The sequence below is a fragment of the Paenibacillus apis genome, from assembly GCF_018333295.1.
GTDB classification, from domain to species: domain Bacteria; phylum Bacillota; class Bacilli; order Paenibacillales; family Paenibacillaceae; genus Fontibacillus; species Fontibacillus antibioticophila.
Genome location: NZ_BORS01000012.1, coordinates 57,672 through 173,014, shown reverse-complemented (window position 1 = coordinate 173,014; position 115,343 = coordinate 57,672). Strand labels below are relative to the sequence as shown.

The 115,343-nt window shown below is 48.0% G+C and carries 108 protein-coding genes and 1 pseudogene (2 of these 109 cut by a window edge); 44 read left to right on the top strand and 65 right to left on the bottom strand.

Annotation, left to right across the window (positions count from 1 at the left end):
• The 7 genes from KI362_RS17750 to KI362_RS17720 form a co-directional block, all read left to right on the top strand.
• Window positions 1-1,457, top strand: the end of a protein-coding gene (locus KI362_RS17750; RefSeq protein WP_301629098.1) for a discoidin domain-containing protein. 2,128 nt of this gene lie to the left of the window's left edge; 1,457 of the gene's 3,585 nt are visible here — the last part of the coding sequence; its start codon lies off the left edge, out of view; its stop codon occupies window positions 1,455-1,457.
• A gap of 63 nt (window positions 1,458-1,520) precedes the next feature.
• Window positions 1,521-2,309: a carbohydrate-binding protein gene (locus KI362_RS17745; RefSeq protein WP_301629096.1), complete on the top strand. Its 789-nt coding sequence runs from the start codon at window positions 1,521-1,523 to the stop codon at window positions 2,307-2,309.
• A 171-nt stretch (window positions 2,310-2,480) separates the two neighbouring features.
• Window positions 2,481-4,427 carry an ATP-dependent DNA helicase gene (locus KI362_RS17740; protein ID WP_301629094.1) on the top strand — a complete coding sequence of 649 codons (1,947 nt, stop codon included), beginning with the start codon at window positions 2,481-2,483 and terminating at the stop codon, window positions 4,425-4,427.
• Window positions 4,428-4,489: 62 nt separating this feature from the next.
• Window positions 4,490-5,140, top strand: coding sequence for an alpha/beta hydrolase (locus KI362_RS17735; RefSeq protein ID WP_301629092.1), 651 nt, complete (start codon window positions 4,490-4,492; stop codon window positions 5,138-5,140).
• A gap of 254 nt (window positions 5,141-5,394) precedes the next feature.
• Complete coding sequence (locus tag KI362_RS17730; RefSeq protein ID WP_301629090.1) at window positions 5,395-5,979, top strand: hypothetical protein; 585 nt, start codon at window positions 5,395-5,397, stop codon at window positions 5,977-5,979.
• A 317-nt stretch (window positions 5,980-6,296) separates the two neighbouring features.
• Entirely contained in the window at window positions 6,297-6,659 is a 363-nt protein-coding gene (locus tag KI362_RS17725) for a type II toxin-antitoxin system RelE/ParE family toxin (RefSeq protein WP_212939675.1), read from the top strand.
• 26 nt (window positions 6,660-6,685) lie between these two features.
• Window positions 6,686-6,985 (top strand): helix-turn-helix domain-containing protein, encoded by a 300-nt coding sequence (locus KI362_RS17720; protein WP_249412984.1) that lies wholly within the window; start codon window positions 6,686-6,688, stop codon window positions 6,983-6,985.
• Between the two features lie 15 nt (window positions 6,986-7,000).
• On the opposite strand, the pseudogene KI362_RS17715 reads toward KI362_RS17720, so the two are convergent.
• A pseudogene (locus tag KI362_RS17715) lies at window positions 7,001-7,410 on the bottom strand (LysR substrate-binding domain-containing protein); the annotation flags it as partial.
• Window positions 7,411-7,546: 136 nt separating this feature from the next.
• Between KI362_RS17715 and KI362_RS17710 the strand changes: the two are divergent.
• Window positions 7,547-8,731 carry a winged helix-turn-helix domain-containing protein gene (locus tag KI362_RS17710; protein ID WP_301629088.1) on the top strand — a complete coding sequence of 395 codons (1,185 nt, stop codon included), beginning with the start codon at window positions 7,547-7,549 and terminating at the stop codon, window positions 8,729-8,731.
• Window positions 8,732-8,828: 97 nt separating this feature from the next.
• Here the strand turns inward: KI362_RS17710 and KI362_RS17705 are convergent, their stop codons facing one another.
• Entirely contained in the window at window positions 8,829-9,707 is an 879-nt protein-coding gene (locus KI362_RS17705) for an AraC family transcriptional regulator (RefSeq protein ID WP_212939673.1), read from the bottom strand.
• 175 nt (window positions 9,708-9,882) lie between these two features.
• Between KI362_RS17705 and KI362_RS17700 the strand changes: the two genes are divergently transcribed.
• On the top strand, window positions 9,883-10,893 hold the full coding sequence (locus KI362_RS17700) for a GNAT family N-acetyltransferase (protein ID WP_301629086.1): 1,011 nt from the start codon (window positions 9,883-9,885) through the stop codon (window positions 10,891-10,893).
• Between the two features lie 85 nt (window positions 10,894-10,978).
• On the opposite strand, the gene KI362_RS17695 is transcribed toward KI362_RS17700, so the two are convergent.
• Window positions 10,979-11,818 carry a YheC/YheD family protein gene (locus tag KI362_RS17695; RefSeq protein WP_301629084.1) on the bottom strand — a complete coding sequence of 280 codons (840 nt, stop codon included), beginning with the start codon at window positions 11,816-11,818 and terminating at the stop codon, window positions 10,979-10,981.
• A 98-nt stretch (window positions 11,819-11,916) separates the two neighbouring features.
• Here KI362_RS17695 and KI362_RS17690 point away from each other — a divergent pair, with 98 nt between their 5' ends.
• From KI362_RS17690 to KI362_RS17625, 14 genes are all read left to right on the top strand, one after another.
• Window positions 11,917-12,594: a response regulator transcription factor gene (locus KI362_RS17690; protein ID WP_212939670.1), complete on the top strand. Its 678-nt coding sequence runs from the start codon at window positions 11,917-11,919 to the stop codon at window positions 12,592-12,594.
• Window positions 12,591-13,601 carry a HAMP domain-containing sensor histidine kinase gene (locus KI362_RS17685; RefSeq protein WP_212939669.1) on the top strand — a complete coding sequence of 337 codons (1,011 nt, stop codon included), beginning with the start codon at window positions 12,591-12,593 and terminating at the stop codon, window positions 13,599-13,601. The genes KI362_RS17690 and KI362_RS17685 overlap by 4 nt, the downstream gene beginning before the upstream one ends.
• A 91-nt stretch (window positions 13,602-13,692) precedes the next feature.
• Window positions 13,693-14,406, top strand: coding sequence for an ABC transporter ATP-binding protein (locus KI362_RS17680; protein ID WP_212939668.1), 714 nt, complete (start codon window positions 13,693-13,695; stop codon window positions 14,404-14,406).
• Window positions 14,403-15,152 (top strand): ABC transporter permease, encoded by a 750-nt coding sequence (locus tag KI362_RS17675; RefSeq protein ID WP_212939667.1) that lies wholly within the window; start codon window positions 14,403-14,405, stop codon window positions 15,150-15,152. Before KI362_RS17680 ends, KI362_RS17675 begins: the two co-directional genes overlap by 4 nt.
• The gene (locus KI362_RS17670) at window positions 15,149-15,907 is read left to right on the top strand and encodes an ABC transporter permease (RefSeq protein WP_212939666.1); all 759 of its coding nucleotides are present in this window, start codon (window positions 15,149-15,151) and stop codon (window positions 15,905-15,907) included. Before KI362_RS17675 ends, KI362_RS17670 begins: the two co-directional genes overlap by 4 nt.
• 115 nt (window positions 15,908-16,022) lie before the next feature.
• Window positions 16,023-16,700 carry a response regulator transcription factor gene (locus KI362_RS17665; protein WP_212939665.1) on the top strand — a complete coding sequence of 226 codons (678 nt, stop codon included), beginning with the start codon at window positions 16,023-16,025 and terminating at the stop codon, window positions 16,698-16,700.
• Entirely contained in the window at window positions 16,697-18,517 is a 1,821-nt protein-coding gene (locus tag KI362_RS17660; protein ID WP_212939664.1) for a sensor histidine kinase, read from the top strand. Before KI362_RS17665 ends, KI362_RS17660 begins: the two co-directional genes overlap by 4 nt.
• 82 nt (window positions 18,518-18,599) lie before the next feature.
• The gene (locus KI362_RS17655) at window positions 18,600-18,953 is read left to right on the top strand and encodes a hypothetical protein (RefSeq protein ID WP_301629074.1); all 354 of its coding nucleotides are present in this window, start codon (window positions 18,600-18,602) and stop codon (window positions 18,951-18,953) included.
• On the top strand, window positions 18,950-19,633 hold the full coding sequence (locus KI362_RS17650; RefSeq protein ID WP_301629072.1) for a GDSL-type esterase/lipase family protein: 684 nt from the start codon (window positions 18,950-18,952) through the stop codon (window positions 19,631-19,633). The genes KI362_RS17655 and KI362_RS17650 overlap by 4 nt, the downstream gene beginning before the upstream one ends.
• A 35-nt stretch (window positions 19,634-19,668) precedes the next feature.
• Window positions 19,669-21,075: an MBOAT family O-acyltransferase gene (locus KI362_RS17645; RefSeq protein ID WP_301629070.1), complete on the top strand. Its 1,407-nt coding sequence runs from the start codon at window positions 19,669-19,671 to the stop codon at window positions 21,073-21,075.
• Window positions 21,076-21,086: 11 nt separating this feature from the next.
• Window positions 21,087-22,226 carry a DHHW family protein gene (locus KI362_RS17640; protein WP_301629068.1) on the top strand — a complete coding sequence of 380 codons (1,140 nt, stop codon included), beginning with the start codon at window positions 21,087-21,089 and terminating at the stop codon, window positions 22,224-22,226.
• A gap of 4 nt (window positions 22,227-22,230) precedes the next feature.
• A complete protein-coding gene (locus tag KI362_RS17635; protein ID WP_301629067.1) occupies window positions 22,231-22,725 on the top strand; it encodes a DUF4358 domain-containing protein in 495 nt (164 codons plus the stop codon).
• Window positions 22,726-22,848: 123 nt separating this feature from the next.
• Complete coding sequence (rarD, locus tag KI362_RS17630) at window positions 22,849-23,730, top strand: EamA family transporter RarD (RefSeq protein ID WP_301629065.1); 882 nt, start codon at window positions 22,849-22,851, stop codon at window positions 23,728-23,730.
• Window positions 23,731-23,853: 123 nt separating this feature from the next.
• A complete protein-coding gene (locus KI362_RS17625) occupies window positions 23,854-24,135 on the top strand; it encodes a MazG-like family protein (RefSeq protein WP_306432847.1) in 282 nt (93 codons plus the stop codon).
• 124 nt (window positions 24,136-24,259) lie between these two features.
• On the opposite strand, the gene arsC is transcribed toward KI362_RS17625, so the two are convergent.
• From arsC to KI362_RS17610, 3 genes are read right to left on the bottom strand one after another with little or no spacing between them, the layout of a single operon-like run.
• Window positions 24,260-24,685 (bottom strand): arsenate reductase (thioredoxin), encoded by a 426-nt coding sequence (gene arsC, locus KI362_RS17620; RefSeq protein WP_301629063.1) that lies wholly within the window; start codon window positions 24,683-24,685, stop codon window positions 24,260-24,262.
• A 29-nt stretch (window positions 24,686-24,714) separates the two neighbouring features.
• On the bottom strand, window positions 24,715-26,007 hold the full coding sequence (locus KI362_RS17615; protein ID WP_301629060.1) for an arsenic transporter: 1,293 nt from the start codon (window positions 26,005-26,007) through the stop codon (window positions 24,715-24,717).
• 12 nt (window positions 26,008-26,019) lie between these two features.
• The gene (locus KI362_RS17610; RefSeq protein ID WP_301629058.1) at window positions 26,020-26,346 is read right to left on the bottom strand and encodes an ArsR/SmtB family transcription factor; all 327 of its coding nucleotides are present in this window, start codon (window positions 26,344-26,346) and stop codon (window positions 26,020-26,022) included.
• 411 nt (window positions 26,347-26,757) lie between these two features.
• Between KI362_RS17610 and KI362_RS17605 the strand changes: the two genes are divergently transcribed.
• Together KI362_RS17605 and KI362_RS17600 are read left to right on the top strand one after the other, a co-directional pair.
• Window positions 26,758-27,108, top strand: coding sequence for an ArsR/SmtB family transcription factor (locus KI362_RS17605; protein ID WP_301629166.1), 351 nt, complete (start codon window positions 26,758-26,760; stop codon window positions 27,106-27,108).
• 68 nt (window positions 27,109-27,176) lie between these two features.
• Entirely contained in the window at window positions 27,177-27,977 is an 801-nt protein-coding gene (locus tag KI362_RS17600; protein ID WP_301629056.1) for an arsenite methyltransferase, read from the top strand.
• Window positions 27,978-28,248: 271 nt separating this feature from the next.
• Here KI362_RS17600 and KI362_RS17595 read toward each other — a convergent pair whose 3' ends face one another.
• Window positions 28,249-29,274 carry an aminoglycoside phosphotransferase family protein gene (locus KI362_RS17595; protein WP_301629054.1) on the bottom strand — a complete coding sequence of 342 codons (1,026 nt, stop codon included), beginning with the start codon at window positions 29,272-29,274 and terminating at the stop codon, window positions 28,249-28,251.
• Window positions 29,275-29,677: 403 nt separating this feature from the next.
• Here KI362_RS17595 and KI362_RS17590 point away from each other — a divergent pair, with 403 nt between their 5' ends.
• The gene (locus tag KI362_RS17590; protein ID WP_301629053.1) at window positions 29,678-32,251 is read left to right on the top strand and encodes a glycosyl hydrolase; all 2,574 of its coding nucleotides are present in this window, start codon (window positions 29,678-29,680) and stop codon (window positions 32,249-32,251) included.
• A 61-nt stretch (window positions 32,252-32,312) separates the two neighbouring features.
• Here KI362_RS17590 and KI362_RS17585 read toward each other — a convergent pair whose 3' ends face one another.
• Window positions 32,313-32,936 (bottom strand): nitroreductase family protein, encoded by a 624-nt coding sequence (locus KI362_RS17585; protein WP_301629051.1) that lies wholly within the window; start codon window positions 32,934-32,936, stop codon window positions 32,313-32,315.
• Between the two features lie 192 nt (window positions 32,937-33,128).
• On the opposite strand from KI362_RS17585, the gene KI362_RS17580 reads away from it, so the two are divergent.
• Window positions 33,129-34,526 (top strand): transcriptional regulator, encoded by a 1,398-nt coding sequence (locus tag KI362_RS17580; protein ID WP_306432846.1) that lies wholly within the window; start codon window positions 33,129-33,131, stop codon window positions 34,524-34,526.
• A gap of 359 nt (window positions 34,527-34,885) precedes the next feature.
• Here the strand turns inward: KI362_RS17580 and KI362_RS17575 are convergent, their stop codons facing one another.
• The 8 genes from KI362_RS17575 to KI362_RS17540 all read right to left on the bottom strand — a co-directional run bounded on the left by KI362_RS17575 (window position 34,886) and on the right by KI362_RS17540 (window position 45,413).
• Entirely contained in the window at window positions 34,886-35,452 is a 567-nt protein-coding gene (locus KI362_RS17575; protein ID WP_301629047.1) for a dihydrofolate reductase family protein, read from the bottom strand.
• A 137-nt stretch (window positions 35,453-35,589) separates the two neighbouring features.
• Entirely contained in the window at window positions 35,590-37,860 is a 2,271-nt protein-coding gene (locus KI362_RS17570; protein WP_301629045.1) for a glycoside hydrolase family 3 N-terminal domain-containing protein, read from the bottom strand.
• An 84-nt stretch (window positions 37,861-37,944) separates the two neighbouring features.
• The gene (locus tag KI362_RS17565) at window positions 37,945-39,045 is read right to left on the bottom strand and encodes an FAD-binding protein (protein WP_301629043.1); all 1,101 of its coding nucleotides are present in this window, start codon (window positions 39,043-39,045) and stop codon (window positions 37,945-37,947) included.
• Between the two features lie 223 nt (window positions 39,046-39,268).
• Complete coding sequence (locus KI362_RS17560; protein ID WP_301629042.1) at window positions 39,269-40,732, bottom strand: Msr family ABC-F type ribosomal protection protein; 1,464 nt, start codon at window positions 40,730-40,732, stop codon at window positions 39,269-39,271.
• A 529-nt stretch (window positions 40,733-41,261) separates the two neighbouring features.
• Window positions 41,262-42,470 (bottom strand): L-serine ammonia-lyase, iron-sulfur-dependent, subunit alpha, encoded by a 1,209-nt coding sequence (locus tag KI362_RS17555; protein WP_301629040.1) that lies wholly within the window; start codon window positions 42,468-42,470, stop codon window positions 41,262-41,264.
• Window positions 42,471-42,492: 22 nt separating this feature from the next.
• Window positions 42,493-43,329 (bottom strand): enoyl-CoA hydratase/isomerase family protein, encoded by an 837-nt coding sequence (locus tag KI362_RS17550; protein WP_301629038.1) that lies wholly within the window; start codon window positions 43,327-43,329, stop codon window positions 42,493-42,495.
• Window positions 43,319-44,158 (bottom strand): enoyl-CoA hydratase/isomerase family protein, encoded by an 840-nt coding sequence (locus KI362_RS17545; RefSeq protein ID WP_301629036.1) that lies wholly within the window; start codon window positions 44,156-44,158, stop codon window positions 43,319-43,321. Before KI362_RS17545 ends, KI362_RS17550 begins: the two co-directional genes overlap by 11 nt.
• Window positions 44,159-44,186: 28 nt before the next feature.
• The gene (locus tag KI362_RS17540; protein ID WP_301629165.1) at window positions 44,187-45,413 is read right to left on the bottom strand and encodes a M20 metallopeptidase family protein; all 1,227 of its coding nucleotides are present in this window, start codon (window positions 45,411-45,413) and stop codon (window positions 44,187-44,189) included.
• Between the two features lie 222 nt (window positions 45,414-45,635).
• On the opposite strand from KI362_RS17540, the gene KI362_RS17535 reads away from it, so the two are divergent.
• The gene (locus tag KI362_RS17535; protein WP_301629034.1) at window positions 45,636-46,949 is read left to right on the top strand and encodes a transcriptional regulator; all 1,314 of its coding nucleotides are present in this window, start codon (window positions 45,636-45,638) and stop codon (window positions 46,947-46,949) included.
• Between the two features lie 117 nt (window positions 46,950-47,066).
• Here KI362_RS17535 and KI362_RS17530 read toward each other — a convergent pair whose 3' ends face one another.
• The 3 genes from KI362_RS17530 to KI362_RS17520 are packed head-to-tail and all read right to left on the bottom strand — an operon-like array spanning window position 47,067 to window position 50,124.
• The gene (locus KI362_RS17530; RefSeq protein ID WP_044478671.1) at window positions 47,067-48,152 is read right to left on the bottom strand and encodes a Gfo/Idh/MocA family protein; all 1,086 of its coding nucleotides are present in this window, start codon (window positions 48,150-48,152) and stop codon (window positions 47,067-47,069) included.
• A 17-nt stretch (window positions 48,153-48,169) separates the two neighbouring features.
• The gene (locus KI362_RS17525; protein WP_044478673.1) at window positions 48,170-49,117 is read right to left on the bottom strand and encodes a helix-turn-helix domain-containing protein; all 948 of its coding nucleotides are present in this window, start codon (window positions 49,115-49,117) and stop codon (window positions 48,170-48,172) included.
• Window positions 49,114-50,124: a Gfo/Idh/MocA family protein gene (locus KI362_RS17520; protein WP_301629028.1), complete on the bottom strand. Its 1,011-nt coding sequence runs from the start codon at window positions 50,122-50,124 to the stop codon at window positions 49,114-49,116. Before KI362_RS17520 ends, KI362_RS17525 begins: the two co-directional genes overlap by 4 nt.
• A 240-nt stretch (window positions 50,125-50,364) precedes the next feature.
• On the opposite strand from KI362_RS17520, the gene KI362_RS17515 reads away from it, so the two are divergent.
• From KI362_RS17515 to KI362_RS17505, 3 genes are all read left to right on the top strand, one after another.
• On the top strand, window positions 50,365-51,006 hold the full coding sequence (locus KI362_RS17515; RefSeq protein WP_301629027.1) for a cell wall hydrolase: 642 nt from the start codon (window positions 50,365-50,367) through the stop codon (window positions 51,004-51,006).
• 104 nt (window positions 51,007-51,110) lie between these two features.
• Window positions 51,111-51,749 carry a copper resistance CopC family protein gene (locus KI362_RS17510; RefSeq protein ID WP_301629025.1) on the top strand — a complete coding sequence of 213 codons (639 nt, stop codon included), beginning with the start codon at window positions 51,111-51,113 and terminating at the stop codon, window positions 51,747-51,749.
• Window positions 51,746-52,780 carry a copper resistance D family protein gene (locus KI362_RS17505; protein ID WP_301629023.1) on the top strand — a complete coding sequence of 345 codons (1,035 nt, stop codon included), beginning with the start codon at window positions 51,746-51,748 and terminating at the stop codon, window positions 52,778-52,780. Before KI362_RS17510 ends, KI362_RS17505 begins: the two co-directional genes overlap by 4 nt.
• Before the next feature lie 82 nt (window positions 52,781-52,862).
• Here the strand turns inward: KI362_RS17505 and KI362_RS17500 are convergent, their stop codons facing one another.
• The 12 genes from KI362_RS17500 to KI362_RS17445 form a co-directional block, all read right to left on the bottom strand.
• Window positions 52,863-54,419 carry an ABC-F family ATP-binding cassette domain-containing protein gene (locus KI362_RS17500; protein ID WP_301629021.1) on the bottom strand — a complete coding sequence of 519 codons (1,557 nt, stop codon included), beginning with the start codon at window positions 54,417-54,419 and terminating at the stop codon, window positions 52,863-52,865.
• Between the two features lie 239 nt (window positions 54,420-54,658).
• Entirely contained in the window at window positions 54,659-55,219 is a 561-nt protein-coding gene (locus tag KI362_RS17495; protein ID WP_301629163.1) for a GNAT family N-acetyltransferase, read from the bottom strand.
• Between the two features lie 312 nt (window positions 55,220-55,531).
• Window positions 55,532-56,170 carry an NAD(P)-dependent oxidoreductase gene (locus KI362_RS17490; protein ID WP_301629019.1) on the bottom strand — a complete coding sequence of 213 codons (639 nt, stop codon included), beginning with the start codon at window positions 56,168-56,170 and terminating at the stop codon, window positions 55,532-55,534.
• Window positions 56,171-56,215: 45 nt separating this feature from the next.
• On the bottom strand, window positions 56,216-57,079 hold the full coding sequence (locus KI362_RS17485) for a VOC family protein (protein WP_301629017.1): 864 nt from the start codon (window positions 57,077-57,079) through the stop codon (window positions 56,216-56,218).
• Between the two features lie 138 nt (window positions 57,080-57,217).
• Window positions 57,218-57,679 (bottom strand): Rrf2 family transcriptional regulator, encoded by a 462-nt coding sequence (locus tag KI362_RS17480; RefSeq protein ID WP_301629015.1) that lies wholly within the window; start codon window positions 57,677-57,679, stop codon window positions 57,218-57,220.
• 88 nt (window positions 57,680-57,767) lie between these two features.
• Window positions 57,768-58,553 carry a TIGR00266 family protein gene (locus tag KI362_RS17475; protein ID WP_301629013.1) on the bottom strand — a complete coding sequence of 262 codons (786 nt, stop codon included), beginning with the start codon at window positions 58,551-58,553 and terminating at the stop codon, window positions 57,768-57,770.
• Window positions 58,554-58,609: 56 nt separating this feature from the next.
• Window positions 58,610-59,113: a hypothetical protein gene (locus tag KI362_RS17470; protein WP_212939631.1), complete on the bottom strand. Its 504-nt coding sequence runs from the start codon at window positions 59,111-59,113 to the stop codon at window positions 58,610-58,612.
• 10 nt (window positions 59,114-59,123) lie between these two features.
• Window positions 59,124-59,615, bottom strand: coding sequence for an isochorismatase family protein (locus KI362_RS17465; RefSeq protein WP_044478686.1), 492 nt, complete (start codon window positions 59,613-59,615; stop codon window positions 59,124-59,126).
• Window positions 59,616-59,745: 130 nt separating this feature from the next.
• Window positions 59,746-60,882: a zinc-dependent alcohol dehydrogenase gene (locus tag KI362_RS17460; protein ID WP_301629010.1), complete on the bottom strand. Its 1,137-nt coding sequence runs from the start codon at window positions 60,880-60,882 to the stop codon at window positions 59,746-59,748.
• A 216-nt stretch (window positions 60,883-61,098) separates the two neighbouring features.
• Window positions 61,099-61,566: a hypothetical protein gene (locus KI362_RS17455; RefSeq protein WP_044478688.1), complete on the bottom strand. Its 468-nt coding sequence runs from the start codon at window positions 61,564-61,566 to the stop codon at window positions 61,099-61,101.
• A 120-nt stretch (window positions 61,567-61,686) separates the two neighbouring features.
• Window positions 61,687-62,766: an AI-2E family transporter gene (locus KI362_RS17450; protein ID WP_301629007.1), complete on the bottom strand. Its 1,080-nt coding sequence runs from the start codon at window positions 62,764-62,766 to the stop codon at window positions 61,687-61,689.
• Window positions 62,767-62,809: 43 nt separating this feature from the next.
• Window positions 62,810-63,076 (bottom strand): hypothetical protein, encoded by a 267-nt coding sequence (locus KI362_RS17445; RefSeq protein ID WP_049894877.1) that lies wholly within the window; start codon window positions 63,074-63,076, stop codon window positions 62,810-62,812.
• Window positions 63,077-63,206: 130 nt separating this feature from the next.
• Between KI362_RS17445 and KI362_RS17440 the strand changes: the two genes are divergently transcribed.
• The 3 genes from KI362_RS17440 (at window position 63,207) to KI362_RS17430 (ending at window position 66,225) form a co-directional block, all read left to right on the top strand.
• Entirely contained in the window at window positions 63,207-64,562 is a 1,356-nt protein-coding gene (locus KI362_RS17440) for a TrkH family potassium uptake protein (RefSeq protein WP_301629003.1), read from the top strand.
• 70 nt (window positions 64,563-64,632) lie between these two features.
• Window positions 64,633-65,865: an aminopeptidase gene (locus KI362_RS17435; RefSeq protein WP_301629001.1), complete on the top strand. Its 1,233-nt coding sequence runs from the start codon at window positions 64,633-64,635 to the stop codon at window positions 65,863-65,865.
• A gap of 117 nt (window positions 65,866-65,982) precedes the next feature.
• A complete protein-coding gene (locus KI362_RS17430) occupies window positions 65,983-66,225 on the top strand; it encodes a hypothetical protein (protein ID WP_301628999.1) in 243 nt (80 codons plus the stop codon).
• A gap of 70 nt (window positions 66,226-66,295) precedes the next feature.
• Here the strand turns inward: KI362_RS17430 and KI362_RS17425 are convergent, their stop codons facing one another.
• From KI362_RS17425 to KI362_RS17415, 3 genes are all read right to left on the bottom strand, one after another.
• Entirely contained in the window at window positions 66,296-67,576 is a 1,281-nt protein-coding gene (locus KI362_RS17425; protein WP_301628997.1) for a hemolysin family protein, read from the bottom strand.
• A 1,140-nt stretch (window positions 67,577-68,716) separates the two neighbouring features.
• The gene (gene gerQ / locus KI362_RS17420; protein WP_301629161.1) at window positions 68,717-69,103 is read right to left on the bottom strand and encodes a spore coat protein GerQ; all 387 of its coding nucleotides are present in this window, start codon (window positions 69,101-69,103) and stop codon (window positions 68,717-68,719) included.
• 96 nt (window positions 69,104-69,199) lie between these two features.
• Window positions 69,200-69,622 carry a cell wall hydrolase gene (locus KI362_RS17415; RefSeq protein ID WP_301628995.1) on the bottom strand — a complete coding sequence of 141 codons (423 nt, stop codon included), beginning with the start codon at window positions 69,620-69,622 and terminating at the stop codon, window positions 69,200-69,202.
• Window positions 69,623-69,897: 275 nt separating this feature from the next.
• Between KI362_RS17415 and KI362_RS17410 the strand changes: the two genes are divergently transcribed.
• Entirely contained in the window at window positions 69,898-71,223 is a 1,326-nt protein-coding gene (locus tag KI362_RS17410) for a protoporphyrinogen/coproporphyrinogen oxidase (RefSeq protein WP_301628993.1), read from the top strand.
• A gap of 62 nt (window positions 71,224-71,285) precedes the next feature.
• On the opposite strand, the gene KI362_RS17405 is transcribed toward KI362_RS17410, so the two are convergent.
• The 4 genes from KI362_RS17405 to KI362_RS17390 form a co-directional block, all read right to left on the bottom strand.
• Window positions 71,286-71,696 carry a DUF2500 domain-containing protein gene (locus KI362_RS17405; RefSeq protein ID WP_301628991.1) on the bottom strand — a complete coding sequence of 137 codons (411 nt, stop codon included), beginning with the start codon at window positions 71,694-71,696 and terminating at the stop codon, window positions 71,286-71,288.
• Between the two features lie 283 nt (window positions 71,697-71,979).
• Complete coding sequence (locus KI362_RS17400) at window positions 71,980-72,165, bottom strand: hypothetical protein (RefSeq protein ID WP_212939812.1); 186 nt, start codon at window positions 72,163-72,165, stop codon at window positions 71,980-71,982.
• 153 nt (window positions 72,166-72,318) lie between these two features.
• On the bottom strand, window positions 72,319-73,608 hold the full coding sequence (locus KI362_RS17395) for a WD40/YVTN/BNR-like repeat-containing protein (RefSeq protein WP_301628988.1): 1,290 nt from the start codon (window positions 73,606-73,608) through the stop codon (window positions 72,319-72,321).
• 68 nt (window positions 73,609-73,676) lie between these two features.
• Entirely contained in the window at window positions 73,677-74,666 is a 990-nt protein-coding gene (locus tag KI362_RS17390; protein WP_301628986.1) for a polysaccharide deacetylase family protein, read from the bottom strand.
• A gap of 301 nt (window positions 74,667-74,967) precedes the next feature.
• On the opposite strand from KI362_RS17390, the gene KI362_RS17385 reads away from it, so the two are divergent.
• Window positions 74,968-75,894 carry an L-lactate dehydrogenase gene (locus tag KI362_RS17385; protein WP_044478701.1) on the top strand — a complete coding sequence of 309 codons (927 nt, stop codon included), beginning with the start codon at window positions 74,968-74,970 and terminating at the stop codon, window positions 75,892-75,894.
• A 374-nt stretch (window positions 75,895-76,268) separates the two neighbouring features.
• Window positions 76,269-77,345 carry a tyrosine recombinase XerS gene (xerS, locus tag KI362_RS17380; protein ID WP_301628983.1) on the top strand — a complete coding sequence of 359 codons (1,077 nt, stop codon included), beginning with the start codon at window positions 76,269-76,271 and terminating at the stop codon, window positions 77,343-77,345.
• A 664-nt stretch (window positions 77,346-78,009) separates the two neighbouring features.
• On the opposite strand, the gene KI362_RS17375 is transcribed toward xerS, so the two are convergent.
• From KI362_RS17375 to KI362_RS17355, 5 genes are all read right to left on the bottom strand, one after another.
• Window positions 78,010-78,228 carry a hypothetical protein gene (locus tag KI362_RS17375; RefSeq protein WP_301628981.1) on the bottom strand — a complete coding sequence of 73 codons (219 nt, stop codon included), beginning with the start codon at window positions 78,226-78,228 and terminating at the stop codon, window positions 78,010-78,012.
• 736 nt (window positions 78,229-78,964) lie between these two features.
• On the bottom strand, window positions 78,965-80,233 hold the full coding sequence (locus KI362_RS17370; protein ID WP_301628979.1) for a molybdopterin molybdotransferase MoeA: 1,269 nt from the start codon (window positions 80,231-80,233) through the stop codon (window positions 78,965-78,967).
• A complete protein-coding gene (lpdD, locus tag KI362_RS17365; RefSeq protein WP_044478706.1) occupies window positions 80,226-80,579 on the bottom strand; it encodes a prenylated flavin chaperone LpdD in 354 nt (117 codons plus the stop codon). The genes KI362_RS17370 and lpdD overlap by 8 nt, the downstream gene beginning before the upstream one ends.
• A gap of 39 nt (window positions 80,580-80,618) precedes the next feature.
• Entirely contained in the window at window positions 80,619-81,551 is a 933-nt protein-coding gene (locus tag KI362_RS17360; RefSeq protein WP_301628978.1) for a dihydroorotate dehydrogenase, read from the bottom strand.
• Window positions 81,548-82,243 (bottom strand): dihydroorotate dehydrogenase electron transfer subunit, encoded by a 696-nt coding sequence (locus KI362_RS17355; RefSeq protein WP_301628975.1) that lies wholly within the window; start codon window positions 82,241-82,243, stop codon window positions 81,548-81,550. Before KI362_RS17355 ends, KI362_RS17360 begins: the two co-directional genes overlap by 4 nt.
• Window positions 82,244-82,427: 184 nt before the next feature.
• On the opposite strand from KI362_RS17355, the gene KI362_RS17350 reads away from it, so the two are divergent.
• Window positions 82,428-83,273 (top strand): polysaccharide deacetylase family protein, encoded by an 846-nt coding sequence (locus KI362_RS17350; protein WP_301628973.1) that lies wholly within the window; start codon window positions 82,428-82,430, stop codon window positions 83,271-83,273.
• Window positions 83,274-83,321: 48 nt separating this feature from the next.
• On the opposite strand, the gene KI362_RS17345 is transcribed toward KI362_RS17350, so the two are convergent.
• From KI362_RS17345 to KI362_RS17330, 4 genes are all read right to left on the bottom strand, one after another.
• Window positions 83,322-84,008 carry a 3D domain-containing protein gene (locus tag KI362_RS17345; RefSeq protein ID WP_301628970.1) on the bottom strand — a complete coding sequence of 229 codons (687 nt, stop codon included), beginning with the start codon at window positions 84,006-84,008 and terminating at the stop codon, window positions 83,322-83,324.
• A 235-nt stretch (window positions 84,009-84,243) separates the two neighbouring features.
• Window positions 84,244-84,966 carry an amino acid ABC transporter ATP-binding protein gene (locus KI362_RS17340; RefSeq protein ID WP_301628968.1) on the bottom strand — a complete coding sequence of 241 codons (723 nt, stop codon included), beginning with the start codon at window positions 84,964-84,966 and terminating at the stop codon, window positions 84,244-84,246.
• Window positions 84,953-85,615, bottom strand: a complete 663-nt coding sequence (locus KI362_RS17335; protein WP_301628967.1) for an amino acid ABC transporter permease — start codon at window positions 85,613-85,615, stop codon at window positions 84,953-84,955. The genes KI362_RS17340 and KI362_RS17335 overlap by 14 nt, the downstream gene beginning before the upstream one ends.
• Window positions 85,616-85,713: 98 nt before the next feature.
• Window positions 85,714-86,481, bottom strand: coding sequence for a transporter substrate-binding domain-containing protein (locus tag KI362_RS17330; protein ID WP_301628966.1), 768 nt, complete (start codon window positions 86,479-86,481; stop codon window positions 85,714-85,716).
• Window positions 86,482-86,856: 375 nt separating this feature from the next.
• Here KI362_RS17330 and KI362_RS17325 point away from each other — a divergent pair, with 375 nt between their 5' ends.
• Window positions 86,857-88,602, top strand: a complete 1,746-nt coding sequence (locus KI362_RS17325) for an alpha-glycosidase (RefSeq protein ID WP_301628964.1) — start codon at window positions 86,857-86,859, stop codon at window positions 88,600-88,602.
• 69 nt (window positions 88,603-88,671) lie between these two features.
• On the opposite strand, the gene glgA is transcribed toward KI362_RS17325, so the two are convergent.
• Both glgA and glgB read right to left on the bottom strand, forming a co-directional pair.
• Window positions 88,672-90,108, bottom strand: a complete 1,437-nt coding sequence (glgA, locus tag KI362_RS17320; RefSeq protein ID WP_301628963.1) for a glycogen synthase GlgA — start codon at window positions 90,106-90,108, stop codon at window positions 88,672-88,674.
• Window positions 90,105-92,015, bottom strand: a complete 1,911-nt coding sequence (glgB, locus tag KI362_RS17315) for a 1,4-alpha-glucan branching protein GlgB (protein ID WP_301628962.1) — start codon at window positions 92,013-92,015, stop codon at window positions 90,105-90,107. The genes glgA and glgB overlap by 4 nt, the downstream gene beginning before the upstream one ends.
• A 190-nt stretch (window positions 92,016-92,205) precedes the next feature.
• On the opposite strand from glgB, the gene KI362_RS17310 reads away from it, so the two are divergent.
• Window positions 92,206-93,426, top strand: coding sequence for a glucose-1-phosphate adenylyltransferase (locus KI362_RS17310; RefSeq protein ID WP_301628960.1), 1,221 nt, complete (start codon window positions 92,206-92,208; stop codon window positions 93,424-93,426).
• 64 nt (window positions 93,427-93,490) lie between these two features.
• Here KI362_RS17310 and KI362_RS17305 read toward each other — a convergent pair whose 3' ends face one another.
• The 5 genes from KI362_RS17305 to KI362_RS17285 are packed head-to-tail and all read right to left on the bottom strand — an operon-like array spanning window position 93,491 to window position 98,222.
• Window positions 93,491-94,042, bottom strand: coding sequence for a GNAT family N-acetyltransferase (locus KI362_RS17305; protein WP_301628958.1), 552 nt, complete (start codon window positions 94,040-94,042; stop codon window positions 93,491-93,493).
• On the bottom strand, window positions 94,035-95,495 hold the full coding sequence (locus KI362_RS17300; protein ID WP_301628956.1) for a sensor histidine kinase: 1,461 nt from the start codon (window positions 95,493-95,495) through the stop codon (window positions 94,035-94,037). The genes KI362_RS17305 and KI362_RS17300 overlap by 8 nt, the downstream gene beginning before the upstream one ends.
• Entirely contained in the window at window positions 95,492-96,190 is a 699-nt protein-coding gene (locus KI362_RS17295; protein WP_044478726.1) for a response regulator transcription factor, read from the bottom strand. The genes KI362_RS17300 and KI362_RS17295 overlap by 4 nt, the downstream gene beginning before the upstream one ends.
• Before the next feature lie 14 nt (window positions 96,191-96,204).
• A complete protein-coding gene (locus KI362_RS17290; RefSeq protein WP_044478727.1) occupies window positions 96,205-97,491 on the bottom strand; it encodes a hypothetical protein in 1,287 nt (428 codons plus the stop codon).
• Complete coding sequence (locus tag KI362_RS17285) at window positions 97,488-98,222, bottom strand: phosphonate ABC transporter ATP-binding protein (RefSeq protein ID WP_044478729.1); 735 nt, start codon at window positions 98,220-98,222, stop codon at window positions 97,488-97,490. The genes KI362_RS17290 and KI362_RS17285 overlap by 4 nt, the downstream gene beginning before the upstream one ends.
• A gap of 184 nt (window positions 98,223-98,406) precedes the next feature.
• Here KI362_RS17285 and KI362_RS17280 point away from each other — a divergent pair, with 184 nt between their 5' ends.
• Window positions 98,407-99,321: an ArsR family transcriptional regulator gene (locus KI362_RS17280; RefSeq protein ID WP_301628951.1), complete on the top strand. Its 915-nt coding sequence runs from the start codon at window positions 98,407-98,409 to the stop codon at window positions 99,319-99,321.
• Between the two features lie 65 nt (window positions 99,322-99,386).
• On the top strand, window positions 99,387-100,172 hold the full coding sequence (locus KI362_RS17275) for an HAD family hydrolase (RefSeq protein ID WP_301628950.1): 786 nt from the start codon (window positions 99,387-99,389) through the stop codon (window positions 100,170-100,172).
• Between the two features lie 63 nt (window positions 100,173-100,235).
• Here KI362_RS17275 and KI362_RS17270 read toward each other — a convergent pair whose 3' ends face one another.
• From KI362_RS17270 to KI362_RS17245, 6 genes are all read right to left on the bottom strand, one after another.
• Window positions 100,236-102,491, bottom strand: coding sequence for a type IA DNA topoisomerase (locus KI362_RS17270; RefSeq protein ID WP_301628948.1), 2,256 nt, complete (start codon window positions 102,489-102,491; stop codon window positions 100,236-100,238).
• A 726-nt stretch (window positions 102,492-103,217) separates the two neighbouring features.
• Window positions 103,218-104,705: a glutamate synthase subunit beta gene (locus KI362_RS17265; RefSeq protein ID WP_301628946.1), complete on the bottom strand. Its 1,488-nt coding sequence runs from the start codon at window positions 104,703-104,705 to the stop codon at window positions 103,218-103,220.
• 127 nt (window positions 104,706-104,832) lie between these two features.
• Window positions 104,833-105,333, bottom strand: coding sequence for a dihydrofolate reductase (locus tag KI362_RS17260; protein ID WP_301628945.1), 501 nt, complete (start codon window positions 105,331-105,333; stop codon window positions 104,833-104,835).
• Between the two features lie 40 nt (window positions 105,334-105,373).
• Window positions 105,374-106,168: a thymidylate synthase gene (gene thyA, locus KI362_RS17255; RefSeq protein WP_301628943.1), complete on the bottom strand. Its 795-nt coding sequence runs from the start codon at window positions 106,166-106,168 to the stop codon at window positions 105,374-105,376.
• A gap of 106 nt (window positions 106,169-106,274) precedes the next feature.
• A complete protein-coding gene (locus tag KI362_RS17250; protein WP_301628941.1) occupies window positions 106,275-106,718 on the bottom strand; it encodes an NUDIX hydrolase in 444 nt (147 codons plus the stop codon).
• A gap of 108 nt (window positions 106,719-106,826) precedes the next feature.
• Complete coding sequence (locus KI362_RS17245) at window positions 106,827-107,681, bottom strand: undecaprenyl-diphosphate phosphatase (RefSeq protein ID WP_044478742.1); 855 nt, start codon at window positions 107,679-107,681, stop codon at window positions 106,827-106,829.
• 216 nt (window positions 107,682-107,897) lie between these two features.
• On the opposite strand from KI362_RS17245, the gene KI362_RS17240 reads away from it, so the two are divergent.
• Both KI362_RS17240 and KI362_RS17235 read left to right on the top strand, forming a co-directional pair.
• Complete coding sequence (locus KI362_RS17240; protein ID WP_044478743.1) at window positions 107,898-108,182, top strand: ArsR/SmtB family transcription factor; 285 nt, start codon at window positions 107,898-107,900, stop codon at window positions 108,180-108,182.
• A 3-nt stretch (window positions 108,183-108,185) separates the two neighbouring features.
• Window positions 108,186-110,690, top strand: a complete 2,505-nt coding sequence (locus tag KI362_RS17235) for a DsrE/DsrF/DrsH-like family protein (protein WP_301628937.1) — start codon at window positions 108,186-108,188, stop codon at window positions 110,688-110,690.
• 143 nt (window positions 110,691-110,833) lie between these two features.
• On the opposite strand, the gene KI362_RS17230 is transcribed toward KI362_RS17235, so the two are convergent.
• The 5 genes from KI362_RS17230 to KI362_RS17210 form a co-directional block, all read right to left on the bottom strand.
• On the bottom strand, window positions 110,834-111,565 hold the full coding sequence (locus tag KI362_RS17230) for a hypothetical protein (RefSeq protein ID WP_301628935.1): 732 nt from the start codon (window positions 111,563-111,565) through the stop codon (window positions 110,834-110,836).
• A 208-nt stretch (window positions 111,566-111,773) separates the two neighbouring features.
• A complete protein-coding gene (locus KI362_RS17225) occupies window positions 111,774-112,766 on the bottom strand; it encodes an SPFH domain-containing protein (RefSeq protein ID WP_301628933.1) in 993 nt (330 codons plus the stop codon).
• A 15-nt stretch (window positions 112,767-112,781) separates the two neighbouring features.
• A complete protein-coding gene (locus KI362_RS17220; protein WP_301628932.1) occupies window positions 112,782-113,654 on the bottom strand; it encodes a TPM domain-containing protein in 873 nt (290 codons plus the stop codon).
• Window positions 113,654-114,685 (bottom strand): TFIIB-type zinc ribbon-containing protein, encoded by a 1,032-nt coding sequence (locus tag KI362_RS17215; RefSeq protein ID WP_301628931.1) that lies wholly within the window; start codon window positions 114,683-114,685, stop codon window positions 113,654-113,656. The genes KI362_RS17220 and KI362_RS17215 overlap by 1 nt, the downstream gene beginning before the upstream one ends.
• Before the next feature lie 36 nt (window positions 114,686-114,721).
• Window positions 114,722-115,343, bottom strand: partial view of a PspA/IM30 family protein gene (locus KI362_RS17210; protein ID WP_301628930.1) — the 3' portion only. The gene runs 65 nt beyond the window's last position; only the last 622 of its 687 coding nucleotides appear in the window; its start codon lies beyond the right edge, outside the window; it ends in the stop codon at window positions 114,722-114,724.

Sequence of the window (115,343 nt, the reverse complement as noted above, 5' to 3'; positions counted from 1 at the left end):
TTACTAATGATCGTAACTCGGCCGTTCAAGCTGTAATTTCATCGTACAATGCAAATACAAGCTATGTAAGTACCACACTGAATCGTTATCAATCGGCTTACCAAGAGACCGTGGACATAATTGCGGACGCTTCAGATGAACAATTCATGCAGCAATTAATCAAGCTGAAGGCAGCAGCAGAGAATCTAGAGGTTCTGACACCTCGCTTGTATGACGGGAGCATGGATTATAGCAGTATTGTAACCTCTTCCTTCGGGACTTCGATTCCGATGCTGCTCGACGGGAACAATAATACATTTCCTGTATACTCCTTGGCTCCGGATTTATATCATATTCTTGACTTCGGAGCGGATTTCAAAATTACAGCGAATGCGTTCTCATTACAGAGTCGAATGAATTTTGTGGATCGAATGGCTGGTTCGACGATTTATGCTTCTAATGATCAGGTACATTGGACCCGGATTACGTCCGGAATCACGGATTTCACCGATGGAATGTCGGAAATTGAGGTGGATCCTGCTTACAGGAATGCCCAGTTCCGCTTTATCAAGATACAAATGATCAATCCGCAGCCTGACGTTCTCTCCGGCAAAGTTCAAAACTTGATGGAATTGGGTGAGTTCCGGATTGATGGTGAGCGACATGAAACCAACAACAAAATGTCACTGGTTTCTATGACTTCAGATCAAAGTATTGCAGGAAGAATATCGATCGGTGACACCGTAAAGCTGTCCATTGAAGCAAAAGCACCTCTGCAAAATGTTGAGATTCAGATTCAGGGGACCGATGCTGAAGCTGCTACGGAGGACAATCTTCATTTTACCGGCACTGCCGTGATGAAGCCTGGGACAGCAACCGGTAAGGTTGCATTTTCAATTGACTACCAGACTGCTGACGGAACCGCAGGGGATACGGTGTACTTTACGACCGATGGTTCCAAACTGTTCCTTGGGGATGATTCAGATCTGATTGAAGATCTATTGACGACTACAACCTTGATCGATTCAACCACCTCCTCGGGAAGATCCGAATCAGAAACCTTAAAACAAACGGGCTACTTGTTTGATAATAACCCGAGCACGAACTCCGATTACCGCTTAAACGGTGCAGGTTCGGGAGGATACATCGCTTTTGATTTCAGAGAAGGCAATCAGGCGACGATAACAGGGGTGGAGATACTAGCCAGACAGGATCAATATTATACAAGAATCAAAGGAGCAGTGGTCCAGGGGTCTAACGATAAGGAGAACTGGAAGACGATCACAAATCAGGCAACGGCCACGATGGATTGGCAAATGCTGCAATCAAACAGTGATCAGGCATATCGATATATACGGGTCTATAACGCAAACAACTGGTTTGGAAATATGGCAGAGATTAAATTACACGGATCTACTGACACCATAAGCCAGATGGAGTCGGTATCGATTTCTTCGGATCAAAGTATAATCCTATGATACGATAGGGGGAAGCTGTACTTATTCGGATTTTATTGCTCGGAAGGAGATGTCAAGATCGCTATGCTAACGCTGGAGGTTCAAGATGAACAGGGCTTGGTAAAAGCCAGCCGGAGTGAAAATACTCACGTGAAGTTAGTCTATCCTAAAGGCTATGAGCCCGGAGACGCCGTTGTACTGCGAAGCACGGAGGTTCCAGTATATTTGGTCATTCAACTGGAGGATTCGATGCCGGCGGCATTTATTTATCTGTCGGAGGAAGCTTTCCGGTTTGCCATTCCGTACGGGGAGAAGAAGGTATCCTATTCACCAAAATCATTTACCGGGGAGATGCATGTAATTAACGCACGTGCAGCGCTGCCGGAGGAGATTCAGGCCTATAAAAACCTAGCGCTCAATCCATATGACCAGCACTCCAATTCAAGCTGTTATCCTCATGCTGCCGCCAATGCAGAGACGCGAGGCGAATCGGTCTTTGCGGCCCGGAATGCCATCAACGGTAATACGGCCAATGATTCCCACGGGGAATGGCCTTATGAATCCTGGGGCATTAATGGCCGGGATGATGCGGAAATTACAGTATATTTCGGAAGAAGCGTCATCATCGATAAGGTCAATTTAACGCTTCGGGCGGATTTTCCGCACGATAATTACTGGGAGCAAGTTACCTTGTACTTCCCAGACGGAAGCTCTCATACGGCCTCGCTTGTGAAGACCCACCAACCGCAAGTAATCACGTTAGCTCCGCGGACTGTTGATCGGGTCACCCTTGGCGAATTGATAAAATCGGATGACCCTTCTCCGTTTCCGGCGCTGACTCAGATTGAGGTCTATGGAAGAGAGGCAAATTAATTTTTAACCGGCTGCGATGTTCGCAGCCGGTTTTTTATAGATTTTTCCGAATCCTTGCACAGTATTGCGCAAAAATTGATGATCATGATAAAATTAACTATTTTAAAGACCGAAAGCTGAACGAGATTTTGTTTGAACCTTAGAAGCAAGAAAGCAGAGGTATTTTATAACGTGGAATCTTACCCTTTTAGCTATGATCCTGGCACCCCTTTTATACAACAAGCGGCGGATTGGGTGGCAGACGTATTTTACGAGCTGCTGCCGGAAGCGGGCTTTGAAGTCCGGGATGAGCAGATCTATATGGCGTTTCAATTGGAAAAGGCATTTGCCGACAAACAAATCATTTTTGCCGAAGCGGGAGTAGGTACGGGGAAAACACTGGCTTATCTTCTGTATGCGGTATGTTACGCGCGGTACACGCGCAAGCCTGCGGTCATTGCCTGCGCGGACGAGTCCTTGATTGAACAGTTAGTCAAACCTGAGGGAGACATCGCGAAGCTGGCCCGGCATTTGGATCTGATCATCGATGCGCGGTTAGGCAAATCGCCGGATCAATATCTGTGCCTTAAAAAGCTAGATCAGGCGAGAATGGAAGCGAACTCGGACATCAATTGGGAAGAAATCGCGGCAGGTCTGCCCGGCTTCGTCAATTCCTCTGCTCCAATGCAGGCCTTCCATGCCTACGGAGACCGGAGAGATTATCCGCAGCTTAACGATGAGCAGTGGAGTACCATCAATTGGGATCCCTTTCAGGACTGCTTCACCTGCGATCGTCGCCACCGGTGCGGGCAGACACTGTCCCGGGATTATTATCGGCGCGCTGCCGACATCATTATCTGTTCGCATGATTATTATCTGGAGCATGTATGGACCTATGAAGGCCGCAAACGGGAGGGCCAGCTGCCGCTCCTGCCTGAGCATTCTTCCGTCGTATTCGATGAGGGACATCTGCTGGAAACCGCAGCCATGAAGGCGTTCGGCTATAAAATGAAGCATACCACCTTCGAAGGATTAATTACGCGCCTTCTGCAAAATGAGATCCGTGAATCCCTGGCCGTGCTGATCGACGAGGCAATTGCGCAGAGCGAGGTGATGTTTGACGCGTTCGGGCAATCCAATCTGCATATCGCGGGGTCGGATCGTAAAGAAATCGTCTTGACCGGGGCATTGTTGAGCGAAGTGCGCCAGTTCCGGGACATCATTTCAGCAATCGAAGAGGAGCTTGTCTTTGAAGGTGAGTTATACACGCTGGACCACTACCAGCTTCGTATTATTGAGGAGCATATGGAGATGCTGCAAAAAGCGCTCCTCCTGTTCGAGCAGCCGGAGTCGTCGGTGATCAGTTGGGTAGAGGATAGTCCGGAAGGGCTCATGCTCTCTGTTATGCCGGGTACGGTTAAGGAAATGCTAAAAAACCAGGTGTTCCACCTTCGGATGCCGGTCGTATTTTCGTCAGCGACAATGGCCGTGGAGAGTTCTTTCCGTTATCTCGCAGACAGTCTTGGCATTGAAAGCTTCCTGTCCTTTTCAGTAGATTCACCCTATGCGTATCAAGAACAGATGGAGGTACTGGCACCACATTGGCAGTTTGCTGACGGATTCGACGGAAAGATGAAGGAAGCAGTGCGGTTTCTGCAGCAAACGGGCGGCAGAGCGTTGATTCTTTTCCCGACTCGTGAAGAGCTTCTTCAGTTCAAGGAAAGGGCGAAGCTCGAACCGCTGCTGAAGGGGATGTCCTTCTACTATGAAGGCGACCGAGAAATCAGTCATTTGATCTCTGAATTCCAGCAGGAGGAGGAGAGTGTCCTCTGTGCGGTCAGTCTGTGGGAAGGACTCGATATTCCGGGGCCTTCGCTCATGAACGTGATGATCTGGTCGCTGCCATTTCCGCCGCTTGATCCTGTATTCAATGCTCGGCGAAAAGCTGTTGCCGATCCCTTTCAGGAGGTGGACATGCCTTATATGCTGCTGCGGCTACGTCAAGGCATCGGCCGGCTAATCCGCTCACGGGACGACTCCGGCATTGTCGTGCTGATGGGCGAAGAGCTTCGGACCCATCCCGAGGTGAGGGAAAAAGTGAGATCCGTTCTTCCCAAGGGTGTTGAGCTAAAGCCATGATTGAAGCCTTTGTCTCCTCTCATAGCACATGTACGGACAAATGCCGAACGGTGGTTTGTTTTTTGGCCGGTATTCTGACATATCGGAATAACTTTGAAGCCGCAGCGTTCGAGGTTGCCCAAAGATATCCCGATGCAAAAATCGTAGTCATCTTTCCTTACGGGATGGCAAGTGGAACCAGCCGTTCTGTACTGCATCGTCTGTTAACCCGACAGCTGGCGCAGGTTGGATATGATCTGATCCATGGCCCTTCCCGGAGGGTGCGGCTTGTATCGGAAATCATTGGTGAGCACATGGCGTCTGCAGATCAGCTTCTTCTGATCGGGCATAGTGCCGGCGGCGTGGTCGCGTATCGTTCCGGGCTTATTCTTGCTGAGAAGTATGGGCAGGAGCAGGTGCGGGTCGTGGCTGTTGGAAGTCCTAAATTCCATTTGAGGGATATCCCGTTCAACAAGCGTTTCATCTATATCAGCGGTCGGAATCCGGACCGAATTACTAGGATCGGCAGCTGGCGCAGGCCGGGTTCGCGAGTTTACTGCGGAAAGCCTGGGCTGGAGATCCAGCTGGACTTCAATCCGGGCAACTTGGGATGGCAGTACCATGCTTCTTATTTTCTCAAATCGGTCTGGGTGGATCAGAATCACGTCTCGCATTCGAATGTGGAAGAGCTCATCTCCAAAATTCATGAGCTACATCCAGAATTTAAGGGATGATGTGCTGAACTGTATTAGTAAGTAACGGTTGAAAATAACTCTCGTGTTTGAACGGTTCTTATGCTTTACGGATCTCGATAATTGAGACCTTACAAATCCATTGACTTACGAACGTATGTTTGGTACTTTGGATATGAGTTTCATATTCTATTTGAATGGTTGTAGAGTGCGTATGACTGAAATCTTAGTTACAGCACGTTCATTCTTACTTACACATGCCCGTTTATTGGAACGCCGATTACTTGAAGTTCTCTATGAAGGTGCTCATCCTGCTTTGGGTCGGTAATGTTGTACGTGCCTATCAAAATTCTGATGGCGGCCTCGGCCATGCTTTAGAACCTGACGTTCATTATCCGGAAAGCCAACCGCTTCTCACTTCTTTTGGCCTTGGAGCATTAGAAGAGGCGGAGTATCGGAACTTAGAATTTGTAACATCTGTATGTAACTATCTTCAATCTGTGTCGGACAAGAAAGGCCTTGTCCCATTTTTTCTGGAGTCAGCTTATCAGTCACCTCTTGCAAGTCATTGGATGCATTCCACAGTATCACCGGGTCTTAACCCTACAGCTGAGATTTGTGGGCTTCTTCATTACCAGGGGGTAGAACATGAGTGGCTTTCTTTAGCAACAGAAACTTGTTGTGAAATGTTTGTTGAGGAGCCTCCTCTTGAAGTCCATGTTCTTTTTTGCGCTGTCAGATTGGCAGAACACATACCCGACAAGGCAATGGCAGAAAATCTGCTAGATGTTATCGCTACAGCTCTTCCGCGTGCTAGTTTTTTTTCAAAGTGGATGCTTCTTCAGATGCTTACGGCTAACGCCTCTTCATTTCGCACCTAAACCTGGATCAATAAGCCGATCATTGTTTACCCAAAGCCAGATCGAGAATCATCTTGAAGTTCTTACAAAACAACAATTACCGGATGGCGGGTGGCTTATTAGTTGGAAAGCACCAGGACCTGCTTCAGAAGTGGAGTGGCGCGGTCGAGTGACTATAGAGGCCATTTGTAGGTTATCTGCTACGGAGTAATATGAGAGATTGAACATTTTGACTGAGCTATGAGAGTATAGTTGTTGATGAAATATGCCGATTACGATATAATTTATGTCATAATCAGTATATTTACTACATGAAGTTATTAAAGGAGCCATAACTAGTGTATGAAGTTAAAATATATGAGGATAGGAATGGAAATTCAGATTTGAAAAATTGGCTTCGTCAGTTAAAGTTTCGCAAAGAAAAGGGGATTAAGGAAGCAAGAATCATACTTAACCAAATACACTATTGTATTGAACGTATAAAATTAGATGGGACTTATGTACCTGAAGAAATTGCAAAGCACATCACAGAGGACATTTGGGAGCTGCGTCCAGACAAACATAGGGTAATGTTTTTCCAAGCGAAAGAAGGGATGTTCATACTACTTAATTACTTTCGTAAAGAAACGCAGAAAACCCCGACTAAAGAAATCAAAAAGGCTTTACAATTAAGAGATGACTGGAACAGGCGTACTCTCTAGCCATCAACAGAAGTGGAGGAATGATTATGAACTTTGATGATTATATGAATGAAATTGGAGAGAACACAATTGAAACGGAAACAATCCGACAGATTGCTCGTATGGTTTCTGACATAGTAAAACGCAGAAAAATGCTTGGACTAACCCAAAATGAAGTTGCCCAAAAGGCTGGACTTTCCCAAGCACAGGTAGCACGGCTTGAAAATAGTTCGCAAATTCCTAGAGTAGACACCTTGATAAAGGTTGCGATTGCCTTAGGAATGAACATTCAATTGAATGAAACCGATGAACAAGCAGTTGCTAGTCATCAAATAGCCCATGCTTAATAAATTTTCGAGAGCCTAAGGGCTCTTTTTTATTGATATCTTTTGATATGGATTTTGACGGATTATTTGAATAAAATTCATTGCAGAAGATGATAATGGCTAGTTTCTGCGTACAGATGGCAATTGAATTCTTTAGATGGACTCCTTCAACATAAACTCGGGATAATTCTCCACGTTTTACATAATAGCGTACAACCAGCGAGGATACAAAGTTTGCGCGGTATCCGGCAATGACAGCTGTGATCGCTTCATGCAGCCCGTTAAATTGTAAAGAGATTTTGGGAACGGATGAATTGTATGTACGACATAGGTTCTTTCATCATTTCGGACAAAGAAACTTGCTGATTCGCATATCTGTGACCAGGTGCAACGACAAACCATAACTCGTCCTGAAACAATTCCTCTTTCAAAATCGTTTCATGATATATCTGGCGTCCGGGGCGAGAACAAATGTTTGTATTTTTCCTTTTCTTTTGAGCAAATACTTTGTATGATAAAAAAGAAGTGAAGTTCGGTATTGCATGGGACTCAGCCTGTACTAAATTAGAGGTAGGTGCGAACATGATTCAATTAACAAACCGCCAAGCACGGCAATTTCTGTTGTTGAAGCATGGACTTTTGGGTGAATTTAAATTTAGTGGGAAGCAGGGCGTAATGGACTTTGCCCGGCAGGTCGGCTGCATTCAATACGACCCCATTGATGTTTGCGGTAAAAACGCCGAATTGGTGCTGCAGTCGCGAATCAAGGGATTTACCAAGGGAATGCTCGCCGAACTGCTGTATGAGGATAGAAGCCTTGTCGATTATCCTGATAAGAACCTGGCCATTATCCCCGTCGAGGATTGGCCGTATTTTGAGCGATACAGGCAAGCCGCGAGGCGGCATGCCGAACGCTATCCCGAAATGGAAGCGTTAATAACGCAGGTGCGGGATCATATCCAAAATCACGGTGTACTAAGTTCGGATGATTTAAAATTGGATGGAGATTTCTCTTGGCAATCGGCCATCCACTGGAGCAGTGGAACCAATTCATCTCGATCGGTGCTGGAGCAGATGTATTCGACAGGTGAGTTGATTATTCATCATAAAAAAGGAACGCGTAAATATTACGATTTGGCCAAGAATTACATACTTCCAAATCTGCTGGATACCCCAGAGCCGCTGGAGGATGAACTTGAGCATTATAAGTGGCGGGTACTGCGCCGGATCGGTGCTGTTGGCCTTTTATGGAATCGTGCGTCAGATGCATGGCTGAATATATGGGGGTTGAAAGCCGAACAGCGCAACGAGGTTTTTCGCCAGCTATTACACGAAGCTCGCATTGTTGCTGTCGCCGTGGAACATATGAAAGATATGCTGTACTGCCGTGCTGAGGACTTACCGCTTATTGAAGCCGTCCTGCAAAATCCGAAGCCGAAATTGCGCTGCGAGCTGATTGCTCCGCTAGACAATTTCATTTGGGACAGAAAGCTGATCAACGAATTGTTTAGCTTCGATTATACCTGGGAGATTTACACGCCTGCAATCAAACGAAAATTCGGCTATTATGTGCTGCCTCTATTATATGGAGAGAGCTTCATTGGCCGGGCCGAGATCATCGCGGAGCGAAAAACGGGAACGCTCGTTGTAAAAAACATCTGGTACGAGAACGGTGTAAAGCAAACAACGCAATTACGAACAGCCTTGAACCGTTGTATACAAAAGTTTGCCTTATTCAACGGGTGTGAGACGATTTCGGCAGAATAGTATATAAAGTGGCATTGTTAGCGCTAGGTATTGTTTTTCAATCGGAAGAAGACCAGTCAATATCTACTGACTGGTCGGAATAAAACTTTTATAATCATCATTTCAGGTTATTGCTAACTTTTTTCTTTACTGGCATCCAAATTTCGCTATATACATTTTCCGATGTACCATTGTGCTTTGTAAAAGAAAATCCAGGTATGTTTGCTACTTCATAGTCTGAAGAAGGCAACCATTCAGAATAAATTTTTGCGGTAGTTTCTTGAAACGAAGCAGGAAATGGTCCTTCAATAGGGAAAATTGCCCATAAACTTTCTTCAATAGAAAGTTGCTCTAAATCATCGAATGGATTTTCTTTTGTAGTTGCAAAACCAATCATATGAGTCAAGAAACCTTTTTCTTCCAAAAAACCATCGTCAAAATCATAAGATACATTCAAGACTTGATGAGGATATAAATCTGCTAATTGATGCATCTCATTTCTTTGTTGTTCGGTAATGGACTGAGCTAGTTCTAGAATTGCATTATTGACACCTTCAAATTGTATCGGCACCCTTTTCGATACACCAACTATATTAAATTTCTCTTTCTCTTCAATTTTGAATTCCATAGAAATTCCTCCTCTTATATCTATAAAGAATGAAAACTTGGGAAATGATTTTTGAATTTTATTCTTTGTTACTTCTGAAGGTAAAAAGCCACACCATTCACGAAAGGCTCTTGAAAATCCTTCGATTGATTGATAGCCAAATTTATAGGCAACATCTGTAACCTTCGCACCGTTTATTAATTCAACATTCGCTACTGATAATCTCCTGTTTTTGATATACTCATTCAATGACATTCCAGCCATATACGAAAACATTCTTTTAAAATGATAATCAGATAGTCCTACAATTTTTGATATATCCTTTCCAGTGATTTCTTCCGTCAAATGTGTTTCAATGTAGTCCATTAACTTATTGAGTTGTTGTAACATTCATTTCCCTCCTTTACCAATACATTTTATAGGCTAAATTTATTTTTCACTCGATATTATTTATATGGAATGTATCGATTATTCTTACAGTCACAATTATCATCCTTTAAGAGCGATGAACCGTATCATAAGTAGGAGCAAGTTTTTATTTTGGATACATGGGAGGTTATGGTGAATGGGGAAAGAGAAGATGAAGGTGGTTACTTTTCAACACGCTCATGTAGAAGCAGCCGGGATGCTTCTGTCAGCACGCCACGCTGCAGAACGAGAAAAGACACCCAGCTTGCCAAAATTATTTGAAGAACCGCTGCATGCCAGACTAGTAATCGATGCTTTGCTAGAGAAGGAAAATGTTAGTGGAGTCGCTGCTTTCAGAGATGCTGAACTTATCGGCTATATGTTGGGGAGGCTGGAAACGGACAAGCAGCGAGAGCGCCATACCTGGGTTGATTATGCAGCTACAGCTATTGCGGCAGAAGAGAGCGCTGAACTTTATCGGGAAATGTATTCCGTGATTGGTGCGGAGTGGGCTAGATCTGGTTCTTTCAAGCATTACGCTCTTGTGCCAGGCGGGGATAATAAGGCAATAGAGGCCTGGTTCCGATTAGGCTTTGCTTATGAACAAGTCCATGGTGTTCAGACCATACCTTCCGATATTTTGCTGCCCCCTCTGAATTCGGATATTCATGTTAGAGTTGCGGCGGAAGCGGATGAGCGGGAGGTTCGCAAAATATCTACACTGATCATGGAGCATCAAGCGAAGTCGCCGGTGTGGGCGCCCGCATTGATCGAGGAGCGCGTGAAGCTGCAAGAGGGCTATGTCGAGTTGATGAAGGATCCTACAGCTTATTTTTGCATAGCCTCCCAAGGGCAGGACATTTTGGGATTCCAGGCGTTTTACCCAACTCAGAATTCAGATTTAAATATGATGCTGCCGGATTCTTGTATTTGTCTGGGTGTTGGAGCGACTGTTCCGCATGCAAGAGGAATAGGAATTGGAACTCATCTTATAAAGCATGGATTTGATCATGCGCGTAAAGCCGGATATATCAACTGCATGACGGATTGGAGAATGACAAATCTGGAAGCTTCGCGGTTTTGGCCAAAACAAAATTTTCTCCCTTACGCTTATCGACTAGTGCGGCACATTGATCCCCGTATTGCTTGGGCCACAGGAAGAGCGTGAAAGTTTTAACGAAATGAAAACACCTTCAAGAGAATATATCCCTGTCGTAAGATATGGAGACCACTTTGGATGTGTTTTTTCATGCCTATTTAAAACGTCCATAATGCTTCCCGTAAGATAATATCTTGTGATACAAGCTCTTATCATTCAGCGCCTTGAGCGGGTATATTTGCGGCCGTGTGTTTACTTCCAGAATCCAAGCTCTTCCTTTTGAATCAACAGCTACGTCCAATCCGAGTTCATGGAACCCCTTATAATGGCGGTCAAAGCTCTCGCCAACGGCAACACCAAGTCGTTTGAGCTCCAGCTCCAGGGATGGAGCGAAGGTGGAACTGAAATCGGTGCCTTTCATCGTCTTGCCAAATGTTTTGATGGTGCCGCCTTGATTGTAATTGGTGGCTACTTTATTTGGGCTGCCGACTTTGGAGAATAGGGCGGTGCTTACCCAAGCACCTTGTTTCGTTTTCTGGACCATTACCCGGATATCAAACGGTTTGCCGTTGCTTCTGGCTAAACGAATTCCCTTTTGCAGCAAATATGGCCGGCTTCCGGCAAAGCGATTCAGATCACGATATAATTGAGTTGAAGTTGAGTATGACGTTTTAGAAGTTTTTAGCTGGCTTTGGTATCCACTGGCTGTTTTACGGATACGAATAATGTTCTTCCCGCCTGATCCGTTTGTGGGTTTGAAGAAGACGCTGGTATAGTCATCAAGCATGGAGATTAGATTTCTTTGGTTAAACGGCAGTGTATGCGGAACGTATTTTTGAATATAGGGATCTTTAAGCAACCATTGGGTCTTCAGCCATTTACTCTTGATGGTGCTGCTTTTGTACTTCATAATAAGAGGCTCACCTCTTGTTTTTTTGTTTAGCTTATGTCGAGAAACAGAGGGGGTCTCCACGAATGCCCAGAACCAAGACATGAGCCTGCGACTATTTTTTTAATAAATTAGAACTTCGGAGCCTGCTGCTTATGTTAATCTGTCTATTAGAGAACTCCAATTAGAGAGAGGGAAGTTACTTGAAAAGAAACGTACTATATATTGAAGATAATGAGAAAATAGGCAGTTGGGTAAAAGAAGAATTGGAGCAGCGGGGATTTTCGGTTCAGTGGCTGCTTTCCGGCGAAGGAGCCGAGCAGGGAGTCCAGCAGCATGAAGTTATCATTCTGGATATCATGCTGCCCGGTTTAGACGGATTTACGATCGGAAAACGATTAAAAAAGGCAGCTCCTGACGTGCCAATCTTGCTGTTATCGGCTCGAACATCGATCAATGACAAGGTAGACGGTTTACAATTTGCCGATGACTACTTAACAAAACCCTTCCATACGGATGAGCTGGTTGCAAGATTGGAGGTATTGATCCGTCGAAGAGGCGGAACACATGCCGAACGGATTGCATTAGGAAACCGAATTGAAGTAGATCCCCAAGGCCAAATGGTGTTTGACAAACATACAGGAGAGGAAATTATACTAACCGGGAAACAACATCAAATCTTAATGTACTTCTTGCGGCACCCTAATCAAGTATTGCCTAAAGAACAAATCTACGAAGCCATTTGGCAAGAACCTTATATCACTGGTGATAAAACCATCATGGTGCATATCCATCGCCTGCGTCAAAAGCTGGAACGTCATCCGGATTCCCCTGAGATTATTGAAACATTGAAGGGAATAGGCTATCGGGTGAAACTATGAATCAGAACAGATCCTTATTTCGTCGTTTTCTAAGAGCACACTTTCTATTTATCTTTTTACCTCCGATTATACTTATTTTCATCAGTGCGTTTTTTGGGGTTTCTGATATCCATAAACAAAATGTAAATACGTTAAATCTGTTTTACGTTACCGTGCTATTGTTTGGGTTTATTATAGTCGCATTTGTGATCTTGTCTTGGTTGTTCTTCTTGAAGCTTCAAAAACGTCTCGCCCGCTTGCAGGAAGTCATGTCATTTTCAGCTGCAACCCACTCCTTTCCTGAACCCCTATCTATTCAAACGGATCGTATGGATGAAATAGACCAGTTAGGAGATTCTTTTAACTGGATGATTCAGCAGCTTGAAGGCAGCCGAAAACGAGCATACGAAGAAGAATTATTACGGCATCGGCTCATTGCGAATTTATCACATGACTTAAGAACGCCGCTTACTATTTTGAGGGGACATGTCACCAGATTGAATAAGGAGCCCTTGAGCGTTGAAGGACAGGAATCATTAACGGAGATCAACCATACGATTACACGAGTCGGGGATCTCATGGACGATTTACTTACTTATACATTGGTTACCTCAGGCAAACATCCTTTTGATCCCGCTCCAACAGATATCGGGCGTTTAGTAAGGGCGTCTGTTGCTGCGTGGTATCCCGTATTTGAAGAGCAGGAGATCCAGCTCGATGTAGATTTACCGGCAGAAGAAACTTTTTATTGGGAAGCGGATCCCAAATGGATGACACGGGTCCTGGATAATTTATTTCAGAATATAGTTCGCCATGCAGCAGAAGGCAGGTATGCAAGCATTGTGGTTGATGTCGAACAAGAACAGATCCTTGTTGCGGACAGAGGCCCCGGTATAGACAACTCTTCCTCTATGCATGGAGCGGGAATCGGTTTATCCACTTGTCGTTATATGCTGGACAAAATGAAGCTCAAGGCGGACTTTGTATCCAATGAAAAGGGTACAAAAGTTGTTATTCGCAGAGCTTAACCTAAAGGTAATCCAGAAGTAAACAGGCTGATAAACGGGATGTAACCTTGCTTCTATAAAATTAGACCATAACAGAAAGGGAGTGTTATGGTTGCTTGAAATCAATAACTTGGTCAAACAGCGTGGAACTCAAGTAATTTTATCAGGGATCAGCTTTACAGCTAGACCAGGTAGAGTAACTGGATTTTTAGGTCCAAACGGGGCAGGCAAGAGCTCTACGCTTCGCATCCTGCTTGGATTAGATCGTGCCACCTCAGGAAGTGCGCTAATAAATGGCAAGCCATTCGCAGAATTACAGAATCCTTTGATGACAATAGGTGCCGCGCTGGATGGGTCTGGGGCTCACCGCAGCCGAACAGGACGGGCTCATTTGCGTTGGATGGCTCATGCCGCAGGATTGCCTCGCTCACGTGTCGAGGAAGTTCTGAAAATAGTGGGTCTTACGAATGCAGCTGGTCAAAGGGTGGGGAAATACTCCCTGGGAATGGGGAGAAGACTTGCCATGGCGGCTGCGCTACTAGGAGATCCGGAAATATTGGTTCTGGATGAACCCGTTAACGGGCTGGACCCGGAAGGAATTCGCTGGATTCGGACTTTTTTACGCGAGCGTGCCGAGGCTGGACACACGGTGCTGCTATCCAGCCATCTCATGGGAGAGCTTGCAGAGACGGTAGATGACGTAGTAATTATTCAGCATGGGAGAATCGTGGCCGATGGAGCTCTGAAAGAAGTAATAGGTAACCGCTCCTCACTGGAGGAAGCCTTTTTTGCCTTGACATCTGAGAAAGCAGGTGACAGGGGATGAGAGCCTTCAACGCGGAACTCTCTAAATTGCTCTCCCTGCCAGGCATTTGGCTCGCCTTACTTATTGGAGCATGTGCCCCAGCGATCATAGCTGCCTTGGACAGCATAGCCCAAAAAGAGGAGATTATAGCTGGAGTTAGCACACGGCTATTAGAGGTTGGCTATATTGGACTAGCTCTTGGTGTGCAAGGTGTCATTATTCTAGGCGTTTTTGCTGTCAGTAGCGAGTATTTGACAGAGAGCAGCGAAGCAGGTAGAGGCCAACAGATTACAACGAGTTTAACGGTTGTTTCATCCAGACTTCATTTTTTGCTGGCCAAAGCAGGGGCTGTGACCGTAATCAGCATGGTACTCAGTGTTGTTGCTATTGTGACTACTTTGTCGGCCACGCATCTTGTTCTTGGCGAGTATACCCCTCCATTTGAAGGGACTAAGCTGCTTGGTGTAGTTTGTTACTGGATCTTCACCGCTCTTTTGGCATTCGGGATTACGGTTATAACCAAGAATGGTACGATTCCGCTTGCTGTACTCATCATAAATACATCCTTTGTCTCCTTCAGCTTCCTTCTATCTAAGGTGACTAAGTTAGCGTTATACTTACCGGATCGGGTTGGTATCGAGATGTTTATGTTTACGAGCGACAGATTTCTCACCCCGTTCAAAGGCGGTTTAGTTATGTTCGCCTGGGTAGCCGTTCTTTTCATTGCTGCAGTTGTTGTGTTCCAGAGGAGGGACGTAGCGGCATGAGTGTCCCTTCTATTAGAAAGATAATCCGAGTCCTTCGTGCTGAGCTGGACAAATTAATGACATTAACTGTTACATGGCTCACTCTTTTAGCTACATTCATTCTTAATTTACTTTTAGCCGCTGCTTTTACTTCGGTTGCTCTGCAAGGGGCAGCAGGGACGCAAAGCATTCTGAATACAGGGTTGGCATCTATGGGATATCTTCAAGTTGGGTTCATTATTCTTGGGATCTTGGCTGCTTGCTCGGAGTATACCGGTGGACAGATTCGAACGACCTTAACTGCAACACCTTGGCGCGGGCTTCAACTATGCGCGAAATATTTGGGATTGGCCTTCATCACCGTTCCAGCGGCATTTTTTATTGCTGCATCTGGCGTTCTTTATACTTTTATTAGGATGAGCGGCACAGCAGCAGGGGTTGCAGTAGATACTATAATAGCAGCATTAGCAGGGGCAACAGCCTATTTGACTTTGACCACGCTTTTTAGTGCAGCTATTGGTGCTTTATTTAGACGATCCACTCCTGCCTTAGTAGTATTGCTTGGTTATTATTTCGTAGTCAGTCCATTAGTGAGAGAATATCTGACTCGATTTAAGAATTATTTTCCGGATACCGCAGGATATTATATGTATATGCCGCCTTCACCAGATGAAATAAATGTCCTGACGCCGCTGCAAGGGGCAGGGATTCTACTGTTATGGACCCTGATCGTTATTACGGCAGCGATTATATTTTACCGGAAGCGGGATGCGTAACCTAAGTTTGGTCATGAACATTGCAGTCAAAATCTTTACATTACTTTGATATAATCTGCATCTAATCTTGACCCTGCACGATTAATATCCAAATAATACGTATAGAGGTTATCACATGTCTAAAACAATACTGGTTGTAGAAGATGAGCCTATTTTAAGGGAAATCATGAAAGATTATTTGCTTGAAGAAGGCTTTAAAGTGCTTGAAGCGGATGAAGGGAAAAAAGCTCTGGCTTTATTTCAAGATCATGAAGTGGATTTAATCATCTTGGATATCATGCTCCCTGAACTGGACGGGTGGTCCGTGTGCAAACGCATCCGAAAGGTCTCCAATGTTCCGATTATCATGTTGACGGCTCGTTCGGATGAGGATGATACCTTGATGGGTTTTGAATTGGGAGCTGACGACTACGTAACCAAACCCTACAGCCCTCCAATTTTGCTGGCGCGTGTGAAGCGGCTTTTGGAGAGCAGGCAGATCCGGGAGCAAGAAGGCGATACATTGTCCAGCAACGGTATTTCCATCCACTTTCCATCCCGAACGGTGGCAGTGGATGGGCAAAACTGCAGCTTGACGCATACGGAATTTGAAATTCTGGCTTATCTGATGAAAAACAAAGGAATTATTATTACCAGAGAACAGCTGATTACAAAGATCTGGGGGTATGATTTTGTCGGTGATGATCGCACGGTCAACAGTCATATTCGCAATCTGCGTTCCAAGCTGAGGGGGCGCGCCAGGAATATTGCCACGATCGTCCGATCAGGTTATAAGTTCGAGGACAAGTTATGAAGCAAGGGATTGTTCTAAAGCTGTTCCTATTTACGACAGGATTATGCTTATTCATTCTTGCCGTCATCTTTACCTTGCAGACCGTATTTTTCAAACAGTATTATGTTCATCAGAAAGTGAAGGACGTGAGCGCGGCGCTTCAGGCTTATGAACAAGACTACCTGAATCAAACAACAGACACGCAGGAGACAGCAAAGCTGGAGCAAGATTTTTATCAAAAGCATAATATCTGGGTGACGACTGTGGACACTCAAGGGAATTTAAAGTACATAGATGATTTCTTCATGGAAGTCAAGCTGGGACATTCGGATGAATCTATGTTTTCCAATAAGACAATGACCATTCCTCTGTATAGTGTGATCAGCATAGAGGACTTCAGCAGTGATAATCCGTTCCTCACGCCTTGGATTAAAGAAGGGGAAGAGATCGCCATGGAAGGTTTGATCATGAATGGCCAGCCGGTGATCCAGCGGATGGGAAGAGGCAATTCTAACCTAAGAGACGAAAGCAGGCTGGAAAATTCGCAGATGGTGAGGAAAGAAGGCGAGGTCCTCAATCGATATGCCAACGCGTTCCAATATCGCGAAAAATATCCTACATTTCTGGTCAAGGGAACCATTATGAAGGTCCGAATACCGGAAGGCGCAGGAGTCTCGCGTTATACCAATCACTTGTTGCTGGACCGCATTAAGGCTTTTCAAGCGGATCTATTGTACGGCGACTGGAAGGATAGCAAGAAGGCCAATCAGATCATAGATTACAAAGAAAATGATGTGAATTACAAGATTTTCGTGAATTGCATACAAGATCGCGACGGAAATCCCGCATACCTGTTCGCGATGACATCACTCCAGCCGGTTAATGAAGCCGCAGGGATGATCAAGGAATACTATGTCTACATCATTATTGCCACTCTGATTCTCGTGGTGCTGGCATCGTTCTATTATTCTCGTCAGATTACCCGGCCGCTGCTGCGCATCAACCGTACCACACGGCAAATGGCGGACCTTGATTTTTCGGAAAAAATCCCCATTACAACGAAGGACGAAATCGGGGCCTTGTCAAGCAACATTAACGAGCTCTCCGAGCGGCTGCACGCTCATATTCTTCGGCTTGAGCAGGACATCGAGAAAGAAAAGCAGCTGGAGAATACGAGAAAAGAATTTATATCCGGCGTGTCCCATGAGCTGAAAACTCCTCTAAGTGTTATTCAGAGTTGCCTGGCCATTATGAAGGACGGTGTGGCAAGCCATAAACGCGATTACTATTTTAAGGCGATGGAGGACGAAGTCAAAAGAATGGATCTGCTGATCGCGGATATGCTGGAATTGGCCAAATATGAATCCGGAACGTATACCATGGATATGGATTCTTTTTATATCGACGCCGTTATTGAGCGGGTATGCGCAAAATTGGATACGGACATCGAGGCCAAGCAATTACATCTTGAACTGTCACTGAAACCTGTAGAAGTGCTGGCTAATGAGCGGCGAATTGAGCAAGTCGTCGTCAATTTCCTCAGCAACGCGATTCGCTATACGCCGGAGCAGGAGTCCATTCTCGTCAGCATCCTGGAAGATGGCGACACCGTTAAAGTATGCATTGAAAATAAAGGAGCCCATATTCAAGGCCAACAGCTTGAGAGGATCTGGGACCGGTTTTATCGCGGGGAGCCATCCCGAAAACGGTCGACTGGAGGAACCGGGCTTGGCCTTGCCATCTCAAAAAAGATTCTGGAAATTCATGGTGTCACATATGGTGTAACCAATACTTCTGATGGAGTCCTATTCTATTTTCATTTGAATAAGAAAGCGTAGAACCCTTTTCAAAAGGATCATCGCTTGCAGAACGCAGCAATAGCATCCTGTGGAAAGAGGGGGCTGTTCTTGAAGGTCTTTTATGGACCTGTCAGGAACAGCTCCTTTTTGTTTGCCGCAGCCTAATCCTCATACGCCTCATACTCTACCAAAGTTTGATATCATCTGCACCTTATCTTTATCTCCGGCGACTACACTTTTTGCAGGAGGAGGAGAGAGCTTTATGAGAAAAGGCAGCGCGATTATAATCACCCTTTTGTCTATGCTGGTAATCGTTCTGCTGTATCAACTTGTTTCCGGAGAAGGGAGAATAAGCGACCGTAAAGCCGGCATGGATGTTCGCTCGGAGAAGATAAGGACGCTGGAACATCAGCTAGAAAAGCCTTCTAAGGTCGTGATTGATCCAGGACATTTTAAATTAAAGAGAGGAACATGAACATGAAAAAAACAGTAGTAACTCTACTAATTGGGAGTATTACACTTGCCTTGGCAGCCTGCGAAAACGAGTCTGCAAGCTCGACTCAGCAGCAACCGACTACTCAAAACCAAGGACAGGTAACGGAAACAAAAGGCCCAGTAGAAACCGAGTATCAAGCATTCTTCCAGAATAGTGTATTTTTTGGGGATTCCATTACGGAGGGGTTATCTTTCCATGATGTGCTGAAAGAGGAGAATGTTCTGGCAGGCGCAGGAAAAACGGCGGAATTCGCACTTCAAGATATGGATGAGTTGATCAAGCGGGACCCCGAACGAATCTTTATCCTCTTGGGTTCGGATGACATTTTATGGCCGACGGATAACCCCAAGGCCTATTCCATGAAAAACTATGCGAAGCTGATCGGTATGATTAAGGAAAAACTTCCACAAGCGAAAGTAACCCTTTTATCGGTTACCCCGGTAACCGCGGATGCGGAAGAACTGGAACCAAGATACAAAAATATCAATGATTATAACGAAGGCTTAAAAGAGTTGGCGGAAAAAGAGAACATTGGATATGTTGATTTGTCCCCGATATTATCAAACGGCTCAAATGATCTGTACGACTCGGACGGCATTCATTTTAAACCGGAGTTTTACAATAGAATGCTGGATCTGCTAAAAGATCAAGTGGAATAGCATGCAATGGATCAACCAACTCGGAGGTGTGAATATTGGTCTTTAGCAGCCTAATATTTCTGTTCCTCTTTCTGCCGGCCACCATTCTGATCTATTACGCATCTCCGATGAAATTTCGAAATGCTGTCCTCCTTGTAGTCAGCCTGATTTTTTATGCATGGGGAGAGCCGTTATACATTTTCATCATGATCTTCTCCACGGTCTTCGATTATATCAACGGGCTGCTGATCGATAAGTATAGACATCGGAAGCGGATTGCCAGATCGATTTTTATCGGTTCGATGGCCGGCAGTCTGGGTATTCTCGGATTTTTCAAATATGCGGATTTTGTCGTGGACAACATCAATCAATTGTTTCATATGAATATCCAAGCAGCAGATCTGCCGCTGCCTGTGGGCATATCTTTCTATACCTTTCAAACGATGTCATATGTCGTTGATGTTTACTTGGATAAAGTACCGGTACAGAGGAATTTCATCTCTTTTGGGGCATATGTGACGATGTTCCCGCAGCTTGTAGCAGGTCCCATTGTTAAATACGGCGATATTGCAGGGCAGCTTATTTCCCGAAAGGTGACTCTGGATCGTTTTGGCGAAGGGGCCGAGCTGTTCATCAGAGGGCTTGCCAAAAAAGTGCTGCTGGCCAATAACATCGGATTATTATGGGCGAGTGTTAAATCGACGCCGATCGAGGAACTGAGCGTACTCTCCGCCTGGCTTGGCATTACCGCATTTACATTGCAAATCTATTTTGATTTCAGCGGTTACTCGGATATGGCACGGGGGCTAGGGAAAATGTTCGGATTTGATTTCATGGAAAATTTCCGTTATCCCTACATTTCTAAAAGTGTAACCGAATTTTGGCGCAGATGGCATATTTCGCTCGGCAGCTGGTTTCGGGAGTACGTGTATATACCGCTTGGCGGGAATAGGTCAGGATTTAGGAAACAGCTCCGGAATTTACTGGTCGTATGGTTTTTAACCGGGTTATGGCATGGCGCCAGTTGGAACTTTATCGTATGGGGCTTGTATTTCGGGTTCTTTGTGATCATCGAGAAACGATTTCTTTTGCAAAGTCTTGGACGCTTACCCGCTTTTGTCAGCCATGTCTACACGCTTCTGGTCGTTATGATCGGCTGGGTATTGTTCGAAATGGCGGATTTGGCCTCTGTTTGGCGTTTCATGGGCGTAATGCTCGGTTTCGGCGGGCATGCATTTGCGGATCAGCAGGCTCTCTATGATTTGTCTACAAATGCTGTATTGCTTGTTGTATTGGCGATCTGTGCAACTCCGCTTCCGGGAAAGTTGTTATCCTCCATGAAGGAAAAGAGGAGAGTTGCCGGTATCCTTACCGTTCCGCTTATCTATTTTCTATCCCTGGTCTTGTCGACGGCTTACTTGGTTAATGAAACCTACAATCCGTTTTTATATTTCCGATTTTAAAGGAGGCAGCCATGGGAAATTACAAAAACATTATAAAGAAATTGCTGGCCTTATTGCTGCTTCTGTTTATAAGCGTAATCGCAGTTCTTAATCTTTTGGCGGCGGATCATTCATTTTCGGATTCGGAAAACCGGATGTTGCAGCAACTGCCGCATTTCTCGTTGAAAGCCTTGCCGTCAGGGGATTTCACTGCTGATTTCGAGAAGTATATATCCGACCAATTTGTTTTCAGAGATTTTTGGATCGGGGCAAAAACCGATACGGACCGGCTCATGGGAAAAAAGGAGAGTAATGGGGTTTACCTAGGAGCTGACGGGTATCTGATTCAGAAGTTTATTCCCCCGGCAGAAGAGGATTTGAAGGAGAAGATCGATGCCATTCATGCGTTCGATCAGGTCACACCGGAATTGCAAAAATATGTGATGCTGGTGCCAACAGCAGTAGCTCTATATAAAGACATGCTTCCGAAATATGCTATCATCGGCGATCAAGAAGCATACCTGAAAAAAGTACAGCAATTGCTGCATCACGATATTCGTTTTATTGAGGTTTTTCCAAGTTTATATGCTGAGCGTGATCAACCTGTATTTTATAAGACCGATCATCATTGGACGACTCAAGGCGCTTATGTCGCCTACTTAGAGCTCTGCAAGCAGATGGGGCTGACACCCCAAAAGGAGAAGGAGTTTAATATCCGGCAAGTAACCGATGAATTTTACGGGTCGCTTTTTTCGAAAAGCGGCTTCAGACATGTACAGCCTGATCGTATAGAGCTGTATTTGCCAAAAGATCAAGAGGAATATACCGTAACATATGTCGACGAAGGGAGGATAACGGATTCATTATATGCGATGGAGCAACTGCAAGAGAAGGATAAATATGCGTTGTTTCTTAACGGTAACCATGCGCTTATCCAAATTAAAACGGCTAATACGAACGGAAGAAAGCTGCTGATAGTCAAAGATTCGTATGCCAACAGCCTCATTCCTTTCTTGTTAAAGCATTTTAGCGAAATTCATGTAGTAGACCTGCGGTATTATGAGGAAGACTTAATCTCGTTCGTGAACGAGCAGGGGATCCAAGACATGCTATTGCTTTATAATGCAAATACATTTTTTGAGGATCCATCCATAAAATATTTAGCGGAGTGATCAAATGAAAAAACTGTGGAGTGTGAAAAATGGGCTTTACCCCGTTATGCTTGCATTAATTGTCATAATTGGCGTCTTATCTGGATGTGCTGGCAAGGATGCCGAGACTTCTAAGCAACTGTCGGCCACCCAAATTGGAATAAGTATCGAACAGTTTGTGAGCCTGAAAGAAATGAAAAAGGCGGATCTGAATAAGCTGCAGAAATTGTATAAGATTGATGTGGACAGCGTGGATGATTTTATTCTTTATACATCTATATCGAATGTAAAAGCTGATGAATTGGCCGTCATCAAGATGAAGGATGAGAGTCAGGCAGAAAGCGTCGAAGAGAATATTAAGCAACGAATAGAAGCACAAAAAATGAAATTCCAGGACTACCGCCCGAATGAATATTTTTTGGTCGAAAATCATGTGCTGAAGACGGCAGGGCCATTTGTCTTCTTCGCAGTTTCTAAAGAGGCTGATCAAATGGAACGCGCGTTTGATCATGCATTTTGATTGGCTGGTCAGCTTGCGGTTTATCGATCCTTACCTGTTAAATATTTGCACATCCCTTTACTTAAACGATGATCGGGGCGTATAATTCGTAAAGACATCGGAGTGGGAAGAGGGAAGTAGATTATGAACAATGGTTTGGTTAACGCTATTATCGCGTATATCATGTGGGGGGTTCTCCCGCTGTATTGGAAGTTGTTTAACGATGTGCCGGCAGGCGAGATTCTGTCACATCGGGTTGTCTGGTCGTTCGTCTTTATGGGGATTCTCGTCGCAGTCCAGCGTCGCTGGGGTGACATGAAGCGGATTGCGGCTAGCCGCTCGCTCCTGCTGTCACTCACCGCTAGCGGACTGCTGATCGCCGCTAATTGGCTCATCTTCATCTGGGCGGTCAACAATGACCATGTCGTCGAGACAAGCCTCGGCTATTATTTGAACCCGTTGCTGAACGTGCTGCTTGCGGTAGTCTTCCTTCGTGAGAAGCCAAGCCGTGGCCAATGGCTCGCGATTGCTATCGCTGGCGCCGCGGTGCTTATCATCGCCATCGACTATGGACGGTTCCCATGGATCTCAATCTCACTGGCCGCGACGTTTGGCTTGTACGGCCTCGCGAAGAAGAAGATCGGACAAGACGCTTCTGTAGGCTTGCTGTCGGAGACGGCTGTAGTCCTGCCCGTTGCGATTGGTTATTGGATCTATTTAGCCGCCATGGGGAAGACGACGGCATGGACGCTGCCTGTGCCCACATTCATCGAATTGCTGCTTTCCGGCGTGGTAACGGCGCTGCCGCTGCTTTTCTTTGCGCGAGCGGCAGCCCGGATGTCGCTGTCCACGCTTGGCTTCGTCCAATACATCGGGCCGACGATCATGCTGTTACTTAGCATATTCATGTTCAAGGAATCGGTCTCACCGGTTCTTCTCATCGGCTTCGCGCTGATCTGGACAGCGCTTGTCGTCTACGCTGCGGCATCGGTTCGCGGCACGAAACTCGCAGCAAAAGCGAGCTGACAGCAAACACGTCGCCCTTTCAGCCATTTCCACCCCTTGGGGAGGAGGTGGCTGTTTCTGTTTGGGGTTAACTTACGGGCAAGCTAATGTAATGTATAGTAAAATATTCCTATCAAATAATTCATATATAGGATAGGTGAGAATAAAATTGCGAAAGGCTTTAATGTTACGGATATATATCAAGAGTTTTGCTTTTTATATGGTGAATTATCGGAAGCTTGCGAAGCTTATCGGAAAAAGAAAGATGATTTAGGGGAAGAGTTGGCCGATGTCGCACTCTACTTAATAGGACTTTCAGAACTTCTAGGAATTAACCTGGAAGAAGAAATAATGAATAAAATGGAAAAAAACGAAAAAAGAAAATACGAAACTATAAATGGTGTACTTACAAAAGTGAAAGAATAATATAAAGAAATTCACGCAACACGATTTGAAGCAGCCGCTCTCTCCCTTTTTTGCATCAATGCTCAAATGGTGAAGGTTCAACAAAACGGCCACTGCTCTTTAAAAGCAGAGGCCGTTTTGTGATCTAATTTCCCTGGCCAATAAATAATTCGATCCGACTTTTTATAGCATCCCGAACGTTTCGGAACTGTGTCAGGATGTCTTCTTCAGTACCAGTTGCCTTTGCCGGATCATCAAAGCCCCAATGCCATTTAATCACATTCGGATTCATGATAACGGGGCAATGTTCATCAGCATGTCCACACAATGTTATGACATAGGTGGCTCGGTTTAGTATATCTGGATCGATCACATCTGAACTATTTCCACTAATATCAATGCCAGCTTCTTTCATCACTTGAACAGCTCGCGGGTTTAGTCCGTGTGCTTCGAGTCCAGCACTTTTAACTTCATATTTTTCTCCACTCAACGTTTTTAGAAAGCCGTCAGCAATTTGGCTGCGGCAAGAGTTTCCCGTACACAAAAAATAGACAATTGGTTTATCGTTCATGTTGAATTCCCCTTTATGCAACATTTTATTTACCCTATAACTCTTAGCCACAGGTACAAGCCACAGAGTGTTATAAACAACACTGGAAGAGTCAGGACGATACCTGTCTTAAAATAAGCGCCCCACGTGATTTTAACCCCTTTTCTAGACAGAACATGGAGCCAGAGCAGGGTGGCAAGCGAGCCAATCGGCGTTATTTTTGGACCCAAATCAGAACCAATTACGTTTGCGTAAATGAAAGCCTCCTGCAAGATGCCCGTTGAGTTCGTTCCTTCGATCGCTAATGCATTGATCATGACCGTAGGCATATTGTTCATAATAGAAGAGAGGATGGCCGCTATAAATCCTGTACCAACCGTTGCGATGAATAAACCTTGTTCGCCTACCCATTTAAAGATAAAGCCAAGCTGGTCTGTCAAACCCACGTTTCTAAGTCCATAGACGACAACATACATTCCAATGGAGAAGACAACAATCGACCAAGGTGCACCTTTTACAAGCTTCCAAGTGTGGATCTCCCGGTTCTGTTTAGCCAGTAGCAGAAAGACGATGGCTACAGCTCCCGCGAAGATGGATACGGGAACTTTAATGAATTCACTAATTAAATAAGCAATTAGAAGTACGCCCAAGATGATCCAAGAAATCTTGAACATTCGTTTATCTTTAATGGCATCAATTGGTTTTTTCAGCTGGGATAGGTCATATTGCTGAGGAATGCTTTTCCGGTACAATACATACAGCACAATCAAACTGGCCGTGACAGAGAAAAATGTAGGTACGATCATGTGACTTGCATACTCAACAAAGCCAACGCCAAAGAAATCGGACGAGACAATGTTCACCAGGTTACTTACAACCAGCGGCAGAGAAGCCGTGTCGGATATAAATCCGCTAGCCATAATAAAAGGGAGGATCATCCGATCATCGAATTTGAGTGCCCTTACCATTGAAAGTACGATCGGCGTTAAAATGAGTGCTGCTCCGTCATTTGCGAAGAAAAAGGCAACTGCGGCACCAAGTAAAACGACATATACAAACATGAGACTGCCATTCCCCCGGGCCAAACGGGCCATATGGAGCGCAGCCCATTCGAAAAATCCAATCTCATCCAGGATCAAGGAGATCATAATTACCGCAACGAATGCAAGTGTGGCATTCCATACAATCTGTGTCACGTCCCAGACATCTTCAAAACTAACAACCCCACAAACCAAAGCGACAATCGCGCCGCCGCATGCGGACCATCCAATTCCAAGCCCTTTAGGCTGCCAAATAACAAAAATCAAAGTAACAAGAAAAATAGCTGAAGCGATGATGAGCATAAGACCTCCATTTTAACAACAACTATTCGGTTGATGAGCCTCAATTTTCTCCTTCATGGAAGGAAGATGATTAAAGATTTCGTATAAATAAGGCTTGTCACCCATGTTAAGCGAGTAATATATCCATTGACTACGGCGAGTCTCGCTAACGATACCACCCGACTTTAGTTTCTTCAGATGCTGACTGATGTTAGGCTGTGTTGTCTCCAAAATATCAACAATATCACATACGCACATTTCACGTTCCTTTAGTAGGGCTACAATCGTTAATCGAGTCTTATCGGAAAGTAACTTCAACGTCTCAGATATCTCAACAATTGATGTCTCGGTAAGAACCAAATTTTTTCACTCCTCTCTAAAACTTATTACTGACATTAGCAAATCAATCATATAATCAATCGATTATATTAGCAAGTGATTATATCAAGATACATGTTCACATTTTTTGACTGACAATGAGTAAGTAAATCATTTAATCAAATTATTTTGATTTAATCTTGATTTTTCTATTTGCACATGCTACGATTTTTTCATCAAAATAAATTGATTTATGGAGGTTAATCTAATGATTGACTATTACACATTTGAACGGCTCATGCTTCATCAACAAAAAGAAATTGAACAAAAAGCAAGGCACGCATGGAAGTGGATGACCGTGAAAGAGGAGAAGATCAAGGACCCGGCCTGGAATGCTCTCCAATTAAATTCAAATTGCTGCCCAGCTTGCTGCTAAATGGAGGTGATTTCTACATGATTAGGGAACTCCCAGTTCTTTCACAAACTCAAGAAACTGTAAATTTTGCCAGCTATGAAGCCAAATTCAAAGCCTTAGCTGATCAAAAACGTCTACAGATTATGTATGAGCTCACTCAAAAGGGAAGCGTATGTGTATGCGATTTGGTTGAAATCGTAAATATGCCTCAGTCTAAACTCTCTTATCACTTAAAAATCTTGCTTGACGCCGGTTTGATTTTTAGGGAAACGAAAGGAACATGGAGCTATTACGAGTTAAATCATACTGAAGTAAACCGATTATTATCACCTGAACTGTGCTGTATATTCCGGAAATTTGACGATCGGACAAGCGGCTGTTGTACATGATCCCACATCGTGGGTTTCATTCCGGATTATTAATCAATAAAAATTGATTTATTAAAGGAGAGGTATCTATGAACCAAGTGAAAGATGATGAAATTCGTCAGCATGTACGTAATCGTTACAAACAAATTGCTGTTGAAAACAGCTCCGATACAAGTTGTTGTTCACCAAAATCTTCAGCAATTGGCTGCTGCGATACCTCAGATGAAGTATCATCAAAATTGGGATACTCAGATAAAGAATTGTCGACCGTTCCGATAGGATCGAATCTTGGTCTTGGTTGCGGGAATCCTCAAGCGATTGCATCGCTGAAGCCTGGGGAGGTCGTACTTGATTTAGGCAGTGGAGCCGGCTTTGACTGCTTTCTGGCATCTAAACAAGTAGGGGAGTCAGGTAAGGTTTACGGGGTCGATATGACACCCGAAATGGTGAGCCGTGCACGGCATAATGCACAAACCAACGGATATAACAATGTTGAATTCCGGCTTGGTGAAATCGAACATCTGCCTATATCAGATAACTCAGTAGATGTGATAATTTCAAATTGTGTGATTAACTTGTCTCCAAATAAATCTCAAGTTTTTCATGAAGCATACCGAGTATTAAAGCCCGGTGGTCGTCTAGCCATTTCTGATATCGTGGCGACTGCTGAATTTCCTGAAGAGATCAAAGGGGATCTTGATTCATTAGCCGCCTGCATATCTGGAGCATCTACAGTAGATGAAGTACAAGCAATGTTAGAAACTAGCGGATTTCAGAATATATTAGTTGAACCCAAAGAAGAATCACGCCAATTTATTAAAGATTGGATACCAGGTGGAAATATTGAGGACTATACATCGTCAGCAGTAATTAAAGCAATTAAGCCATAATCATTTTTGAGGACAATCCGAAGATTCCAAGGAAATGAAGAATCTTCGGATTGTTTTTTGGGAAGAATGAAACACTTGATACATATTAGGGATATAAGAACAATACTGACATATGTACAAAATACGGGTTTTGTGAAGAAGTAGTAAATGAATCGATGAATGGCATTGGTTAATCGCTTCAACGGCCCATTTTTATATTGATTAGCCATATTCGTTCACTGCACATTCATCTCCTCATTAATCATATTCAGTTATCTTACTAAGTGAATTATCACTCGCTCTTCATCTCATAAATCTTCTGCAAAGTGTTTAAGTGCACTAGACCTTCACCGCTCGAATCCTGCGGGTCTTGTGAAGTTGCGTTCATATACCATTCTACAAGCCTGTATCCGAACGCAAGCAGAATCATCTCATAAATACAGTTATCTGATATATGTAAAATATCTGCATATTCTGAAAATCCCTTATAATATGCAGGAATACATCTCTGGTAGTACTCTATCATGTGTTCAACATCAGCTTCATCCGCAAGAAGGCTTGTTATATCTTCGCCTAAGTAGCCCCACCCGGCAGTATCCCAGTCGATAACTATAATATTGCCATTAGAATACAAAATGTTTGTCACCCAAAAATCCTTGTGGCACAGCACGACGGGCAGCTTTTCGATGCGCTGGAAAATTTCGTCTGCGTTATCGTCGATGTCGATAAGCATTTTGCAGATATGCTTGGGAAAATCACAATCCTTAGAGCGTATATAATCGTACACTCTATGCCATGACCGATAATGATAATAGAAATTCTTCATATAGTCCACTCTGCTCAAATTGGTCAAGCTTTGCAAAAAGGCGGGCTGTTCGGCATATAACCTGCCCTGAAAACGCCCCAGTTCTTCAGCCGCTCGCTCATACATATCGCCGGTTAAATTCAAACCCGATATACCGTCGATATATTCCATCCAGATCTGCGTTTCATTTTCTTCTTCGTTCATTTCGAGATGATAGCATTCAGGCCAACGGAAGGATTCAGAAAACAGAGCGCCTAAATTGGATGTATAGAAGTCATATTCCCTACGCCAAGAATCAGGATCGCCATAGCGTTCCCACTTCATCTGTACCTTTAAAATGATTTTGTAGCTCACATCCGTGCCGTCCATAGTTTTGGCTTTGCCCGTTACCAGCTGCACGTCCCCCACTGTACCGCCATGTAGTTGTTTGGTTTGAAATTCGACGCTAATTAAGTTTGCACCAAGCATTTTGTTTAAAGCTTGTGTCAGAGATTCCGCCTTTATTTCTCTCATTATGAAGTCCTCCAATCGTTTTTGGGGCATAAAAATACCGCAGAACAACAGCCTCCTAACAATCTGCTGTTCTGCGGTGAAATGTCAAAACTCAGCTTATAATTAAAAGGAAGTTACTGCCGACAACTGCTATACATACAGTTAAACATACGCCTATGTGCTAAATCAAAAGAACATTTAATTATAAGTAAGTATTACTCAAGGATTAACTTCACTGACGTAGAGCTTAATCCGGGTCAGTGCCGGATAGCTTTACGATAGGCTCCTTTCTCACAAAAATAACATACAATGTTCAGGTTTACATATTATGGAACTCATGATATGCTCTCTATGAAAGCGCATCCATGAAATGATAGTTTGTGCAATGATTTATCATTTTTTTACATTGAAAGGAATGGTGAAAATGAAAAAGTTGCTCAAAATGGTAAGCGCAATGACGTTGTTCGTCCCTCTGTTGCTTGGCTTTGCGGCGGCCCCCGCCCATGCAGACTCTCCGCTTTTCACAGTCGAATGTGAAAATGCTCAGCTCTCGTCTGATCTGCAGGTGGCAACTGAAATTTACGGACAAGAAAAGCCCGGATATTCCGGAAGCGGATTTGTCTGGATGCAGAATTCAGGCACCCTAACCTTCACCCTGAATGTCCCTGAAACCGGCATGTATGAGATCTCTACCCGCTACATGCAGGAGTTAAGCCCGGATGGCCGACTTCAATATTTAACTGTCAATGGCGTAACCAAAGGCTCATACATGCTGCCCTATACGACCACATGGTCAGATTATGATTTTGGCTTTCATAAGCTGAACCAAGGAACCAATACCATCGAGATCAAGGCAGGTTGGGGATTTGCTTATTTTGATACCTTCACGATAGATTATGCCGATCTTGATCCCCTTGTGGTCCAGCCTGTACTCTCCGATCCGCAGGCGACACCGGCTGCCCAGCGCTTGATGAATTATTTGACGGAGGTCTATGGCCACCATATAATCTCAGGCCAGCAAGAGATTTACGGGAGTGGGAATGACGGCAACTATGAGCTGGAATTCGATTGGATCTACAATTTATCCGGTAAATATCCAGCCATTCGCGGATTTGATTTTATGAACTATAACCCGTTATATGGCTGGGAAGACGGCACCACGGATCGAATGATCGATTGGGTGAATAACCGGGGAGGAATTGCAACTGCGAGCTGGCATATTAATGTCCCGCGCAACTTTACTTCCTACCAGCTTGGACAGTTTGTGGATTGGAAGGATGCTACCTATAAGCCAACGGAGACTAATTTTAATACAGCTAATGCGGTTATACCGGGTACGAAAGAGTATCAATACGTCATGATGACCATAGAGGATTTGGCAGAGCAGCTGCTGATTCTGCAAAATGAAGATGTCCCCGTCCTGTTTCGCCCCTATCATGAAGCTGAGGGTAATGGCGGGTTAAACGGCGAAGGAGCTTGGTTCTGGTGGGCTTCGGCCGGTGCCGAGGTATACAAGCAGTTATGGGACCTCCTCTATACTGAGCTTACAGAGACGTATGGCTTGCACAATCTGATCTGGACCTACAACAGCTACGTCTATAGCACCTCCCCTGCATGGTATCCAGGTGATGATCAGGTAGATCTGGTCGGCTATGATAAATACAATACGATCTACAACCGTTATGATGGATTGTCCGGCGTGCCTAATGAGGATGCCATCACCTCCATTTTCTATCAGTTGGTTAATCTGACCGGCGGCAAAAAAATGGTAGCCATGACGGAGAATGATACCGTGCCAAGTCTCCAGAATCTTACAGAGGAAAAAGCAGGCTGGCTTTATTTCTGCCCTTGGTATGGCGAGCATCTGATGAGCTCAGCTTTTAACTATCCGGCAACGCTGAAAACCTTGTATCAAAGCGAATATGTAATTACGCTCGATGAGCTTCCTGACTTAACGGTGGATGATAACACGCCCAGCGCGTCGATTGCACCCGTTGAGATCGAATTCGACAAATACGGGCCTAACCAAAGCGACAAAGCCATCACAGTGAATTTTAACGGCAATGTGTTGGTCGCAGTCCGGACTGGTTCTAATACCTTAATGGAGATGCAGGACTATACGTTGAGCGGAAATACCCTTGTGTTGAAAAAATCCTACCTTGAGCAATTGCCGGTGGGTCAGCATTCGCTCAGCTTTGACTTTAATCAGGGAAAGGATCCCTCATTAAAGCTGCGTATCGTGGATTCGACGCCTAGTGCTTCGATTTCGCCAGGAAGTGCGTCATTTGATAAGGCGGCAGATCGTGCCCAGGATATCACGGTGTCGCTAGTCTTAAACGGACATCAACTCACTAGCATAACGCATGGAAATGATACGCTGGTATCAGGTCAGCATTATTCAGAATCCAATACGGCCATCGTTCTGCACAAATCCTATCTCTCCTCCCTGCCGCTTGGTCAAAATGTGATCACTTTTCATTTTAGTGCCGGAAATGATGCCGTTCTAACCTTGCAGGTGGTGGATAGTACTGTTCCTGAGCCTGATGGAGCGCTAACCGTTCAAGCCTTTAACGGCAACACAGGCGCTTCGACGAACGGAATTTCACCAAAATTCAAAGTCATCAACACCGGTGATGTAGCTCTTCCATTAAAGGATGTAAAGCTCCGGTACTACTATACGATTGACGGAGAGCTTGAACAGAGCTTCTGGTGCGATTGGGCCAGCATCGGGAATACGAATGTTACCGGCAACTTCGTTAAAATGGCGGTGCCCGTAAACGGAGCTGATTACTATTTGGAGATAGGCTTTACGGCAGCTGCCGGCTCGCTGAATCCGGGGCAGAGCGCTGAAATTCAAACGCGCTTCTCCAAAATCGACTGGTCTAACTACAACCAAAGCAATGATTACTCGTTTAAAGCTTCAGGCAGTCAGTTTGCAGACCATGAACAGGTGACGGGTTATGTAAATGATCAGCTTGTATGGGGAATCGAACCATAAGATGATATAAGTAACGGGTTGGATCGAGGACATTTTCTCCTGATCCAACCCGCTTTAATGATTAGTTGTAATATTTAACAAATTCATTAACCGGCTTGCGGTAGCCGCGCGGGCGGAAGCTTTCCGGTGCCGACTTGCCCAAAGCGATCATCATGACCGGAATCAGATTGTCCGATACATCGAACATTTCTTTAAAAACCGCATCCTCTGTGCTATGCATCGGGCAAGTGTCCCAGCCCAGATCCTTGGCGATTAGCATCAGTTGCATGGCTGCAATGCTGGCATTTCGGATCGCATCCTCACGTTGGAAGGTGTCTCCCTTGCTTTCATAAAACTGAATCGTTTGTTCAACTACGGCATTGTACTCCTGGTCGCTCAGAACGCCAAGATTTTTCAGACCCTCATTTAAGTCAGCCGCCTTAAGGTGTGCCTTGACATCGCCCAGGACGTAAATAATTGCGGAAGCCGTTTTGATCTTGTACTGTTGATGCGTGCGCTCGTAAATTTCTTCAATCTTGGCGCGATCTGTTACAACCAAGTAGTGCGTGTGCTGTAGATTGTAGGACGATGGAGCAAACTTGCTTAAGCTAAATATTTCTTCCAAATCACTTTGGGGAATCTCAATCCCTTCGACAAAACGATTGGCCGATCTTCTATCTTTAATGATCGATTGGAAGTCACTCATATGTATAGCCTCCTTGTGTATGATGTGTATGATGTTTGTGAACTAATACACTTCTAAAGCTACGCCAGTGGCCTGAACTTGTCAAGAATCCAAAGGCGACTAGTGCAATCTTGGAGTTTCGATATACTTCCAATATTGACCATCGTTCAAAGAATGGTTATATTTATAATATATTCCCAAATTTTATCAGAGGTGGTTAGTTTGAAAAATACAACCACGATTCTCGGAGCGCTGGAGCAATTCTCAAAACAGAATGGGTTAAATCTAAGTCAACTATCCAAGCAGGCCGGATTGAATACGGGCACGATGAGTGCTATTTTACACAGTCAGCGAGTGCTTTCCGTGCATCAACTGGACCGGCTTACTAGAGCGATGAATCTGCCCGATGGGCATTTTTATGAGCAGTACATCCAGGAGAATTTGAATGGAGCAGCGCCGAATTGGCGCAGAATCAAACCTTTCTTGTACCGGTGCGCAGAGTTGGACAAGCTGGATTGCATTAAGCAAATCGTAAATCTATTGCTGGATAACCCATTATATTCATCTCCCCTGTTTGAGGCAGCAGAAGATTTAATTGCACAAGGAAAACGGATGGCAGCAGCGATTCTTTACGAGAGTGTAGCTCTAAGCGAAAAAAGTCAGCATTCAGAGCGGTTGGCCTATTGCCAGTTCAAGTTGTTCCTAACTAGACTTGGCTCCGATCAGGAACAAAACTACCAGGCAGCAATCCAGTTTGAGCCTTTCGCAGAGCGGCTTGATGAAATCGACCAACTGGATGCATTGAAGAATTTGGCGGATACTTATCGTTCTTTGCGTCGCTGGGATAAGGTCAAAAAAGTTTGCATAAAGTTAAAGCAGTTGGCTGAAATTCAGTACTCTTTGTCCCACTCCCGAAAAAAGTTGGATCAAGGCTTTGTTAAGCTGCCCAGGCCATTATTTTTTTATGTTGTCTTTGGTAATATGCTAATAAGTAACGCTTATTATGAACAAGGAGATTATAAATTGGCTCTGCAAATTCTCAGTGAAGCCGCCGATTTAGAATGGGTTAAAGAGGCGGATAAAGAAACACTATACTGGAAGAGCCTATTTCAGGAATGGACTCAAGCGAATATTTTGTTGACTAAGTTAATGGCTGGCGATCTAGCGTTGCTTCCGGAATACGTGAGTTACTTTGAAAAGAAGGAAAATGAAATACTCACGGGTTTATGGAATATCATGATAGTAGCTAACCGGTACAAGATTAACGTCGATCATATTCTTACTAAGTTTGAAAGCGTGTTTTCTAAGGTACTGGAACAGGAAGTAAACGAAATCTATAACCAACAAAATACCGATAATAAGCTCGTTGGTTTGCTGTGTGAATTAGCCGATTATTACTTATTCAGAGAGGATTATGAACAAGGCTTTAAATCATTGATGCATGGCCTGAAAAAATCTACTATAATAAATAACGAAAGCTCTATACTTCGGTGTATGAGATTGTTTGAACGTTTTAGAAACGTTGCGTCTGCCGAATCGAAAGTAGAGTATCATCAATTAGTGGAAATGGGGGATGGCCATGAAAAAAAACACTCTGTTGCGCGCCATTAATTTTCTATTCGTATTGGTGGTAAGTGTAGGAGTAAGTGCAGGACCACTTATGGGGACGTTCGACTTCCATGTTGGAGGTTAATTCGAAGCAAAATGACAAATCCAAAATGTTTAGTGGAAATGGGGGATGGCCATGAAAAAGAACGTTCTGCTGCGCGCCATTAATTTTCTATTCGTATTGGTGGTAAGTGTAGGAGTAAGTTCAGGACCACTTATGGGGACGTTTGGCTGGCATGTTGGAGGTTAATTCCAGTCTCTATCATCATTTTTAGAGAGCAATTCGCTATAATTTACATATCAGCTAAAACCACCGGATTCCAAGGGTTTGATTCCGGTGGTTTTTCTGTCATTAAAAAGGCTCAAGGACGTTCCTCTTTCTCATTCAAATGATAGATTAGTTGCACAACGCCAGAGGAGAATGTTCTTGTATTAACCATTTTTAAATTCAACCTCTGTTTTATATCTATAAACAGAGGTTTTCCTTCTCCCAAAATAACAGGGTGCACAGATAATCTAAACTCATCAACAAGCCCTAAATCCATAAAAGTTGTAATGAGACTTGCTCCACCATATAGCCACATGTCTTTACCAGGCTTATTCTTTAATTTATTTACTTCTTCAAGAATATTATCATTTATGAATATTGCTTTATTATCAGTCCCTTTTTTTGTCCTGGAAAACACATATTTTTCTTTACTATGATATAATCCCCACATTTCTTTTTCAGTATCAGTAAATTCAGTTTCTGGAGTAAATTCTCCCCATAAATCATAGCTTTTTCTTCCATATAAAATAGTATCAATTTGATTTAAGAAATCAATAAACCCCATGTCAGAGTCCGTGATGCACCAATCAACTTCCCCATTCTTCCCTTCAATAAAACCATCTAAAGTAACTGCTAAATCTAAAAGTATTCTTCGTTTCATAATTTGTTACTCCTTTCGTTGATCTACCACCCATTATAGATTTTTAATATGTCACCTTGCGTCATATATATAACATAAATGGTATCTTTTTAACTATCCTGCCCGTTAGCTTAGTCAGTAGGCGTAAGTCTAATACTTTATTTTCTTCTGACAGCAGTTACCGGCAGTCTGCCTCCGGCCTCCAGTTGGCCAAGCAGCACCTGGATTCCGGCGCTGGTATTGGGCTCTTGCTTGCCGTAAACGGCAAGTCCCGAACGGACATTCTGCAAATGGATCATCTCATACGGGTTACCCAGCGACAGTAGCGCGTACCGCTTACTCTGCTTATTCAGCTTGTCGATGATGGTCTGAACATCGGTCCAGCCGAACTGGCTGGCCACGTTGCGAAACTGGTATGAGGCGAGGATAACGTAATCCGCCTGCTCCATAGCTTGAAATGCTTCCGTGGCTTTTCCTTGACTGATAACAACAATTTCCGTCTTCAGCGATAAACTGCCAGACGCCTGGATCAGCTGTCTCTTCAACCGCTCTGCTTGATCTTTATCGGCAGTAGCAATTACTACCCGGTCTCCTTGATGTATTTGATCCGGATGCTTACCGTCGCGGCTGGCCAATACAGTGACTGCTCGCTCTGCAATTTCCCGCTCTACCGCACGATGCTCCTTGGAGCCAATTACATCGTTCAGCGAAGCCAATTTATTCGCAAGGCTGTCGCTGCGATCGAACAAGCCATATTTTGATTTAAGCTCCAATATTCGTTTGACCGAGTCATGGATGGTTTCAACCGGGAGCTTTCCGCTATTTACCGCTTGAACCAGCGACTGATGAGCTGCTGCCGGATCCTGAGGCATAAGGATGACATCGACGCCTGCGGCAATTGCACGTTCCACCGCTTGATGTTCCCCAAAGTGCTCCGAAATTGCATTCATCGTGAACGCATCCGAAATGATGACGCCTTTATAACCCAACTGCTCGCGAAGCAGTCCTTTCAGCACTTTTTGTGATAATGTAGCGGGAATCGGCACGCTGCTTCCATCCTTAAGCGATATAACCTGCTCGTTATCTACTGCCGGAAAAGCAATATGTGCAGTCATAATCATCTCCACTTCGTTCTCGATCGCGGCCCGAAATGGCTTCAGTTCCACTGCATCAAGCCGTTCGCGATCATGAGTCAGCACCGGCAGTCCAAGATGGGAATCTACCGATGTATCTCCATGCCCCGGAAAATGCTTGACCGCTGCGATGACTCCGGATTGACGCAAGCCTTTTATCGTGGCTGCCCCAAGCTGTGATACCAGTTCCGCATCGGAGCCAAAGGAACGCATCCCGATGATCGGGTTGTCGGGATTGCTGTTAATGTCCAATACCGGGGCGAAGTTGATGTTCAGCCCGAGCGCCCTCAGCTCTTCCCCAGTCAGCCTTCCTGCCGCTTCGGTCAGGACAGTGTCACCCGCTGCGCCAAGCGCCATTTGACCTGGCAGATTCGTACCGCCGGGAATTCGCTTAACTACGCCCCCTTCTTGATCGATGCCCAGGAACAGCGGAATGTCCCCAGCTTCCATCTGCAACTGATGCGTGAGCGTTGTAACCTGTCGTACGTCTACTATATTTTTGTCAAAAAGAATGAGCCCGCCCAAATCCTGATCATGAATGCTGCGTTTCAAGCCCTCATTGACCGTTGTTGTCACTTGACCCTTCCATTGCCTGATGTCAGGCATAAGCATTTGCCCTACTTGTTCGCTGACGGTCATATAAGAAATCAGCTTATCCCAATCCTGCGCCTGAATGGCAGCCTCACGTTCGAAGCGAATCACCCGCGCCAGAAAGACGGAGAATTCCGCCCGTGTTACAGGCTGATCCGGCCGATAGGTGCCATCCGTATATCCGCCGATCAATCCGTTGGAGCTCATGATGCGAATAGGCGCTGCCGCCCAATGATCCGCTGTATCTTTCAAGCTTGCGGATTGCTTGCCGACCGCCAACGAATAGGCCCGGGTAAGGAATGCAGCCGTCTCTGCGCGGCTCATTGCCGTATCCGGCTGGAAGGTGCCGTCAGGCAATCCGCTTGCCAGCCCGTTTTTCGCCGCAATAGCTATTTCCCGATAAAATGGATGCGTCGTTGGAACATCGGAATAACCTGAAGCTCCTCCGCCTGCCTGCAGCTGCTGCGGATAAAGCTCTCGTACCAGGAAGGTCACGGCTTGCGCCCTGGTCACATGCCGCTCGGGCATAAATTGCCCATTACCGGATCCGGCAACAGTTCCCCTTTTCGCCATATAGTTAATGCTGTCTTCTGCCCACTTCACAGACTGCAGATCGGAGAACGGTTGTTCTGCCGCCGCAATTTCTACCGATATCAGCATGGAGCCGAGTACGGCATTGAGGATCGTTATCATTTTTAGCTTCATCTGTTGTACCTCTCAGCTGTTCTTAATATGAATGATAGACGCCCTCGATGGATCATTTGTTGCGTTGCAACCTGTTCGTTCGTCCTAAATCCTGCTTCCTCTTAATGAATGCCTTATCTTTTCATGCCCTGGCTGCATGGAAATGCTCTGCACTCCGCTCCTTAGAATCTGTTGGCGCAAGAAAGGATGGTACATGAATGGGCACTTTAGCAGCTTGGCATACATTTTCATTTGAATGGGAAGCGTTTTGAATTGATAACTTTTGTTAGGCTGCAGGCTGCGGGCATTCAGCACCTCACTCAGGGTACGCGCGCTATTGATAGCCGAACTGATCCCTTCCAGCGAGCTTGGGCTTATGAAGCCGGCCGCCTCGCCAACCAGGAATGCATTATCCCTTCCACAGCTAAAGTCATGAAAGGAAGACGGCCGCAGTACCATGCATGCTTCTGTCTTGATCGGTTCTCCGAACTGGAATCCGATGCTCTGGATTCTCTCCTTTTGCAAGTCGAATTGTTCCCTCGGCTTATCCATAAGATAAGCGCCGCCAAAGATAAAGTGATTATCCTTGGAAATCGACCAGGAGTAACAGTCCGTGATCTTCTCGTCAAAAATACAGGAATAGAACGGCGAGTCGTGCTGCTCGGGAAACCACTGCTGAATGGCCATGTAGGTGCGTATCTTTTTATCCGGATATAAGAAGCGCCGCACCAAAGAATTCGCCCCGTCTGCACCAACCAGATGCTTGGCCGTAATCACATGTTTTATTTTATTCTCGTGAAACGTGATCTGATAACCGGAGTCCACCCGCTCCACAGCAGAGCACCGCGAATGGTCATGAACCTCTACGTGTCCCGGAATAAGCGACTTCAGCCATAAGTCGAATTTATGCCGGTCCACATTGACATAAGTCCGCTGATAGTGGCGAATAAGCTCCCGCTCCTGATCAATGGTTTTGACGGCAAAAATCTGCGGGTCTACGGTTACCTCCTTGGGCAGCGTCAAGTTCAATTCTGCAAGCGCCTTTTGAGCATCAGACGATAGAAGACCGCCGCAAGGCTTCTGAAAGCCTTGATCATAAGTATATTTCATATCTATGGCTATCACGCGAAATTCCTTGCTGAGCAACTGAGCCAGGATGGAGCCTGCCGGTCCCAATCCGATAATGGCGACATCATAATGGTTCATCCTTACACTCTCCTTAATATGTTCATTCAATTTGAGTTTATTATAGCTCAGTTTCAGATTAAAACAATAATTAATTATTGTATTTCATATATTATTTATTGTTTATCAATAAAAACTGCAAGTGATTACTCTCGAGATTGGACAAAATGGGCTGCACATGAAAAAAAGAAAGCAACCTAAGCCTGTTCTAACCCAGGCTCAGGTTGCTTCCAGTCAACCTACGCTATTTCTTCCGAATGATCTGTTTCTCCTCGATGGCATATACCTGATCGGCGACGTTCTCCACCAAGCGGGCATCGTGCGAGATGAAAATGATGGTGCCTGCGTAGCTTTTCATCAAATGTTCCAGCGATTCCACGGTAGGAAGATCGAGAAAATTGCTTGGCTCATCCATAAGCAAGATATTGTATCGCCCTAGCAGCATTTTTGCGAGCTGCAATTTCATGATTTCGCCACCGCTTAATACCGACAGCTGTTTGCGCACATCATGCTGAGAAAATCCCAAAGACGCCAGTACAGCGCGAATTTCCGACACCTGATAATCACAGTCTTCCTGCATGAATTCCATGATGCCCTGATTGCGGTCAAACTTGTAGCCGTTTTGCGCGAAGTAGCCGATTTCTGCTTTTGGCGATAGGAGGATACCGTCTTCACGATTGAGGATCATTTTGAAGAGCGTGGTTTTCCCCGCACCATTACCGCCCGTTACCGCTATCTTGGCACCAAGCGGAAATTGGAAAGACGCTTTCTCAAAAATGAACTTTTCACCAATCTGTTTACTAATCTCTTTTCCCGTAATCGGAAACGGATTGTGAAGCTCCAAAGATTTGCTCTGACGGAAGTGGACGGTGCGAACCGCCTCTGGAGGTCTCACATCACCTAGCGCTTCGATTCGTTGTTCCATATTTTTTGCGGCATTATGAAGCTTCTTCTGCTTGCTGCCCACCGATTTTTGATGGGCAAGCCGACCGCCGTTTTCCGAGCTGTTTTTTCTTGAAGTTCCTTTTTCTTTCTGGTCGATTTTCCGAGCCTGATTCTTTTTCTCGGCGATCGCTTTCTCCAGCCGATCCCGATCAGCGATAAACTGCTTATATTCGACATCCTGATTTTTCCGTTCTTCTGCTTTCTGGGCCAAGTAATCGGAGTATCCGCCCCAATACTCGTTAATCCTTCCGTCCTTCAATTCCCAGATTTTATCGACCACTTGATCAAGGAAATACCGGTCATGACTGATAACAAGCAAAGCACCCGTGTAAAAGGAGAGCTGGTTAATCAAAAATTCGATACCCTCACGATCGAGATGACTCGTCGGTTCATCGGCAAAGATGCCATGTGCCCCGCCGGACAGAGCCTGTGCAATTTTCAACCGTGTTTCTTCCCCGCCGCTCATATGCTCCATATCAACTCTGGCTACCCCAAGCTTACCCATTAATGCGTGATCCACTTCCTCTTGTACCACGACATCATCCAGCTGCGGGATGTAGGTGAAATTGCCTTCCCTCGTGATTTTCCCATGTGTTACTGGCGTTTTACCCAGCAATACTTTTAGCAATGTGCTCTTGCCTGCTCCGTTCGCACCGACCAGACAGATGCGGTCATACTCATGAAGCTCCAAATGATCAATGTCTAATACCTCACGTCCTAAATATTCCACATATACCTCTTTTGCGTTAATTAATGCATTCATTATGGTTACCTCCTTCTGAAATCGCAGTTTTCATGTTCGCAGGATCACCTGCGATTTAAGAAGGGAGGATTATATGAAGAAGTACCAATGCATGTATCTCATCGTGTTAACTCCTTTCGTATTTTTATTGGTTATTATTTGTTTTGGCAATAAAAAATACAGATCCAAACCACTATGTGGACTTAGATCTGCATTCATCACGAATAAGGACACGTCGATACAAGGCATAGCCAAATAAGCTATCTATATCGTAATCTATGTCTCTCCATACGTAAAAATAAGCAACGCAAAAAAGCCCACAATTGCGGAAAAATCAGCTTTTTATTGCCAGCTTATCGAATGCGCATGGAATGTGTCATAGATAACGTGCCTCCTCAATTTATGATGTGAATCTTAACATGGAGTTCTTCAGGTTGTCAACCCAAACAGGTTCTGTTCTGTGCCTCATTGGGTTAGAGAGGCATCTCCCCCATTTACCGCAAAATTACACAAGTATGGAATTCATGCCCCATCATCATGACAGTATCATTTAACTGTCCATTCTGTAGAGCTTAGCGAGCCCGCCTTCTGAAGTTTCACGGTAACGGCTGCTCATGTCCAAGCCTGTTTCATACATGGTCTGTATAACCAGATCAAAAGATATCTTACGGGTACCAGACAAGAATTTGGCCAGGCTCAGCGCATTGATCGCCCGCATCGCACCCACAGCATTCCGCTCAATGCAAGGGATCTGAACCAGTCCGTTAATCGGATCACAGGTTAACCCCAAGTGGTGCTCCATGGCAACCTCCGCCGCATACTCAATCTGGCCGATCTCCATTCCGGACAATTCAGCCAGTGCGGCTGCTGCCATAGAACAAGCCGTGCCAACCTCCGCCTGGCAGCCGCACTGAGCGCCGCTGATGGAAGCATTCTGCTTGACCAGGTTGCCAATGAGCCCGCCGACGGCCAGAGCCCGGAGGATCTGTTCGTCCGGGACCTGCATCTTTTCCTGCATATAACGGAGTGAGGCTGGCACGACACCGCTGGCTCCGCAGGTCGGGGCCGTTACGACGGTGCCGGCGGCGGCATTCTGTTCGTTGACGGCGAAAGCGTATGCGCTGACGATCCGGTTCTCCCGCGTCTCCGGGCTCTCATCCATATGCCCCTGATGATAGAGATATTTCGCCTTTCGTTCGACCTGGAGACCGCCCTCCAGAATACCTGTGACGGAAAGCCCTTCGTCGATCGAACGCTTCATCGCTTCCCAAATCCCTTGGAGGAAGTCCCATATCTGTTTGCCTTCACACTGCTCGACGTAATCGCTCAGCCGGATATGATTCGCTTTACAAATGGCACTGATTTCGGCAAAGCTGTTCTCTTGATAAACATCAGGCCCAAGCTTCTCCTCCCGCCCTTCAATAACGATGTCCCCGCCGCCGATACTGACAGCACGCATGAAGGCGGTTTGCCGCCCGTCTTTGTAAGCGAACAAGTCCATGGTATTGGGATGGGGCAGAACAAAATCTGCTTGTGGAACAAATTCAATCTCCGTTGGAACGGGTGACAGTGCTCTGATAATGGCCTTGTCCGTCATATGGCCTTTGCCTGTTTTGGCAAGGGAACCATAAATCAACGCCTTGAATTGGTCTGCGTCTTCATTTTCTGATTTGAAGATTCTGGCCGCTTTCTCCGGTCCCATGGTATGGGAGCTGGACGGTCCACTGCCAATCTTATAGAGTTCAGTCAACGATCTCATCGCACCCTTACATCCTTTCTGGCTATCGCCCATTCCGCTGAAAACGTTCCTTGATCTTCATCAGCCTCTCATAAATCCCCTCTTCATCAATAGCCATGTCAACCAATTGGTGAGTAAGCTGAAGACCTTGATCCTTTGCAAGAGCTTTTTTCCACGGGTGCGACACAATCGAATGAGTAAGCTGTCTTGTAGAGCGGGGTGCCTGCATGATCATCTCTGCCAGCTCCCACGCACGGGGAAGAAGCTGTTCACGAGGCAGCACCTCGCTAACCAGACCGAGGTCTAATGCCGTCTGGGCATTCATGTTCATGCCCGTGTATGCATAGTATGTCGCTTTCTTGGTTCCCAGTATTTGTTGAAGTGCTAAGACGATTCCATCTCCAGGAGGTACACCGCCCAAGTAGTGGGCATCGAAAAACGCTGTGCCTTCAGCGCAAATGGTAATATCACAAAGCGTTCCCAGTTGCCAGTGTGAGCCTGTGCCATTGATCGCCCCAATCGTGGGGATGTCGAGGCAATGAATCATATTTTCAATCATTCTGAGCGATTCATGGTAGAACTCCAGCTTCCGGCGATTCGGCCAATCCATGAATTTGGTTGTCCAGACTTCAGGATTGCCTATTTGCCACAAATCTCCAGTCCCTGTAAGGATCATCACCTCATTCTCAGGGTCACGGCCAACATCGGACCATACGTTGCCATAGGCAGCTTGAGCCGTCCAGTCAAATTGAAGCGGTCCTCCGCGAGTGTGCATACGCACTTCGAGTATGCCGTCATGGCGGGTCATGAAGAACAAGTCCTTGTACTTCTCCGAGTATACCTCGAATCGTGTAGGTCCCGCCATATCTCTATTGAACATCTTTGCCTATTAGACGTCCTTGCATTTTTTTCAGCCGCTCCAGAACCCCTTCTTCATCAATGGCCATGTCATACATTTGGTGTGCAAGCTGGAACCCTTGATCACTGACTAAGGCTTGCTTCCATGGACGGGAGATAATGGAGTGAGACAGATGTCTGGTTGAACGCGGTGCTTGCATAATCATCTCCGCAAGCTCCCATGCGCGGGGAAGAAGCTGCTCGCGGGGCAGGACTTCGCTAACGATGCCCAGGTCCAAGGCGGTTTGACCATTGATATTCTTGCCGGTGTATGCGTAGTATGCTGCTTTCTTGAAACCGATCATATTCTGCAGTGTAAGCAGCATTCCATCTCCGGGAGGCGTGCCTCCCAGATAATGCGGATCAAAAAAGTCCGCGTCTTCTGTACAAATAGTAATATCACAGAGCGTTGCGAGTTCACAGTGCGTTCCCGGCCCGTTGACCGCCCCGATGGTCGGGATGTCAATGCAGAAGATCAAGTTCTCAAGCAGTCTCAGTGATTCATGATACTGTTCGAGCTTCTTTTGCTTCGGCCAATCCATAAATTTTGTATTCCAGACCTCCGGGTCCCCGATTACCCATTTATCCCCCGTTCCGGAAATAATCATGACCTCGTTTTCAGGGTCGCGGCCAATATCTGACCAGGCATGGGACCATGCGGTATGGGCTTCCCAGTTATGCTTGTACGGCCCTCCGTCGGTGTGAAGCCGCACTTCAATGATTCCGTCACGGCGGGTCATTAATAGAAATTCCTTATATTTCTCCGAGTACTCTTCAAATTTGGTGGGTCCAATCATACGTCTCTCTTCCATTTCAATTCCTCCTAGTTTGGTTTAGATATTACCTATTACTATCCAGCCAATCTCTGGCAAAAGCAGCGTAAGCAGCAGCCCCTTTATAAAGCACCTCATCCGAGAACATCGTCTTGGGATGGTGCACAGGGTAACCATAACCTTCCTCGGTATTGCCTGCGTTAAGAAACACTGTGGTGCTTGGCACCGCTTGTGATACAAATGCGAAGTCTTCCGATCCCATTAATTTACCACCGGGTACCAGCTCAGTTATACCGATATAGGAACCGGCGCCAAAGGTATTTGCAATCGAAGTTCTCATTTGTTGGTTAAGCCCGCTGTCCGTTTTCACCTCAGGACAACCCCTCGTATAGATCACATCCATCTTTGCCTGAAAGGTTTCTCCGATACCTGCAGAAATGTCGCGGATTCGGGCTTCCATGTTGTCCCGCAATGCGGTGTTAAATGTTCGCACACTGCCTTTCAATCTGGCCGTATCGGGAATTACGTTGTTTGTACTTCCGCCTTCCATCACGCCAATGGTAAGAACTGCATTATCAATTGGCGAAATTTCACGGCTAAGGATACCCTGCAGTGCCAGATGAAGATGAGCAGCCACATTTAAGGGGTCCACTGCGGCCTCTGGCATGGCTCCATGTGCGCCCCGACCGCGGATGATGATTTCGAACCAATCCGAGGAAGCTGAAATCGCTCCACCAGCCTCAGGCACTACAAATTGCCCGATAGGAATGGGCATTCCGGTCAACACATGAAGCATCATGGCTGCATCCACTTTGGGATTATCGAGAATTCCGCTTTCAAGCATCATCTTGGCCCCATGCAGAGTCTCTTCACCCGGCTGAAACATAAGCTTAACCGTCCCGTGAAGCTGCCCTTCGTTGGCCTTCAGGATCTCCGCAGCTCCGAGCAGCATGGAAGTATGCAAGTCATGACCGCATGCATGCATGTTTCCGTTCAACGATGCGAAAGAAAGATCCGTTTCTTCTTGAATGGGCAGCCCATCCATATCCGCACGAAGAAGAAGCACCTTTCCGGCATGCTGTCCGCCGATCGTAACCATAAGACCTGATTCTCCTACGAGAGTGGGCTCAAATCCCATGGACTCCAACACCTCTTTCACATAAGCAGCTGTCCTGGGCAAACTTAAATCAAGCTCCGGAATCGCATGAAGATGATGCCTGTACATGACCAATTTTTCCTGCAGCTGATGGGCCTTACTCAAGAAGTCTTCAGCTTCTTCAATCACAATGAACATCTCCCAAAACACAAATTGAATGAACCTAAGAACAGAGAAACATTCCCCCTTCACATTTTAAGACTTTTTAAGAACACATTTATCGTACTGGCATTTTTATCCGCTGTCAAGAGAAATTAAGACATTTTAAGAACATTATTTCAGAGGCTGCTGGAACATTGATATATCACATTTATTGTGATATAACTCTTTTGATTGAACTGTTTATGAAAGGAATCTACCATGAAAATCAAGCTGGGTATTATTACGCCTGAGACCCATATGGACTATTTCCGCGCCATTGAAGAAGAAATGCGGTCAGTATGTCAGTTCCGGTTCCTTACAATCAGCAACTTTCGGGAAACAAAAGACCTCTATCTCAAAAACTTAGGTTCGGTAGACGGATTTGTGATCAGTGGCAGGATGCTTTACGAGTCAATTGATAAGGAATGCTTGGATGAAAAAGTACCTATTCACATTTTGCAGGATAACGAGAACCTTCTATATAGGGAACTTTTCCGGCTGCTGCTTACAGAGCCTGAGCTTGATATCTCCAGGATCTATGTGGATTATGCGTATGTTATCGATTCTTTCAGTGAATTCCAAAAATACCTGACCCATGAGGGAAAGCCCATCAACAGTGATGATCTGCTCGAACGAGTGGAAACCATGCTCGAAAACCATATCACTCTGTGGGAAGAACAGAAAATAGACCTATCCATCACGGCGTTCGGCCACTTTGTTCCAGAACTTAAAAAGCACGGAGTAAAATACATCTTAATCCGGCCTACTTTGGAAAGCGTTAAAGAGACCATCCGAGAGATCATTAACGAAATTACCATCCTCAAGCTTAAGAGCCAGAGGGCAGTTGTTGCATGCTTATCGACCGTCACAGCGCAGACGCCATCCGAAGAGCAGCTTCATGAGCTGAAGGTCCTTGTCGGCAGGTTTCTGCACAGCATGAATCTAGCAGACACGGCCCAAATTTCGGAAGGCTTTGTCAGACTATACACTACTTATGGAAATTTCATGAAAATCACCTCTAACGCACATAACTGCACCCTGCTGGAGTATCTGGAAGGATGCATAAGCGACAAGGTGAAAATCGGATGGGGCTCGGGGCATGAATATTTCCAAGCTAACGTAAACGCCACCAAAGCCCACAGACAGGCGGAAGCCTTTACGGACAGCTGCAGCTTTTTTATAAACGAGGAACAGAAGGTTATCGGCCCAATGCGGAGCATGAATGTTATACAGTTCTCTGAACAGGGGGATCCGGAAATCATCGCGTTAGCCAAAAGGATCGGAATAAACAACATCAACTTGCAAAAAATCATGTCCTATGCAGAAATCATGAGAACAAATAAATTATCCTCTGAGGATGTTGCCGAGTGCCTGTCCATGACCGTCAGAGGTGCAAACCGTATCCTTAACAAAATTGAAGAAAGTAAATACGTACAAACGGTATTTGAAAAACGGGACAATAGTAAAGGGCGGCCTAAAAAATACTACGAACTGCTGTTTCTTGACAAAGAAGGGCACAAATTAAGCAAATGACACGCATTGTTACGATTGCCATTTCGACTTTAAATTAATGCAAAAAAGGCACATTTTCAAAACTGAAAACGTGCCTTTTTTTGCGTTTGAGTCAATGAATTGCTCCCGCCGAAAACATTATGAATTCATATACACAGCCTTGCCTGTCTTGGCGGATTCATAAATCGCTTCAAGAATCTCCGAGACAACACATGCTTGCTCAGGCGTTACGACCGGCTCCAGATCTTGATCCACGGCCCGGATCCAGGTTCTCATTTCTGTATCCGCATCATTCTCGGCCTTCCCTTCATAGAAGGCAACCCCGCCAGAGCCAAGCTCGGCTTCCTTCGTATACAGACGGCCATGCTCTTCTCCGTTGATCCGAAGACCGTTCTTCATATCAGCCCCTGCTTCCGTTCCGCTCAAGCTGCATTTGGCTTCATGCACATCAAGCGTGTTCAGCGCCCAGCTGGATTCCAGCATCACTGTAGCGCCATTTTCCATGACAACCATCCCGAAGGCGGAATCCTCTACCGTGAACTTGGCAGGATCCCATGGACCCCAAGCGTTAGCAGCATTTTCGCGCTGCGACAGCTCATGATATTTGGTTCCGAGAACCACCTTCGGCTTGTAATTGTTCATCATCCACAAGGTCAGATCCAGGGCATGCGTACCGATATCAATGAGCGGTCCTCCCCCTTGCTTCTCTTCATCGAGGAACACGCCCCAGGTTGGCACGGCTCTTCTGCGAATGGCATGGGCTTTGGCGAAATAAATATCGCCCAGTTGTCCTTCTTCAACCAGCTTCTTCAAATGCAGGCTGTCCGGACGGAAACGGTTATTGTAGCCAATCGTCAGCTTCTTGCCGGTACGCTTGGCAGCTTCAACCATTCTCCGTGCATCCGCAGCGGTCTTGGCCATCGGCTTTTCGCACATGACGTGCTTGTCAGCCTCAAGCGCCGCAATCGTTACCTCGGCATGGAAATCATTCGGGGTCAGCACATGTACGATGTCGAGAGATTGATCCTTCAGCAGCTCCCGGTAATCGGAGTATACCTGTGCGCCCTCGGCACCATACTCGCGTGCAGCCTTCTCAGCGCGTTCCACTACGATATCGCAAAAAGCTACGATTTCAACATTATCCAACTTCTTCAAGCTTGGCAGATGCTTTCCGTTTGCAATCCCGCCGCAGCCAACAATCCCGATACGATATACTTTACTCATTTTAAATTCCTCCCAGGTTATATAGTTTCCACTTTAAATTGCTTGCTCTTGCGATATTCTGCCGGTGTCATGCCAATCTTCTTGCGGAAAACGGCATGCAAGTAAGTAGCATTCGCAAAGCCCTCCGACTGGGCGATCTGCTCAATCGATAAATCTGTTTCCTCCAGCCTTTTACAGACCGACTTTAGCCGGATATCCTCCAGCAGCTTGCTGAAAGGCTTCTGTGCATCCATCTGATGAAAGGTTCGCTGCAATTGACGCGCACTGATATTGAGCTTCTCAGCTACATTCTCCAGCGTTAAGCTGGAGGAGGAGTTCGCTTCCATATACTGCACCGCATATTGATAGCGATAGGCCGTCATATTGCGGATCGGCGCCTCCGTCGTAATCACGCCGGCATCATAGGCCCGGACGGCCTTCATCAGAATGGTAAGCACCAATTGGCGGATCGAGGTGTAATATCCGGAGTATCGCCCGTCACACACCTGATAGGCCTCCAGGAAGCAGGCCATGGCCCCGTGCCGATCCTGCTCCGGCTTGCGGGGAAGCTTGCGCAGCTTCTCCATGCATTCCTCCGCCTCGGCCGCTTCCCAAGGATCGCATTCATTCCGCTCGATCGGAACGATATCGACATGCAGGCACAACTCATCCATTGCTTCCTCAGAGGATGCGGCCTGATAATGAACGACTCCCGGCCCGGTGAGGTAGAACATTCCCTCCGACAAGGCAAAGGTTTGGTCCTCCAGAATCACGATTCCCTTCCCTCGCGGAATAAAGTGAAATTCATACTCCGCATGGTTATGAAAATCAATGACATGGCCTCGGTCAAATGAAATCAAATGAAATCTAAGCACCTTGATTCTGTAATAGCCCCAGTCAATTTGAATATCCAGCCGTTCAAGCAGATCCTGCTTTTCAAACATCACCTCATACGGAAATGACGTTTTATGCCTGAAATCGGTCATGGAAGAAGTGCGCTGCCTTCGAGAGGAATGACTCTTCCTTCCTGTGCCGAACGATTGGCCGCTTCCATCAGACGGGTCAGCTCGATGGCCGTCTGCACATTCGTGCCGGCGGTCGTACCGTTTTGAATATGTCCTACCCATTGATCGAAAGCGCTTTCCCGATTGCTGCGCAACGGGTATTCCCGCCAAGTCTTTCCGCCGTTCTCATCCAGATTCGACTTGAGCAGAAGCTTATCCTCCGGCGTTCCGTACAACAGGGTTCCTTCTGTTCCGTGAACCTCGATCGTAAATGGAGAATGACTATTCACAAAGCCTGCTTCCACAACGCCTACAGCACCGGATGCCGTTTGCAGCGTTACTACTGCATTATCTTCTACTTCCTTGCCTGTGACATAGCCAAAGTTCGCGCTGACCCCGGTTATCTCTTCTCCAAGGAAAAGGCGAGTCAAATACATCGGATGACAGCCCAGATCGATCATCGCCCCGCCGCCGCACTGCTCCCGGTTATAGAAATGCTCAGGAAGCCAGTTGGCCAGCGCGCCGTTGTGAGACAGGCGGACTCTCGCATAAGTGACCTTTCCGAGCAAGCCCTTGTCCAAAATATCCTGAATAGCAAGCGTGTATCCTGCATTTAAGCGCGGCAGAGATACAACAAACGTTAACTTGCGCTCCGACACCGCAGCTACGATTTCGTCAACTTCCTGTACCGTAGGCGCAATTACTTTTTCCGTGAAAATATGTTTGCCTGCCTGCGCAGCCTTCAATATCACCTCTTTGTGTCGGTTGGTCGGCGCATCCACAATGACTGCGTCCAGGTCATCACTTGATAGCATCTCATCCAGCGAAGCATAGAATGGAACTCCCAGCTTGTCAGCTGCCGCTTGAGCACGGACCGGATCTTCATCCCAGACCGCGGCGACGACCGTATCCGGATGATTCAGCGCTTGCTCCGTGTATTCCCATGCATGGACATGCCAAAAGCTGATTTTCCCGACTCGAATACTCATAAACTTGGCCTCCTAGCTTATATGAAATTCTGACATCTGTTGATAAAGTACCATATTCAAACACATTTAAACAGTGCATTTATACGACAATTCAATATATAAGATCACGACACACTATCACGGATATTCAGGGTTAATTTTACCTCGGAGGTATTTTCCAGTTTATTTCCAATAAGTGTGGGTTGTTCCTCCCCTGGAGCTGATTCTATAATGCTAACAGGAAAGGAGGCATGCCCAATGATGAAGCGCAGATTACTAACCTTCATATTATTGGCTGTCATCGCGGGGCTGCAGCCCGTGACCTCGAACGTCCACGCCGCCCCATCCGTACAATACGGCAATACCGTGGGTGATGTATGGGATTTGCAATACCGGTTAAAGGTGCTCGGTTATTATGCCCCATCGCTGGACGGACAGTATGGGACGCAGACCAAAGCGGCAGTCGCCAAGTTTCAGTTGGCTTATGGTGTCCACGCGGACGGAATTGCAGGCAGCCTTACCTGGAGCTTGTTGAGAAAACACACCTTGAACCTCTATGAAATGGATATTTTGGCGAAAATCATATACAGCGAAGCCCGCGGCGAGTCCTATACAGGTCAGGTTGCGGTAGGAGCCGTTGTCATGAATCGGATTCAGTCACCGGATTTTCCCGATACGATATCGGAGGTTGTATTTCAGCGCGGTGCCTTCACAGCTATTGACGACGGTCAATATTGGCTGACGCCTGACAGAACCGCCTACCTGGCAGCTCAGGACGCCGTTCGCGGCTGGGACCCTTCAGGAGGCTCGTTGTACTACTTTAACCCAAACACCGCAACAAGCAGCTGGATCTGGTCCAGAACGCAAAACGTCAAAATCGGCAATCATATCTTTGCAAATTAATTCCTCCGGGCACGCCCGGGGATACATAACAAATTCAGGATAGTTGGTTTTAATTTGAAATTTAAGTAGAATAGGAAGCGAGAACTTAGAACCTGGAGGATACGATGAAAAAACTTTACGTCGCAGGAGTATTATTAGTATTTATTCTGCTTGTAACGCCTCATTCTGCTTTTGCCCATACCCATATGGTCTCCTCTTCGCCGGAGAAGGATGAGCAAGTCGAGCAGCCGATTGATCAGATTCAGCTGGACTTTCATACGGATATCGCTCCGCTAAGCTCCTTTACGGTCACCGGAGAGCAAGGCACGATTGAACTGGAAGAGATTCAGGTTGAAGGTGCCCGGATGACCGGGTTATTGGCTGGGGACTTGGAGAACGGAACCTATACAGTGGATTGGAAAATCGTCGGTGAAGACGGGCATCCGATGGAAGGCAGCTACTCCTTCTCCGTAAATGTTCCCGAGTCTGCGGTGACTGAGGATCAGACAGAAGCGCCAGCCGAGGCCGAAGACACTTCATCGAATGCCGACACGTCGGCTAATAATGACAGCGGCAATGCGGCTGCGGATGAGTCCGTCACAGCCGTTGATCCGGATACAAATTCTAACGATGAAGCAACAGCTGACACAGCTGTCGTCAAGGAACGTGCATCGCTTTCCATGCCGATGCTTATTGCAGGGATTGTGATCATTGCAGTCATTCTTGCTGTTGTACTTGTCGTCCTGCGGAGACGCCGTTCATGATCTATTGGCTTGGAGAGCCGCTGCTTTATCTCTGCTTTGCAGTCATCATAGGCTGGCTTACTGTCATTCGTGCCGGAGAGGCTGAAATCGCCGCACAAATCCCCAAGCCGCTTGTGATCACAGCCATCTGCGGAATAGGCGTGCTCTCCTTTCTTCCTTTATTAAGGATCGTACTGTTCTTTGCGGGGAATGCCGGCTTTGCTGTATCATTGCGAAATGTCCTTTTTAGCCTGGCAGAAGGCAAAGCCTATGGCTGGACCCTGTTATTCTGCCTTTTGATGTTGGCAGCGGTGTGCGTCAAGCCTTTGCACCTCTCCATCCGGGAGGCTGGTTGGGGCTGGTGGCTGTGCTGCATTCTCTGTCTTGGCCTAGCAATCTCCGTCAACTGGTTCAGCCATATGACGGCAAACTATGGACTGGCAGGCCTTCTCGTCCATCTCATCCATTTTCTGTCCGTCATGATCTGGTCCGGAACCTTGTTGGCGGCAGGCTGGTTCAAGCCTACGTCTTCATCCTGGTCCGGTTTTTTGAAATGGTTCCACATTCTGGCGATGGTTGCCATGACTCTGATTATAGGCTCCGGCTGGCTGATGTCCGCGGCCCTTATCCCGCAGATTGCAACGGCAGCCGTCTCCTCTTATGGGAAGGCTCTGCTGCTGAAGCATCTGCTGATCATTCCCTTGCTGCTATTCGGCTTCATTAACGGATTTCTTATCAAAAGAAAGCTGTCTCAGAATCACTCCTATCAGCCGACCACCTGGATACGCGCCGAAGCCGTGCTGGTGCTGGCCATTTACATTATCACCGGATATATGAACCAGCAAGCCACTCCAGAGTCGCTGCCTGATCCGGCTTCAGGTCTAGTCTTGCACGGGCATCCCTCAGCCCTTCTTTATCTGAGCCTGGCCACAGGATGTTTAGTTGGACTGCAGGCTGTATACCGCCGGAACAAAAATGCGTACCTGGCTCTGCCGCTTAGTTTGTTCTTTACGCTTGCGGCCTATCGGGCTGTGATGTTGTTTATCTCCTGAAGCCAGGCATTCAAAATAAAAGGTTCATCCTTATAGCCTTATCGGCTGCAGGATGAACCTTTTTATTGTTCAGGAGGTACCCTTAGAATACTTTGGTTGTCCAGGACTCGCAATTCCAGGTCTCCGTCACGACATCCCGGTAAAATTCCGGTTCGTGAGAGATTAACAGAATGCTGCCCTTGTAGGCCTTCAACGCCCGCTTCAACTCATCCTTGGCATCCACGTCCAGATGGTTCGTCGGCTCGTCCAGGACCAGAATATTCGTCTCGCGGTTAATCAGCTTGCAAAGACGAACCTTGGCCTTCTCTCCCCCGCTCAACACAGCGACCTTGCTCTCGATATGCTTGGTCGTCAGGCCGCATTTAGCCAGTGCTGCACGTACTTCAAACTGTGTGAAGGAAGGGAACTCGTTCCAGATCTCTTCAATACAAGTATTATAGTTGGTTTCTTTGGCCTCTTGCTCGAAATAACCAATTTCCTGGAGCTCACCCAAATGAACAGACCCGCTAATCGCCGGAATTTGACCCAGAATACTGCGCAGCAGGGTCGTCTTCCCGATGCCGTTCGCACCGACAAGCGCGATCTTCTGTCCGCGCTCCATCCGAAGGTTCAGCGGGCGGGACAGCGGAGAATCATAACCGATCACCAGGTCTGACGTCTCGAAGATCAGCTTGCCGGAGGTTCTTCCATCCTTGAAATGAAACTGCGGCTTCGGCTTCTCCTTAGCCAGCTCGATAATATCCATCTTGTCCAGCTTCTTCTGCCGGGACATGGCCATATTCCGCGTGGCGACACTGGCCTTGTTCCGGGCCACGAAATCCTTAAGGTCAGCGATCTCCTGCTGCTGGCGCTTATAAGCGGACTCCAGCTGTTGCTTCTTGGCTTCATGCACCTGCAAGAAATAGTCATAGTCCCCGACATACCGGTTCAATTCCTGATTCTCCATGTGGTAGATCAGGTTGATAACGCTATTGAGGAACGGAATATCATGGGAAATCAAAATAAAGGCATTCTCATACTCCTGCAAGTAGCGCTTGAGCCATTCAATATGCTGCTCATCCAGATAGTTCGTAGGCTCGTCCAGGAGCAGAATGTCCGGCTTCTCCAGCAGCAGCTTGGCCAAGAGCACCTTGGTCCGTTGCCCCCCGCTCAGATCATTGACATCCTTGTCCAGACCGATATCGGTAAGTCCCAAGCCGCGCGCCGTCTCTTCAATCTTCGCATCGATCAGATAGAAATCCTGATTCGTCAGCGTATCCTGAATCGTGCCGACATCCTCCAGCAATTGCTCCAGTTCCTCGGGAGTGACATCCCCCATCCGGCCATACATGTCATTCATTTCCGCTTCCAGATCGAACAAATATTGAAATGCTCCGCGAAGCACGTCGCGAATCGACATGCCCTGGCTCAGCACAGCATGCTGATCCAGATAGCCAACCCGTGTACGCCGCGCCCATTCTACCTTGCCTTCATCAGGCTGCAGCTTGCCGGTGATAATGTTCATGAAGGTAGATTTCCCTTCTCCATTGGCGCCGATCAGGCCGATATGCTCCCCCTTCAGCAAGCGGAAGGAGACATCCGTAAAAATCGCACGGTCTCCGAAGCCGTGACTGAGTCGTTCAACGTTTAGTATGCTCATGAATCTACACCTTTTCTATTTACGATATATACCGTCATATTATATATGCAATCATGGTCATTCAACAAGTCACTTGCAGAGGATGTTTAAAAAGTCATCTCCTGACTTTTTGAACCCGCAATTAACAAGGAAAGGATTCACACAAAAACTCCTGCCGCGCAAAGAACCTCAGTTCTTCCTGGCAGGAGTCGGATTGCTGAATAGCCCGTTCAAATCTTGTACCGAAAATTCGGCAGGTATCATTGCTCCTCTTGATTGGCTTCATATTGCTGCTTCAGCAGCGCGAACAATACCGCATCGGCGAATTGTCCCTTCTCATAGAAGCACTGCTTCAGATATCCTTCCTCATGAAAACCGGTCTTCTCCAGCAAATATCTTGAACGGATATTGTCCGGATCAATAAAAGCCTCGATACGGTTCAGCCCCAGATCCTCGAAGCCAAAGCGCATGACCTCTTGCAGCACCTCGGACATCACGCCCTGTCCCCAATAAGCAGGATTCAGCTCATAACCGATCTCCGATTTGAAATGCTCTCTGAACCAATTATGGTAGCCGCAGGTTCCGATGACCTTATTGTCGGGTTTGACGGTGATCGCCCAGCGGAACCCCTTCTTCTCCAGATAGCGGCTATTCCAGGCGAAGATAAGTTCTTCAGCCTGTCTTAGCTCGACAAAGCTCTCCAAATCATAATAGCGGGTCACTTCATCATTAGAAAAGTAATGAAACAAATCTCCGGCATCAGCCGATGTCAATTTGCGCAAAATAAATCTTTCCGTCTCTAATTGGGGAAATACCGCCATCTCGCTCGTCCCTTTCGCGCTGGAATAAGTCAAATTTAACTTCATTATAGGCGAAAAGCCGGGATCGAGAAAGGTTTTTCCTGAAAGAGGTTGTTCAAAAAGTCCTCTTTTGATCACGAAGTATATCAAGAGGTTGATTCGACATCGAATCTTGCGTTCACCCTCGAAGTCCAAGCGGAGGCTTACGATGCATGCTTCCTTTGGAAGCATTTTGCTCATGTAGGTTTTGCCTACACTCCGTTCCTCCTTCTTCAGGTTCTCGCAACCTTCTCGGTGCTGAAAAGCTGACTTTTTTGAACACTCACTGATAATTTAAAGTTCTGACGCCACCGTGAAACGCTCGCGAATATGCTTAGGCTGTTCAATCTCGTCAACGACGGCAACCGCATAATCCTCGTAGCTCACATAGCTGTCTCCGGCCGAATTGACAAGCACATGGTCCTTGCCGGAAATATAGCTTCCCGTGCGTCGCCCAAGCGCAAAGGTTGCCGATGGACTCAGATAGGTCCAGTTAAGTCCTTCCGCAGCTTGCAGCGCCTCCAGATTCTTGCCTGCATTTGATGCCGTCGGATAGACGAAATCCGGGAATTCCGGCGTGTCCATCAGACGCAGCGACTGATCCTCATCCACGAACAAGCTTCCTGCTCCGCCGACAACGAACAGACGAGTATCCGGCTTATTCCGCAACGCCTCAATCAGCACATTCCCCGCTTCCACATATTGCTCTTCTTGTCCGATCGGGGCTGCGAATGCATTAACGACCACATCAAAGCCTTCAAGATCCGCTGTCGTTAATTGAAAGATGTCCTTTTCAATGTAAGCAGTGTCCTTCTCCGCGAGCTTGGACGCATCCCTTACAATCGCAGTAACCTGATGACCTCTTTGCTTTGCTTCTCCCAAAATACGACTTCCAGCCTTTCCGTTCGCTCCAATAACCGCAATCTTTGCCATGTTCTTTATCCTCCTGGTTTTAAATTAATTAATGGGATGAATTACTCATTTCAGAACCACCAGCTCAATCCCGTTGCCGAATGGATCCTTGAGCGCTGCTCCTTGCTGACCTTCAAGCTTTGCAAATGCTATTCCCTCTGCTTCCAGACGGTTCAGGATTTCCTGCAATGAAGCTTCCTCCGGGATGAGAATGGAATAATATCTTAATCCTGCTGCTTGCTCCGGAGCCGGCGGGGCTCCCTTGCCTGCCCAGGTATTGAGACCAATATGATGATGATATCCGCCTGCGGAAATAAACAGGGCTGCATCTCCATAAGTTGTGATTCGGTCAAATCCAATGATATCGCAGTAGAAATGCTCGGCTATATGTAAATCACCGACATGGAGATGGATATGCCCGATCTTGGTGCCCGCGGGCATGCCCTGCCAGCTAATCCCCTCGGAGATCGCCATGAGGCCGCTGACATCCACGGGGTCCGTGGTCATGATGATCCCTCCGTGTTCGTCTCTCTTCCAGGTATCCCTTGGTCGATCCGCATAAATTTCAATCCCGTTGCCGTCAGGATCGTCAAGATACAAAGCCTCACTGACAAGGTGATCGCCTTGACCGACCGGAATCTGATGACGGATCAGATTGCGCAGTGTTACGCCAAGCGACCGGCGATCCGGCAGTAGAATCGCAAAATGGTATAAGCCTGAGGTGCTGCGGTTTCGCTGCTTCCGGAAGAGTTGATTCTCCTCAAGAACCACCAACGGATGCACGCCGTCGGCACTCAATTCAGCAATAGCTCCTTCCCGGCGAACCAGCTTGAGACCGATCACTTCTTGATAAAATCGGAGCGAGGTCTCCATGTTGCTTATTTTTAATTGTACAACTCCTATTTCAGTTCGAGGATGGATCCTGTTCATCTTTCGCCCTTCCTTTCGAGCTTCTGTTTTAATTGTAACTATTTTGGTTACATCTACTTGTAACAAGTATAGTTACAGATCAAGCGCGTTGTCAAGCAAAATTTCAAAGGACCAAAAAAAGCCCCCTTGGCGGGGACTTTATTTAATCTGCTCCGGTGCGTGCTGGTCATTATCGCAGGCAACATGATTCAGTTTGCCGACAATCTCCTCCAGACTCACCTTCGCCAAGGTCTGCTCCATGGCATGCTGAGCAGCGGAAAATACCGGCTCGATGGATTCCTGTATATGCTTGCCAACCGGACAATTGGGATTTGGCTTCTCATGAATCGCGAACAGAGCATCCTCTTCGACCACCTCAACAGCACGATAAATATCCAGCAGTGTAAGCTCGGAGGCGGAACGAGCCAGCCTCGTTCCCGCTACCCCCGGACGAACCTGAACAATACCCGCTTTATTTAGCATGCCCAGAATCCGGCGGATCACTACAGGGTTCGTGTTAACGCTGCTTGCAATATAATCGGAGGTATTTACTCCATCCTTATTTAACTCCAGCAAAGAAAGCGCATGTATGGCTACGGCAAACCGGGAACTGATCGTCATGGTTGACCCTCTTTTCCTTTTTCGATGTAACTATCATAGTTACAAATACTCGGAAATGTCAATTCCCTTTGTCACTTCTTCACTGACATCAGCGTTCAAACAAATTGCCAAGACCGCCTAATACACTGCCTTCATCCTTACTGCCTCGGCCATACCGTGCAGAGGACAACACGCGGTCCGCAAGGCGGCTGAATGGTAAGGACTGAACCCAGACCTTCCCGGGTCCGCGCAAGGTGGCGAAGAATAACCCTTCTCCCCCAAACAAGGCTGTCTTCACGCCCTTGACCATCTCGATGTTGTAATCCACCGACGCCGTCATGGCAACGAGACATCCGGTATCCAGGCGCAGCATCTCTCCCGGTGCGAGCGTCCGCTCCAGCACCAGCCCGCCGGAATGAACAAAAGCCAGGCCATCACCCTCCAGCTTCTGCATAATGAAGCCTTCGCCTCCGAAGAACCCTGTCCCTAACCGGCGCTGAAATTCGATGCCAAGGGATACGCCTTTGGCCGCGCACAGGAAGGAGTCCTTTTGACAGATAATCTTGCCGCCAAGCATGGAAAGATCCATAGGAATGATTTTTCCGGGATAAGGTGAAGCAAAGGTGACGCTCTGCCGTTGATAGCCTTCATTCGTAAAGACGGTCATGAATAGCCCTTCTCCGGTAATCAGGCGCTTCCCCGCTCCCATCAGCTTCCCCATCAAGCCGCTGCCCTGATTGCTGCCGTCGCCGAAGATCGTCTCCATGCGGATATCCTGATCCATCATCATGAAGCTGCCGGCCTCGGCAACTACGCTCTCTCTTTGATCCAGTTGAATTTCCACGCATTGCATTTCTTCCCCGATAATACGGTAATCGATCTCATGTGCCGACACGTTATTTCCTCCCCGAATAAATGAATCTTATGTAGTATAGTCGCGCTCCTCAGCTCTCACAACTGTTTCAACATAATTAGCATATGTTCAAGCATTTGCGGTAAGTCCTGAATCACTTCTTCACCGAATCTGCGCATGAAATGAACGGAAATTTCGTTGAGCGGGAGTGCGTCAGCTTGGCCGTATATGGTGGAGATTCGTTGGGTCTGTCCCACATGCCGCCCCCAGATTTCTGTGACCAGCTGTTCAATACGCGGACAATCTGCGACGGGATCTCGAACATATTTGAAGAATACAGGCTGCATATGGCATCCCAGCGTGACAGAGCCCAATTCCATAATTTCACCAGCCAAATCTTCTGTATCGGCCCATAATCTGAGCTCTGCCCAAGTGTCCTTCTGCTCCGGCAAGATGAATTTGATCGCGTAGAACCTCGACATGGCAGACAATTCGATTCTGTCCGTCCGGCCTATCACTTGCAATTGTCCCTCGGAGTCCATGTCGTAAACGGCCCCTTCAAGCACAACCTTCAGATTGTCGAATACCGTAGGATCAAACATAAGTCCCTCCTTAAGACTTCAATATTGAAGCGATAACAGGATAAGATATGAGCGGGCGAACCTCGGTAACGGCTTGAACCGCATTCGGATGCTCGCCAAGTAATCCGTTTTGCAAATAGGCTGCGCCAAATCCGCGTTCCTTGGCTCCGTTATAAGTGAATGTAACACAATGCTCGGCCGCGAAGCCGCATACAATTACAAAATCAACGCCCTCCTGCCGAAGTACGTCCTCCAGATTTGTCTTCCAGAAGGCATTCGACCATTCCTTGTGAAGTATTAATTCTCCCCCTGTCAGCTCAATTTCAGGAATAACTGCGAAATCCTCCGAGTCAATTCCACCTTCAACCTCAATGTCTTGAATGACCACAATAGGCTTGCCTGCATCCCGAAACAGACTGGATACATAATTAATATACATGCATACCTCTTCCACCTCGCCACGTTTCCTTGGGCCAGGAATATGTCCTTCCTGCAAATCAATGATTAATAACGCCGGATTCATATACCAACCTCCTTTCAAATAAATGGATTTTCTATGAAGTTGCTTCTATTATACACGTTTCCGGAAGGACATGGGAACCTGCAAACCAAGCGGGCAGCCCCGCGGATCAGGGCGGAGCTGCCAAGGCTGCTTATGGCTTCAGGACTACCTTGATACAACCGTCCTTCTTATCATTGAACATGCTGTAAGCATCCTCAGCCTCATCCAGCGAGAGCCGATGCGTGATAATGTCGGTGGGATCGAGCTTGCCGGATACGATTTGCCGGTAAAGCTCAGGGATGAGATGAATAATAGGCGCCTGTCCAGTCCGGATATTAACATTACGCTCAAATAAATCTCCGAACGGGAACATATTGTATTTCAACCCGTAGACACCGGTTACCTGGATGGTCCCGCCTTTACGCACGACCTGCGCTGCTGTATTAAAGGCTTGAAGAGATCCGCCTTGCAGCATCAATGCGGTCTCCACCTTCTCGGCCACGGATTTCTTGGCATCCAGCCCGACACAGTCAATGACTACGTCGGCACCGCCGCGGGTGATCTCCTTCAGATGCGCTTCAAAATCATCAAATTCCTCAAAATTTAAAATTTCCGCCTTGTTTGTAGCTTTCGCGTGAGCAAGCCGATAATCCAGATGGTCTACGGCAATCACTCGCTTCGCGCCTTTCTGCCAGGCGAATTTCTGCACCATCAGGCCGACGGGGCCGCAGCCCAAAATAATGACCGTATCTCCGGGCTTTACTCCTCCATTTATAACGCTCCAATAGGCAGTCGGAATAACGTCGGAGAGGAACAGCAGCTTCTCATCCTCGATCTCCGCCTGTTCAGGAACTACAAAGGGAACGAAATTGCCGAACGGAACTCTAAGCAGCTCGGCCTGTCCTCCGGCATAATCACCATACCTCGTTGAATACCCGAAGTAGCCCCCTGTATCCCGTTCAGGGTTGGCCTGGTCGCACTGGCTTTCCAGTTGGTTTTTGCAGAAGAAGCACTCCCCGCACGCCACGTTGAACGGAATGATGACGCGGTCTCCCTTCTTGATTCCCTCTACGGCGGGACCGACATCAGTCACAATTCCCATCGGCTCGTGACCGATCACATAATCATCGTACATACCGGGAACTTCCCCATTATAAATGTGCAGATCGGATCCGCAAATCGCCGTTGAAGTCACCCGAATGAGAATATCATCCTTTTTCTCCAGCTTGGCATCCGGTACCTCCTTCACCCGAACAGCTCTCTTTCCTTGATAGGTTAACGCCTTCATCCAATGTGCTCCCTTCGTCTTTATGGCTTCTTTATCAGGCTTTCCTATTTAACATGAATTACACGGAATCTTTATACGTTGAGCTACTGATTGTACGCGGGCATTATGTTTCTTCAACGCAGCCACTTCAACTCAACCTATATAGAAATACAAGAACAAAAAAGCACCTTGTCCCCTAGAAAGGAGACAAAGTGCTTTTGGCTGGAAATGACATGACTATTCGTATACCGTCATTCCCCGAACTTGCTTGGCCAATTCGATGTATGGCCCTTCGGCAAGATTGTTAAAGGCAAGATGCGTTGCTCGCAAGCTCAACAATCGATCCCCGGGCTGAACGCCGAATTGCTCCCAGGTAGGCAGTGGCAGACGGATGTAATGATCTGAGGCCAGATGCGTCCAGCAAAACACACGCTCTTTAAAACTGGTGATATGGCCGGGAGGCACCTGGAAATTCTGAATTTCCGGAACGGCTGCAAAAACCTTCGCGAGGGGAGAATTATCAATCAGTTCCTTGCATACAACGCTAAACCCTTTTGCCGTATTGCGCCCGGACATCAGAATCACATTGGAATTCGTTCGAATTCCGTATTCCTGCAGGGCCTGATCCGGCAGGTAAAACGATCCGTCGGGCAGTATTTTACTCCAAGCGTAAAAATACTTTCCGTTTTTGGCGGTGACTGCCATTTCCTATCATCCCCCGAGCATTTTTGATTAACCAATTTATTAGATTAATCATCTCGCAAGGAGTGGAACTGGTGATATGATTTTCCTCACCCAAAAAGAGGTTGCGGAAAAGTTTTAGGACTATAGGCTGAGCTCTTCTGTTTTCGAATCCATATAAATCCGGTAGATTTTCACGATCACAATTTTTGCGACCATATAGGTCGGAATCGCCAGGATCATGCCGAGAATCCCTGCAAAATCACCTGCAATCAAGAGCAGAATGATCGTAGTCAGAGGATGAATATTAATTGTCTTTCCATAAATGTAAGGCGAAACTAGATTGCCTTCGATCTGCTGGGCTGCTACGACAATGATAATCACCCCGATCACCATGGTCGGTGATACCGTAAAGGCCACGATAACGCAAGGGATTGCTCCCAGCAAAGCCCCGAAATAAGGAATGAAGCTGAATAAGGCTCCCACGATAGCAAGCAGAAGCGGATACGGAAGTCCGATGATCCAAAATCCGACAAAGCTCATGATGGCGAGCACGATGGCGCTGATCATTCTCCCTGCGATAAATCCCTTTAGCATGCCGTCAATTTCGCTAAGCACGGATTGAGCTTCACTGCGGTATGTCTTGGGAACCGTCCGCAACAGCGCCGGTCTGACGCGTTGGTCTTCCTTCAGCATGTAATAAAGCATGATCGGTACCGTACCCACCACAATGAAGAAATCATTCAGGAAGGTGACCACATGAGATACATATCCGCTTGCTTCCTTTAGGCCTTGATTGACGTACTCGGTTACCTTTTCCATCAACTGCGTGTTCTCGGTTTGCAGCATGGACATCAATCGATTGTCCCGAATCGCATTGAACTGCGCTTCCAGGCTCGTGACCAGCTTCGGAATATTGTTGCCAAAGTCGATGATCTGCTTCTGGAGAGGCGGCCAGACCAGAATCAGGAACAACGCGACCAAGCCGGCAAACAGAAGATAAATCAGCAGGATCGACAGCATCCGATTCAGCTTTCTAGCCTCAAGGAACTGAACGATCGGCCTTAGCAAATAGTATAGAAATCCTGAGATCGTGAATGGCACAATCAGAATTTGTACCAGTGTCTCCAGCGGATTGAAAATGAATTTCACTTTGTGAATCAAATAAATGATGGTGAGAATCATTATGGTGCCAAGGGCTCTTCTGTAAAAAGGCTTATCCATCATAGGCAGCCTCCCCCTTCACAATTTCCTATGTATTGTCCCGCTACGCTCCGAGCGCGGCCTGGGCTGCATCCAGCAGCGCATCAAACCAGTCATCATCCTCTTCGAGTGCGGCATCGACCTCCATAAATTGCGCCTCTAATCCGGATTCATGGGCATAATGAAGGCTGTAGTCCCACTCCTTCCCCCTCTTGCTGAAGAAGGTGATCTCGTAGGCCGCTTTGTGTCCTTCAACCTCAAAGACGGTTTTACCCAAAAATGCTCCTTCGGAATCTTTATGCATGGAGGCTTCCACAATATTAAATTTCATCGGCGCAAACTCCCTTTCTGCGGTTTTGTAGGAAATTGATTTCTTCTACAGTCAAGTTCCACTATAATGGGTGATATTATCGTATCATTTTTTGCGTATATAGCAACAACATGTATGAGGTGAATCTTCTTTGGCTAAAACCATCCCAAAGTCCGGTGCGCTGACTCCGGCGAAAGTATTATCTTACGGCTTCGGCATCATCATTATTCTGGGCACCTTCTTGCTGTCGCTCGGCCCCGCGTCTGCTGACGGCAAGCCGATGGGCTTGATCGATGCCCTGTTTATGGCTACCTCCGCGACCTGTGTCACAGGTCTTGCTGTCGTGGACACCGGCACTCATTTTTCCCTCTTCGGGCAGGTTGTACTGCTGCTCCTGGTCCAAATCGGCGGGCTGGGCTTCATGGTCATCGGTACCTTGATCGCGCTCGCCTTCAACCGCCGCATCTCGCTCCGGGACCGGCTGGTGCTGCAGGAGGCAATGAACCATAACTCAATGGAGAATCTCATGACCCTGCTTCGCCGGGTGATTCAGTATTCGCTTGTTATCGAGGTCATCGGAGCCCTTCTGCTCGCTGCTCGCTGGGCGGTCGATATGCCGCTTGGACAGGCACTCTATTTCGGGTTGTTCCACAGCATTTCTATCTTTAATAATGCGGGCTTCGATCTGTTCGGCTCAGTCCACGGGAAATTCAGCGGCCTGGCTGAATATGCAGGCGATCCCTATGTCAATATCGTTGTCATGGTGCTGATCTTTCTCGGCGGGATTGGCTTTATTGTGATTTCAGACCTGCTGCACTATCGCCATACCCGAAAGCTGACCTTGCACTCCAAGGTCGTCCTTAGCATGTCCGGCATTCTGGTTGTTGCAGGCGCTTTGCTGATCCTGTTGCTGGAAATGAGTAATCCGGCTACCCTGCAATCCGAAAGCTTCGGCGACAAGCTCATGAGCTCGTTCTTCCATTCCATCAGCTCCAGATCCGGAGGGGTCACAACTTTGAGCGTTGCGGAAATGGAGTATTCAACCCAATTCTTGCTGATTATCTTAATGTTTATCGGCGCAGCGCCCGGATCAACCGGGGGCGGGATCAAGATTACGGTTTTCGCAGTGCTGCTCGGGGCCATGTACGCTATGCTGCGAGGGCGTGAGGATATTGTATTTTTCCGGAGAAGACTGTCCAAGGAATCCATCATGCGGGCCATTACCCAGACCTGGCTGGCCTTGATCCTTGTTGTCTTAACGGGAATGGTCCTCTCTACACTGGAGGATCGCGAATTCTTGCCGCTGCTGTTCGAGACGACGTCAGCCTTCGCGACCGCCGGAATGAGTCTGGACTTGACCCCGCGTCTAACGGATATCAGCAAGGTGATCCTTTGCATCGTTATGTTTCTAGGCCGTATCGGACCTGTTACACTGGCATATGCGATCACGCCAAAATCCGAAAAGGAGCTGTACAGGTATCCGGAGGGGAAAATAACCATCGGTTAATTGGAACAAGCTTCTGAATCGTAGTATGATAGTAAGAAACTATTCCATTAGTTGTGGAGGAGACGAACCCATGTCCAATTTTCAAGACAAGCTGCAAAAATACGCCGATCTGGCAGTCCGAATCGGTGTAAATGTCCAACCCGGTCAAAATCTGATCGTGGTTGCAACAGTTGATTCAGCCGAGCTGGTGCGCCTGATCGTGAAGCAAGCGTATGAAGCCGGAGCAAGATCCGTTAAGGTGAACTGGACGGATGATACCGTAACGCGTCTCCGTTATGAGAAGGCTGCTGATGAGTCTTTCCTTGATGATCCGAAATGGTACGCAGGCGAAATGCTTGAATATGTTGAGAATGGCGCTGCCGTACTTCATGTCATCTCTTCCGACCCGGATTTGTTGACAGGTATTGATCCGCAGCGGATTACGAATCACCAGAAGACCTACGGCAAGGCGATGAGCAAATACCGCGAGCTGCAAATGGCGGACAAATTCAGCTGGTCCATCGTGGCAGTACCTTCCAAGAGCTGGGCAGCCAAGGTGTTCCCTGAGCTTCCGGAGAATGAGCAAGTCAACGCCCTGTGGGAAGCGATCTTCAAGACCGTGCGTATCGATCAGCCTGATCCGGTTGCTGCCTGGAAAGAGCATATCGCCAACCTCACGCAAAAATCAGAATATCTCAATAGCAAAAAGTATAAGAAGCTTCATTACATAGCTCCGGGTACGGATCTTACGATCGAGCTTCCAAAAGGACATCTGTGGGTTGCTGCCGAAAGCCTGAACGCACAAGGCAACACCTTCCTGGCCAATCTTCCGACCGAGGAAGTGTTCACCGCTCCGCTGAAGACCGGTGTAAACGGAACTGTGTCCAGCACGAAGCCGCTTAGCTATAACGGCAATATTATCGACGAGTTCCAGCTGACCTTCAAGGACGGACGGATTGTTGACTATTCCGCCAAGGTAGGAGAAGCAACGCTGAAGCAGCTGGTTGAACTGGATGAAGGCTCCCATTATCTTGGCGAGGTTGCCCTGGTTCCTCATGGTTCGCCAATTTCCCAATCGGGCATTTTGTTCTATAATACCTTGTTTGATGAAAATGCCTCGAACCATCTGGCGATCGGAAATGCTTATGCCTTCAACCTGGAAGGCGGCAAATCGATGACCCGCGAGGAATTGAACGAGCATGGCCTGAACGCAAGCTTCGCGCATGAAGACTTTATGGTCGGCTCCGCGGAAATGGACATCTACGGCGTCACTGCTGACGGAACGGAAGAGCCTGTATTTGCTAAGGGAAATTGGGCGTTCTAACAGATTGTTCAGCCCGGTCCATATACGTTGAACCTCCATCACCCTGCCGGATGAATTCCGGCAGGGTGATTTGCTGCGTGCGTGAACGGGTAACATGTCTGCAAAGGAGGAATGAGCATGACTCATCTTAGCGATTCACAATTGCGCACGCTGGAGCATGCCCTGCTGGAGGAAGACCTCATTACTCCCCCGCCTGCCCGTCCGGATGAGATCGGCTGGCAGCATAGCGGACGATTTGACGATGCAGGCGCTTGGCGTACAGTGGAGCGCTTCGGCAATTCCGATTCACCTGCCATGGCGGCACGCCATAACACTGGAAATTATGAATCAATGCTGCCGGACGAAGAAGATCCGTCCTGATCATTAATGGCATGAACAAGAAAGGCTGCTTCGTTCCGCAATTCTGCGGACAAAGCAGCCTTCTATTTTCTTAGGCGCCAGCTTCCTCAATCGAAACGAATTGCCGTTTGAGCAGCTTGACGCGTGAGATTCGTTTATGATCAATTTCTTCTACACTGAACAGATGTCCTTCCGATTCCACGAATTGGCCGACAGTTGGAGGCAATACCTCGATTCGCGAATATAGCCAGCCGCCAATGGTATCGTAATCCTCACAATCCAGCTCGAAGCCGAAACGGTCATTGACCGATTCGATTAGCATCAGCCCGTCAATAGAAAATTCATCCTCGCTCACCTGCTCGATGCCAGGACGTTCTTCATCAAATTCATCCTGAATCTCTCCTACGATCTCTTCGACGATGTCCTCCAGGGTCACCATTCCCGAGGTGCCGCCATATTCATCGATCAGGATGGCAATCTGCGTCTTTCCACGCTGCATTCGCTTCATCAGTTCACTGATTTGAGTCGATTCTGGCACCGCCATGATCGGTCTGACCAGGTCACGGTAATCCTGTGTACTCGAGCGGATGAGATCCTTGATATGAATGAATCCGATAATATGATCCTTATCAACATCACACACGGGATATCTCGTGCGTGTCCCGTCCAGAGCGATCGTCAGGTTTTCTTCCAGTGAATTTTGCGTATAAAGACATATCATTTCCGTGCGGGGAATCATGATTTCTCTTGCGGTGGTAACTTTGAATTCAAAGATGTTGTCGACCAGTGACATTTCGGTACTGTCAATTAGTCCGCTCTCCGAGCTTTCCTTCATCATCACCCGGATTTCTTCCTCAGTATGCAGATGATTCTGTCCTTCCTGCGGTGTGATGCCCACCAACCGAAGCAGCCCGGAAGACAAGCGGTTCAATAGCCAAACGACGGGATACATGATCCGGTAAAATACAAGCATTGGTCTCGCCCACAACAAGGTTATTTTCTCGTATTTTCGGACGGCGAAAGACTTTGGAGCTAATTCTCCAAGCACGATATGTAGAACTGCGATCAGGATAAAGGATATAGCGAGTGAAGTTACATGGGCAGCACGGTCAGTCAATCCGGCAGCCTCAAACACCGGGTCCAGCAGCCCCGCTACCAATGGCTCTCCGAGCCATCCCAAACCAAGTGAGCAAAGCGTAATTCCCAGCTGACAGGCAGATAAGTATCCGTCCAGATGTTGAAGCAGATTTTTAGCAATGACGGCACTTTTGCGTCCTTCTTCGATTAAGGCATCCATTCGGCTGCTTCTGATCTTGACGATGGCGAACTCCGCAGAGACAAAGAAACCATTCAGCAGCACCAATAGCAGCATTAATCCTAATGAAAAAAGACTCGGTAAAGGGTCAGTCAATTTGTTTCCTATTCCCGCCGTAAATTCGGAGAATAGGAGCACCTCCTTCGCGGTATAGAGTGAACAGCACAGGCTCAGCTCCGTAATATGAATATTTATAATTAATTATATTATTATACACTACACAGTCAAACTTTGGTCTATGACAGATAGCCAGGCTTTCGGTCAAAAATAATCCGTTCGGAGGGCGAGTTAACTGGGCCAACATGTGAAGTGTGCCTACGATCGCTGTTGTTCGCGGATTACTCTGATTGTACTAAGTTCTGACAAGGGAAGAAATCCGCTCACAAAGGCGAACGCTGACGCTTCTTCAGCACACTTCACACTTATGCCCTTGCCACTTCGCCTTAGGAGTTTAACTATAATGCAGTTTGCACATGGCTGTGCCGCAAACTGCAGCAATGCAACATGCAGTGCTGCAAGATGCAATGCAATTTGCTGCTCTGCAATAAGCTTGCCGCCTGCGGTTACAAGGAGGTATTGCTCGCAAGCCTACCGCTATGTAGCTTGTATGGACACTTCGCGCAAGCCTTGGCAAAGCTGCTTGCATAGCAACTCGCGCGATAGCTTTTCACACTGTATAATGACCGCGCGCTTGGGTTGCGCTTCGCTTCACATGTAGAACTCATGTGGCCGAACAAGCGCCGAAAGCAATTAAATTGTTGGAGTGGGAGTTCATGCGACGAATCAAGTGTCGAAAAGCAGTTATTGCTGGAGTTGGAGCTCATGCGGCACGCTTCAGTATAGCCTGCAATACATCAGCGTCATCTGGTTTGCTTATATGCCAGATGTGACGAGCTTGTATGTACATGCCGATGAATTCAAGTGCTCTGCCATCGCACAGAGAGCCTTGTATGAGCTACTATAGTGCATTCGGCACGATAAAGCCGAACTAAGAAGACTGCGTAATAAGGGTATAAGTGTGAAGGTTGCTGTAGAAACGGAGTGGTCGCCTTTGTGAGCAGATTTCTACCCTACTATTTCAATCAGAGAAATCCGCGAACAACAGCGATCGTAAGCACCCTTCACACGTTGCCCCAGGCACGCAAAATCAATCTTTAAACGGTTTTATCCTATACTGCCGAGCTCTCGCCGTCTATCCTATCTTGTCGTAGGAATGTTGCCAATGGTTCCCGGATATTGATAGACAAGCGGCTGGTCAAAGGTCGCAAAATTCAGATTCACCATCAACAGAATAGTCCGTACACCGGTTGTAGGATCGCTAATAATAATATGGTCTCTACCTGCCGCTTCAAGCACACCCTTGAATATTTTTGCATTCCATTCCGAATTGTTCTCGTAGGTCATATAAAATGTGCCGACTTTGCCCAAATTCAGCCTTAAAATATTCTCGATGTACGATTGTTCATAGGCAGGAATTTGTACCGGTACTACAGTTCCAGAAGACGTCATTGGACTCCCGCTTGGTACGCTAGGCGGCATGGTCTGGGTCTGCTGGGCGGCATAAGGCATAGGTCCGTTCATCATCGGGTAGGGACGGAATCCCGCGCCTCCTTGTCCGAATGCCCCTTGCTGAAACGTTGAATTGAACATGTGGATAAATCCTCCTTCTATTTACTTGAATTAGTAGACCTGCGGACAATCCTCCGCAGTAGGAGCGAAGAAGCAGTGGGCTTTAAAGCGTCCGGTATTTTGCTGATTGTACCATGTAGACGGGCAGTCTCCTGCCGGTCTGAAGAACCATAAGGCATTAGAAGCCGGGCGGATCTTTTCTCCGTTAATAACTCTTCTGGCCAGAGCGATGTCGCGCTCCCTCGCGCCTTGATAAAAGTATCCCTTCTGGGTGGCTTCGAATCCGCCCGGTGATTGGAAGACCATATCTCTCATGCTACGGATGTCCCGGAAATCCAGGCAATTGCCCAGGATCCGGTTTACGCCGACATTACCGACCATCAGCATGCCCTCAAGCCCTTCTCCTTCCGCCTCGGCCCGGATCAATCGGGCTAACAGCTTAACATCTTCTGAGTTCGTTTGAATTACAGCCAAGTTTCTATTCCCTCCTTCCCTTCTTCTCCAGTGATGTATTTTATGTGCGATAGCCCAAGGAGGTGCATCTACAAAAAGTTATTTCAGGCTTGTCAAGGGGTAATCATTAAATAGATCGTGAATGCGATTGCAAATTTGAATATTTAGTGTCTATTTCTATGGACGCGCTTACATGAATAGCATATACTAAGATTGTTAAAGCTTGGTGTCCCTTTGCGTTCTTTACCATGTGCACGATCCAATTTGTTTTCAATAACCTTTTAGGAGGTTCTCACATGAAAATCGCAATTATTGGCGGCGGTCTGGCCGGGTTGACTGCAGCGGCATACTTATCCAAAAACCCGGAGACGGAAGGAACCGTATTTGAACGAAGTCCGCAGCTTGGCGGACGGGCATTTACTTATGAGAAATCCGGATTCACCTTGAACTTTGGCGCTCATGCTGTGTATGGGTTCGACAGACACACCTTGCAAATGATGGAACAGGAGCTTCAGCTTCACTTTGACAGCAAGCAGGTTGACAAGCGGAAGGTTGTCTATGCCAAGAATGGCGTGCTCACCCCTGCCCCGCTTGATTTCGTGAACATTATGAAGACCGATGTGCTTACGGTAAAAGAAAAACTGAGATTTGTTGCCGAGGTTGCGGCGGTAATCGGAAATGTGCATCATCTGAAAAACTATGCCACGCTCGGAGAATATCTCGATCAGGCACATTCCTCGGAAGATGTGAAGGAGCTTTGGGAGCATCTCGTCTGCTCCAACTTCTTCATTACTCCGGAGGATGCCCGCCAAGTTTCCGGCGAGGTCATCGCAGAATATTACCATAATTTATTTCTCTCCAATCGGCCGGTCAATTACATCATTGGCAGCTGGTCCACCATTACAAATCAATTGGCCGACAAGATTCGCAATAATCGCAGATGGGACATTGCGGTGAAGGAAGCTGTCGAAGCTATCGATTATGTAGATGGACAGTTCAGATTAAAGACCAAGACTCGGGAAGAGCTGATCTTTGATCAAGTTATTTTGGCAATGCCTATTCAACAAGCGGGGAAGCTGCTGGACTCTACGCCGTGGGCGGATAAGCTTGCCGCCTATAATGCCAACAGCTGTACAGAGGTTCTCGTATACGACGTCGGCTTCAATCATGTCGTGGCCCGCCCCTTCCACTATATCAGCGATATGGATCATAAAGTCTTTATCAGTGATGTATCGGCTACCGATCACACGGTGGCTCCAGCCGGCGGCCAACTGCTGCAGGGCATCGCTTATTTGAATGATACCTTTGAGGACGAAGAGCAAAAGAAGCGCTATCTGGATGAAAGACTGCAGCAGATGGAGGCGTTGTTCGATACGCATTACCCGGGCTGGCGGGAACAAGCTGAAGTGAAGAGAGTATCGAAGAAGGCCATGGTATCCAGCATTAAGAACATTCATTCCAATCAACTCCTTCCTGTACAGCTTCCCGGTACGCCGCTCTTCTTCTGCGGTGACGGCTGTGAAGGTAAGGGCGAGTTGGCCGAACGCTCCTTCTCAAGCGGGCGAGCGGCTGCGCAGCGGATCCTCGCCGAGAGATTACAGCTGCATGCGGTTGCTCAATAGAAAATGAATGCACACAAAAAGAGCTGTTCCCTCGGAACAGCTCTTGATTTTATCCTTAATAGTTAGTAATGCCTGTACTCCTGCATTCCAGTAGTCCGATAAGCCCTTCTCATTCGCTCAAATCCTAGGTATCGTGTTCCCTGGAACGTCAGCTTGCCCTCATCTCCCTCCGAGCACTGCCCATATTCCTCTCCGCTCACGATGAACTCCAGCCGGTCTCCGCTCTCCACTTCAAAGGTTATAAAGTATTTAGAATCCGTGCGGTTCACAGACAGATCAGAATCATGGCGATGCGACACCTCTGTACGCTTGCCTACAATGAGGGAATGGACACTGAGCATAGGCTTCCGGCTATTGGATACATGACGATGAATACCGCTGACTGTAGTAATAGCAAGAATCCCGATCAAGACGACGATGAAGATTGGAAAAGCAGAGTTCATTATATCGAACATTTCTACCCACGATTGCATGCTTCCCCTCCTTATCACGCAAGCCATATAAGTTGAACTACTGAAATTTATGTTCTGGGGGCAACGTGTGAAGTGTTCTTCCCACTTATGCCCTTTCTACGAGCTTTTATAGTCCAACTTATAGTGCTTTTCGGTATCCTCCCTTTTCATTCTCATATATATGCTCTTAGATCAAAAACTTGTATTCATGTCCCGGCTAAATTATTCAAGTCTTGTCCCGTTTTTTTGCAAAAAAATAACCCTCGCCAGGATGCGCGAAGGTTACGCTGGGTTCTCGTTCTTTTTATGCATAGTATAATTGCAACAATTCTCTGGTCTCTTCAGCATTCTCTTCCGGCGCAGCACATAGTCCTTGCTCTGCCCAACAAGCCCGGCAAGTCTCTTCAGTCGTGCACAGGTGAGCATCCTCGCAAGTGTAGCAGAATTGCAGGTAGTTGCGGGTAACATTTTCTTGGTTGACTGTTTTCATCATGACTCACTCCTAAAGGTTTTGTATGTGATCGAACTTGCATTTCTCTCATTTCTTCTTACAAGTTAAATATATCACAAAGTATTTGGAGTGCACGTGATAAATTTCACAAAATGATGAACTTCATGAAAAAAGTCACATTGTATTTTTATTTTAAAGCACCTGCCAGCTGGCTCCTCCATCCATGGTCTGCATAAGCAACGAACGATTATTATCGCTTTGTCCCACTAGCAGCCAGCCCAATTGAGAATTGAAAAACTGTACCTTAAGAACATTAGGATACTCAAGAACAATTTCGGAAAGCTTGGCACTCTGAGGCAGCAGTAACCAATTTTCTCCGAGATCGGTTGTATGGTAGACCATGGATCCGTGGAGCGACCACCCTTCTCTTCGATTTAGGAAGGTCGTTGCCAAGTGTGATGAATCATCTTGCTGCCAAGGCACGGAGAAAGGCACGAAGCTCCATGAAGCTCCTCCATCCTCGGTGAAGTATCCCTGATATTTAATCGCATCCTCTTTGACACAACCAAAAGGAACCCATCCATACCGTGTATTGCCGCGGAAAAACTCCGGGGCATCCACGCTAAAGCGCGAACAGGACGCAAACTTCGAATGATCAAACCATCCCTCCACTTTACTCCAGTTCACACCGCCGTTTGTCGTTCTGTAAAGAGATGGCTGACCGGCTTCCAGCACACTTACAAATCCGTGGTTCTTGTCTGTAAAGCTCATTCCGGAAATAACACCTATTTTGGGCAGCTTGTTGAGCCGCGCCGATGCATCTGCAGCAATGATCGGCGTACTCATGATCTTTTTCCAGGTTGCGCCGCTGTCTTTGGTTAAATAGACAGCCTTTGCCTCGCTGCTGGATCTATAATCGCCCTCGGTAACAATCCAGCCTTGCTCTGCATCGAGAAAGAAGACAGCCACAACCCGGGCTACATCCGGCAAAGAAGCCATTTTCCAGACTAGACCGCCATTATTTGTCCGCAGAATAATAGCCTCACCGGAGTTGATCGTATTCCGAATGATCCATCCTGTGTCCTTGTTTAAGAAGAAGAAATCCTTCCCAAATTCAGGGCTACTGGAAAATAAGATTGAAGAGGACGGAGAAATGTTGGTCCAGGTTGCGCCATTGTCCTCAGTGCGGTATAGACGGAGCTCATTTCGAGTAGCCCCCCATGCCAGCCCGGTCGTCGAGCTTAGCAGATGAAAATCTGTAAGCCGGGTCTGGATTTGATACTTCTTGCCATCTGAGAGTTGTTCCGTTTGCATATTTGAATCGATAGATTCAGGATTAACGATCGTGAGCGTCTGCCCCTCTTCCTGAGTATCCTCAATAGAGACAGGGCTGTTCGCAGGAAGTGACGGGTTCGCCGAGCAAGCCGCAAGCAGCGTCGCCATAATCAACAAGGCGCTGATGAAGCGTAGACAGCTGTTCATTACGAAATACCTCATTTCCAGTCGGTCAGACTTAGTAGAATCCGTTGCAATCTATTATACCATCCGGGTCACAAACGATCATCCTTGGCAAAATTTACAGGGAAGTGCAGCTCTGGCTTATAGACAGCAAAGGAATATCCCTTTTTCTGCAGATAATCAATGATGTCAGGAAGGGCCTTTATGGTCTGCGGCTTCTCATGCATTAATATAACTTCGGTATCCCTGCGAACCTGGCGTTTCACTTCCTGAATGATTTTATCCGGCTTGTCCGTATAGCTCCAGTCTTTGGAATCCACGGTCCAATCCCACATTTTGAAGTTGGCTTCTGCCAGACGGTCACGAATATCCGCGTTCACTCCCGGCTTGCTCCCATAGGGAGCCCGAATCAACCAAGGTGTCGTTCCTGTAAGCTCATTCACCAGTGCCTGCTCCTGTTGATATTCCTTCAAGAACGGCTCCGCCTTTCCACTGTCATAAAGCTTCTTCTTGTTGTGGCTCATACTATGAAGTCCGACGTAATTCCCCAACTCGATCGTCCGTTTCACGGTCTCCTCATGATCCTTCAATTGACTGCCAATCATGAAAAAAGTAGCATGGATTCCCCGCTTCTGCAGCAGATCCACTATCGTATCGGTATATTTACTCGGTCCGTCGTCAAAGGTTAGATAAACCACCTTCTGCTCAGAAACAGCCGATCGGGTGTTTGTATTCTCTGACGAAGCCGGGCTCTTATCTGGGTTTGCAATACTCTTATCCTCGGAGCCGGGTTTAAAGGCTGAATCTTCAGCTAAAATAGCCTCTTCAGCAGAGCTTTCCCGGGGCTCAGATGTTGTGCTTTGGGGTACAGTGACCGGTGAAGCTGCTGCGGGAGGAGTCTGCATTTTTCCCCCTACAGCCGACTTCGATCCATGGATAATTTGATTGGTGGCATAGGCAGACATAACGATCGATATAGACGATAGAATGAGAGCGACAGTGACTAGCGCTTTCATCGTTTTGCCTGATTTGTGCTGTGAACGTGATGTGGTGCGGCTTTCGGAAGTAGGATGGTTTGTCATAGCTATATCAAGATCCTCTCTCTATCTGATGATATAACTAGAATAATATAAAACAGCCCGCTTCGTCCTTACAGAATAGTTACATCTATGGTTACAAAGTTATTACTTCACTGAATAAAACATAAGATATATTATGTTAACTATAAATAATGATTACATGAATTGACTTACTTTCTTGTATTCAAAATTTTGCCTATTAACTTCTGTTTCATGTACAATAATCAGAGTAAATAAGTACATAACCGCTCAGGATGCTGAACAACCTAAGAGTGGTTGAATCCAGATGTAGGGAGATGATCTGATGAATACGCAATTACGTTCCAGCAGAGTAGTTATTATCGGAACCGGAGCTGTCGGGACGACCACGGCATACACCCTGTTTCTCCGGGAACGTGTATCCGAGCTGGTTCTGATCGATGCGAATAAAGACAAGGCCTTGGGCGAAGCTCTGGATATGAATCATGGACTTCCTTTTACAGGGGGCGTGAAGATTTGGGCGGGGGATTACAGTGATTGCAAGGATGCGGATGTTATTGTGATTGCCGCCGGTGCTTCACAAAAGCCGGGCGAGACTCGCATCGATCTGCTGAAGCGGAACGCTGGAATCTTCGACAGCATTATCAAAAATATCGTGCAATACAATGATCACGGGATTATTCTGGTGGCGACCAATCCGGTGGATATTTTGAGCTATGTGTCCCTGCGCAAGAGCGGCTTCCCCTCCAACCGGGTCATCGGTTCGGGGACCCTGCTGGACAGTGCGCGATTCCGTTATTTGATCGGTCAAAATAAAGGGATTAATCCTCGCAGCATTCATGCGCATATCGTAGGTGAGCATGGAGATTCGGAGCTGCCTCTATGGAGCCTCGCTAACGTCGCCGGAATCAGTCTGGAATTCTCCGAACAGGACCGCGAGGAAATCTTCAACAATACAAAAAATGCTGCCTATGAAATCATCAATGCAAAGGGAGCAACTTCTTATGCCATCGCGTTGGCACTTGACCGGATTATTACCTCCATCCTGCAGGACGAAGGCTCTGTCCTGAATGTCTCTACCCTGCTAACCGATTACAACGGCGTATCGGATGTCTATCTAGGCGTTCCATGCATCGTTGATGGTTCCGGGGTTAGACAAGTACTCAACCTCGAACTGGGTGATCAGGAGCTTGCGCAATTCCAGGCCTCAGCCAATAAGCTCAAAGATGAAATCAGTAAGCTGGATTTGTAAAAGATTGGCGACAAACACTGCTTCCTTGGGAAGAAAGACTTGTCGCCTTTCTTCTTGATAATTAATTAATTCAATTAACTTCTTTATTTATCTGATTAATTCTTGTGAATAATGCTGATCTTAGGTTATGTCTTATTCATTTCCTTCCCTTAGTTTACATAACATTTCATATGTTTCTTATCTGATTACTAATTTAGCTCCAGCTCCTTCTTTTTACGAATAGAAGAATGATATAATTACGAGTACAGAATGGCATTGAGGTGACTGAGCTAGATCCGTTGAAATAAGAATCCTGTTCTGAATTTTTCATATGTTGAAATTTTCATTTTTTGCGCTTGAAATTACCTTGCTAAATCAGGAGGCTGCATAGCATTATGAGTATTCAAAAGACGATTGACCGTAAAAAGCTGGATGAGCGGGTTGTACGAATGCCCGGCTATGTTCAGCAATTTATAGATTACAAACTGCCAGACCTTTCCCCCTCGACCCTGCTTGAATATGTGCGGGATTACGAGCAATTCTTCGGCTGGCTAATCGCCGAGGGCTTGACGAGCGCTGCTGTGATCGGAGATATTACACTTTATGATCTCGAAGTGCTTCATATGGAGAGCATCGTAGCTTACCGCTTGCATCTAACCACACGGACAGAAGGAACCAATTCAAAAGTCACGGTATCCCGCAAAATGTCCTCCCTTCGCTCGCTGTTTCATTATTTGAGCCAGATTGCCGAAGACGAGAACTTCTACCCGTTGCTAAAGCGGAACATTATGGCCAAGGTGGAAATCAAACGGATCCATAAGCCGAAGGATACGGCGGCAAAGCTTAAAGGAAAAATACTCGAGGAAGAAGAAATTACGGAATTTATTACCTACATTGCAGAAGGGTATCGCGAGGATATTCAGAATAATAAACAGGCACTTCATGCTTTTGAGCTTAATCGGGAGCGCGATGCCTGCATTGCAAGCCTTATTCTGAATTCCGGGCTCCGGGTATCTGAGATCGTCAATTTAAATGTGAATGATCTGGATTTGGCGAATAAGCTGCTCTACGTGTTCCGCAAGGGACATAATGATGAGACCTTCAAGACGCCGGTCTATTTCCGGGAGCAATCCAAGGACGATTTGACTCATTATCTTGCCCTGCGCCACACACGCTACAAGACCCCGAAGCGGGAGAAAGCCCTGTTTGTAACCATTCCGAACGGAAGCAAGGAAGGCAAGCGCATGACCAAGCGGGCCATTCAGGCGATGATCATCAAATACGCCAAACGCTTCGGTAAGCCCTATCTTACCGTGCATAAGCTGCGCCATTCCTTTGCCACGGACTATTATCTGCAAAATGATATCTACAAGACAAAGGAACAGCTAGGACATGCATCTACCGAGACGACCGAGGTCTATGCCCATCTGACCGATAAGACCATGTCCGAAGCGATTGAACGTCGGAATTGACAATACTGTATGTTCCAGACGCGGCCCAGTGAGCAATTGCAGGAGAACAGCTAAACATAAGAGGCGAGTTAGATGAGGCAACGTGTGAGTGTACTTTCGGTTCACGAATTTCTTTAAATGGACTAAGTTCTATCAAAGGAGCATTCCGCGAGCAAAGGCGAACGCTGACGCTCTATGCTTCCGAAGCGGAGCTGTCCCGAAAGGTCGTCAAATCAATGTCCAGCATTGCCGGACATTTGTACGAAATATCAGCCACCCCCGCTCGGTGGACGGCTCCATGCCGGAGTTTTGTACGAAAAGTCGCACAACATCCCTCCCGCACCGCCTGAATCCCGGATTTTTGAGCGAAATATCGTATAAAATCGCCCGTGAAGCGAGGGGACGAGGGTAATTTGTATGAAAAATCGTTCAAACTCTTCCAGTCGATGGCATCAAGGAGCAGTTAAATACGAAAATTCGTACAAAAGGCATTCGCGTCGCGGCCACTTCCTAACAAACACAAAAAGCCGGATGGGAAATATCAACTTTTCCTTCCGGCTTTTTGTGTTCAGGGACTTTTGGGACAGCCCCTTTACCTTCACACTTATGCCCTGGCTACTTCGCCCTTTCGGTTCAGCTACAATCAATGTAGTTGCGTATAGCTGCGCCATAAGCTGCACTGCAATCATCTTGCCGTCTGCGGCACCATGCAAGCAGGATGCTCATCGCCATGTCCGGTATTACGCTCCAACACCATGATGCTCCGGCCTTGCCTTGTACCGGACGTACCTGTCAGATCGGGCTCCGGCCTTACACCGATATTCGCTTCTCCAACTGGCATTCCAGACTCGCTCTGAACTTCGCTTGTCCAATCACCATTCCAGTCTCTTACTCTGCACTTCACTTGCCTTACTCGCTCAACCTGGTTCCGGTCACGCTCCAGTGAAATTTCTTACCTTAAATTGTTTATTCGGCACTCGAACCTACCTTTAGTGAAAAAACTTACCTTAAATCTCCAGTAACTAGCCAAACCCGCATTTCAGCCAACTTTAAGTGCAAAAATTTCACTATATCCGCCTTACTGCCAGTTTTTCTGAATTTAAAGTAACTTTTTTCACTAAATGGTGTGAATCCGTATTTGGAGTGCGTGATGCCTACTTGCTCAAGCATTTTGCAGAATGCGCTAGTATAATCTCTACTCTATGGGTATAGTTGCAATTCAGCCCTCCCCGATGGAGGTTCAGTGCTGCATAGATACGCACGATCTCTCCATCAGGCAGCTCATATGCCGGATCACGAAGTTGTATGTACATCCCAACGGATTCAATGCTTCGGAAGCCTAAAGGGCCGCGTGTGTAACTTTATTAGTGCACCTGCATCAATAAAGCTGAGCTAAGAGCCTGCGTAATAAGGGCATAAGTGTGAAGTGTGTTGAAGTAAAAGCTTTCTGAAAGAAAGCTACTTCGGGAGCATATGCTCAGAGTGTTCGCCTTTGTGAGCGGATTTCTCATCTACTATTTCAATCATAGAAATCCGCGAACAACAGCGATCGTAAGCACACTTCACACGTTGCCCCCTGCTTACGCAGGTCTTTATACTGCTGTGCATTTGCAGGAAACTGTGGCAAGTGGAGCGTTGGATTATCCCGCGACTCCCGGCAGCAGCAGAACCTTAATCAGCTCCCCGGCTTGAACCCCTTCGGTTGTCGGCGGAATCACGAGCAAGGCATTGCTATCCTTGATCGTAATCATCACACTGGATTCATCAAGCGCAGCCGGGTAAGCCCGCAGCCGGGCTCCTTCCACAGCGATGCGTCCCCGAACAAACCGCGTGTAGGCATTGATCTTGGGATAATCGGCCGCCAGTGTCGCCTCCACCTCTTTCAGGAAGGGGTGCTCTATCCCCATCATACGGCCAATAGCAGGTCTGACGAACAACTCGAAGCCGACAAAGCAGGCTCCGGGATTGCCTGATAAGGCAAACAGGAGCTTCCCCTGCCTGACCGCGGCTGTCGTTACACTGCCCGGACGCATCATCACCTTGTTGAACAGCATTTCCATCTCATCGCCCAGCACAAGATCGGCCATAATATCGAAGTCACCGACCGAGACGCCGCCTGTGGAGATGACGAGATCGTATTCCTCGATCGCTTCCAGCACTCTGCTTCTCGCCGTGGAAAGATCGTCCGCAATCGCGTTCAGAACAATCGGCTCAGCTCCTGCGTCTTTAATCTGACTTTCAAGCATGTAGGTGTTGCTGTTGCGGATCCGGCCATCCTGCAGCGGTTCATCAACTGCAAGCAGCTCTGAGCCGGTCGCCATTACGGCTACGCGCGGCTTGCGGATCACGGCGACCTCAGAGATTCCGAACGTAGCCAGCACCGAAATTTCCCCTGCCGAAATGACCTGACCAGCCTCCAGAATCACATCACCTTCGGCAAGCTCCAATCCCACCGGCGTAATATTCGCTCCGGAAGCGATCTCACGCTTCAGCTTCACATAGTACCCGGACTCTCCGTCGGTGGCCTCTGTCATTTCAAACATGACTACCGCATCCGCTTCATCCGGTACCTTGGCTCCTGTCATGATTCTTGCAGCAGTTCCGGGAACAAGGGCCACCGAGGGCAGACTGCCGCAAGGGATCTCATCTATCACCTCGAGATGAACCGGAGTTTGTGCCGAGCAGCCTGCTGTATCGCTGCTAATAATGGCATATCCATCCATGCCCGAGCGGCGGAAATGCGGATACGGATGCGGAGCCTTGACCGTTTCGGCCAGCACCCGGCCTTTAGCCTCGGAAAGACTGACGAATTCACTGGTTAATTTTCCGCAGAAGGAAATGACTTTCTCTTGGGCTGCAGCCACCGGCAAGGCCCTCCGCGACATTTTATCCTGTTGATTTTCACCCATGTTGTTCATCTCCGTTTCTTCTCTCTGCCTGCAGCAAATATTGCTCCATTAACTGTTCCGTACGCTTACTGATCTGATCAATTTCAAGCTTGGTCAGATTATCATAGTGAATCCCCATAACAAGGGTAACCGTGCAGTGAAGCTGAGCGGCTGCCCGCTGCGCCAGCTTCACGGTAAGCACATGCTCCTTGTGGCCAGGAACAGCAGCGGTCTGCACGTCCACCCTGCCGTCCGTCCAATAAGCGGTTGAGGCCGCCCCGATATGGACTTCCCCGCCGGTGATCGTCACTAGCAGGTCTCGTCCGAGCGAAGCGGCCTCAAGCTTGATATCTGAAAATGGATCCATCCGCACTACCCCCTGTCAACAACCAATCTGCCTCTCATTTTAAAGGATACCGCGGATTTCGTCCAACGACCGGATGCCCTGGTCCTGCATAAAACGTTCCACACCGTCGACCAGGTCAATTCCGGCTCTAATATTAATAAAGTTATAAGTCCCTACTTGAATCACCGCGGCTCCAGCCATAATGAACTCAATGATATCCTCCGCACTGCTGATCCCGCCCATTCCCATGACAGGAATCTCTACCGCCTTGCACACCTGATGGACCATGCGGAGCGCGATCGGTTTGATCGCCGGTCCGGACAGCCCGGCATACAGATTGTTAAAAACGCTGCGGCGCTTGTAAATATCTATCTTCATGGCGGAAAAGGTATTCACCAGGGATATGCCATCCGCTCCCTCTTTTTCGCACATCTCAGCCATGGAGACCAGATCCTCGGCATTCGGAGAGAGCTTAATGATTAGCGGCAGTGTTGTGACCGCACGAATCTCCCGCACCACCTCTCGGGCAACCTCTGTCTTGATGCCGTACGCCATTCCGCCTGCCTTTACATTCGGACAAGAGATGTTCAGCTCGATCATATCTACTGCAGGCCGTCCTGACAGCTGCCGGGCAATTGCATCCTCTTCAATCAACCGGGCTCCTTCAGTGTAATCCTGTAGCGTGTTCCCGCCCAGATTCACGATCCGGGCCAGGTCAAGCGTCTCCCATCGCGGGCATTCCTCCTGGAGAAACGCAGCGACACCCGGATTCTCCAATCCCACACTATTCAGCATGCCGGAAGGCGTCTCGTAGACGCGAAGGCCTGAGTTCCCTTCCTTGGGATGAAGGGTCAGTCCTTTTCCAGAAATACCGCCAAGCCGGTTCAGATCATAGTACGCCCCGTACTCCTTACCGAATCCAAAGATTCCTGAGGCCATAACGACCGGGTTTTTGAAGGTTACCCCTGCCAACGTGTATGATGTGTTGATCATTCAAAAACAACCTCCTCCGCACGGAATACAGGTCCGTCTGCGCAAGCCTTTTTGCGTTTTTCCTTGCACTTGACGCTGCATACGAGGCAGGCTCCGATCCCGCAAGCCATTCGATTTTCAAGGGATACGTACACATCCGCCGCTGTGCCTGAATCCGCCTGCTTCTGCTGCACAGCCTCAAGCATCTTGTGAGGACCGCAAGTATAGATCGTATCGTATCGGTTAAAGTCGATCTGGTTCAAAATAATCCCGCCAACATTCGTAATGACCTCACCTGACGTTAATGCCTTAAATTCGTCCACCAAATACGCCTCGCGGCTGAAGCCGAGATATACGTCGGCATCCGGCACCTGTTTCAGCGCATAATAAAACGGGGCAATCCCGATTCCCCCGCCAACAAAAGCTGTCCGTCCCGCAGGCTTCGAAAATCCATTCCCGAGCGGTCCTTCCAGCGTGATCTCGTCCCCTGCCTGCAGCTTCGAGAAGATCGCCGTTCCTTCTCCTGCAACCAGGTACAGAAATTCAATATAGTGATCCTCCACATTAAATACGCTAAGCGGTCTGGATAGCAGCGGATACATCTCCCACGCCCTTAACATATAGAACTGTCCCATCCGTGCGGCATAGGAGCCTTCTACGGCAAGACGGTATACACCTTCTGCAATCTGCTCATTATAGATGACTGCCGGCAATGCCCTCTCCCCTCTCTATACATGATGATGCTGAAAATACACTTCTCTATAAGATGCAATTTTTCTAACTGTCAAGTCTGTGATATTTGTCACACCGCAATCAAAATGCTTGTCTTTCGCATACATCTGGCGCATTCAGGACATACCAAGGCATAATGTATGCTTCTGTGAAGGAGGGGTGATGATGCGATCCGGATGGATTAGAATACGGAAGTTTAAGCTATTGATTATTTGTGCGGTATGCATAGGGCTTTCTATGGAGCCTTCCGCAACGCTGGCAGAGCATCAAATGAAACAGCAGCAGCACAGTTCGACAATTCAGAGTCAGGAGTCAACCGCTTGCCAGGTGCAAACCGCAATCAGACAAGATCGCCCAAAATCATTAAGCGAGCTGCGCCGCAGCTATTCGGAAACCTTCAAGTTTAAAGGCCCTGAGGTTAAGCAAGTGGCCCTCACCTTTGATGATGTGCCTGATCCCCGGTTTACCCCGCAAATCCTGGAGGCGCTTAGCAAGCAGGGCGTGCGCGCGACCTTTTTCGTCGTCGGTCACCGGGTAAAGAAGCATCCGGACCTGCTGCGAAGAATTCACCTTGAGGGACATGTGATCGGCAACCATTCCTACAGCCATCCTCAGTTCAGCAACAAGTCCGTTATCCAGTTCCAGAAGGAAATTCAGCGTACAGAGGATATCATTGCTGAACTTATTGGCTACCGTCCACGGCTGATCCGTCCGCCCTATGGCGAAATCACCGAGAATCAAGTCCGTTGGGCCAAGCAGCATGGCTACAAGCTCGTGAACTGGAATGTAGACTCTCTGGATTGGAAAGGACTTAATAAAGAAAAGGTAAAACAAAACGTGTTGAATGCTGCCGGACCCGGTTCAATTATCCTGATGCACGGCGGCGGCGGAACCGGATCTAATCTGGCCGGCTCCATTGAAGCGCTGCCTGATATTATTCATGAGCTTCAAGCCAAGGGCTATCAATTTGTCACCCTTCCAGAGTTGCTTGATGTATCCCAATCAAAATAAAAGCTGCTTCGGCCAGTCATGCGACAGCCGGAGCAGCTTTTATCTTCATTATTCAAGAATATAGAGCGTAATGTCCTGGAAGCCAAATTGCTTTACGGACTGCTGGCTGCCTGGAATAAAGATATCGATCCGGTTGCCCTTGATGGCACCGCCCTGATCGGATGCTGTAGCGATAAATGCGGCCTTGGGCAGATTAGCGTGACTGTGACCCGTAACCAATACCTTAGTTCCCATCGGAATGACCTTCGGATCAACCGCTATCGTTCCAAGCTCGAGCGGATTTCCAAAATAGTCTACGGCTCCCCACTTTCCGTTCTCGCTTGCAGCAGCTGAATAAGCGGAAGCCTTCACTTGGATTGTCTTTGTATAGTTGAGCGTTTTCCCCCAAGCCTCAACCACATTCTCCGACGAGAATACCTTTAGTGTCGGCTGAACCGTCAGGAGCTGATCGGGGCCTTCCGTCCCTGAAGTTGAAAAGGCAGTCAATCCTTCTTCTGCGCCTGGAATGGTTAGCTTCACTCCGTTATAGATGTTCTTGGCATCAACTTCAGGATTGGCTTCCATCAGCTTGTCCATGCTGACATTGTATTGCTTGGCCAGCAGGTAGAAGGTATCGCCATCCTTTGCTGTATGTATCGAATCGGCATACGCCGGCATTCCCTGGAGCACTCCGGCTAAACCTGCGGCAAGGATTATTGTTTTGAAGCTGCGGGACCAAATTCTGTTTTTCCTCATGTTGTTCATTTCCTCCCATAGCATTGCATTGCTGCATTGATTTTGGCTGGTATGAATATATCACAATTTTGTAACCTTGAGTCCATGAAAAACCTGCCAATTCGCCCAATCCCTTGGTGTACAACGATTTTTTTTATAGTTTAGGCGCTTGCAAAGGTAACAATTATGTAAAAAGAGGGTCCTCCTAATCATCTGCGATGATTTTGGAACACCCTCTTGGTTAGCTTCTGTTTCATTATAGAACCTTGCTTAAAAACTCCCGGGTACGCGAATGCTTTGGCGCTCCGAATACCTGCTCCGGCGTTCCCTGCTCCAGTAGAACCCCTTGATCCATAAACAGGATCCGGTCTCCTACCTCGCGGGCAAAGCCCATCTCATGGGTCACGATAACCATCGTCATCCCCTTCTGAGCAAGCCTTTTCATCACATCCAGCACTTCACCGACCATTTCCGGATCCAGGGCTGAAGTAGGCTCATCAAACAGCATCACATGCGGCTCCATCGCGAGCGCACGGGCAATCGCAATACGCTGCTTCTGTCCGCCGGATAACTGGGACGGATAGGCATCGCGTTTGTCCTCCAGCCCGACTGTCCGCAGCAGCTCCATCGCCTGCGCTTCGGCCTTGGCTTTCTCCAGCTTCTTGACACGAATTGGCGCAAGCGTAATATTATCGATCACCTTTTTATGCGGGAACAGGTTGAATTGCTGGAATACCATTCCCATTTTTTGGCGCGTCCGATTGATATTATAGCCCTTCTTTGTGATGGATTCACCCTCAAACGTAATCTCGCCGCCGCTCGGCTCCTCCAGCAGATTCAAGCAACGCAGAAGTGTACTCTTGCCTGAGCCGCTGGGGCCGATCACAACAACAACCTCGCCCTTCCTGATCTCCAGATCGATTCCCTTCAAAATATGGAGCTGTCCGAACTTCTTGTGCAAGCCCTTAACGGTGATCACTGGCCTTCAACCTCCTTTCAAACACGCCCAAAATGCGGGAGAGTGTGAATGTGAGAATAAAATAGATAATTGCGACAATCAGATAAGGTGTCATCCCGTCGTAGGTAAGACCGGAGACCCTACCTGACTGGAACATCAGCTCGGTTACACCGATGAAGGAGACAATGGACGACTCCTTAATAATCGTAACAAACTCATTGCCGATCGCTGGCAGCACCGATTTTATGGCTTGCGGGATAATGATAAAGCGCATAGACATCCCCTTCGTCATCCCGAGCGATCTGGCCGCCTCGCCTTGCCCTCGGTCTACGCCCTGAATACCCGCCCGGAAAATTTCCGCCAAGTAGGCCGAGCTGTTCAGCGACAGGGTAATGGCGCCGGATTGCACAGGTGAAAAATTAATGTCGAAGGAGGTAGATAACCCATAGTGGATAATCAATAACTGCACCAGCATCGGGGTGCCCCGCAGGAACTCGACCCAAGCATGTCCTATAAACCGCAGCCACGCCCAAGGAGACATCCTCACCAGCGCTACAACCAGTCCCAGGACAAAGCCGCACAGGACTCCAATCGCCGCCAGCAGGAGCGTATATTGAATCCCGATCAGAAAATAGCTTTTATACTGTATAAATACTGAAAACAACTCCATATAAATATCAGTCCTCCCGTTCTCTTCCCTGCTTCCTACAAAAAAAACGGAAAATAGCGAAGACTGCATCGCTATTTTCCGGAAGGCAGCGCGGTTGATTATTTTTCAGCCAATGCGCTCGCCTCAGCTACGAATTTATCGATCGATCCATCATTGATGAGCCGCTCCAGCGTCTTGTTGACTTGATCCAGCAGCTCTTGATTGCTCTTTTTCACTCCGACCACATAGCCATCGTCCTCTGTCTCCGGCTTGGCGTCTGTAATCGTGATCCCTTCCACATTCTTGACGAATGCTTCAGCCACCGGACCTTCAAGCACCGCTGCATCCACACGACCGGATTGAAGCTGCATGATAATGTCATTAATCTTCGCCAGCGAAGTCATCTTCGCGCCTGGGATGCCTTGGGCAATCTCTTCTTGAATCGAGCTCTTCTGTACGCCGATATTCGCGCCTTCCAGCGATTCCATCGTAGCATACTTGTCCTTGTTCTCAGTTAAGGTAACAATCGCTTGCTCAGCCGTATAGTAAATATTGGACAGACCCACTTGCTCCGCTCTGTCCGGGGTCGGGCTTAAGCCCGAGATAACCAGATCCACACGGCCGCTCTCCAGCTCATTCAAGAGAGAATCGAAGTTCATATCCTTAATTTCAAGCTCCTTGCCCAGATCCTTGGCAATTTCCTTGGCGATTTCTACGTCGAATCCGACAATCTCATCTTGGCCTTGATCATTTGTAATGTGAAATTCGTAAGGCGGAAAATCCGCGCTCAAGCCGAGCACCAGATTATCGCTCTTCTTCGTTCCGCAAGCCGACAATACGACAGCAGCCATCAATACCGCTGTTAATAACATACCCCATTTTTTCATCTGTCTCTCTCCCGTTCAGCAAAATAATAATGACACTGAGTGAATCACTGGGCTAATTATAAATCAGGATGTATATATATGCAATCACTATTCATACTTTGGTCAATAAATGTTTGGTATTCTAACTAAATATACCAAGATAGCTATCTCATTTGTTTTAAAAATTTTACATTAATATTGAATTTTATTCATGATATACAGTGTTTTTGTGCATAATTGATAAACATACATGCAAAACGATCGGGAATACTGGTTCATAGCAAGCGTATTATGGGTAAAAAGTGCTGAATTAACAACTACGCACTCTTATAGAGGTTATTCGGAAAGTCGTCTTTTTGAACTCGAGCTATTTATTTTTTACTAGGAGGTGGCCCTATGCTGCTTGAAGCCTTGTATCATGTTCCCCGGGACAAATGGGCCTATGCCTATGATTCTTCGACCATTCACCTGCGAATTAGAACAAAGCGTGATGATGTCGAGCATGTCTATGCCATGACTGGAGATAAGTATAATTGGGACGGTACTTACCAGGAGATTGAAATGGAAAAGGCGGCCCACGACCTGATGTTCGATTATTGGGAGGTAGCCGTTAAACCCAAGTTCAAGCGCCTGTCCTACGCCTTCAAATTAACTGCCGGCAGAGAGACCGTCTTTTTGCTCGATACAGGAATACAGCATGAGGCGCCGACACCGCCGGGTGATCACTATGAGTTCCCGTACATTCATGAGGTAGATCTGTTCAAAGTACCGGAATGGGCCAAAAAGGCGATATTCTATCAGATCATGCCGGAGCGCTTCGCGAACGGAGACCCCTCGAATGACCCGGAGAACACAGAAGTCTGGGGCGGTGTTCCCAAAATTGACAACTTTTTCGGCGGGGATTTAAAAGGTGTGCTGGACCATCTGGATGACCTTGTTGCACTTGGTATTAATGCGATTTATTTTACCCCTCTGTTCGTCTCACCCTCCAACCATAAGTACGATACAGTCGATTATAAGCAGGTTGATCCTCACTTCGGAGATAACACTCTGCTGAAGCAGGTGGTGGAAGCCTGTCACGACAAGGGTATCCGGGTCGTGCTTGACGCCGTGTTCAATCATTGCGGCGAACAGTTCGCTCCCTTCCAGGATGTCATCAAGAACGGGGAAAGCTCCAAATATGCGGACTGGTTCCATATTCATTCCTTCCCTGTTCAGGTTAAAGACGGTGTTCCTACTTACGATACATTCGGCTTCTATGGCAATATGCCAAAATTCAATACTGCCAATCCCGAGGTCAAGGAATATCTGCTTGGCGTTGCCGAGTACTGGATCCGGGAGATCAAGCTGGACGGCTGGCGGCTGGATGTGGCGAATGAGGTGGATCACCACTTCTGGAGAGAGTTCCGCCAGGTGGTCAAGAAGGCCAATCCCGAAGCCTATATTATCGGCGAGGTTTGGAGCGATTCACTGAACTGGTTATTAGGGGATCAGTTTGATTCCGTGATGAATTACCCCTTTGCCGATCAGGTCATGGAATTTTTCAACGGCGGCATGGATGGATACGATTTCTCCAATGAAATGGGATCGCTGATTATGCGCTATCCGCAGCAGACGAACGAAGTGGTATTCAATATGCTGTGCAGTCATGATACCCCCCGCCTGCTCACCCGAGTCGGCAATGACAAGCGGAAGCTGAAGCTATGCGTCGTGTTCCTGTTTACGTATTACGGGACCCCCTGCATCTTCTATGGAGATGAAATTGGCCTGAACGGCGGCGGAGATCCCGATTGTCGTAAATGCATGGAATGGGATCCGAAGAAGCAAGACCGTGAGCTTTATGATTTTTACCGGATGATGATCGACCTTCGCAAGCGGCATCCTGCACTGCGGCGCGGACGCTTTCGTTTCCTGCAGGCCGTGAAGAATGATCCATGCATCGTGTACGAACGGATCGATGAGCAGATGCACTTTACCATCTGGATGAACAATACCGGCAAACAGCGCATTCTCTCGCACCCGATGGAGACGGAAGACTGGTTCGACGCCTTGACCGGAGACGGCGTTAAGCCTAAGAACGGCACCATGGAAATCGGGCTGGATCCTTACGGCTTCCGGATTCTCTGCCGCAAGCTGAAATAAAGGTCGCTACAGGAACACAAATAGAGGGCTATCCTGGATCATGAATCCGGAGGCCCTCTTTGCGTTTGGTTATGGTGTTTCAGTCAGTCTTGTATAGATCTCCATATATTTTCCTGCCGAGCTGCCCCAGCTATAATCTCCCGCAAATGCGTTGGCTGTAATCCGTTTCCACTCATCGGGCTGATGGTAGAAGGAGACAGCTCGACGAAGCGTATAGAGCAGATCATGCGCGTTGAAATTTTGGAAGGAAAAGCCATTCCCCTCTCCGGAAGCCTCGTTGTAGGAATGGACCGTGTCATTCAGGCCGCCCGTCTCCCGCACAACAGGTATGCTGCCATATCGGAGCGCCAGCAGCTGGCTGATTCCGCACGGCTCAAAGCGCGATGGCATGAGAAACAGATCGCTTCCGGCATAGATCCGGCGGGACAGCTGATCGCTAAAGCGGATCTGCGCCGATAATTTGTCCGGATGGCGTCCGGCAGCCTCTTTGAACCAATCCTCATAAGCTTTGTCTCCGGTGCCCAGCACGACGAACTGCACATCGTCAAAGTGAAGCCATTCATCCATAATCCGGGTGATTAAGTCCAGTCCCTTCGGCTCCACCAGCCGCGTAATCATCCCTACCAACGGAACCTCCGGTTTGACCGGCAGACCGAGCTCTCTCTGCAGGGCCTCTTTATTCTCGCGCTTCTTGGCCAGACTGCTCCGGTAGCGAACCGGAAGAGCGGCATCTGTTGCGGGGTTATATAATTTGACATCAATCCCGTTTACGATGCCCGACAGCCTGTCGCCCAGCGACCTTAACAGGCCGTCCAGACCATAGCCGTAATGAGCTGTGCAAATTTCGCGCGCATAGGTCGGGCTTACGGTGGTTACATGATCGCTGTAGACTAGGCCGGCCTTCATAAAGCTGACATTTCCGTTGTACTCCACTCCCTCTGAAGTGAAATACTTGTCCGGCAGCCCCAGAAGATCGCCAAGAACAATATACGGAAAGATCCCTTGGTACAGCAAATTGTGAATCGTGAATACAGTCCGGATCCGGCTATAATCCTGATTCCATGAGAAATGCTCCTTCAAGAGCAGCGGCACCATCGCCGTGTGCCAGTCATGGCAATGAATCATATCCGGCCAATAATCCATGATCGGAAGCAAGTCCAGGATCGCCCGGTTCAAAAAGGCAAACCGTTCGCCATCATCCCAATATCCGTAGACCCCATCCCTGCCGAAGTAGGATTCATTATCGAGAAAATAGACAGGGATACCTTCCCATTCCAGCGTTTCCACCCCGCCATATACTTTGCGCCAGCCAATGGCTACTTCACTCGAGCCGAGATGACGCATTTGCTCCTGATAGATCGAGGGAATATCCTTATATTTCGGCATCACGATCCGAACATCATGACCCGCTTGCTTCAATGCTTTGGGCAGCGCCCCAATCACATCAGCCAGACCGCCGGTCTTAATGAATGGAACGACCTCGGCGGCCGCGAACAAGATCTTCATGCTTTCGCCCTCCTTTTTTTAGGTGTCGGCAGGTTGCCCGTTCTCTTCCATACCGTGAAGCTTAATGGAGCAAGCGCAAGCTCCATACTATGCTGCTGCTGATGCCAGGATATCTCTTCGCTGGACCTGGCAACTCTTACCTCACGGCCATGGGCGTCCAGCTCCGGAATCACACTGCTGAAGACTTGCTCATACATTCCCGGCTTGGGCACACCGACACGGTATACGGGACGGGCGACCGGCTGAAAATTAATGATAATCAGCAGGGTGTCCTTTACTCTTTTTCCTTTCCGCAAATAACAAATCACACTCTGGCCGGCATCATCCGGATTAATCCATTCATATCCGTCGCAGCTATGATCAAGCTCCCACAACGCAGGCTCGCGAAGATAGAACTGATTCAGCGCAGCGGTATATTGCTGAAGTCCATAATGGGAATCATATTCCAGCAGGAACCAGTCCAGCTCCCCTTGGTCCCGCCATTCTATGAATTGACCAAATTCCCCTCCCATAAACACCAGCTTCTTGCCGGGGAAGGTCATTAGATAGCCCAACAGAATGCGCAGCCCCTCAAATTTTTGCTCATAACTGCCAGGCATTTTGTCGAGCAGCGATTTTTTACCATGAACGACCTCGTCATGGGATAGAGGCAGCGTAAAGTTTTCCGAGTAGGCATACCAGATTGGAAAGGTAAGCAGATTATGGCGCCGGGGCCGCTGCGCAAAGTCCGTCTCCATATAGGCAAGCGTATCGTTCATCCAGCCCATGTTCCATTTGTAATTGAAGCCCAGTCCGCCCTCATGAACCGGCGTTGTTACACCAGGCCAGGAGCTCGATTCCTCCGCCATCATCAGGGTATAGGGATAATGCTGGAATACCGCCTTATTCAAATCCTTGAGGAAGCTGACGGCTTCGAGATTTTCAACGCCTCCATGCTGGTTCAGCGCATATTCCCCCTCGCGCTTCTCGAAATCCAGCCTTACCATACTAGTCACCGCATCGACCCGAAGGCCGTCAAAGTGATACAAGTCCAGCCAATACAAGGCACTTGAGATCAGAAATGACCTTACTTCCGGCTTGCCGAAATCAAAGCTCAGCGTTCCCCATCCCGGCTTTTCCGCCTTGGCGGGGTCACTGTACTCGTAAAGCGGGGTCCCGTCAAATCGCCGCAGGCCGTGTGCATCCTTGGTGAAATGTCCGGGCACCCAATCCAGCAATACGCCAATATTCGCCGCATGGCACCGGTCTACAAAGTACATCAGATCCTTCGGCTCACCATAGCGGCTGGTCGGGGCAAAATAACCTGTGGATTGATATCCCCATGACAAATCATAAGGATGCTCCGTAAGGGGCATAATCTCAATATGCGTATAACCCATCTTGACGACATAAGGGATAAGCAGCTCCGCCATTTCGCGGTAGCTGTACAACGATCCGTCTTCTTTTTGTTTCCAGGTCCCGAAATGCAGCTCATATATGTTCACCGGCCGTTGGAACAGATTCCTTCTGTTTCGACGCCAGGCTGCATCTGACCATGCATAGCCTTCTATGCTCTTCACAATGGACGCGGTGGCTGGACGAACTTCAGCATGAAACGCAAACGGATCACTCTTCAATATGCGATTGCCGTCTTGATCCGTTATTTCATATTTGTAGATTGTCCCTTCGGTCATGCCTGGGAAAAAGCGGCTCCAGATCCCGGACTCGGAAATCCTTGTGAACCCGCTCTCATGATTTCCTGTCCAACCATACTTATCGCTGGCCAGTGAGACCTGTACCGCATGGGGGGCCCATACCGTAAATCGCACGCCTGATTGTCCTTCTTCCACGGTAAGGTGTGCGCCGAATAACCGGTAGCTTCTATGCAGCGTCCCTTCATGAAATAAATAAATATCCCTGTTTGTCAACCGATCACCTGCTTCATGTAATAGTCCCAATTAAATATTTACCCAACTTTAGGGAAAAATGAACCTGAATTTGAAATTGAAAAAAATTAATGTAATATTTTCTTCTCTTTTCCATAATTTTAGTTTCAACAACATTATATCTCGTTTATTTATGTACTACACAGACGAAACCATACGGGAGGGAAACGAAATGAAGAAGAAAGACTGTATTGCAATGCTGCTGGCCGGTGGGGAAGGTAGACGGTTATCGCCGCTTACGTCCAGGCAAGCCAAACCCGCTGTGCCCTTTGGCGGAAATTATCGGATCATCGATTTTCCTCTCAGCAACTGTGTGAATTCTGGAATTGACACCATTGGTGTGCTCACACAATACGAAGCTGAATCCCTGCATGACCATATCGGAGAAGGCGATGCCTGGAATCTTCGCTGCGGCGAGCAGGGTGGCATATCTCTACTGCCATCATACAATGCCGGTGTAGAAGAATATGCAGGAACCGCAGATGCCATCTTTAAAAACCTGGAATTTGTGGATAGCTATGATCCTGAAAATGTACTAATTTTATCCGGTGATCATATTTATCATATGGATTACCGTGAATTGCTGCAATTCCATACCGAATCCAATGCCTCGGCTACCATTTCTGTTATGCCTGTACCGTGGGAAGAGGCCCATCGCTTTGGCGTCATGTCTCTGAATGACAGCAACCAAATTACCGATTTTGTGGAAAAGCCGCAAAAGCCGTTGAGTAATATGGCATCCATGGGCATTTATATGTTTAAATGGGATTTCTTGAAGCAGCACTTGCTTGAGGATGCGCTTGATGAGACCTCCAGTCATGACTTCGGGAAGGATATCATTCCGAAAATGCTGTGCGGCGAAAGACCACTGCATGGGTTCAAATTCCGTGGCTACTGGCGTGATGTCGGTACAGTACAGAGCTTGTGGGATGCTCATATGGACCTCTTAACCAAAAATTCGGACTGGAATATGTTCCGCGAGGAGTGGCCGATGTACACACGCCAGAATCTCACCGAGTCAAGGAGCATAAAATCGCGTCCTGTTCAACCGAAGAGCTGCCTTGTCAATGAGGGCTGCAGTCTCGACGGATATGCAGAGCGTTCTGTCCTTTTCGCCGGAAGCGAAATTGGCAAATACTCCCGAATCAAGGACAGCGTTATTATGCCGAATGTAAGAATCGGGCGCAATGTCACGATTGAGCATGCGATTATTGGCGAAGGCGCCGTGATTCATGACGGGGCCATCATTAAAGGTGCCGAGGGTGAAATTGCCGTCATCGCTCCTTTTGAGACCGTTGCCGCCAAGCCGATTATGCGCCCTCAGCCGGCACGTCTCCTGAAAGAGGTTTACGACAAGACCGCACGGCTTCGTGCAGAAGGATTATCCTCGTGAGTCCGAATATAAAAGGGTGTCCGTCGACGATATGTTGACAGACACCCTTCTTAGCTATTGACCTTTATACACTTCTATATACATCAGAAGCCATTTGATACAGAATATAGCTCCTTTCCCCGATCGTTCCTTTTCCCTGCGGAACCATGCCAAGCGACTCGTAATAAGGATTCAGCTTGCGGTTTTGATCCCAGCAATCGAACCTTAAGCCCTGCTTGCCTTGTTCCCTGCTGTAACGGGCGGCCCAGTAGATCAGCGCCCTGCTAAGCCCTATTCCACGGTACGACGCCCGAACAAGCAGCCGGTGCAGATAATGGAAGCTCTCGTCATTCAGCTCTCCCCAATAATCGGGATCACTGCTTTGCAGCGTGAACATCCCTGCCGGCACTTCACCATCCATACACAGAAAAATCTCCCGTTCCCGTAAATAGCTGCGAATCAATTCTTCGGTGAATTGCTGCGGATACCACTGTTCAATCCCGGCTGCATTCATCCAGGTAGCCGTCTCCACCAGCAAATCCCTGATCAGAGCCGCATCCGTATCCTCAGCCAGGTCTATCCTAAAATCCATATGTCCTGCTTGAACACTGCCTGTTACCTTATTTATCTCATTCATGGATGCTTTCTCCTTCGGTCGAAGCGAGGGGTTCTTCGCCGGTCTGTTCCTCCGGTTCAGCCAGCGGGAGCTCCACCAGCACGGTTGTGCCTACACCTAGCTCGCTTTGAAGATCGATATCGCCATGATGCAATTCAACCAGCTGCTGCGTGATCGCAAGGCCCAATCCGGTGCCTCCTCCTTGGTGGTTGACCTGGAAGAAGCGGTCCTTCACCTTGTTCAGATGCTCCTCGCTGATCCCGATCCCGGAATCAACAACCTGCACCAGCACGCGATTATCCCCCTTCAAGGATACGACGAGGTGAATCCAGCTATTTTCATGGGAAAACTTGATTGCATTATCGACCAAATTCAGAAATACCTGCTTCAGACGGTTCCCGTCCCCCATAACCGTAACCGGCTGCTCCGTTTCATCCTCCAGCTTGATCTGAATCCCCTTCTGCTCGGCCTTGGCCCATACATTCAGCATGGTCTCCTGCAGCAATTCCTTCAGATTCACCCGTGTAATGACCAGCTTCATCTCATTTTGCTGAAGCTTGGAGAAGTCCAGCATCTCCTCGACAAGCCCGATCAGACGATCCGTTTCTTTCGAAATGATGCCGATGCCCAGCCTCGTCTCCTCCGGATCAAAGCCGCCGATTGTCAATGTCTCGCTCCAGCCTTTGATTCCCGTGAGCGGGGTTCTCAGCTCGTGAGAGATCGATGAGATGAAGTCATCCTTGATCTGATTGCTTCGCACGATCTCTTTCGCCATATAGTTCAGGGTCTCTGCCAGTTCGCCAAGCTCATAGGGATATTTCCCCCGGATCCGGATGTCGAACCTCCCCTTCGCCATATGGGCAGACACGGCCCGAATATTATTAATGGGCTTAACAATTGAATTCGCCAGCCCGATGCTAAATAGGGTAACGAGGGCAAGAACCGCCAGACAAACGCCAATCGATAGCAGCGTCATCTTCATCAGATTAGCATTAATTCGCTCCAGAGAAGTCACGAATCTGACTACAAACCGGTTCTCTCCCCTCTCCATAAGCGGCATGGACACGGCCATGACCATCTCGCCTGTTGAAGGCTGCCGGCCAATCCACTTGCCAACGGAGCCCGAGACGGCCTGAGAGACGTCGCTGGTCTGTACGGCCTTGTCGGCCTGTAATGCGTTGCTGCTGGCCAGCACATCCCCGTTGCGGCTCAGGATCATCAGCTCGGTATTATCCAGCTCGAACGTTTGCAGCATTTCCGTGAAATAGCCGGGGTCTCGGTCAGAGCTGATCCGGCCGAATTTCTGGAAGTAGTCGGAGGTCCAGGTGGAGTGGGTATACATATGGTTGTACACTGTATCGTAGTAATATACCCGGATCGCCAGCGAGAAAATAATCTCGACCATGAACAGGGTGACAAACACCACGATGAAATAATGCATTACAATTTGTCGGCCAATGCCTTTTTTGATCATTGTCCCTCGCCTTTCCATTTATAACCATGACCCCACACGGTCTGCAGAAATGCCGGCTCGGATGGATTATCCTCAATCTTCTGGCGAAGACGGCGAATATTGACATCCACAATCTTCGGATCCCCCATATATTCCTTGCCCCATACATGATCCAGCAGCGAATCCCGGCTCAGCGGTGTATTCTCCTGCTCCAGGAAATATTGGATCAATGAAAACTCAGTCGGCGTCAGCTCAATCAATGCTCCGTTCTTCTTAAACTGCTTGGAGATCAGGTCTAATGTAAACGGACCTGAAGTAAAGGACACCTTCGCACTGCTTTCCCGGTATACATTCACTCTCCGCAGCAGAGACTGAATTCTTGCAATCAGCTCCGTCGGACTGAACGGCTTGCTGACATGATCATCCGCTCCTACAGACAGTGCATATACCTTGTCCTGCTCCTGAACCTTTGCGGTCAGAAAAATAATCCCGATCCGCTCATTCGTCTCACGAATGCGCCGGCATACTTCAAATCCGTCGATCCCCGGCACCATAACATCAAGAAGCGCTATATCAATATCAGGAATGCTCTGCAGCTTGCTCAGGGCATCGTTGCCTTCCGCCGCTTCAATCACTTCAAATCCGTAACGCTTCAAGTTAATCACTATGAAGCTGCGAATGGATTCCTCATCCTCCAAGATTAATACTTTGCTCATATACGATCCCTCCCTTAGTTCGTTGAGCCTGTCCGCTTAATTTCTTTTTCTCCCTTGTTCAACTTCACGTCCGTATGGCTCAAGAAGCCGATCACACTATTATTCTCCCGGGACAGCAGCTCCCAGTCCTCTTTGTTCCGCTCCCATTCCGACAAGGAGAAGAAACGGATTTCCGCCACAACCGCACCGTTATCCAGCCTTGTAAACCACAGATGCTCGTTCGCATCCGATTTCGGATCAATCGTTACGGTATCGCGCCATTCGACAGGAAGGCTGAAATAAAATCTTCCTTCAGGGTCCATATACTGCTGCAGGACGAACTTCAACCCGGAGTCCGCATCCCACTGGTAATAAGAGAATAACGGCAGATCATCATAAGGCTTGTCTTCCCAGCCCTTCGGCTTCTCTGATCTCCCCACCTCCAGCATGCCGTCATTGTTAACGTCGCCACTGAAAACCGGGTAATTTTTGAAGGTCGAATCCTGAGAAGGCAGCAGATTTACCCACTTGCCCTCCTGCATCACAAGCATATGCGAATAGGCATAGTGCGAGCCAAACGATGCATCCAGTACAATCCCTTTCAAATCAGGGGTAATATTGCCGCTAACGGCGTTATAGTATTCCTTGATCGGGTCATCCAGCTCAATGTGATCCAGCTCTTTGAAGGTTTCATCGTATTGATATGTCGTCACCACCGCGTTTTGATCCCGCTTGAGTGTAATAACGGTCAGATCCAGCTTGTCATCCTGATTCAGATCGTCAAGCAGGAAATCATAATAAGGCAGGGATAACAGCTTGTTAATCTCTTCTCCGTCATACGTATATACGATGAGTCCCTTCTGCGCGTCCTCTTCTCCACTGGAGAAGCCCGCGATGATATTGGGTCTTCCGTCCCCGGTAATATCCCGGAGCGCAAAGGTCTCGAGCACCTGCCCCTCCCCGTCGAAGGTTGTCTTCGCCGACCAGGTTCCGTTGACATATTCCAGAATCAGCCCATGAATGCGGACAGCCTCATCCGGTGTTTCATAGAACACGATCGCTTCCATGATTCCATCGTTATTGAGGTCAATCGTGCGAATGGAGCTGATATCATTCACATCGCGGGGACGAATTTTCTGAGCGCCCTTGATCTCCGCATTGATTACACTGATCAGGGATTCCTTGTCCGAGGTCAGCTGCGGGGTCTCCATCAGTGATTTGGGATCCTTGATAATATTGCAGCCACTTAGCACAATAAGCAACATACTTCCGGCCAGTATCGTCAGCCAGCCTTTGAACAACCGCTTCACCACATTTCTCATATCAGATCGATCGATCTCTTTTCACTTTCCGTTAACCTCCGGCCGGTTACATCCAGCTCGATTTTTCCGTCCACCAGCCCCCAGATACGAGTGCAGTAGCGCTCGGCGAGCTCGATAGGGAGCGCGGCGATCACGGTTTTCCCTTTATTCTTGCACAATTCCTGCAGCGTCCCCAGCACATTCTCCGCCGATTTCGGGTCCAACCCGATCACCGGCTCATCTGCTGCGATAAAGTCGGCGCCATGCACCAAAGCCCGGCAAATCGCGACACGCTGTCTTTCACCGCCGCTCAGCTTGCCAGCCTTCACATGAGCCTTGTCCAGCAAGCCGAATTTTTCCAGCTCATCCATAGCTCCCATGTAATCGTCCGATCTGACCATTCCGGTCATGCGGCGAATCCATGAGGTCTGTCCCACCTGTCCGATCAATACGTTTTTCAGCGCAGATTTTTCAGGGTTTAAAGATGGATTTTGCTCCAGATAAGCACATTTGGAACGGTATTTCTGCGAACCCTTGCCCCCGCCGGAAATTATTTTTTTGCCATCCCAGCTATAGTCTCCTCCGGTCCATGGGTCTCGCAAAGCCAGGCATCTCAGCAGCGTGCTCTTCCCTCCGCCGCTTGGTCCGACAAGCCCGATCATTTCTCCCTGCTTAAACTGGGTGGTGATTCCGTGCAATACTTCCTTTGTGTTGCCTTCCACACTTAATGTCAAACGCTCGACCTTCATCATAAGTCCGATTCTCCTTTGGTCTGTACAAGCTCTACCTTATAGTTTATTGGAAATAGCCGTGAAAATCCATTACAGCCTATTCATTTTTATGCTTTGATTAAAAAAGACCTGACATAAGAGTAGACAAGCTCTCCATCAAAGGGTGATAATGAATATGAATGCTTGTCCTGTGGGAGGTTAAGTCATGTACTATGACGTGAAAATTGACGTTTCATCGGTGTATGAACTTTTGAGCAGCTTTATCATATACACGACGCGAAAATGGGTAAACAACCTGGATGTAGGCCAGGAGTGGATCGATGAGATTGAATCCCGGCTCAGCAAGGAAGAGCGCGCAGCCTTTGCAGAGGCTTCCGAGCTTCCGTTCAGCGACTACGACCTGCTGTATGCTCTTATTCTGGAACGACAGCCAGAAGCTAATGCCGTGGAATTTCTGGATGAATTAGCTGAGTCGACAGAGGAAGCCCTGCTTTTTAAACTGAATTCCTATGTTCTCACTGTGAATAGTCAGGATATTTCGCGGCTTAAGGGGTATATTCCCCTGCTCCGCATATGGTACGAACGCTATTTCCGTGAGATTGAACAGCAGTATGAAGCCTTGCTGTTCGAGGATGCCGAAGAGAAGCGCGCGTTATTTCACAAAATGGACCCGGGTGCTCTGGTTGAATATGCATCGGCAGGTCTTGTAGTGGAGCCTGGCTTGCCTGTGAATAAGGTTGTGCTTTTACCCTCCATTCATTTTCGGCCGATTAATACTTATTGTTTCTATGAAAGCACGCTGGTTATCCAATATCCGCTGGATCTTCCCGAGCTTGATGAAGAAGAGCCGCCGATCTGCCTGCTTCGGTTAACAAGAGCGCTCGCGAGCCCGGAACGGCTTCGCCTGCTCAGATACATAGCGGATGAGCCCAAATCTATTTTTGAACTGGCCCAAAGCCTGTCCCAATCCAAGGAATATCTTATGCATCATCTGATGCTGCTCCGTGTTGCGGGGCTCCTGCGGATTCATTTGGTTGAGCGGGATACAGAGAAGTTCACGATCCGTCCGGATGGTGCTTCTGAACTGCAAATTTTCCTGGAGTCCTATATTCGATTATAATACCCACATACGAATTGATGCACGGAACAAGACAACCTGTCTTAACCCGAAGGAGTGACATTTTTATGAGCAAGACACTGACACAACAGATTATATTCGATCTCGACGATACGCTCGTGCATTGCAATATATATTTCGATCAAATCCTGGATGAATTCACGGAGCTGCTGTCCGGTTGGTTCGCAAACACCGGAATTACCGCTGAAGAGATTCGTGCCAAGCAAATCGAGATCGATATTGCCGGCGTTGAACAAATCGGGTTTATCAGCACCCATTTTCCTCAGTCTCTGATCGAGACATACCGCTATTTCTCCCAGCTCCTGGGTCTTGAAGCCGGGGTCGCTCAGGAAGAACAGCTGATGAAGCTCGGAATGAGTGTATACGACCGGGAGATTGAGGCTTATCCAGGCATGACGCAGACGCTGAACCTGCTGCGCAGTCAAGGTCATCAGCTCCATCTTTACACGGGCGGAGAGAGTGTTATTCAGCAGCGCAAAATCGATCAAATGCGGCTGACAGACTATTTCGAGGAACGCATCTATATCCGTCGGCATAAGAACGTGGATGCCCTCGAAGAAATTCTCACTTCGGGTCCCTTCGACCGGAGCCGCACCTGGATGATCGGCAACAGTCTGCGGACAGATATTATGCCTGCCCTGTCGGCTGGGATTCATTCGATTTATATCAAACGCCCGAATGAATGGTCCTTTAACCTGGTCGAACTGAAGCATGACACCAAGTCCGAAATGTACACCATTTCCGCGCTGGAAGAGATTCCATCGGTCATTGCCAACAAATTGTCGTTGTCTTCCTATTCTGGAGTAAAGCACTCCGCCGCCTTCAGCAACTAATACAAAATTTTAGACCTCCTGACTCTTCATGAAGGGTCAAGGAGGTCTCTTATTTTCACTCACTTAGGAATCCGTGTTCTGCAGTTCTAATCTGCCGGTGTTCGGATCGTTCAGGACAATTCTTGCTTTGTACGACCGGTCCCCGTCCTTAAAGGCCAGCAGCTGCGTCTGCCCCTTCTCCAGCAATGTCTTCAGCATCGCATGGGAGATTTTTTTGCCGGAAAAATCCTTCCAGATAACGAATCCGCAGCCCTGCTTATAATGAGTACAGCCGTAGCCCTTCTTGCCCTCGATCAGTTGCCCGCCGCAGCCCTGCCGCGGGCAGTCCGCGAGCGGCTGCATACTGCCGGAGCCTGAAGAAGAACCCGTCGCTGCTTTCGCTTCGCTTTTCTTTTCCGTTGATGTTCTGCGGCCTCCGCTTCCTGCCGCTTTCCCCCTGGAACGTCCGGCACCCTTCTCTTCCCCTGGCTCGAACCGGGAGGCCTCCGCTTTCGGTTGAGTTCTGACCTTCTCAATGATGGAGATCGTAAAGCGCTTCACGTTGTCCATGAACTTCTCACGGGCCGCCTCCCCCTTGGAGATTTGGTGCAGCCTGCGCTCCCACTGGCCGGTCATTTCCGGCGAGGTCAGCAGCTCGACGCCTGCATGCCGGATCAATTCGATCGCTGTCCGCCCCTTTTGCGTGACGGTGATCCGCTTGCCCTGCATCGTGATGTAGCCGACCTTCTTGAGACGCTCGATCGTTGCAGCCCGGGTGGCAGGCGTGCCCAGTCCCGCTTCCTTCATGACCTCGCGCAGCTCCTCATTTTCCAGCTGCTTGCCTGCGCTCTCCATGGCCTTCAGCAACGTCCCTTCGGTGTAAGCCTTAGGAGGCTGAGTCGCCTTCTCCTTTGCTTCAGCAGCAGTACAGATTACCGGAGCTGAGGGATCAACCGCAAATGGCTCGCTGACCAGCTCCTCCGCTTCCTCCTCATCCTCCTGCTTCTTTCCGCGTCCGGAGGATTTCGCACCGCTATCATCATTCGACATGCACACCTTCCAGCCAAGAGAGAGCAGTTCCTTCACATTGGTCTTGAACATTTCCGATTCTACCTCGGTCCATACCGTGTGCTGCTTGTACTCGGCCGGCGGGTAGAAGTGGGACAAAAAGCGGCGCACGATCAGATCATAGATTTGCTGCTCCTCCTTACCCAATGCCCCAGCACGGCGAAGTGTCGGCAGAATTGCGTGGTGATCCTCCACCTTGGACGGGTTGCAGACGGATTTGTTACCCGCATGCACAAGAGCAGGCTTTCCTTGCTCGGCGAGCTCCCTGTAGGCTGTTGATTTCAGCATTTGGAGCGCCTTATGCATGCCTTCAATATTTTGCTCATTTACATAGTTCGAGCTGGTACGCGGATAAGTGATGACCTTATGCTTCTCGTAAAGCGCTTGAGCCAAATCCAGCGTCTTCTTGGCGGAGTACCCAAACTTCGCATTTGCATCCCGCTGCAGAAGGGTCAAATCATATAGCTTATAGGGATACTCTCTCGTATCCTTAACCTCATAATCCGTGATTCTCCCCGGTTTGCCACGGACCTTCTCAGCGATTCCCGCCGCCTTCTCCGCATCGGTTAGACGTTCGCCTTGCCAGGCTCCTGAATACTCGCGGGCATCCTGCTTGAATTCTGCTTTGATCTCGTAGTAAGTCAGCGAGTCAAAGCTCTCAATCTCCCGCTGCCGATCATAGATTAAGGCCAACACAGGCGTCTGCACGCGTCCCACCGATAAAAGCGTCCGGTGCTTGGTCGTAAATGCGCGCGATGCATTCATGCCGACAAGCCAATCGGCTTCACTGCGGGCACTGGCTGCAAGGGTTAAATTTTCGAACTCCCTGCCTTCACGCAGCTCGGCGAAGCCCTTGGCAATACTCTCTGCCGTCAGGTCCGAGATCCACAGACGTTTGACTGGCTGTGTAAGCTTCAGCTGCTGCTGAATCAATGCGAATATGTACTGACCTTCTCTCCCTGCGTCACAGGCATTCACGAGCGCTGAGCATCGTTTGGCCAGCTCGCCGATCGTCTTGAGCTGATCCTTGGTGCGCGGGTTTGGAACAATTTTGAATTGCTCAGGAAGGATCGGCAAATCTCCAAAGTTCCATCGTTTGTACTTATCGTCATATGCGTCAGGCTCAGCCAGGCCAAGCAGATGTCCGATGGCCCAAGTTATAATGTACCGCTCGCCCTCCAGATAGGATCGATTATTTTTTGCCTTCGGCTCAATGACCGCCGCAATCGTCCTTCCCATATCCGGCTTTTCGGCAATAACCAGTGTCTTCATGATCTCAAGGCCCCTCTTTCTTGCATTCAAATCCTTATACGGTCAAGAAAAGGGCCACGCCTCTGGCGCAGCCCTGTAGCTGAATCTATTATATCATATTTTGGAATCAGGAGGTAATAGTTGGACTAATGATTCTACTCTGGGGGCAACGTGTGAAGTGTGCTTACGATCGCTGTTGTTCGCGGATTTCTCTGATTGGAATAAGTTCAGGCAAGGGAGAAATCCGCTCACAAAGGCGAACGCTCCGCTTTATGCTTCCGAAGCAGCTTTCTTACAGAAAGCTTTTAACACTTCACAGAGCCAAAAGGGCACAAAGACGATACGAAAGTCTCCAAGTCTATGAATACTATAACGAAAAATAAACTGGTTTAAGTAGTGTTTGCAACTGAACAGGTTTTTGTTGCAATCTTCTCGGGCTATGGGCAGCTCGCGCGGAGCCTCATACGCCTCGGCGGGAATGAAAGCTGCCTGCAGGTCGCCTAGACGAAGAGCGATCAGTGCATATTTGCATTTCTTAACTACCATGTTTGTTGAACAATAAAGTTCGTGTTTAAGGCAAAAGTGTGAGGTGTTTTGAAGAAGCGGAGCGTTCGCCTTTGTGAGTAGATTTCTACCTCTAGATGGTTTAAGTTCAATCAAAGAAATCTGCGAACAACAGCGATCGTAAGAACACCTCATACGTTGCCTCCAAATGAACAACCATTAGTTCAACTAACCTTAAAGCAGTTAAGCTAGCAAAGTTGCACCCATCAGATACTTGTCGACCTCCTTCGCTGCTTCGCGGCCTTCGTGAATGGCCCAGACGACAAGGCTCTGCCCGCGTCTCATATCGCCAGCGGCAAACACTTTGTCCACATTGGTGTTATATTTGCCGTAACGTGCCTTCACATTGCTCCGTCGATCGGTTGCAAGCCCCAGCTGCTCGGGCAAGGTCTGCTCCGGTCCGTCGAATCCAATTGCGATCAGTGCCAGCTGAGCCGGAAATACCCGCTCTGTACCCGGAACAGGCTGGTAAATCTTCCGTCCGGTCTCATCGACAATCCGCTGAATCTGAATCGTATGCAGCTCCTTCAAATTGCCCTCCTCATCGCCAACGAAACGGGTTGTCATGATCGAGAATTCTCTGGGATCGCTGCCGAATAAAGCCTTGGCTTCCTCTTGGGCATAATCCAGTGTATAGACATTCGGAAACTGCGGCCATGGATTATTGACCTGATCGCGCTCCAGAGGCGCCATGGCATGGGTGCCAAATTGGGTGATGCTCCGGCAGCCATGACGAAGCGAGGTTGCTACGCAATCCGATCCGGTATCCCCGCCGCCAATAACGATCACATCCTTGTCCTCGGCAGACAGATATTGGCCATCCTCCAGTCCGGAATCCAGATAGCTCTTGATCGTTGCGTTCAGAAACGGCATCGCATATTGAACCCCGTTCAAGTCACTGCCCTCGATGTTGAACTCCCGAGGCTTGGTAGCTCCTCCGCATAAGACAACTGCATCATACTCTTCGACAAGCTGCTGGGCAGGGATATCTTTTCCGATTTCCGTGTTTGTGACAAAATGAATCCCCTCTGCCGCAAGCAGATCGACTCTGCGCTGAACAATCTGCTTATCCAGCTTCATGGTTGGAATGCCGTACATCAGCAGTCCGCCAATTCGGTCAGCCCGCTCATATACGGTGACCTCGTGACCGGCTTTATTCAACTGTGCCGCACAGGCAAGGCCAGCAGGACCTGAGCCTACGACAGCCACCCTGCGCCCGGTCCGCTGCTTTGGCGGCTCCGGTACAATCCAGCCTTCTTCAAATCCACGGTCAACAATCGCCTGCTCAATATTTTTGATCGTCACAGGCTGTCCAATCAGTCCTACCGTACAAGAGCCTTCGCAGGGTGCAGGACATACCCGCCCGGTAAATTCGGGAAAATTATTCGTCTTATGCAGACGCTCCAGCGCATCCTTCCACAATCCTCTATACACAAGGTTATTCCACTCCGGAATGAGGTTGTGCACCGGACAGCCAGATGTTCCGCCCAGCATATCAATGCCTGTGTGACAATAAGGAGTGCCGCAATCCATGCAGCGCGAGCCTTGCGTCCTAAGCTCCTCCTCAGACATATGTTTGTGAAACTCCTGCCAATCCTGAACCCGTTCGGACGGGCTTCGGTCGCCGGGAAGCTGTCTGTTGTATTCCATAAATCCAGTTGGTGTAGACATCCATTAATCCCCCATCCGTCTATGCAAAAGTCCCCAAACGATCTTGGAAACTCTCACATTTCAATGTATCTTGATGTTAGCATTCGGAGGAGTTGTTATTAATGGATTATTGATACGATATTTTGTACTATTCAGCACTCGAACCCGGGCGTACATACGTCAAAAAGCGGTAATCATAAGGGTTCTTCTCATCACGTATTCCCACTTCTTCCCCGCTAAACACATAGTCATCCCATCTAAAATCCGGGAAGTAAGTATCACCTTCTACATCCTCATCAATCAGAGTGACCAGCAGGCGGTCCGCATGCTCCAGAAATTGGCGATACACCGCAGCTCCCCCGATCACCCACAGCTCTTCGTGCCGGGCCAGCTCAAGGGCTTCGTTCACAGAATGCACCACTTCCGCCCCCGTTGCCGTATATTCGCGGTTATGTGTCAGAATGATATTTCTGCGGCCAGGCAGCGGCTTGCTGCCGATCGATTCCCAGGTGCTTCTTCCCATCAGAATCGTCTTGCCTGTCGTCTGCGCTTTAAAATACTTCAAGTCCGCCGGAAGCCGCCATGGCAGCTCGTTATTACGGCCGATCACTCTATTTCGCGACATGGCCCAAATCAATGTGATTGACAAGCTTATCTCTCCCTTCATACAACGGTCACTGAACAGATTCCTATACGGAAACTGCAGCCTTGATCGTCGGATGATACTGATAACCGCTGAATTCAAAGTCTTCATATACATAGTCAAAAATGGATGCGGGTTTCCGCTTGATAATTAACTGCGGCAAAGGATACGGTTCACGTGCCAACTGTGTCTTGACCTGCTCCAGATGGTTGTTGTAGATATGCACATCTCCGCCGGACCAGATAAAGTCCCCAACCTCCAGATCACACTGTTGGGCCACCATATGCGTCAGCAGCGCATAGCTTGCAATATTGAACGGAAGACCCAGGAAGGTGTCAACCGATCTCATCGTCAGCATACAGGACAGCTTGCCGTTCGCTACATAAAATTGAAAGACGAAGTGGCAAGGAGGCAGCTTCATCTTGTCCACCTCGGCCACGTTCCAGGCACTGACCAAATGCCGGCGCGAGTCTGGATTCTTCTTGATCCCCTCGATTAAATTCGTAATCTGGTCAATCGTCCGGCCATCAGGTGTCTCCCACGAACGCCACTGGGAGCCGTAGACAGGTCCCAAATCTCCGTTCTCATCCGCCCATTCATCCCATATTCTTACGCCATTTTCTTTCAAATAAGCAATATTGGTCTCTCCGCTCAGGAACCACAGCAGCTCGTGAATGACCGATTTCAAATGAATCCGTTTGGTGGTCATCAACGGAAACCCCTGAGACAGATCAAAACGAAGCTGCCGTCCGAATACAGAGATTGTTCCGGTGCCGGTCCGGTCTTCCTTCGGTGTTCCATGATCCAATACATCCTGCAGCAAGTCCAAATAACTTCTCATATCATATGCCCCCGTATCGTTTTAGTGCGAGTTCAAAAAGTCAACTTATAGTTATCTTTATTATGTTCGGAAATAGAGAGCTAATCAATCTATTTTCGCTTCCTACTTATTCTTTCTCCCCATATTGAACACCCTCATCGAAATAAGGAACGCCTTTCTGCTGCTGAATGAGACTGCTTATCCCCTTTTGGTAATAAGGCATCAGCAAATCGGCTCTTGGAAGTTCAATCCATTCCACCTCGGCTACTTCCTCGGGCACATTGGTCCCTAACTGCCCGCCGATGATCTTGGCGTGAAATGTGATAAGCAAATAATGCTTGCTGCTCTCAGGTGTCCGAAGCTCATTAATAGCCGCAACATCCAGCACCTTGATATCAAGTCCCGCCTCTTCCTTCACTTCGCGGATTAAGGCCTCCTGCAGCGTCTCCCCCTGCTCCACCGTTCCGCCGGGAAGTGTCCAAGTATTTCGGCTTCCTGTGTTGTGTACCATCAGAATCCGGCTGCCATCATCGCTTGGCAAGAGCGCATAGACAATATCAATCCGATTCATATCGATGTCCTCCTCTACCGTGTCGGCTCACTTCCGACCAAACCGCTCCTATGCAAAAAAAGTCGGCCACCCTTTATCGGATGACCGGCCTCTGACAAGCGCTTGAAATTATCCGAATACTCCGATAATACCCGCTAACAGTACAATAATCGCAAAAATCATACGGTAATATACAAATACCTTCATTGGCTTCTTCTGGAGATAGGAAATAAATTTGTTGATGACAGCCAAAGCGACGATAAATGATACCAGAAAACCAACGCCAAGCGAGACAAGCTCCATCGAAGTCATGCTGCCAAACCCGCCGATTTTGATGATCTTAAGCGCACTCATCCCGACCATGACCGGAATAGCAAGGAAGAAGGAAAATTCTGCTGCTGCTACTGTCGTTAATCCGGCAACCCAACCGCCAATGATTGTGGAAGCGGATCGGGACATGCCCGGAATAATGGCCAGGCATTGAAAAGCGCCGATGATCAGAGCCTGCTTCACGGTCACATTGAGCTCGTCACCGCCGCCGCCGGGCTTATTGTTGCGGAATTTATTCTCCGCATACAACATCCACAAACCGCCGAAGAAGAGTGAAAATGCCACAACAACCGGGGTGAAGAGATGCTTGTCAGACCAGTCATTCAGCAGAACGCCGAATACGCCGCCCGGAATGCAGGCAATCGCCAGCATCAGCCAAAACCGAAAGCCGGAGCGCTGGAAGCCTACCTTTTGAGGGAAGAAATTTACCAGCGTATCTTTGATCTTTTTCCAATAGAGTACAATCACGGCCAGTATGGCCCCTAATTGAATGACATAAGTATACATTTCAACATATGATGGCGTCGTTCCGCTAAAGCTCAGCAGGTTGGTGAAAATGACCAGATGTCCTGTTGAAGACACGGGCAGGAATTCCGTAATCCCTTCGACAATTCCCAGAATAATCGATTTTAATATTGTGAAGATATCTTCCATAGTGTCTAACTCTCCTTTGACCAACTCTTATCCATAGAGTGCGAAATAAACATACCTCATTACTTTAACAGCATCGCTTGCTCAAAATCAACTATCTGGACAATTCCCTACTTTTATCCTATGAAATCAAACCATTCATCCATGACTTAGAATTGACATCAATATCACTATATCGTAATATTACGATATATAAATATAAAACGGGAGGACAACCGAATGGACAATAACATCAAGCGTTATGAAGAAGCTTCCGAGTTACTCAAGGCGCTCGCGCATCCGGTACGGCTATGTATCGTGAAGGGCCTTCTGGAGAAAAAGGAGTGCAATGTGTCCTATATGCAGGAATGCCTTGGCCTGCCGCAATCGACGGTATCCCAGCATTTGCAGAAGCTGCGCAGCCTGGGCATTGTGGAGACGGAACGCAACGGACTAGAGGTGCTGTACCATGTATCGGATACGCGGATCACGCAGCTGGTTGAGTTACTTTTTAAGGAGGAATAGCACATGGGTAAAAAGATACTTATTGTCGGCGGGGTTGCCGGAGGAGCTTCGGCTGCCGCCCGATTGCGCCGGCTGGATGAAGAAGCAGAGATTATTATGTTCGAACGGGGCTCATTCATTTCATTCGCCAATTGCGGGCTCCCCTATTATATCGGAGGTACGATTCAGGACCGCTCCATGCTCCTGGTTCAGACACCCGAAGCGATGCACCAGCGCTTTCGGATCGATGTGCGCATCGACAGCGAGGTTATTGCCGTTCATCCGGAGCAAAAATCGGTCACAGTCAGAAGCAAGAGCCGCGGTGAATACGAAGAGTCCTTTGATTCGCTCATTCTGTCGCCCGGGGCGAGTCCCCTTCGGCCTGCCCTGCCCGGGATCGAGAGCCCGCAGATCATGACGCTCCGCAACATTCCGGATACGGACCGGATCAAGCATCATATCGAGGAAAAGGGCATCCGGTCTGCTGCCGTCATTGGCGGAGGGTTCATCGGGGTGGAGATGGCCGAAAATCTGCGTGAAATCGGGCTGGAGGTTACGCTTATTGAAGGCGGGCCGCAAATTCTTGCCCCTTTCGACGCCGACATCGCCGGCGCCCTGTCCAAGGAGCTGGAGGCTCAGGGCGTCAAGCTTCTACTCTCTCACAGTGTGCAGGGCTTTCGGGAGCTTGGCGATAGGACGGAAGTGATGCTGTCCGGCGAGTTGGCTCTGTCTGCGGAGTTGATCATCCTCGCAATCGGCGTGGCTCCGGATACCAGGTTCCTGCAGGGCAGCGGCATTGAGCTTGGTCCCAAGGGACATGTCTTGGTTAACGACAAGCTGCAGACTAACCGGCCGGATATTTTTGCAGTGGGTGATGCTGTCCAGATTACCGACTTTGTCAGCGGTACACAGACTGCAGTTCCGCTTGCGGGCCCGGCCAACAAGCAAGGCAGAATCGCCGCAGACAATGTATGCGGCCTGGGTACGACGTATAAAGGGACGCAAGGGACCTCTATCATCAAAGTGTTCGGTCTGACAGGGGCAGCCACGGGTCTTAATGAGAAGACGTTGCAGCGGCTGGGCATGCCTTACCAGGTGACCTATGTCCATCCGAGTTCACATGCCGCCTATTATCCGGGAGCTATACCTTTGACCATCAAGCTGCTGTTCAATAACGAAGGGACTGTTCTCGGAGCACAAGCCGTCGGCTATGACGGCGTGGACAAACGAATAGACGTAATCGCAACCGTCATCCGTCTCAAAGGGAGCGTGACCGACCTAACCGAGCTGGAGCTGGCCTATGCCCCTCCCTATTCCTCGGCGAAGGATCCGGTTAATATGGCCGGGTACACCGCTGAGAATATTCTGACAGACAAAACTTCGGTGTTCGTGCCTGCCGAATTGGAAACTCGCGATCCTGCCTCAACGCTGCTTCTCGACGTAAGGTCACCGCTTGAGCATGCGAACGGCCATATTCCCGGCTCCCTTAACATATCTGTCGACGACCTCCGGGGAAGATTATCTGAACTGGATTCCGGGAAAGAAATATGGGTGTATTGCCAGGTTGGCCTTCGCGGCTATACCGCCTCCAGCATCCTTCGGCAGCACGGCTTCCGCGTCCGCAATCTGACCGGCGGATACAAAACCTATCTTATGAGCCGGTACGCCCCAGAACCGTATTATCCATCCTCTGACGCTGAGTTGGAGACAGCAGCAGCGGCGGTTGAGCCGGCTTCCGCCTCCACCTCGGACCGCAAAGAGCGCCTGGCTGCGGATACGATTACTGCCGACGCTGAGCTGGATGCCTGCGGATTATGCTGTCCCGGCCCGCTAATTCAAGTCAAGCAAGCGTTGGACCAGCTAAACCCGGGTCAAGTGCTGCACGTAACCGCTACCGATCCGGGATTCTACGAGGATATCGCCTCCTGGGCCAAAATGTCGCAGCATCACGCGCTTCAGATCAACAAATTGCCCGCAGGGAAGATTGAAGCCTATGTGAGAAAGGGCGACCCTGCTGACCAGGGATCCGTTGGTAAACAGACCTCTTCATCCACGGGCGCGGAGGGGACGTCCATGGTTGTATTCAGCGGTGATTTGGACAAAGCGATCGCCTCCTTCATCATTGCGAACGGCGCTGCGGCCAGCGGCAAAAAAGTCACGATGTTCTTCACCTTCTGGGGATTGAACATAATCCGCAAACCGGAGAAGGTACAGGTCCACAAAAATCTGATCGAAAAAATGTTCGGTAAGATGATGCCGCGCGGCAGCCGCAGGTTAAGCCTCTCAAAAATGAACATGATGGGGATGGGGGCCAAGATGATTCGGGGCGTTATGAAAAGCGGCAATATTGCCTCCTTGGAGGAACTGATGCAATCCGCGCTTGACCAGGGCGTTGAACTCGTAGCCTGTCAAATGTCAATGGATGTTATGGGTATCCAGCAGGAAGAGCTGATTGAAGGCATCAAAATCGGCGGCGTAGGCTACTATCTCGGTAAAGCCGACCAATCGGGCATTAATCTGTTCATCTAATTATTCCGTGGCAAGTTGAACTGAGGATTGACACTGATTTACAACCTATAAAATGTTCTTATATACAAATATGCGGCAAGCTCAGCACAATACAGAGCTTGCCGCTTTATTCATTTAACCGTCTTGTTATCCGCTTCCGCCAATTATTCCGTTGATTCAACAGGTTCAAATATCTCTCCGTTAAACCTGTATACTTTCAGCGTTGTTTGCGGCGGTGCGGTACGGGTTACGTCATCATCCGCCAATTTGAATACCGTCTCCCAATGGTACAACCAACCCTCAATGACTTGATAGCTGCCAGCCAACAGGGAATGACTCCCTGCGAGCATCGCATTTCTTCCCTTTAACCAGCCGTTCCAGACTTCCTTGAACTCTCCGTTATCCAGATACCATAAGTGAGCCTCATATACATCCACTCCGGTCCCTCCGGTACGATCGACCGTTTCGAAGATCATCTTCAATTCCACGTCTTTCGCCATGCCGGGATGAAGCTGCTCTACCTTCCAATCTTTCTCTGCGATCAACTTGTATTCTCCATCCGCACCAGAATCAAAAACAAAAAATTGGCCCAGGTGGACTCCGCCGTCAATACCCGCGATGATTTCCAGTTCGCTGTCCGTATCCAGTTGGACCTCGACATAAGACAATCCTTCCAAATAGTATTCATCTCTTTGGCCCTGCTCAACAATCCACTTTGCTATTTGGTCCCTTAACGGTAATTCTGCTTGCGCCGAGGCAGGCGGCTCTTCGTTAACAACCTGCCTCTCTGTAGGGGAATGGGCTTCGGTCGAATTGGCGGTGAAGTGATTGGATACTAAAACCCCCAGCAGCAACAGCATGAGACCAGCAATGAATGTAATCGTCTTCTTTTTCATTGTTCAGGGCACCTCGTATCGGATTTGAGCTCGTATACCCTCATTGTAACAGAACTTGTTTTCCAAGAAATGAAAAGTTTTGTTAAAAATACAACGGAGCTTGACGATAACGGTCTCGACCGAGGTTTATTCTACCGATTTGACAGTGATATGGAGTGAAAGGAAGAGGGTGAAAGCCCCTCTTCCTTCCGGTTTTTGATGATCGGTCTTAAACCAGCTTCTGGCCGCAGTTCGGGCAAAAATTAGCGCCTTCATTCTTTGCGCCGCAGTTCGGACAGAAGTTCGGCTTTTGGCCGCTCCCCTGAGCCGGAGAGCCCGGATTCGCGGACGAATTGCCAGAAGAAGACTGATTCTGATTCTGGTTCATGTTCTTCATCATCTCGCCTGCGAGATTCATTCCCATCATCATTCCAGCCATGTCACCGGCAACACCGCCGCCCTTTACTTTCCCTGAAGCAATGCCGTCCGTCATGCTGACCTGCTGGTATTTTTGCAGATTGCCGATCATTTCATGCGATGCCGTCTTGGTGATCATGTCCTGGATTTCCTTCGGATAGTTGAAGCTCATCACCTGGAAGCCGGTAATCGAGATCCCGTTATTAAGCACCTCCATATCCAGATCCTCGCGAATTCCCTTGGCAATATCGGAGGCATTTGCCTGAAGATTGAACATATCCTTGCCTTCCCGGCTGATCCACTTCATCAGCAACTGATCAAGCACCGAAGTGATTCGGATTTTGACATCCTCAACCAGATAGCTGTTGCGAATACCGGCAATTTTATCGATCAGCGTTACATAATCGGTGACCTGGAAGGTAAAAGTGCCGTTAGCCCGAATCGGCATCCCGCCCGGAAGCTGCGGCGTTGGAATCAGCACCGGATTTTGCGTTCCCCATTTCACCGTAAATTCCTTCGTATTCACGAAGAGAACTTCCACTCTCATGCCGCTGTTAAAGCCGAATTTGAAGCCCTTCAGCGTCGACAGGAACGGGATAATATCCGAATCGATATTGTACTCGCCGTCGTCCTTGAAAATCCCTTCGATCTTGCCATTATTCACGAAGATTGCATCCTGACCGGGGCGAATGATCAGCTTACTGCCCTTCTTTATTTCACGATTGCTCCATTTCCAAAAAATCATATCCTCTCGGAACTCTTCCCATTCCACTACATTGGCAAACTGATTCTTAAAAAATCCCATGCTCATCCATCCTCTCTAAAATGATCCTCTGCTGCCGCTGTGACTGTGTCCTCCGCCTGTTCTGCCTCCGCCGCCTCCGCCGCCGCTGTTCGTGTTGCGTTCAATTTTGCGTTTGGAGACCGTAGTACGGATATATTGATCCTTTCTGGAGACCACGCCAGAATTTCTGGAGTCTTCATAAGTAAACCGGTTCACCGTTACGCGTCCTCCCGCATTCGCCGCCATGATGCCTACGGCAATACCGCCCACTGCCAGCGATACAATCAACTGGAACCAGCCGTTGGAAATAATAGATTCCTCATCATCGTCCGAGGCAGGTGTATAGTCTGTCCGCGGGACGCCTGGGCTGGAGATTCCCGAGCTACCGCTGCCCGGATCGTATTCTGGCGCCGGCTCGATGCCCATGAACTCATTCGCTTTATCTAAAAACATCGTAAATGCCTGCTCATAGTCCCCTGCTGACAAAGAAGTAGTAATCAAATCGCGGATTTGATCGGCCCGTTCATTGTTCACATATTCCATCCCTTTATAGAACCCGGACACATACAGTTCACGGTTGTTCATGTCCAACGTCAGCATCACCGCACTGACATTGGGCACATCGGAGTTCCGTTCATATTCATCGTAGAAATCACCCATCAATACCTGGACATCCGTTCCAGCTGGGTTATTGGAAGTATACACAATAAAGTCCGTGTCCCATCTTTGGCTGTATTCATTAGCACGCTGATTTAATGTTTCGGCCTGGCTGCTGCTTAACAGCCCTGCTTCATCATAGATTAACTGCTTTGTCTCATCCACGCTCGTTGCGTTAATCGTCTGAAGCGGGAAGAGCAGCAGGATACCGATCCAGATGGAGAGCAACCGCATCGCCCATTTGTTATTCATCACAGGAACCCACCTCCCATGCTCAAGGAGATCAGCTTCAGGATCAACAGCGTGCCTGCTGAGATGCCGGTGAACCAGGAGAATATCTTAAGCTTGCTAAGCGGCGGTTTGCCGACCACCTTACCGGTCTGCCCGTTCATCGCAAACATATGCTCCTGCCGATTGTAATCATAAGTCAGAATCCATACTGGGAGCAGCACATATCTCGCGCTTGCATGCGTCGTAGCAATGCGCTGATTCGAGTAATTCATAGTCGTGTATCCCGAGACAGAATCCTTGATGGCTGACCGGATATAACCGATAACCTTGTCCTTCGCCCGGGGAAGCAGCTGTGTGTCATTCTGACTGTATTTCTCAGCCATATACCCTGATAAGTAAGGCGTCTTGAATTCCTTGAGATGCTCGTAATAAAAGGGTTCGAGTTTATCCATCAGCGTATCGTCCATTTTATCCGCAGCATCCACCGGAACCTTGACATAATTGAGCTTCAGTCTGCGATAGACATCATAGTATTCGGTCTCGGTAATATGATAATCGCCGCGTGTATAGGATCTTACCTTGGTTCCCTCTCCGTAAACCTCAGCATCATGGTGAAGATCGTACAGCCAGAACGGGACATAAATCCCTGTAATCTCCTTAATCCGGTCCGCGGTCATAAAGCCGCTTGGGGTCAGCAATCCTCGCTTGCACCATTTACGAAAGGCCTGGATGGCTTCTTGTTCCGTTACCGTAAATGGGATGACCATGGATGGTGCAAGCTGTCCGCTCAATCGGTCGCCCAGCACGACCGGAGAGCCGCAGAAGCTGCATACAGTTGCTGAAGTGTCTTTGTTCGTAATCAATACCGCGCCGCAGCTCGTACATTGATATTCAATAGCTTCATCCTTCTCAAATACCTGCTGCGCTATCGGATCAAGCTTCTCCTCAATATTGTCTTGACGGCCGCAGCTCTCGCAGGTCAGCATCCCGCTGTCACCGTCAAACAACATATTGCCCCCGCAGTTGGGACATTTATACTCAATTACCGGCATTACACACTCACCCCGCTATGTTCAGCATCAAGCTGCCTAATTGTTCTGTTTGTCTTTCAGAGCTGCCAGTTCCTCCTGCGGACTGCGTGTCTCAGCATTGCTTAAGCCCATGCTCTCCTCCCAAGCTCTGAACTCCTCATCAAAATCCTTCGGACCCGCCTTTAATTCAGCCAGGGCCAACGCTTCATTCAAGGCCTGATCGGCCTTCGCCTCCAGCTCGTCAAAGGAGGTCCTGCCCTTCTGCTGCTCCCGGTTTAACTTCTCCGCTTCAGACAGCTTTTCCTTCAACTCCTGATTTTTAGCTTCCAGCTTCGTAAGATCAGAAGCAAGCTTCAGTTCCATTTGCTTCAGCTTTAATGTATGCTCTGCTGCCTGTCTGTAAGCAGCTTCAAGCTGCGCCAGCTTGCCGCTTTGCAGCTTCTTTTTTTCCAGAAATCCGAGGGCACGCTGCTCCTCGCCGGCTTCCACGGATTTTTCGGCATAGCGCTGAAGCTTGCTGATCTCGGCTTGGCATTCCTCCAGGGCACGTCTGGAGCGCTGCTCCTCAGCTTCTACAGCTGCAGTCTCAGCCTTAAGTGCACCCAGATCCATCTGGAGAGTCCGCAGATACTCCTTCACCGCTTGCTCCGGCTGCTTGGACGACTCCAATAAAGAGCGA

What these genes read in the sequence shown, in the direction of transcription:
- KI362_RS17745 (WP_301629096.1), top strand. Translation starts at nt 1,521, where the DNA reads ATGCTAACGCTGGAGGTTCAAGATGAACAGGGCTTGGTAAAAGCCAGC.
- KI362_RS17730 (WP_301629090.1), top strand. Translation starts at nt 5,395, where the DNA reads ATGAAGGTGCTCATCCTGCTTTGGGTCGGTAATGTTGTACGTGCCTAT.
- KI362_RS17720 (WP_249412984.1), top strand. Translation starts at nt 6,686, where the DNA reads ATGAACTTTGATGATTATATGAATGAAATTGGAGAGAACACAATTGAA.
- KI362_RS17710 (WP_301629088.1), top strand. Translation starts at nt 7,547, where the DNA reads ATGATTCAATTAACAAACCGCCAAGCACGGCAATTTCTGTTGTTGAAG.
- KI362_RS17705 (WP_212939673.1), bottom strand. Translation starts at nt 9,707, where the DNA reads ATGTTACAACAACTCAATAAGTTAATGGACTACATTGAAACACATTTG.
- KI362_RS17700 (WP_301629086.1), top strand. Translation starts at nt 9,883, where the DNA reads ATGGGGAAAGAGAAGATGAAGGTGGTTACTTTTCAACACGCTCATGTA.
- KI362_RS17695 (WP_301629084.1), bottom strand. Translation starts at nt 11,818, where the DNA reads ATGTCTTGGTTCTGGGCATTCGTGGAGACCCCCTCTGTTTCTCGACAT.
- KI362_RS17685 (WP_212939669.1), top strand. Translation starts at nt 12,591, where the DNA reads ATGAATCAGAACAGATCCTTATTTCGTCGTTTTCTAAGAGCACACTTT.
- KI362_RS17675 (WP_212939667.1), top strand. Translation starts at nt 14,403, where the DNA reads ATGAGAGCCTTCAACGCGGAACTCTCTAAATTGCTCTCCCTGCCAGGC.
- KI362_RS17670 (WP_212939666.1), top strand. Translation starts at nt 15,149, where the DNA reads ATGAGTGTCCCTTCTATTAGAAAGATAATCCGAGTCCTTCGTGCTGAG.
- KI362_RS17665 (WP_212939665.1), top strand. Translation starts at nt 16,023, where the DNA reads ATGTCTAAAACAATACTGGTTGTAGAAGATGAGCCTATTTTAAGGGAA.
- KI362_RS17660 (WP_212939664.1), top strand. Translation starts at nt 16,697, where the DNA reads ATGAAGCAAGGGATTGTTCTAAAGCTGTTCCTATTTACGACAGGATTA.
- KI362_RS17655 (WP_301629074.1), top strand. Translation starts at nt 18,600, where the DNA reads ATGGACCTGTCAGGAACAGCTCCTTTTTGTTTGCCGCAGCCTAATCCT.
- KI362_RS17650 (WP_301629072.1), top strand. Translation starts at nt 18,950, where the DNA reads ATGAACATGAAAAAAACAGTAGTAACTCTACTAATTGGGAGTATTACA.
- KI362_RS17640 (WP_301629068.1), top strand. Translation starts at nt 21,087, where the DNA reads ATGGGAAATTACAAAAACATTATAAAGAAATTGCTGGCCTTATTGCTG.
- KI362_RS17635 (WP_301629067.1), top strand. Translation starts at nt 22,231, where the DNA reads ATGAAAAAACTGTGGAGTGTGAAAAATGGGCTTTACCCCGTTATGCTT.
- rarD (WP_301629065.1), top strand. Translation starts at nt 22,849, where the DNA reads ATGAACAATGGTTTGGTTAACGCTATTATCGCGTATATCATGTGGGGG.
- arsC (WP_301629063.1), bottom strand. Translation starts at nt 24,685, where the DNA reads ATGAACGATAAACCAATTGTCTATTTTTTGTGTACGGGAAACTCTTGC.
- KI362_RS17615 (WP_301629060.1), bottom strand. Translation starts at nt 26,007, where the DNA reads ATGCTCATCATCGCTTCAGCTATTTTTCTTGTTACTTTGATTTTTGTT.
- KI362_RS17605 (WP_301629166.1), top strand. Translation starts at nt 26,758, where the DNA reads ATGATTAGGGAACTCCCAGTTCTTTCACAAACTCAAGAAACTGTAAAT.
- KI362_RS17600 (WP_301629056.1), top strand. Translation starts at nt 27,177, where the DNA reads ATGAACCAAGTGAAAGATGATGAAATTCGTCAGCATGTACGTAATCGT.
- KI362_RS17595 (WP_301629054.1), bottom strand. Translation starts at nt 29,274, where the DNA reads ATGAGAGAAATAAAGGCGGAATCTCTGACACAAGCTTTAAACAAAATG.
- KI362_RS17590 (WP_301629053.1), top strand. Translation starts at nt 29,678, where the DNA reads ATGAAAAAGTTGCTCAAAATGGTAAGCGCAATGACGTTGTTCGTCCCT.
- KI362_RS17585 (WP_301629051.1), bottom strand. Translation starts at nt 32,936, where the DNA reads ATGAGTGACTTCCAATCGATCATTAAAGATAGAAGATCGGCCAATCGT.
- KI362_RS17575 (WP_301629047.1), bottom strand. Translation starts at nt 35,452, where the DNA reads ATGAAACGAAGAATACTTTTAGATTTAGCAGTTACTTTAGATGGTTTT.
- KI362_RS17570 (WP_301629045.1), bottom strand. Translation starts at nt 37,860, where the DNA reads ATGAAGCTAAAAATGATAACGATCCTCAATGCCGTACTCGGCTCCATG.
- KI362_RS17565 (WP_301629043.1), bottom strand. Translation starts at nt 39,045, where the DNA reads ATGAACCATTATGATGTCGCCATTATCGGATTGGGACCGGCAGGCTCC.
- KI362_RS17560 (WP_301629042.1), bottom strand. Translation starts at nt 40,732, where the DNA reads ATGAATGCATTAATTAACGCAAAAGAGGTATATGTGGAATATTTAGGA.
- KI362_RS17555 (WP_301629040.1), bottom strand. Translation starts at nt 42,470, where the DNA reads ATGAGATCGTTGACTGAACTCTATAAGATTGGCAGTGGACCGTCCAGC.
- KI362_RS17550 (WP_301629038.1), bottom strand. Translation starts at nt 43,329, where the DNA reads ATGTTCAATAGAGATATGGCGGGACCTACACGATTCGAGGTATACTCG.
- KI362_RS17545 (WP_301629036.1), bottom strand. Translation starts at nt 44,158, where the DNA reads ATGGAAGAGAGACGTATGATTGGACCCACCAAATTTGAAGAGTACTCG.
- KI362_RS17540 (WP_301629165.1), bottom strand. Translation starts at nt 45,413, where the DNA reads ATGTTCATTGTGATTGAAGAAGCTGAAGACTTCTTGAGTAAGGCCCAT.
- KI362_RS17535 (WP_301629034.1), top strand. Translation starts at nt 45,636, where the DNA reads ATGAAAATCAAGCTGGGTATTATTACGCCTGAGACCCATATGGACTAT.
- KI362_RS17530 (WP_044478671.1), bottom strand. Translation starts at nt 48,152, where the DNA reads ATGAGTAAAGTATATCGTATCGGGATTGTTGGCTGCGGCGGGATTGCA.
- KI362_RS17525 (WP_044478673.1), bottom strand. Translation starts at nt 49,117, where the DNA reads ATGACCGATTTCAGGCATAAAACGTCATTTCCGTATGAGGTGATGTTT.
- KI362_RS17520 (WP_301629028.1), bottom strand. Translation starts at nt 50,124, where the DNA reads ATGAGTATTCGAGTCGGGAAAATCAGCTTTTGGCATGTCCATGCATGG.
- KI362_RS17515 (WP_301629027.1), top strand. Translation starts at nt 50,365, where the DNA reads ATGAAGCGCAGATTACTAACCTTCATATTATTGGCTGTCATCGCGGGG.
- KI362_RS17510 (WP_301629025.1), top strand. Translation starts at nt 51,111, where the DNA reads ATGAAAAAACTTTACGTCGCAGGAGTATTATTAGTATTTATTCTGCTT.
- KI362_RS17505 (WP_301629023.1), top strand. Translation starts at nt 51,746, where the DNA reads ATGATCTATTGGCTTGGAGAGCCGCTGCTTTATCTCTGCTTTGCAGTC.
- KI362_RS17500 (WP_301629021.1), bottom strand. Translation starts at nt 54,419, where the DNA reads ATGAGCATACTAAACGTTGAACGACTCAGTCACGGCTTCGGAGACCGT.
- KI362_RS17495 (WP_301629163.1), bottom strand. Translation starts at nt 55,219, where the DNA reads ATGGCGGTATTTCCCCAATTAGAGACGGAAAGATTTATTTTGCGCAAA.
- KI362_RS17490 (WP_301629019.1), bottom strand. Translation starts at nt 56,170, where the DNA reads ATGGCAAAGATTGCGGTTATTGGAGCGAACGGAAAGGCTGGAAGTCGT.
- KI362_RS17485 (WP_301629017.1), bottom strand. Translation starts at nt 57,079, where the DNA reads ATGAACAGGATCCATCCTCGAACTGAAATAGGAGTTGTACAATTAAAA.
- KI362_RS17480 (WP_301629015.1), bottom strand. Translation starts at nt 57,679, where the DNA reads ATGACGATCAGTTCCCGGTTTGCCGTAGCCATACATGCGCTTTCTTTG.
- KI362_RS17470 (WP_212939631.1), bottom strand. Translation starts at nt 59,113, where the DNA reads ATGTTTGATCCTACGGTATTCGACAATCTGAAGGTTGTGCTTGAAGGG.
- KI362_RS17465 (WP_044478686.1), bottom strand. Translation starts at nt 59,615, where the DNA reads ATGAATCCGGCGTTATTAATCATTGATTTGCAGGAAGGACATATTCCT.
- KI362_RS17460 (WP_301629010.1), bottom strand. Translation starts at nt 60,882, where the DNA reads ATGAAGGCGTTAACCTATCAAGGAAAGAGAGCTGTTCGGGTGAAGGAG.
- KI362_RS17455 (WP_044478688.1), bottom strand. Translation starts at nt 61,566, where the DNA reads ATGGCAGTCACCGCCAAAAACGGAAAGTATTTTTACGCTTGGAGTAAA.
- KI362_RS17450 (WP_301629007.1), bottom strand. Translation starts at nt 62,766, where the DNA reads ATGGATAAGCCTTTTTACAGAAGAGCCCTTGGCACCATAATGATTCTC.
- KI362_RS17445 (WP_049894877.1), bottom strand. Translation starts at nt 63,076, where the DNA reads ATGAAATTTAATATTGTGGAAGCCTCCATGCATAAAGATTCCGAAGGA.
- KI362_RS17435 (WP_301629001.1), top strand. Translation starts at nt 64,633, where the DNA reads ATGTCCAATTTTCAAGACAAGCTGCAAAAATACGCCGATCTGGCAGTC.
- KI362_RS17430 (WP_301628999.1), top strand. Translation starts at nt 65,983, where the DNA reads ATGACTCATCTTAGCGATTCACAATTGCGCACGCTGGAGCATGCCCTG.
- KI362_RS17425 (WP_301628997.1), bottom strand. Translation starts at nt 67,576, where the DNA reads ATGCTGCTATTGGTGCTGCTGAATGGTTTCTTTGTCTCTGCGGAGTTC.
- gerQ (WP_301629161.1), bottom strand. Translation starts at nt 69,103, where the DNA reads ATGATGAACGGACCTATGCCTTATGCCGCCCAGCAGACCCAGACCATG.
- KI362_RS17410 (WP_301628993.1), top strand. Translation starts at nt 69,898, where the DNA reads ATGAAAATCGCAATTATTGGCGGCGGTCTGGCCGGGTTGACTGCAGCG.
- KI362_RS17405 (WP_301628991.1), bottom strand. Translation starts at nt 71,696, where the DNA reads ATGCAATCGTGGGTAGAAATGTTCGATATAATGAACTCTGCTTTTCCA.
- KI362_RS17400 (WP_212939812.1), bottom strand. Translation starts at nt 72,165, where the DNA reads ATGAAAACAGTCAACCAAGAAAATGTTACCCGCAACTACCTGCAATTC.
- KI362_RS17395 (WP_301628988.1), bottom strand. Translation starts at nt 73,608, where the DNA reads ATGAACAGCTGTCTACGCTTCATCAGCGCCTTGTTGATTATGGCGACG.
- KI362_RS17390 (WP_301628986.1), bottom strand. Translation starts at nt 74,666, where the DNA reads ATGACAAACCATCCTACTTCCGAAAGCCGCACCACATCACGTTCACAG.
- KI362_RS17385 (WP_044478701.1), top strand. Translation starts at nt 74,968, where the DNA reads ATGAATACGCAATTACGTTCCAGCAGAGTAGTTATTATCGGAACCGGA.
- xerS (WP_301628983.1), top strand. Translation starts at nt 76,269, where the DNA reads ATGAGTATTCAAAAGACGATTGACCGTAAAAAGCTGGATGAGCGGGTT.
- KI362_RS17370 (WP_301628979.1), bottom strand. Translation starts at nt 80,233, where the DNA reads ATGGGTGAAAATCAACAGGATAAAATGTCGCGGAGGGCCTTGCCGGTG.
- lpdD (WP_044478706.1), bottom strand. Translation starts at nt 80,579, where the DNA reads ATGGATCCATTTTCAGATATCAAGCTTGAGGCCGCTTCGCTCGGACGA.
- KI362_RS17360 (WP_301628978.1), bottom strand. Translation starts at nt 81,551, where the DNA reads ATGATCAACACATCATACACGTTGGCAGGGGTAACCTTCAAAAACCCG.
- KI362_RS17350 (WP_301628973.1), top strand. Translation starts at nt 82,428, where the DNA reads ATGCGATCCGGATGGATTAGAATACGGAAGTTTAAGCTATTGATTATT.
- KI362_RS17345 (WP_301628970.1), bottom strand. Translation starts at nt 84,008, where the DNA reads ATGAGGAAAAACAGAATTTGGTCCCGCAGCTTCAAAACAATAATCCTT.
- KI362_RS17335 (WP_301628967.1), bottom strand. Translation starts at nt 85,615, where the DNA reads ATGGAGTTGTTTTCAGTATTTATACAGTATAAAAGCTATTTTCTGATC.
- KI362_RS17330 (WP_301628966.1), bottom strand. Translation starts at nt 86,481, where the DNA reads ATGAAAAAATGGGGTATGTTATTAACAGCGGTATTGATGGCTGCTGTC.
- KI362_RS17325 (WP_301628964.1), top strand. Translation starts at nt 86,857, where the DNA reads ATGCTGCTTGAAGCCTTGTATCATGTTCCCCGGGACAAATGGGCCTAT.
- glgA (WP_301628963.1), bottom strand. Translation starts at nt 90,108, where the DNA reads ATGAAGATCTTGTTCGCGGCCGCCGAGGTCGTTCCATTCATTAAGACC.
- KI362_RS17310 (WP_301628960.1), top strand. Translation starts at nt 92,206, where the DNA reads ATGAAGAAGAAAGACTGTATTGCAATGCTGCTGGCCGGTGGGGAAGGT.
- KI362_RS17305 (WP_301628958.1), bottom strand. Translation starts at nt 94,042, where the DNA reads ATGAATGAGATAAATAAGGTAACAGGCAGTGTTCAAGCAGGACATATG.
- KI362_RS17300 (WP_301628956.1), bottom strand. Translation starts at nt 95,495, where the DNA reads ATGATCAAAAAAGGCATTGGCCGACAAATTGTAATGCATTATTTCATC.
- KI362_RS17295 (WP_044478726.1), bottom strand. Translation starts at nt 96,190, where the DNA reads ATGAGCAAAGTATTAATCTTGGAGGATGAGGAATCCATTCGCAGCTTC.
- KI362_RS17290 (WP_044478727.1), bottom strand. Translation starts at nt 97,491, where the DNA reads ATGAGAAATGTGGTGAAGCGGTTGTTCAAAGGCTGGCTGACGATACTG.
- KI362_RS17285 (WP_044478729.1), bottom strand. Translation starts at nt 98,222, where the DNA reads ATGATGAAGGTCGAGCGTTTGACATTAAGTGTGGAAGGCAACACAAAG.
- KI362_RS17280 (WP_301628951.1), top strand. Translation starts at nt 98,407, where the DNA reads ATGTACTATGACGTGAAAATTGACGTTTCATCGGTGTATGAACTTTTG.
- KI362_RS17275 (WP_301628950.1), top strand. Translation starts at nt 99,387, where the DNA reads ATGAGCAAGACACTGACACAACAGATTATATTCGATCTCGACGATACG.
- KI362_RS17270 (WP_301628948.1), bottom strand. Translation starts at nt 102,491, where the DNA reads ATGAAGACACTGGTTATTGCCGAAAAGCCGGATATGGGAAGGACGATT.
- KI362_RS17265 (WP_301628946.1), bottom strand. Translation starts at nt 104,705, where the DNA reads ATGTCTACACCAACTGGATTTATGGAATACAACAGACAGCTTCCCGGC.
- thyA (WP_301628943.1), bottom strand. Translation starts at nt 106,168, where the DNA reads ATGAGAAGTTATTTGGACTTGCTGCAGGATGTATTGGATCATGGAACA.
- KI362_RS17250 (WP_301628941.1), bottom strand. Translation starts at nt 106,718, where the DNA reads ATGAATCGGATTGATATTGTCTATGCGCTCTTGCCAAGCGATGATGGC.
- KI362_RS17245 (WP_044478742.1), bottom strand. Translation starts at nt 107,681, where the DNA reads ATGGAAGATATCTTCACAATATTAAAATCGATTATTCTGGGAATTGTC.
- KI362_RS17240 (WP_044478743.1), top strand. Translation starts at nt 107,898, where the DNA reads ATGGACAATAACATCAAGCGTTATGAAGAAGCTTCCGAGTTACTCAAG.
- KI362_RS17235 (WP_301628937.1), top strand. Translation starts at nt 108,186, where the DNA reads ATGGGTAAAAAGATACTTATTGTCGGCGGGGTTGCCGGAGGAGCTTCG.
- KI362_RS17230 (WP_301628935.1), bottom strand. Translation starts at nt 111,565, where the DNA reads ATGAAAAAGAAGACGATTACATTCATTGCTGGTCTCATGCTGTTGCTG.
- KI362_RS17225 (WP_301628933.1), bottom strand. Translation starts at nt 112,766, where the DNA reads ATGGGATTTTTTAAGAATCAGTTTGCCAATGTAGTGGAATGGGAAGAG.
- KI362_RS17220 (WP_301628932.1), bottom strand. Translation starts at nt 113,654, where the DNA reads ATGAATAACAAATGGGCGATGCGGTTGCTCTCCATCTGGATCGGTATC.
- KI362_RS17215 (WP_301628931.1), bottom strand. Translation starts at nt 114,685, where the DNA reads ATGCCGGTAATTGAGTATAAATGTCCCAACTGCGGGGGCAATATGTTG.